General features: G+C 66.6%; 74 protein-coding genes, 1 tRNA gene and 5 pseudogenes. 40 read left to right on the forward strand and 40 right to left on the reverse strand.

What is annotated here, in order from left to right; all coding sequences use genetic code 11:
• Positions 1 to 2: 2 nt before the first annotated feature.
• The 4 genes and pseudogenes from ACFE71_RS01755 to ACFE71_RS01770 form a co-directional block, all read left to right on the forward strand.
• Positions 3 to 359, forward strand: coding sequence for a MarR family winged helix-turn-helix transcriptional regulator (locus tag ACFE71_RS01755; RefSeq protein ID WP_375427098.1), 357 nt, complete (start codon positions 3 to 5; stop codon positions 357 to 359).
• Between the two features lie 96 nt (positions 360 to 455).
• Positions 456 to 2,522 (forward strand): malate synthase G, encoded by a 2,067-nt coding sequence (locus ACFE71_RS01760; protein WP_375427168.1) that lies wholly within the window; start codon positions 456 to 458, stop codon positions 2,520 to 2,522.
• A gap of 415 nt (positions 2,523 to 2,937) precedes the next feature.
• Positions 2,938 to 3,306: pseudogene (locus ACFE71_RS01765) on the forward strand (trypsin-like serine protease); the annotation flags it as partial.
• 450 nt (positions 3,307 to 3,756) lie between these two features.
• A pseudogene (locus ACFE71_RS01770) lies at positions 3,757 to 3,885 on the forward strand (PEPxxWA-CTERM sorting domain-containing protein); the annotation flags it as partial.
• 31 nt (positions 3,886 to 3,916) lie between these two features.
• Here the strand turns inward: ACFE71_RS01770 and ACFE71_RS01775 are convergent.
• From ACFE71_RS01775 to ACFE71_RS01785, 3 genes are read right to left on the reverse strand one after another with little or no spacing between them, the layout of a single operon-like run.
• Positions 3,917 to 4,285, reverse strand: coding sequence for a hypothetical protein (locus ACFE71_RS01775; RefSeq protein WP_375427099.1), 369 nt, complete (start codon positions 4,283 to 4,285; stop codon positions 3,917 to 3,919).
• Positions 4,285 to 5,154: a metallophosphoesterase family protein gene (locus tag ACFE71_RS01780; protein WP_375427100.1), complete on the reverse strand. Its 870-nt coding sequence runs from the start codon at positions 5,152 to 5,154 to the stop codon at positions 4,285 to 4,287. Before ACFE71_RS01780 ends, ACFE71_RS01775 begins: the two co-directional genes overlap by 1 nt.
• Positions 5,151 to 6,017, reverse strand: a complete 867-nt coding sequence (locus tag ACFE71_RS01785) for a hypothetical protein (protein WP_375427101.1) — start codon at positions 6,015 to 6,017, stop codon at positions 5,151 to 5,153. The genes ACFE71_RS01780 and ACFE71_RS01785 overlap by 4 nt, the downstream gene beginning before the upstream one ends.
• Positions 6,018 to 6,557: 540 nt before the next feature.
• Here ACFE71_RS01785 and ACFE71_RS01790 point away from each other — a divergent pair.
• Positions 6,558 to 10,307, forward strand: a complete 3,750-nt coding sequence (locus tag ACFE71_RS01790; RefSeq protein ID WP_375427102.1) for a Calx-beta domain-containing protein — start codon at positions 6,558 to 6,560, stop codon at positions 10,305 to 10,307.
• A gap of 73 nt (positions 10,308 to 10,380) precedes the next feature.
• Here ACFE71_RS01790 and ACFE71_RS01795 read toward each other — a convergent pair whose 3' ends face one another.
• The 5 genes from ACFE71_RS01795 to ACFE71_RS01815 form a co-directional block, all read right to left on the reverse strand.
• A complete protein-coding gene (locus tag ACFE71_RS01795) occupies positions 10,381 to 10,905 on the reverse strand; it encodes a CAP domain-containing protein (RefSeq protein ID WP_375427103.1) in 525 nt (174 codons plus the stop codon).
• Between the two features lie 30 nt (positions 10,906 to 10,935).
• The gene (locus ACFE71_RS01800) at positions 10,936 to 11,673 is read right to left on the reverse strand and encodes a L,D-transpeptidase family protein (protein ID WP_375427104.1); all 738 of its coding nucleotides are present in this window, start codon (positions 11,671 to 11,673) and stop codon (positions 10,936 to 10,938) included.
• Positions 11,674 to 11,680: 7 nt separating this feature from the next.
• On the reverse strand, positions 11,681 to 12,541 hold the full coding sequence (locus tag ACFE71_RS01805) for a PEP-CTERM sorting domain-containing protein (RefSeq protein WP_375427105.1): 861 nt from the start codon (positions 12,539 to 12,541) through the stop codon (positions 11,681 to 11,683).
• Positions 12,542 to 12,719: 178 nt separating this feature from the next.
• Positions 12,720 to 13,133, reverse strand: coding sequence for a glycosyltransferase (locus ACFE71_RS01810; RefSeq protein WP_375427106.1), 414 nt, complete (start codon positions 13,131 to 13,133; stop codon positions 12,720 to 12,722).
• Between the two features lie 126 nt (positions 13,134 to 13,259).
• Positions 13,260 to 14,606: a glycosyltransferase gene (locus tag ACFE71_RS01815; protein WP_375427107.1), complete on the reverse strand. Its 1,347-nt coding sequence runs from the start codon at positions 14,604 to 14,606 to the stop codon at positions 13,260 to 13,262.
• Between the two features lie 283 nt (positions 14,607 to 14,889).
• Here ACFE71_RS01815 and ACFE71_RS01820 point away from each other — a divergent pair, with 283 nt between their 5' ends.
• Entirely contained in the window at positions 14,890 to 15,468 is a 579-nt protein-coding gene (locus ACFE71_RS01820) for a PEPxxWA-CTERM sorting domain-containing protein (protein WP_375427108.1), read from the forward strand.
• A gap of 211 nt (positions 15,469 to 15,679) precedes the next feature.
• Here the strand turns inward: ACFE71_RS01820 and ACFE71_RS01825 are convergent.
• A pseudogene (locus tag ACFE71_RS01825) lies at positions 15,680 to 15,781 on the reverse strand (PEPxxWA-CTERM sorting domain-containing protein); the annotation flags it as partial.
• 216 nt (positions 15,782 to 15,997) lie between these two features.
• Positions 15,998 to 17,185: pseudogene (locus ACFE71_RS01830) on the reverse strand (PQQ-dependent sugar dehydrogenase); the annotation flags it as partial.
• Positions 17,186 to 17,335: 150 nt separating this feature from the next.
• Here ACFE71_RS01830 and ACFE71_RS01835 point away from each other — a divergent pair.
• On the forward strand, positions 17,336 to 18,340 hold the full coding sequence (locus tag ACFE71_RS01835) for a hypothetical protein (protein WP_375427109.1): 1,005 nt from the start codon (positions 17,336 to 17,338) through the stop codon (positions 18,338 to 18,340).
• A 78-nt stretch (positions 18,341 to 18,418) separates the two neighbouring features.
• On the opposite strand, the gene ACFE71_RS01840 is transcribed toward ACFE71_RS01835, so the two are convergent.
• The 3 genes from ACFE71_RS01840 to ACFE71_RS01850 form a co-directional block, all read right to left on the reverse strand.
• Positions 18,419 to 19,648 carry an NF038122 family metalloprotease gene (locus tag ACFE71_RS01840; protein ID WP_375427110.1) on the reverse strand — a complete coding sequence of 410 codons (1,230 nt, stop codon included), beginning with the start codon at positions 19,646 to 19,648 and terminating at the stop codon, positions 18,419 to 18,421.
• Between the two features lie 250 nt (positions 19,649 to 19,898).
• Entirely contained in the window at positions 19,899 to 20,582 is a 684-nt protein-coding gene (locus tag ACFE71_RS01845; RefSeq protein WP_375427111.1) for a hypothetical protein, read from the reverse strand.
• A 511-nt stretch (positions 20,583 to 21,093) separates the two neighbouring features.
• Entirely contained in the window at positions 21,094 to 22,077 is a 984-nt protein-coding gene (locus ACFE71_RS01850) for a hypothetical protein (protein ID WP_375427112.1), read from the reverse strand.
• Between the two features lie 553 nt (positions 22,078 to 22,630).
• On the opposite strand from ACFE71_RS01850, the gene ACFE71_RS01855 reads away from it, so the two are divergent.
• The 3 genes from ACFE71_RS01855 (at position 22,631) to ACFE71_RS01865 (ending at position 29,500) form a co-directional block, all read left to right on the forward strand.
• A complete protein-coding gene (locus ACFE71_RS01855; RefSeq protein WP_375427113.1) occupies positions 22,631 to 26,380 on the forward strand; it encodes a calcium-binding protein in 3,750 nt (1,249 codons plus the stop codon).
• A gap of 490 nt (positions 26,381 to 26,870) precedes the next feature.
• Positions 26,871 to 27,710 (forward strand): DUF4394 domain-containing protein, encoded by an 840-nt coding sequence (locus ACFE71_RS01860; protein WP_375427114.1) that lies wholly within the window; start codon positions 26,871 to 26,873, stop codon positions 27,708 to 27,710.
• A 266-nt stretch (positions 27,711 to 27,976) separates the two neighbouring features.
• Positions 27,977 to 29,500: an O-antigen ligase family protein gene (locus ACFE71_RS01865; RefSeq protein ID WP_375427115.1), complete on the forward strand. Its 1,524-nt coding sequence runs from the start codon at positions 27,977 to 27,979 to the stop codon at positions 29,498 to 29,500.
• 88 nt (positions 29,501 to 29,588) lie between these two features.
• On the opposite strand, the gene ACFE71_RS01870 is transcribed toward ACFE71_RS01865, so the two are convergent.
• Positions 29,589 to 30,989, reverse strand: coding sequence for an SGNH/GDSL hydrolase family protein (locus ACFE71_RS01870; protein ID WP_375427116.1), 1,401 nt, complete (start codon positions 30,987 to 30,989; stop codon positions 29,589 to 29,591).
• Between the two features lie 444 nt (positions 30,990 to 31,433).
• Here ACFE71_RS01870 and ACFE71_RS01875 point away from each other — a divergent pair, with 444 nt between their 5' ends.
• Both ACFE71_RS01875 and ACFE71_RS01880 read left to right on the forward strand, forming a co-directional pair.
• Positions 31,434 to 31,703, forward strand: coding sequence for a hypothetical protein (locus tag ACFE71_RS01875; RefSeq protein ID WP_375427117.1), 270 nt, complete (start codon positions 31,434 to 31,436; stop codon positions 31,701 to 31,703).
• On the forward strand, positions 31,703 to 33,040 hold the full coding sequence (locus ACFE71_RS01880) for a hypothetical protein (protein ID WP_375427118.1): 1,338 nt from the start codon (positions 31,703 to 31,705) through the stop codon (positions 33,038 to 33,040). Before ACFE71_RS01875 ends, ACFE71_RS01880 begins: the two co-directional genes overlap by 1 nt.
• Before the next feature lie 18 nt (positions 33,041 to 33,058).
• On the opposite strand, the gene ACFE71_RS01885 is transcribed toward ACFE71_RS01880, so the two are convergent.
• A complete protein-coding gene (locus ACFE71_RS01885; RefSeq protein ID WP_375427119.1) occupies positions 33,059 to 34,570 on the reverse strand; it encodes an oligosaccharide flippase family protein in 1,512 nt (503 codons plus the stop codon).
• Positions 34,571 to 34,837: 267 nt separating this feature from the next.
• On the opposite strand from ACFE71_RS01885, the gene ACFE71_RS01890 reads away from it, so the two are divergent.
• The 4 genes from ACFE71_RS01890 to ACFE71_RS01905 all read left to right on the forward strand — a co-directional run bounded on the left by ACFE71_RS01890 (position 34,838) and on the right by ACFE71_RS01905 (position 38,367).
• Complete coding sequence (locus ACFE71_RS01890; RefSeq protein ID WP_375427120.1) at positions 34,838 to 35,629, forward strand: hypothetical protein; 792 nt, start codon at positions 34,838 to 34,840, stop codon at positions 35,627 to 35,629.
• Positions 35,630 to 35,878: 249 nt separating this feature from the next.
• Positions 35,879 to 36,775: an exosortase V gene (gene xrtV, locus ACFE71_RS01895; RefSeq protein ID WP_375427121.1), complete on the forward strand. Its 897-nt coding sequence runs from the start codon at positions 35,879 to 35,881 to the stop codon at positions 36,773 to 36,775.
• Positions 36,772 to 37,500: an exosortase-associated protein EpsI, V-type gene (gene epsI, locus ACFE71_RS01900; RefSeq protein WP_375427122.1), complete on the forward strand. Its 729-nt coding sequence runs from the start codon at positions 36,772 to 36,774 to the stop codon at positions 37,498 to 37,500. The genes xrtV and epsI overlap by 4 nt, the downstream gene beginning before the upstream one ends.
• 21 nt (positions 37,501 to 37,521) lie before the next feature.
• Positions 37,522 to 38,367: an EpsD family peptidyl-prolyl cis-trans isomerase gene (locus tag ACFE71_RS01905; RefSeq protein ID WP_375427169.1), complete on the forward strand. Its 846-nt coding sequence runs from the start codon at positions 37,522 to 37,524 to the stop codon at positions 38,365 to 38,367.
• Between the two features lie 40 nt (positions 38,368 to 38,407).
• Here the strand turns inward: ACFE71_RS01905 and ACFE71_RS01910 are convergent, their stop codons facing one another.
• Positions 38,408 to 39,838: a tetratricopeptide repeat protein gene (locus ACFE71_RS01910; protein ID WP_375427123.1), complete on the reverse strand. Its 1,431-nt coding sequence runs from the start codon at positions 39,836 to 39,838 to the stop codon at positions 38,408 to 38,410.
• A gap of 185 nt (positions 39,839 to 40,023) precedes the next feature.
• On the opposite strand from ACFE71_RS01910, the gene ACFE71_RS01915 reads away from it, so the two are divergent.
• From ACFE71_RS01915 to ACFE71_RS01940, 6 genes are all read left to right on the forward strand, one after another.
• Complete coding sequence (locus ACFE71_RS01915) at positions 40,024 to 40,629, forward strand: polysaccharide biosynthesis/export family protein (protein WP_375427124.1); 606 nt, start codon at positions 40,024 to 40,026, stop codon at positions 40,627 to 40,629.
• Between the two features lie 5 nt (positions 40,630 to 40,634).
• Entirely contained in the window at positions 40,635 to 41,903 is a 1,269-nt protein-coding gene (locus ACFE71_RS01920) for a hypothetical protein (RefSeq protein WP_375427125.1), read from the forward strand.
• Positions 41,900 to 43,363, forward strand: coding sequence for a Wzz/FepE/Etk N-terminal domain-containing protein (locus ACFE71_RS01925; protein ID WP_375427126.1), 1,464 nt, complete (start codon positions 41,900 to 41,902; stop codon positions 43,361 to 43,363). The genes ACFE71_RS01920 and ACFE71_RS01925 overlap by 4 nt, the downstream gene beginning before the upstream one ends.
• An 89-nt stretch (positions 43,364 to 43,452) precedes the next feature.
• A complete protein-coding gene (locus ACFE71_RS01930; protein WP_375427127.1) occupies positions 43,453 to 44,178 on the forward strand; it encodes a CpsD/CapB family tyrosine-protein kinase in 726 nt (241 codons plus the stop codon).
• A 56-nt stretch (positions 44,179 to 44,234) separates the two neighbouring features.
• Positions 44,235 to 45,437: a glycosyltransferase gene (locus ACFE71_RS01935; protein ID WP_375427128.1), complete on the forward strand. Its 1,203-nt coding sequence runs from the start codon at positions 44,235 to 44,237 to the stop codon at positions 45,435 to 45,437.
• Complete coding sequence (locus ACFE71_RS01940; protein ID WP_375427129.1) at positions 45,431 to 46,597, forward strand: glycosyltransferase family 2 protein; 1,167 nt, start codon at positions 45,431 to 45,433, stop codon at positions 46,595 to 46,597. The genes ACFE71_RS01935 and ACFE71_RS01940 overlap by 7 nt, the downstream gene beginning before the upstream one ends.
• A gap of 34 nt (positions 46,598 to 46,631) precedes the next feature.
• Here the strand turns inward: ACFE71_RS01940 and ACFE71_RS01945 are convergent, their stop codons facing one another.
• Positions 46,632 to 47,390 (reverse strand): WecB/TagA/CpsF family glycosyltransferase, encoded by a 759-nt coding sequence (locus ACFE71_RS01945; RefSeq protein WP_375427130.1) that lies wholly within the window; start codon positions 47,388 to 47,390, stop codon positions 46,632 to 46,634.
• A gap of 219 nt (positions 47,391 to 47,609) precedes the next feature.
• On the opposite strand from ACFE71_RS01945, the gene ACFE71_RS01950 reads away from it, so the two are divergent.
• From ACFE71_RS01950 to ACFE71_RS01970, 5 genes are all read left to right on the forward strand, one after another.
• Positions 47,610 to 48,656 (forward strand): glycosyltransferase family 2 protein, encoded by a 1,047-nt coding sequence (locus ACFE71_RS01950; RefSeq protein WP_375427131.1) that lies wholly within the window; start codon positions 47,610 to 47,612, stop codon positions 48,654 to 48,656.
• Positions 48,653 to 49,657 carry a glycosyltransferase gene (locus tag ACFE71_RS01955; RefSeq protein WP_375427132.1) on the forward strand — a complete coding sequence of 335 codons (1,005 nt, stop codon included), beginning with the start codon at positions 48,653 to 48,655 and terminating at the stop codon, positions 49,655 to 49,657. Before ACFE71_RS01950 ends, ACFE71_RS01955 begins: the two co-directional genes overlap by 4 nt.
• Positions 49,654 to 50,181 carry a serine O-acetyltransferase gene (locus ACFE71_RS01960; RefSeq protein WP_375427133.1) on the forward strand — a complete coding sequence of 176 codons (528 nt, stop codon included), beginning with the start codon at positions 49,654 to 49,656 and terminating at the stop codon, positions 50,179 to 50,181. The genes ACFE71_RS01955 and ACFE71_RS01960 overlap by 4 nt, the downstream gene beginning before the upstream one ends.
• Before the next feature lie 85 nt (positions 50,182 to 50,266).
• Positions 50,267 to 51,469, forward strand: coding sequence for a glycosyltransferase family 4 protein (locus ACFE71_RS01965; protein WP_375427134.1), 1,203 nt, complete (start codon positions 50,267 to 50,269; stop codon positions 51,467 to 51,469).
• Between the two features lie 9 nt (positions 51,470 to 51,478).
• Complete coding sequence (locus ACFE71_RS01970; protein WP_375427135.1) at positions 51,479 to 52,240, forward strand: hypothetical protein; 762 nt, start codon at positions 51,479 to 51,481, stop codon at positions 52,238 to 52,240.
• An 80-nt stretch (positions 52,241 to 52,320) separates the two neighbouring features.
• On the opposite strand, the gene ACFE71_RS01975 is transcribed toward ACFE71_RS01970, so the two are convergent.
• Positions 52,321 to 53,484 carry an acyltransferase family protein gene (locus ACFE71_RS01975; protein WP_375427136.1) on the reverse strand — a complete coding sequence of 388 codons (1,164 nt, stop codon included), beginning with the start codon at positions 53,482 to 53,484 and terminating at the stop codon, positions 52,321 to 52,323.
• A 212-nt stretch (positions 53,485 to 53,696) separates the two neighbouring features.
• Between ACFE71_RS01975 and ACFE71_RS01980 the strand changes: the two genes are divergently transcribed.
• The 5 genes from ACFE71_RS01980 (at position 53,697) to ACFE71_RS02000 (ending at position 57,711) form a co-directional block, all read left to right on the forward strand.
• Positions 53,697 to 54,530, forward strand: a complete 834-nt coding sequence (locus ACFE71_RS01980) for an FkbM family methyltransferase (RefSeq protein ID WP_375427137.1) — start codon at positions 53,697 to 53,699, stop codon at positions 54,528 to 54,530.
• A gap of 128 nt (positions 54,531 to 54,658) precedes the next feature.
• Positions 54,659 to 56,143 (forward strand): hypothetical protein, encoded by a 1,485-nt coding sequence (locus ACFE71_RS01985; RefSeq protein WP_375427138.1) that lies wholly within the window; start codon positions 54,659 to 54,661, stop codon positions 56,141 to 56,143.
• Between the two features lie 98 nt (positions 56,144 to 56,241).
• Positions 56,242 to 56,478, forward strand: a complete 237-nt coding sequence (locus tag ACFE71_RS01990) for an XrtV sorting system accessory protein (protein ID WP_375427139.1) — start codon at positions 56,242 to 56,244, stop codon at positions 56,476 to 56,478.
• Between the two features lie 299 nt (positions 56,479 to 56,777).
• A complete protein-coding gene (locus ACFE71_RS01995; RefSeq protein ID WP_375427140.1) occupies positions 56,778 to 57,410 on the forward strand; it encodes a PEPxxWA-CTERM sorting domain-containing protein in 633 nt (210 codons plus the stop codon).
• A gap of 157 nt (positions 57,411 to 57,567) precedes the next feature.
• Complete coding sequence (locus tag ACFE71_RS02000; protein WP_375427141.1) at positions 57,568 to 57,711, forward strand: hypothetical protein; 144 nt, start codon at positions 57,568 to 57,570, stop codon at positions 57,709 to 57,711.
• Between the two features lie 32 nt (positions 57,712 to 57,743).
• Here ACFE71_RS02000 and ACFE71_RS02005 read toward each other — a convergent pair whose 3' ends face one another.
• Positions 57,744 to 58,532, reverse strand: a complete 789-nt coding sequence (locus ACFE71_RS02005; protein WP_375427142.1) for a hypothetical protein — start codon at positions 58,530 to 58,532, stop codon at positions 57,744 to 57,746.
• A 200-nt stretch (positions 58,533 to 58,732) separates the two neighbouring features.
• Between ACFE71_RS02005 and rfbC the strand changes: the two genes are divergently transcribed.
• The 6 genes from rfbC (at position 58,733) to ACFE71_RS02035 (ending at position 64,129) form a co-directional block, all read left to right on the forward strand.
• Positions 58,733 to 59,302: a dTDP-4-dehydrorhamnose 3,5-epimerase gene (rfbC, locus tag ACFE71_RS02010; RefSeq protein ID WP_375427143.1), complete on the forward strand. Its 570-nt coding sequence runs from the start codon at positions 58,733 to 58,735 to the stop codon at positions 59,300 to 59,302.
• A gap of 11 nt (positions 59,303 to 59,313) precedes the next feature.
• Positions 59,314 to 60,363, forward strand: coding sequence for a dTDP-glucose 4,6-dehydratase (gene rfbB / locus ACFE71_RS02015; RefSeq protein ID WP_375427144.1), 1,050 nt, complete (start codon positions 59,314 to 59,316; stop codon positions 60,361 to 60,363).
• Positions 60,360 to 61,262, forward strand: a complete 903-nt coding sequence (rfbD, locus tag ACFE71_RS02020; protein WP_375427145.1) for a dTDP-4-dehydrorhamnose reductase — start codon at positions 60,360 to 60,362, stop codon at positions 61,260 to 61,262. Before rfbB ends, rfbD begins: the two co-directional genes overlap by 4 nt.
• Positions 61,259 to 62,122, forward strand: a complete 864-nt coding sequence (gene rfbA / locus ACFE71_RS02025) for a glucose-1-phosphate thymidylyltransferase RfbA (RefSeq protein ID WP_375427146.1) — start codon at positions 61,259 to 61,261, stop codon at positions 62,120 to 62,122. The genes rfbD and rfbA overlap by 4 nt, the downstream gene beginning before the upstream one ends.
• A gap of 172 nt (positions 62,123 to 62,294) precedes the next feature.
• Positions 62,295 to 62,570, forward strand: a complete 276-nt coding sequence (locus ACFE71_RS02030; protein WP_375427147.1) for a hypothetical protein — start codon at positions 62,295 to 62,297, stop codon at positions 62,568 to 62,570.
• 176 nt (positions 62,571 to 62,746) lie between these two features.
• Positions 62,747 to 64,129: a sugar transferase gene (locus tag ACFE71_RS02035; RefSeq protein ID WP_375427148.1), complete on the forward strand. Its 1,383-nt coding sequence runs from the start codon at positions 62,747 to 62,749 to the stop codon at positions 64,127 to 64,129.
• A 132-nt stretch (positions 64,130 to 64,261) separates the two neighbouring features.
• Here the strand turns inward: ACFE71_RS02035 and ACFE71_RS02040 are convergent, their stop codons facing one another.
• A complete protein-coding gene (locus tag ACFE71_RS02040) occupies positions 64,262 to 64,600 on the reverse strand; it encodes a hypothetical protein (protein WP_375427149.1) in 339 nt (112 codons plus the stop codon).
• A 486-nt stretch (positions 64,601 to 65,086) separates the two neighbouring features.
• On the opposite strand from ACFE71_RS02040, the gene ACFE71_RS02045 reads away from it, so the two are divergent.
• Both ACFE71_RS02045 and ACFE71_RS02050 read left to right on the forward strand, forming a co-directional pair.
• On the forward strand, positions 65,087 to 66,388 hold the full coding sequence (locus ACFE71_RS02045; RefSeq protein WP_375427150.1) for a UDP-glucose dehydrogenase family protein: 1,302 nt from the start codon (positions 65,087 to 65,089) through the stop codon (positions 66,386 to 66,388).
• Between the two features lie 2 nt (positions 66,389 to 66,390).
• Positions 66,391 to 67,383, forward strand: coding sequence for an SDR family NAD(P)-dependent oxidoreductase (locus tag ACFE71_RS02050; RefSeq protein ID WP_375427151.1), 993 nt, complete (start codon positions 66,391 to 66,393; stop codon positions 67,381 to 67,383).
• 22 nt (positions 67,384 to 67,405) lie between these two features.
• On the opposite strand, the gene ACFE71_RS02055 is transcribed toward ACFE71_RS02050, so the two are convergent.
• The 20 genes and pseudogenes from ACFE71_RS02055 to nusB all read right to left on the reverse strand — a co-directional run bounded on the left by ACFE71_RS02055 (position 67,406) and on the right by nusB (position 83,834).
• Complete coding sequence (locus ACFE71_RS02055) at positions 67,406 to 69,073, reverse strand: TolC family outer membrane protein (protein ID WP_375427152.1); 1,668 nt, start codon at positions 69,071 to 69,073, stop codon at positions 67,406 to 67,408.
• Between the two features lie 29 nt (positions 69,074 to 69,102).
• On the reverse strand, positions 69,103 to 70,449 hold the full coding sequence (locus ACFE71_RS02060) for an HlyD family type I secretion periplasmic adaptor subunit (protein WP_375427153.1): 1,347 nt from the start codon (positions 70,447 to 70,449) through the stop codon (positions 69,103 to 69,105).
• Between the two features lie 15 nt (positions 70,450 to 70,464).
• Positions 70,465 to 72,240: a type I secretion system permease/ATPase gene (locus ACFE71_RS02065; protein ID WP_375427154.1), complete on the reverse strand. Its 1,776-nt coding sequence runs from the start codon at positions 72,238 to 72,240 to the stop codon at positions 70,465 to 70,467.
• Positions 72,241 to 72,407: 167 nt separating this feature from the next.
• A tRNA-Phe gene (locus ACFE71_RS02070) sits at positions 72,408 to 72,479 on the reverse strand.
• 31 nt (positions 72,480 to 72,510) lie between these two features.
• The gene (locus ACFE71_RS02075) at positions 72,511 to 72,696 is read right to left on the reverse strand and encodes a DNA gyrase inhibitor YacG (protein ID WP_375427155.1); all 186 of its coding nucleotides are present in this window, start codon (positions 72,694 to 72,696) and stop codon (positions 72,511 to 72,513) included.
• Positions 72,693 to 73,625, reverse strand: a complete 933-nt coding sequence (locus ACFE71_RS02080) for a ribonuclease (RefSeq protein WP_375427156.1) — start codon at positions 73,623 to 73,625, stop codon at positions 72,693 to 72,695. Before ACFE71_RS02080 ends, ACFE71_RS02075 begins: the two co-directional genes overlap by 4 nt.
• Positions 73,618 to 74,187 (reverse strand): Maf family protein, encoded by a 570-nt coding sequence (locus tag ACFE71_RS02085; RefSeq protein WP_375427157.1) that lies wholly within the window; start codon positions 74,185 to 74,187, stop codon positions 73,618 to 73,620. Before ACFE71_RS02085 ends, ACFE71_RS02080 begins: the two co-directional genes overlap by 8 nt.
• A 111-nt stretch (positions 74,188 to 74,298) precedes the next feature.
• Complete coding sequence (gene infA, locus ACFE71_RS02090; RefSeq protein ID WP_375401886.1) at positions 74,299 to 74,517, reverse strand: translation initiation factor IF-1; 219 nt, start codon at positions 74,515 to 74,517, stop codon at positions 74,299 to 74,301.
• Between the two features lie 223 nt (positions 74,518 to 74,740).
• Positions 74,741 to 75,202, reverse strand: a complete 462-nt coding sequence (locus ACFE71_RS02095) for a hypothetical protein (RefSeq protein ID WP_375427158.1) — start codon at positions 75,200 to 75,202, stop codon at positions 74,741 to 74,743.
• Positions 75,203 to 75,241: 39 nt separating this feature from the next.
• Entirely contained in the window at positions 75,242 to 75,793 is a 552-nt protein-coding gene (locus ACFE71_RS02100) for a type IIL restriction-modification enzyme MmeI (protein ID WP_375427170.1), read from the reverse strand.
• A complete protein-coding gene (locus ACFE71_RS02105; RefSeq protein ID WP_375427159.1) occupies positions 75,687 to 76,898 on the reverse strand; it encodes a DNA methyltransferase in 1,212 nt (403 codons plus the stop codon). The genes ACFE71_RS02100 and ACFE71_RS02105 overlap by 107 nt, the downstream gene beginning before the upstream one ends.
• 152 nt (positions 76,899 to 77,050) lie before the next feature.
• Entirely contained in the window at positions 77,051 to 77,995 is a 945-nt protein-coding gene (locus ACFE71_RS02110) for a type I restriction enzyme HsdR N-terminal domain-containing protein (RefSeq protein ID WP_375427160.1), read from the reverse strand.
• A gap of 211 nt (positions 77,996 to 78,206) precedes the next feature.
• Positions 78,207 to 78,395 (reverse strand): annotated as a pseudogene (locus ACFE71_RS02115) (type II toxin-antitoxin system RelE/ParE family toxin); the annotation flags it as partial.
• A gap of 99 nt (positions 78,396 to 78,494) precedes the next feature.
• Positions 78,495 to 78,743, reverse strand: a complete 249-nt coding sequence (locus ACFE71_RS02120) for a type II toxin-antitoxin system ParD family antitoxin (protein WP_375427161.1) — start codon at positions 78,741 to 78,743, stop codon at positions 78,495 to 78,497.
• Between the two features lie 163 nt (positions 78,744 to 78,906).
• The gene (locus ACFE71_RS02125; protein WP_375427162.1) at positions 78,907 to 81,078 is read right to left on the reverse strand and encodes a sodium-translocating pyrophosphatase; all 2,172 of its coding nucleotides are present in this window, start codon (positions 81,076 to 81,078) and stop codon (positions 78,907 to 78,909) included.
• 64 nt (positions 81,079 to 81,142) lie between these two features.
• Positions 81,143 to 82,066, reverse strand: coding sequence for a thiamine-phosphate kinase (gene thiL / locus ACFE71_RS02130; RefSeq protein ID WP_375427163.1), 924 nt, complete (start codon positions 82,064 to 82,066; stop codon positions 81,143 to 81,145).
• A gap of 66 nt (positions 82,067 to 82,132) precedes the next feature.
• Complete coding sequence (locus ACFE71_RS02135; protein ID WP_375427164.1) at positions 82,133 to 82,492, reverse strand: hypothetical protein; 360 nt, start codon at positions 82,490 to 82,492, stop codon at positions 82,133 to 82,135.
• Between the two features lie 316 nt (positions 82,493 to 82,808).
• Entirely contained in the window at positions 82,809 to 83,060 is a 252-nt protein-coding gene (locus ACFE71_RS02140; RefSeq protein WP_375427165.1) for a hypothetical protein, read from the reverse strand.
• Positions 83,061 to 83,202: 142 nt separating this feature from the next.
• Positions 83,203 to 83,379 carry a DUF4169 family protein gene (locus tag ACFE71_RS02145; protein ID WP_375427166.1) on the reverse strand — a complete coding sequence of 59 codons (177 nt, stop codon included), beginning with the start codon at positions 83,377 to 83,379 and terminating at the stop codon, positions 83,203 to 83,205.
• Positions 83,380 to 83,381: 2 nt separating this feature from the next.
• Positions 83,382 to 83,834, reverse strand: coding sequence for a transcription antitermination factor NusB (gene nusB, locus ACFE71_RS02150; RefSeq protein WP_375427167.1), 453 nt, complete (start codon positions 83,832 to 83,834; stop codon positions 83,382 to 83,384).
• Positions 83,835 to 84,144 lie beyond the last annotated feature (310 nt).

The following is an 84,144-nucleotide window of genomic DNA, read 5'->3' on the forward strand; positions in this document are numbered from 1 at the left end:
CGCTGTTCGGGCTTTCGATCCCCGAATGGCGGCTGGTCGCGGTGGTCGCGGAGACGGGCGGGACGAGCCAGAACGCGATCGGCGCGCGCACCCGCATGGACAAGGTGACCGTCAGCCGCGCCGCCATCGCCCTGGTCGATCGCTGCCTGCTCCAGCGCGGCGACAATCCGGGTGACCGGCGGTCGCACCTGCTGACGCTTACCCCCGCCGGACGGGAGCTCCACGCCGCGGTCGCGCCCAAGGCGCTCGAGCTGGAGCGGCGTATCTTCGCCGGCTTCGGCCGCGCGGAGGTGGAGGCGTTCATGGCCATGCTCCGCCGCATCGACGCGGTGACGCTGGCGCTGGACGATCCCGGCTAAAGGCTTGCGCGCGCGGGCGGGCTGGGGCAGGCGACCCATGCCCTCCCCAGGTGATGATGGCTCGACTTGCGCCGGGTGGAGGATGACGTGACCGACATGCTGGATCGTAACGGGCTGCGGGTGGCGGGCGTGCTCGCGCGCTTCGTCGAGGAGCAGGCGCTGCCGGGGACGGGCGTCGACCCGGCCGTCTTCTGGGCGGGCACGGCGGCGATCTTCGCGCGTTTCACGCCGGACAACCGTGCGCTGCTTGCCCGGCGCGAGGACTTGCAGGCGGCGATCGATGCGCGGTACGTCGCGGGCGAGCCGGTCGACGAGGCGTTCCTGCGCGGGATCGGCTATCTCGTGCCCGAGCCCGGGCCGTTCACGATCGGGACCGAGCGGGTGGACGCGGAGATCGCGCTCATGGCCGGGCCGCAGCTTGTCGTCCCTTCGCTCAACGCCCGCTTCGTCCTGAATGCCGCCAACGCGCGGTGGGGCAGCCTGTATGACGCGCTATACGGCACCGACGCGCTGCCGGGCGAAGCCAAGCCCGGCGGGTACGATCCGGAGCGCGGCGCGCAGGTGATCGCTCGCGCCAAGGCGTTCCTCGACGAGGCCGTCCCGCTCGCCGAGGGAAGCTGGACCGACTTCGTGGGCGGCGATCCGGTCTTGCGCGATCCGGCCCGGCTTGTCGGTCGCGCGGGCGAGAACATGCTGTTCCGGCACCACGGCCTGCATATCGAGGTGGTGATCGACCGGGCCCACCCGATTGGGCGCACCGACCCCGCCGGCATCGCGGACGTCGTGCTCGAGTCGGCGCTGACCACCATCGTCGATCTGGAGGACTCGGTCGCCGCGGTCGATGCCGAGGACAAGGTCGCGGCCTACGCCAACTGGCTCGGGCTGATGCGCGGCGACCTGGAGGAGAGTTTCCAGAAGGGCGGGCGCATGGTGACGCGGCGGCTCGCGCCCGACCGCGACTACGCCGCGCCCGACGGGTCGGCGCTGACGCTGCCCGGCCGCAGCCTGCTGTTCGTGCGCAACGTCGGCCACCTGATGACCACGCCCGCCGTGACCCTCCCGGACGGGTCGGAAGCGCCCGAAGGCATCCTGGACGCGGTGATGACCTCGCTGATCGGGATGCACGATCTCAAGGTCCCGGGAACGCCGCGCAATAGTCGCGCTGGGTCGATCTACATCGTCAAGCCCAAGATGCACGGGCCGGACGAATGCGCCTTCACGAACCGGCTGTTCGACGCGGTGGAGGATCTGCTCGGGCTCGACCGTCATACGGTCAAGGTCGGCGTTATGGACGAGGAACGCCGCACCTCGGCCAACCTGGCGGCATGCATCGGGGAGGTCCGCGACCGGATCGTGTTCATCAACACGGGGTTCCTCGACCGCACGGGCAACGAGATCCACACCGCGATGCGCGCCGGGCCGATGATCCCCAAGGGCGAGATGAAGACGTCGGGCTGGATCGCGGCGTATGAGGACCGCAACGTGCGGATCGGCCTCGCCTGCGGCCTGTCGGGTCGCGCGCAGATCGGCAAGGGCATGTGGGCGGCACCCGATCGGATGGCCGACATGCTGGACCAGAAGGTCGCGCACCCCCGTTCGGGCGCGAACACCGCCTGGGTGCCGAGCCCGACCGCCGCCACGCTCCACGCGCTCCATTACCACCAGGTCGACGTGTTCGCGCGGCGCGGCGAGATCGCGGGGGAGGCGGTGCCCGGGCTGGACCGGCTGCTCGCCGTGCCGCTGGCGGGCGGGCGGAACTGGCGGCCGGACGAGGTGCGCGCGGAGCTGGAGAACAATGCGCAAGGGATTCTGGGCTATGTGGTACGCTGGATCGACCAGGGGGTGGGATGCTCCAAGGTGCCCGACATCCACGACGTGGGATTAATGGAGGACCGAGCGACACTGCGGATTTCGTCGCAGGCGATCGCCAACTGGCTGCTGCACGGGGTCTGCACCGAGGCGGAGGTGGACGCGGCGTTCCGGGCGATGGCGGCGAAGGTCGATACGCAGAACGCGGGCGATCCCCTGTACCTGCCGCTGAGCGGGGACGGGCTGGCCTACCGCGCGGCGCGGGCGCTGGTGTTCGAGGGGGTCGGGCAGCCGAGCGGATATACCGAGCCGTTGCTGCATCGGTTCCGGCGGGAGGCGAAAGGGCGGGGATAGTCGGCGCCGGGACGCGGGCGAGATCGCCCGCCATTCCGACCGCCTAACGACCTCTCATCGCAAACCGAAGTGACGACGATCCGGATCGTGATCAAGCTTCTTGACGCGAACGACGCTGGATGATTAACTCTTCGTTAACGGCCTGCAAGGGGTGGGCGTCGCAGTAGGGGGCAAGTAGATGAAGTCGCCTGTTCAACAAATCATCCGGCTCGGCGTACTGGCCGTAGGCTTGTCTACCGTCGCGGTCTCGGCGGACGCCGCGCCCGGCAAGACCATATCGGGCACATCGGGGCAGTTTTCCTACAAGGCGGCCAGCCGCATCGTCGGCCAGACCTCGACCGCCACGCTCGCGGCGGGCGGAAGCCCCCTCAACTTCGCGACGGGCCCGCGTTATAGCGGAACGGTGGCGTTGCTCATGGATTATGGCCCCAACGTCGGCCGCTTCGTCTGCTCGGGCAGCCTCGCGTCCGACCGCCGCTCCATCGTCACCGCCGCGCATTGCGTCAGCGGCGGCGCGGGAACAGCCAACCCGTTATCGACGACCGCGTTCTTCTATGGCGGCCCGGACCCCGATGTGGTCCTGTTCCAAAGTCCGCTCGCCACCGCCGTGAGCGTCGACCGCTATATCGTTAACCCGAACTACACCGGCGAGGTCATCGACCAGAACGACATCGCGGTGCTCACGCTGTCGCAGTTCGCCCCGGACTTCGCGACGAGCTACGACCTGTTCGACGAAGGCGACCTGACGGGCGACCGCTTCAACGTGGCGGGCATCGGCCAACGCTCCGATGTCGGCGGCCTCGTTGGTGCCAATCTCGGCACGGGACGCAAGCGCCAGGGCGACAACCGATTCGATTTCCGGTTGGGCGACGGCGACTTTGACGGGTTCTTTACCGATGCCGACGCGAACGGCGAGCGATTCTTCGGCACCGCCGATGTCGACTTCTCGTTCCTGTCGGATTTCGATCCCGGCAGGTCGTCCAACGACGCGTCGTGCCTGCTGGCCGGTGCGTTCGGGCTGGGCGGGGCGAAATACTGCAACCTCGGCGTCGGGGCGCTGGAGGTCAACGTCGCCGGGGGCGACTCGGGCGGTCCGCAATTCATCGACGGGCGGCTCGCGGCGGTGACCTCGTACGGCCTGTCGTTCGGCGCCGATTTCGGGGACATCGACGAGGACCTGAACAGCAGCTGGGGTGAATTCAGCGGCTATGTGCCGACCTACATCCATCGCGACTTCCTCTTGGCGTCCTTCGTGCCGGAGCCGGCGACCTGGGCCATGATGATCGTGGGGCTGGGCATGATCGGCGGCTCGCTCCGCCGCCGCCGTCCGGACGCGCGGACGGCGGCCATCGCCTTCGGCTGATCTTCCTTGCGGTCGATCTTTTAAAGGCCGCTCAATTGTCGAAGTATCGCCGGGAGCCGGACATACGGCGGCGATTGCGGGTGGCGATCGCCCAACCGGTGAGCCCGAGACCAAGCTCGGTGAGCAGGAGCAGCGCGGTCATCAACGCGCCGGGGGCGGCGCTGAAATACGCCAGCGCCATCGCCGCCGCGAGCGCCGCGACATGGGCGAAGCATGCGATCAGCACGCGCGTCCGTCGCGCCGGGTTCGGCGCGTCGAAAGGCGTGACGATCGCCAGGCATGCCGCCGCGACGAACAGCGCGACGGGGATCCCCGCGGCGACCTCCCCCACCCACGCCCAAACCGCGACGGCGAGCGACAGGATCGCCAAGATCGAGGCGAAGATGCGAAGCCGTACCATTATAATCCCCCTGGACCGTCGCCGGGCGGGAACATTCCCGACCGGGGCGGCCCCGCTGCGCCGATCCGCGCCTGAATGAAATCGATGCCCGCACCCTCCAGGCGAACGGCCGTCAACACGCCCGTCGAGTAAGCGCCCGTATCGATCCCGACCCGGTTCGGCGTGATCTCCGGCGCGTCCGAACTCCAGCTGTGACCGTGAACGACGACCTTCTCGAAGCGGTGGTCGGGTTCGAGGAACTCCTCGCGGATCCAAAGGCAATCCTCGTCGTCCTGTCGCGCGAGCGGTACGCCCGGCCGGAAACCGGCATGGACGAAGGCGTAATCGCCGCACGTCGTCCGGATCGGCAGCGCGCGCAGGAAGTCGAGGTGCGACGCGGGCATGCGGTCCATCAACTCGTCGCGCAGTCGCCGACAATCGACGTCCGCGAGGTCCATGTCGCTGTCGGGCGCGTGGACGCCGTAAGCGCGCAGCGTCGGGCCGCCGTCCCGTCGCAGCCAGGGCAAGCTTCGATCCGGCCGATCCAGGAAGTCGAGCAGCATCGCTTCGTGGTTGCCGCGCAGGAACGCCACCTCGATCGCGGCGTGGCGGGACAGCCAGACGAGCGTGGTCAGCACGTCGGACGATCGCGGGCCGCGATCTACATAGTCGCCGCAGAATATCAGCAATGGAGGCCTGTCGCCGGCGAGCCCTTCCATGTCCGCGACGATCGCCTCCAGCAGCGCGGTCAGCAGGGCATAGCAGCCATGGATGTCGCCGACCGCATAGACGGTCCGACCGTCGGTGGAACGCGCGCGGGGCGAGGACGGAACGGGCGCGCGCCGGACCACCTGGATGTCATGCGGACGACCCGCGACGGCGGTCGTCACCTGGCGACTTCGCGGCGCTCTTCGTCGAGCGCGTCCGCGAGCTGTCGGTAGCGGCTGATCGTTCCATCGGGATCGTCCTCCGACTTCTTCCATGCCTGGTTCCAACGCCTGCTGACGGCGGAAAGCCATAATTTCGACACGCCGTCCCGCTTGGCCGCATCGTAGGCCACGCGCAGCCTGGCATCGGCGTTCAGGACGTCCTGGTAGATGCAGCGATCTTCCAGGCTGCCGGGCGCGCAGCGCGCCATCGCGATCGAAGATCCCGCGCGTTCGCGGCGGCGGAACGCGACCGAGGCGACGGTGTCCGCCCTGGCCGATCGCGGGCCGGATGCGGGCCGCGATGGCCGCGCCGCCTCGATCGGGCGTGGTTTCGGGGCGAGCCCGGACGGCCGCGCCCGCGCGCCGCCCGATGGCACGCCGAGCGATGCCGGGCTGGGCGAAGGGATGGGATCGGCCACGGGACGAGGATCGGCCATGGGACGAGGATCGGTCGTCGGGCGGGAGGCGACCGCGCTGAAGTCGACGAGCGATGTCGGCGCGGTAATCGACGGAATAGGCGCCGGAGGGTACGACGATACGATGGGCGACCGGACGGAAGCGGGCGGGAGCAGCGTGGTGACCGTTGCTTCCGACATGCGTGCGGTGGGGCCGTTGGCACGTCCATAGCCGATGGCCAGGGTGGCGACGACGACGAGTACGGCCGCGGGCGCGATGAGCGCGACCTGTCGCCAGCCGCGGCCGACCCGCCCGCGCCGATGTCGGACGTCATGGTGGAACGCGGGAACGAGCGCACGTCCGGCCAGCGGCTTGAAGATCCGCTCCATGTCGGCGGTGACGTCGCCCGCCGTCGGATCAGTCGGCATCGCAATTCCACCTTCCCCGCGCCGGTCGCGGCGAACGAGCGTACCAATAAAGCATCCAAGATCGTACCATCCGCTTGGTGTGGCGGGAAGGGGCTGCTTGGCCTCCATCGGTTATCGCCGGCTGGCGGGCGCGTTCGGTGCGCCGCCGGCCTCGATCCGATGAGGCGAGTACATGGCCAACCGCTTCATCTTATGCCCGATCCGAACGCGGGCAGGTCGACATGGGCCGGCCCCGGCATGCCGGATTTGTGTTAGAATGGCACACGGGCCTCCTTCTCCTCGCCGCTGATCCTGGTGGACCCCTTCCCGCATTCGTCCGGCAGGGCGTCGACCACGACCTGCCGCGTCATCCGGGGTCGCCGCCATGGCGCGGGTGACCTCGTATCCCCGGCTGCGGGCCTGGGGCACCGCACCCGACGCGCCATGCCGTCGGCCGGCGACGAGCGACGCGAGCCAACGCGGCACTGTCACAAATCGACGCTACCGGAGCCGGATCGACGGCGGACGCTCCGCAACAACGTCGCTTCCGGAGATTCAACCATGGCCGCCAACGTCTTCTTCAACGAGCTCCATTACGACAACGCTGGCACGGACACCGGTGAGGGTTTCGAGCTCGCGGGGGCCGCGGGCACCGACCTGACCGGGTGGCGCGTATTCCTTTACAACGGCAGCGGCGGGGCGTTCTACGACCAGGTCGCGCTGGCGGGCGTCATCCCCAACGCGCAGAACGGCTTCGGCACGCTCTCCTTCCTGCGCCCGAACATCCAGAACGGCGCGCCCGACGGGATCGCTCTGGTCGACGCCGCGGGCATCGTGGTCCAGTTCCTATCCTACGAAGGCGTGATGACCGCGACCAACGGTCCCGCATCGGGACTCACCAGCGTCGATATCGGGGTGGCCGAGGCCGGGACGGAGGCGGCCGGGCTCAGCCTGCAGCTGAAGGGGTCGGGGTCGCAGGCTGCCGATTTCCGCTGGTCGGCGCCTACGGCCGGCAGCTTCGGCGCGGTCAATGCCGGCCAGGCGTTCGCCGGACCCGCTGCGGCCAACGGTACGCTGTCGATCGGCGACGCATCGATCGTCGAGGGGAATGGCGGCGCGACCGACATCGTCTTCACCGTGACGCGGGCCGACGGCAGCGACGGCGCGGTCTCGGCGAGCTATTCGGTCGCGTTCGGCATGGGCGCGGGGCAGGCGTCCGCCGCCGACTTCGCACCGGGCTTCGCGGCGACCGGCACCGTCTCGTTCGTCGCCGGCCAGACCATCGCGACCGTCCGCCTGCCCGTCGCGGGCGACACGGCGTTCGAGGCCGACGAGGCGTTCACCGTCGAGCTGTCGGCTCCGCAGGGCGGCGCGGCGCTGGGCGATGCAGTCGCGACCGGCACGATCGTCAACGACGACGCGGCACCCCCCGCCGGTCCGGCCAACGTCTTCATCAACGAGATCCATTACGACAATGTCGGCGGCGATGTCGGCGAGGCGATCGAGGTCGCCGGGACGGCCGGCACCAATCTTACGGGTTGGACGCTGGTGCTCTATAACGGCAACGGCGGCGCGGCGTACGGCACCTTGTCGCTCGGCGGTGTGCTCGCGGATCAGCGGAACGGTTTCGGCACGACGTCCGTCGCCGCGCCCGGCCTGCAGAACGGTGCGCCCGACGGCGTCGCGCTCGTCGATGCCGCCGGCCGCGTGATCCAATTCCTGTCCTACGAAGGGGCGTTCACCGCCACGAGCGGCCCGGCCGCCGGGATGACCAGCACCGACATCGGCGTCGCCGAGGAACCAGCGCCGGGCGTCGGCTTCTCGCTGCAGCTGAAGGGACGTGGGTCGAGCGCGGCCGATTTCACCTGGACCGCCGCGTCCGACGACAGCTTCGGCCAGGTGAACGAGGGCCAGACCTTCCTGTCGCCGACCGGCACGGGCGAACTCGCCGTCCGCGACGCGCAGGTGACCGAGGGCGATGCGGGCACGCGCGCGCTCACCTTCACCGTCAACCGCGCGGGCGGCACCGCGACCGCGGCGACCGTCGGCTACCAAGTTACTTTCGGCACCGCGGACGCCGCCGACCTCGCGCCCGGCGCGGCGCTGAGCGGTACCGTCTCCTTCGTGGCCGGTGAGGCGAGCCGCACGATCACGGTGGACGTCGCCGGCGACACGGTTGGCGAGCGCAACGAGACGCTGTTCGTCACGCTGGGCGCGACCACCGGGAACGTGGTGGTGACCGACGGCGCCGCGACGGGCGTGATCGTCAATGACGACCCACTCCGGCTCGCGATCGCCGAGGTCCAGGGGCGCTCGCACAGCTCCGCCTTCGTCGGACAGACGGTGGAGACCGACGGCATCGTGACCGCGGTCGACACCAACGGCTTCTATCTCCAGTCGGCGGTCGGCGACGGCGAAGACGCCACGTCGGACGGCGTGTTCGTGTTCACCCGAACCGCGCCGGGCGTGCGGGTCGGCGACGGCGTGACGGTGCGCGGGGTGGTGGGCGAATTCCAGGGCGGGCCCGCCGGGCTGTCCGTCACGCAGATCGCCTCGTCCGTCGTGACGGTCGGCAGCGTCGACAACTTCTTGCCCCTCGCCGTCCTGATCGGCGAGGGCGGGCGTCGGCCCCCCACCGAGACGCTCGACGACGACGGGCTGACGAGCTTTGACCCCGCGACTGACGGGCTCGACTTTTTCGAGTCGCTGGAAGGGATGCGCGTCACGATCGACCGGCCGATGGCGGTGTCGAACACCAACGGGTTCGGCGAGACCGACGTCGTGGCGTCGTTCGGCGCGGGCGCGAGCGGGATCAACGCGCGCGGCGGCATCACCGTGTCGCCGACCAACGCCAACCGGTTCGGCGATTTCAACCCGGAAAAGATCCAGATCGACGACGATGCGGGCGTGTTCGCGGGGTTCCTCCCCGACTTCACGATCGGCGACCAGCTGGGCAGCGTGACCGGCATCGTCAATTACGCGTTCGACAATTACGAACTGGTCGTCACCGAGGCGGTCGCCGTCACGACCGACCAGATGCTGTTCCGCGAGTCGACCGACCTGCGGGGCGGCGCCGACGAGCTCTCAATCGCCACCTACAACCTCGAGAATCTCGATCCCACCGACGGCAAGTTCGACCTGCTGGCGGGCGACATCGTCTATAGCCTGAACGCGCCGGATATCATCGCGGTGCAGGAGATCCAGGACGCGGACGGCGTGGGCACCGGCTCCGACCTATCGGGGCTGGCGACCGCGCAGCTGCTCATCACCGCCATCCAGAACGCCGGTGGTCCGCGGTACGCCTATGTCGAGGTCGCGCCCGACGCTCCCAATTCGACCGGCGGCGAGCCGAACGGCAACATCCGCAACGGCTATCTCTACAATCTCGACCGGGTCGCCTATATCGACGGTAGCGCCCAGCTCATCACGGGTCAGGCTTATAACGGCACCCGCAAGCCGCTCGTCGCGCAGTTCGCCTTCGCGGGCGAGGTGGTGACCGCGATCAACGTCCACCTCACCTCGCGCCTTGGCAGCGATCCGCTCCAGGGCGACACGCAGCCCGCGGCCAACGCCGGCGAGGCCGCGCGCGTCGCCCAGGCCGCCGGCGTGAAGGCGTTCATCAACGATCGTATCGCCACCGACCCGGCGTTCAACGTTGTCGTGCTGGGCGATTTCAACGGCTTCTATTTCGAGCCGGAGCAGACCCAGCTGACCGATCCCGCCCGGGGCGGCGTGCTCACCAACCTGAACTCGCTCCTGCCGGAGGAGGAGCGCTACTCGTTCGTGTTTGACGGCAATTCGCAAGCGCTCGACAACATCCTGGTCTCCGGCGGACTGGTCGGCGGTGCGCGGTTCGATGCGGTCCATATCAACGCCGAGTTCGCGGGCGAGCGCGGGACCGACCACGATCCGCAACTGGCGATCCTCCGCGTGACGTCCAGGCCGGGCATGCGCACCGATGCGGCGACCGTGCAAACGGACGCGGCCGACGACATCGTGTTCTTCGGCGGCGCGGTCGACACCTTCACGTTCGGCGCGAGCGATGGGACCGCCATGTTCGCCGACCCGGGCATCGCGGAGACCCGCATGGCGTCCCACGACGATCCGTCGATGTCGGGCGGTCGAGTGGATGGGGTTCATCGGCGTGGAGCCGCGGAGTTTCCGGACGCATCGGATGTCGAGTTCGCTCACCAATCGGTGGCCCGGTCCGCATCGCCGGACGAGCTTTTCGGCGACCGGACATCACTCGATCCGCTCGCCGAGACTGCCTATCTGGGCCTCATGCGGTTTGAACTCGCTTTCATCCTTTGAACGCGCGCTCGATCGAGGCCCCGGCTTCGATCGAGCCGTATCCGTCGAGGGATCGGTCGGTCGGGACCAAAGCCTAGAATGGCGACTCGCCGATGTAGTTTCCGGCTTCGCTGTATCGGCAGACGAGGATGTCCTCGCCACCGCCGGTGGCCTTTGCGCATCCGACCTGGAGCGTTCTGCGCCACACCAGTTGGGTATAATGTCCGACATCGGCGACCCGGCCCGTGACGCTATTGTCGGGAAATCGCCCCGATCGAAAGTTGCGCTTTTCCCGAACCCAGCCGTCGACCATCGCCTCGGCCGAGAAGCGGTCCCGGGTTCCGGCCCACAGGTTCTCGCCCTCGTGATCGGCGCGCCCCTCGGGAGCATGTTCGAACTTGCCCGTGGCCGCCAAGTGATTGGCCCAAACCCGCGCGGACGTGGCGAGGTCGGTGTTCCAGCGCATCGCGGGAACCCCCACGGCATGACGCTCGCGGTTGTGCGACGCCAGCACCCTGGCTTCGAGGTTGCCCGTCAGGTCGGTCGCGCCGGTCAACACGGGCGTCGCCGCCAGCAGGGCCAAGCTACTCGCCAGAACCTTCGCATCACGTAACGCCATCGCCGATCGCCCCCGTTGATCGGGGAAGGATTAGGTGCCGGTGGTCACCTGGCCCTTGACGGTGTCGGTTACTTGTTCGGTCACCATTTTCAGGCCCGAGCCGCGACCGCGCGCGTCCCGGGTATCGTGCTCGGCGTGGATGGAGTCCGATCCGGCCGCCACGATGTGGACGAGATCACCCCGTTTGACCTGATCGAACACGCGGCTCGCGAAAGCGATCGGGATGCCGATGCAGCCGTGGGTCGCGGCATAGGCGCGGACATCGCTCGCATGCACCGCCACGCCGTCGCCGGTCAGTCGAAGCATGTAGGGCATGTCGGCGTCGTAGATCGAAGAACGGTGCGTCCGGGCCCGTTCCAGCACCGGGTAGACCCCGGCCGGCGTCGGCTTGTCATCCGCCCCATACAGGATGACCGAGGAGCCGATCTCGTGCCCGCCGCGGAATACGGAGATGAGTTGCCGGGACAGGTCCACGCGCATCCAAACCGGCCCGGGCGGCACGTCCCGGTCGTTCCACACGTAATCGCCGAACTTCAGCGGCCGGACGATGTTCAACAGGCTGATGACCGCCCGGGTTTCGCCGTCGGGCAGCGCCAGCGACGGACGCCGTCCCGCCGGATAGACGATCCTCGCCCCGGGTGCGAAACCTACGTCGTCGACGGCGGCGACCGCCGGTGATCGGCGGACGGCGGATCGCACGTCGAACAACGCGAGCGCGCCGGCCCCGACGATCCCGGCCAGGACGATCCACCTGATGGCGGTCGGCATGTTCCGCTCAAGCCGCGTCGCGCGAGCCTGCGCCGGAGGTGGACGGGACGGCTTGGTCGCGGGACGCGCGGACGATACGACGGCGCAGCCCGACTCCGATCATCGCCATTCCGACGATCATCGACAGCCAGGTCGTCGGCTCGGGAACCGGGGTCGTGACCTCGGAAACCGGGGTCGACATGCCGGAGCCCGGCGTTCCGACCGTCGAACCGCCCCCGCCTACGCCACCGCCCCCGCCTACGCCACCGCCCCCGCCTACGCCACCGCCGCCGCCCACGCCTCCGGGCGAACCGATCCCGATCGACCCGGGTGAGCCGAAAGCCGGCAACGCGGGCCCGAACGCGCCCGCGCCGACGACCGGACCCGCATCGCCGTCGAGGGGCGCTCCGTCACCGAGCGCGACCACCGGACCATTTCCCGCGAGCAGCCGATCGCCCGCGGCGACGGGGACCGGCCGCGTCCGGCCGGCGGAGAGCACCCTTTCCGTCGGCGACGCGGCGCCCGGGGGCGGGACGGCGCTTTTCGAGGCGAGACGTTTCTTGGTTCGCGCCAGGGCCCCCTCGGGTCGCTGCCCCGGTGACCGGGCGGCGAATATCGACATGGGATCGCGCAGGGCGGCGGCCAGCGCGCTTCCCGCTTGCGGACCCGGAAAGAAGGCGGCCGCCATCAGGCCGGCGAAGATCGCCAACGTCGTCGCAGCCAAGGTCGCCGTGCTCGATCGGTCCGCCGTCCGGCGAGTCGCGCCGTGCGACCGCATCTTACCGCGCCGCGACCCGCGATCGACCAGGATCGACGACGCCGCGCCCACCCAGGTGCGGAACGACGCGATAGTTCCTTTGAGCCCGCCAAGTTTCGAGAGGTTACGCATCACTGAACGCCCTGTTGAAACGGTCGGCCGCGGATTACGGATCCGCGTCGCCCCCGACCGTGAATTACTTGATCTATGAAACTATCATGCACTCGGCACGGCGTAAATGCGTCGACCCCACCTCCGGCGCTCGAGAATTCTCACCGCCCGAAACGGGGACACATGACAGTTAATTTAACTATCGTGAGTTGGCCGAATATCGTTCACCGGCGAGCGGTCGACGGGACCGCCGTCCGGCGGCGATCATGGCCGACCCATACCGGCCTACCGATCGCCGAGACCGCAGGAGCCGCGCCCGTTTCGGTCGAGCCTTTCGAGGATCATCCGGGCCCAGGTCGCATGCATGGCCGTATGCGTTCGGGTCGACCTGCCTGCCCGCGCCGTCCCCCCATTCCGTGCAGCCGAGCCGGATCGCGGCCGCTTCGACCAGGACGGCGGCCAGTGCCTCGGCGTTGTTCGGTTCGTACAGCGGGCCATTCCGGCCGTGGGTGATGATCTGGCGATTGTCGGTCGTCGCGCTGACGAGCACCAGCAACCCCCTGGCGAACGCGTCATATACGACACGCGGCTGTTCGTATTGGTCGGATATCAAGGAGCAACCGGCTCCGCGGGCACCTCAGCCAGCCTTCCGCGGCCGTGGTTGATCGACGGGGTGGAATGGCCTCGCGGCAGCGATGGTTGATAGGCGAAGGTGATATCGCATCAGAACGGCGAGGCCCTAGGTCGCGGCCTTGATCAAATCGGAGCGGTGTCGGAACACCTCGGTGTCGTTGAAAGGATGACCGTCGGCGCCGGCGGTACGGATCAGGCTCGCCAGCATCGATCGGTCGATCGCCAGTCGTTCGATCACATCGGCGAGCCGCTGCGGTTCCCCCTCGGTCAGCATCCCGCCTTGATGTCGCTTGATGAGGTCGCGCGGGTAGGCCGAGTCGTAGCCGACGATCGGCGTCCCCGAGATCAGCGCCTCGACGAGACAGCGAGGCGACTCCGGGGTCTTGTGGCAGAACAGGAAAATATCCGCCTCCCTGATCTTGCGCAGCAACAGCTCGCGATCGTAGATCGCGCCGGGCAAGAAGATCGACTGATCAAGCCCCGCCGATGAGACCGCCACGCGCGCGGCCTCCAGCGCGGGCCCGTCCCCATACCAATGAGCGGTGAACTCGACGCCGCGCCGTGCGATCGTCGAGAGCGTTTCTATCCAGTCGAATATGCCTTTTTCGGCATGGGCGCGGCCGGCGTAAATTATTCGGAGCGGTCCATTTGGGCGAGCTATCTTGGCATCCAGTTCCGCCGGAGCGATGCGGTCGGACTCCCCCAAGTGGATATCGTGGACCAAGTGCGGCGCGCGGCTGAACCTTGCATAGGCCGCGTAGCAATCCGCGCCATGAAACAAACCAATGGTCGCGCGCCGTACGATCAACCGTTCATACCGCTTCATCGCAAAAGCGATGGCGGACCAGTAGATCCTGCGTACTCCTCGCGATGTGGATGCGTGAAATCGGGTGACCTCCGACTCCACCCGATCGGTCCAGATACTGAATGTACGTCCTTTGCGATGCGCGCGTAGCGCCGCGATCGCCGCCCAATCACCGAACAGCCCGCCGATCGCGAAAGACAGGTGGGTGCTTTGATCCACGAGTTCGTCCAGGATGGCCGACACGCCGCGCAACGATCGCGCAAAGCTCAGCGGCGCTCGGCTGTTCGGCAGGCGAATAACTCGAACGCGTCCATCGAAATCACTTTCGCGAAGCGCCACGACATCGGCTGGCGCAACCTCGACGCCCAATGCCGGCATGCAAATGATCAGACTATTGAAGTTGTCCAGCCATCGATGAATACCGTTGTGAGCTTGCCGATCAATCAGTCCATTTTCGCCTGACCCATAGACCGGAAGCGGTAGCACGAGCAGGAGCGTCGACCGCTGGAGCGATCGAATGCCCACGTCGCGCAGATCCTCATCATCGCTCCGCTGCATGATGGCAACCATAAGTCCGTTGCAAGCGAGGTCAATCGCCCCGTCGATGTCGCCCGGCAACCTCGGCGTCGCGAGTGGAAGCGCGGTCATCGCCCGGAGCGAACGCGTGCCACGCACTTTGGGCACATTGTCGGACTAGGCCGACGTTCGGCTCGCGACGCCTTGCGCGGCCGCTCGGGCGCTATGCTGACCAAGCCAGAATCGGCGATGACGGTGACTCGGCCCGCTCGCTCCGGCTTGGTGACGCAGGCCGTAAGTCCCGTCATGACACAGGACTTAACAAATCCGTAAAGGCCTCGTCACACGACTGTCCTAAACAACCAGCAGACGGCGCAGACAGACGACGCCGATACCAAAGTAAGGATGCTCACCGATGAAGTTCAAGCTGCTCGCGGCGGTCGCCGCCGCGACCGTGTTCGCCGCCTCGGCCGACGCCGCCATCCTCCGCTACGACCTCCAGGGTACCGTCCCGAACAAGTTCACGCTCCGGTTCGAGCTCGACACGACGCGCGCGCCCAGCACCAGCACTTCGCAAGGCTTGCGCTATAACGGCGTCGCGCTCACCTACACGTTGCCCGGAAGCACCACGCCGATCACCGAGAACGGCCAGTTCGACGGCGTGACCTTTCAGGTCCTGAACAACCAGGGCGGCCTGTTCGCGGGCTTCCTCGAGGGCGCGCCCAACAACAACAACCGCGTCCAGGTGTTCGGGCCGGAGCTTTTCTCCGGTTCGACCTCGAGCCCGACGATGTTGACGGGCGTGTTCCTGCTATCGGACATCCAGCGCCAGCGCATCACCGATCCGCTTCAGGTCAATTATCGCCTGACCGTCACCGACGTCACGCCGGGCGCGGTGCCCGAGCCCGCGAGCTGGGCCATGCTGATCGCTGGCGTCGGCATGGTCGGCGGCGCGATGCGCCGCCGTCAGGTCCGGGTGCTTCGCCCGGCCTGAAGCGGTCGCACCCAACTCTTCGGCGTCTCGGGGTCGGGCCGCTCCGCCATCGCAGGAGGGGCGGTGGGTCGTATAATCGCGGTGAACGCGTAACGGACCCGGAAAGCTTGCCGAACGACCGATATCGCGGCCCGGGTCGCCGGGAGCGATCAGTCCGACGGCGCGGCGTTCGAGGTGTTCACCGACTTGGGCGGCCCATTCCGGTCCGTGATCATCCGGCGCAGGCGATCGGGATCCGCCGCCGCCGCAGGGTGCCGCCGACCAAGCCGAAGCCGACGATCAGCATCATCCAGCTCGCCGGTTCCGGTACCGCGATCAGCGAGTCCAGCCGGTAGATGTTCCCGAACGTCTTGCTCAGGAGGTAGAGTTCGCCGTCGCCGTCGCTGCCAAGGCGGAGATCGACGCGTCCGCCGGAATAGGGATTGCCGTCCAGCTGGGCCAGCGTGGTGTCCACGCCGCCGAAGCTCAGCCCAAGCTCGCGCAATAGGCCGGGCTCGGCGCTCCCCGCCGAGAGCGGATCGAAATAGAACAGGCGACCCGATACGAGATCGGACAGGACGGTCATCCCGCTCAGTTCCGGCATGGCGCTGCCCGTATAGGCGAACACGCCGCTGACGGCGGCGAACCCGAACGCGCCGGAGCGCTGGATCTCCTCATGGTCGTACTGCGCGACCGGATCGGTGAACGCACCGTCGTTGGACGGCGTGTCATAGACGTTCGGGTCGCCGTCGCCGCCGCAGGCGAAGGTGCCTTCGCGCGCGGGCCAGCCGTAATTGCGTCCGGCCAGGCCGACGTTGATCTCCTCCAGCCGCGATTGCCCGATATCGGCGATCAGCATGCGGCCGGTATCCGCGTCCCAACTGAAATGCTGGGGATTGCGCAGGCCCGACGCCCAGACCTCGCCGAGCGCGTCCGGCGACGCGGCCCGGGGGTTGTCCGTCGGGATCGTGTACGCCTGCCCCTGCGGACCGGCGGCGGGATCGATGCGGAGGATCTTGCCGAACGGGCTGCCGGGGTCCTGCGCGTTGCCGTACGGGTCGCCGACCCCCCCGCCGTCGCCGAAACCGATATAAAGCTTGCCGTAATCCGCGCTGCCGGGCGTCGCGGTGGTGTTGAAGGCGATGGTGCCGGCGCCGTGGTCGCTCAGCGGCTGCGCGACACGCAGCACCTCGCGCTGCGTGAGGATGGACGCGGTCGCGGCCCTCGGGTCGGCGACGCGGAACTCGTGAAGCACGTTGTCGTGATCGACGCCCGGGCCGCGGCCGGACAGCGTGGCGCGACCCGACGGCCTGCTCGTATCGATCGTGTAGAAGACGCCGTAGCCCGGCAGGTTCGCATCGCCTGCGAAGTTCGGATGGAACGCGAAACTCATCAAACCGGTCTGTCCGGGACTGCTGGCGTTGCTGAAGCCCGCCACGGCGGTCCGGATGTCGAACCAGGTTTGGGGCGCTCCGCCGTTCCGGCCGATCACGGTGATCGTGCCGCGGGTATCGTGCGCGAACAAACGCCCCGAATCGTCCTGAACCGTTCGCAGCGATTGAAGCCGGGATCGGTAACCGTCGATCACGGGATCCCCGCTCGCCGGGACTTGCCCGATGAAGTTCAGGCCCACGCGCGCGCCGAGCGCGATCGGCGCCGGCACCGGATTGATGACCACGGCGGCCTGCGCCGCCGAGGCCATGAACAGCGACAAGGTCGCCAAGCCGCGCTTAACCATGATCGCCTCCCAAAATCCGTTCTATCACGACGTGGCGACAATAACGTGGTCGAGTCAACTTGGTTAATTGTGCCATTTTGACCAGTTTCACTTAAGTTAATCTTTACCGTTCTCCGGTATTTGCTTCGGAAAGGTCGCAAAGGATTGAAAATGCGCAAATGGTTGGCGATTGCCGGTAGCGGCGTGATGATGTCGGCATGCGGCGGCGGATCGGGCGGCTCCGACACCGTGACGGTGGTATCCGGTGCGCCGATCGCGCCTGCGGCACCCGCGCCCGCGCCCGCGCCCGCGCCCGCGCCCGCGCCAACACCAACACCCGCGCCGACACCCACGCCTTCGCCCTCCTATTCGCGATTCGTCGATCTTGTCGGAAGCAGGACATTCCAGACCGCGTGCGCATCGCTGGTCCTCGACGCCAACCCGCCGACGCCTCAGCCGGCGACGCCGTTCGGGGACGGGCTGACGCTCGACCATACCGGATCGGCCGGCGGCTGGGCGATCGGCGGGGAGGGCCTGGCCTTGTCGTTCGGCGCGAGCGACGCGGTCGCGGCGTCCACGGGCCAGCGCAGCTTCGAGCGGATGGTCGCAGGATCGGTTCAGCGTCTCACGATCACCGATCCCGTCGCGGCTGGCGGCACGCTCGATTTCGCGCGCAGCCTTGCCCTGCGGGCCGACCGATCGGCGGGCGCGACCCTTTATTCCTGCGTGTTTGGTGTGCCGACGAGGCCGGCCGATCGTCCGACGGCGTCGATCGGCTATGGCAGGGTGGGCGTGAACGGCACCGCCTATGTCGCCGATGGAAACGGCGTCATGCGGACCTATTCGTTGGAGGCCAGCACCGGGACGGTCGGCTACGACGCCGCGTCCAACGCGGTGGTCGTGCGTATGCGATTGATCGGCAACCTGCAGACGTCGAGCGGCATCGCATCGGCGACCACCGACCTGGGCACCTTCACCGGTAGCGGGACGGTTAACGCCGTTCGCAGCCAGTTCTCAGGCCAGCTCGACGGCAGCGACCGCGTCAGCCTGTTCTCGTCGTTCAGCGGCTGGTTTTTTGGCGACACGGAAGCGGCGGCGGCGTTCGAGATCCTGGCGGCCGACCCGGATAGCGGCAACCGCATGTCGGTCGTCGGCACGGTCGCCGCCGCCCGGTGATGCGTGCCGGGGCCGCCCGGGCCCCGGAAATCCGACGGGTCGGCGTCGCCCGGTGGGCGACGCCGACCCGTCGCGGTTTCAGGCCGCGAAGGCGACGCGCACCGTCCACTTACGGCGCACAGCCGCGCCGGCGAAGCCGAATCCCAGGATCATCGTCATCCAGGTTCCCGGCTCGGGCAGCGCGTTGAGATACTGCTGATACACGGTCGCGGTATCGATCCGGTAGCTGGCGTTCCGTAGCGGGTCGAACGCCGTCCGCCAGCCGATCACGTCGAACGCCGTCAGGTCGAGCGCGGTGATCTCCTGCATCTGGCCGCGGCCCGAGGTCGGGTCGAGGATGCCCAGCTGCGGAGCGCCCGCCGGGGAGTCCTTGAAGTGCGACGCCTGGCGGCCGTCGCCGTTGCGCACGCCGGTCGACACCAGCGAGCTGCCGAATACCTGGGTCTGCCCGCCGTCGATCGAGAAATACGGCGTCCCCTGCGTCGACCAGTCGAGCACCCCGGGCGCGGAATAGCGGAACATGTCGAGACCCGTGGCGACCGTCACGTTCTCCAGCGCGCCCGCCCGCGAGTTGGTCGGCGTGCCGTTGCCGGGCGCGGTGAAGGCGTCGTAGGTGTCGACGCCGCTACGGAAGCCGAGCGCGTGGCCGATCTCGTGGATGGCGACGCCAATAAAGTCGAAATCGGTCGACGTGATGCCGTTGCGCGGCTCGAAATCGAAGCCGAAGCTCGAGCTGAACAGCACCGTGCCGTCCGGGGTCGAGCCGTTGATCACGGCTCCGTTCGCGTCGGTGACCATGCCGAGCGCCTTGCTGGTCGACTTGTTAATCGAAACGACCGAGTTGTTCTGCGAGCCGTCATTGTCGGTGCGCAGCGCGGTATCGACATAGCCGGTGCCCGCGTCGTTCAGCGCGTTGGCCTGCGCCGTGACGGCGTTGAGGCCGAACTGCGCCGATACGCTGAGCGGGCGGAGGTTGGTCACCGCCGTCAGGTCGGCGCTCGACGTCATGTTGTTGAATAGCGACATATAATAGGCCGAGTTGAACTGCAGCGTCGTCGCGCTGCCCGTCGAGCCGAGGACGTTGGGGGCCAACGCGCTGAAGCCGATGTTCAGATTGACGGTGACGTTGTTCGTCAGCACCGACGACCAATAGAAGGCGGCGGCCTCGAACCCGTGACGCGCGATCGTGCCCTGCGCCGTGCCGCCGGTATCGATGAGGTTGAACGTCAGCGCCTGCGCGGGAGCCGCCGTGATCGCCGTGCCCGCGCCGAGCGCGAGCAGCAAACTGGTTTTCCAGGAACGTCGCATATAAATCTCCCCGTTTGGACCAGGCGGACTGGCGCGCCGTTGTTGGTCGCCGCGGTCCCGCCAAACGCCTGACGAACAGTCAGTCTCGTCTAGGTCGACCAGTCAAGCGCGACATGTCCGGTTTCGGGACGGAACTCTGTCCTAAAAAGGGAAGATGGTTAATATGTTCAAAAGGTGTTGCGCTGCGGCCACAATCTTGGGGGAGCTACTCGCGTCGAAAATCGCACCGTGTCAACGACGGGGCAGGCCGTCAGCGCCATTTCTGCGCGACTCGGAGCATCCAGCCAATCCGCGAGGTCGCGGCGGCGCGCACCAGGCTAGCTCCGGACAGGAACACCTCTGTGGCCGTGGTCTGTATCCAGCGCGATCGAAACGCCCGGGCGTATTTGCGCGCGAACGCGTCGGCACCTGTCCGGAAATCGGCATCGATTGTACCGCCGCTGAGATGGCGCAGGTGGAAGTCGATCACATAGCAACGATGGCCCATCACATCGGCCATGACGCATATGTCTGATCCATACATGTGGTAGCCCGTCAGATCGCGCGAGAGGCAAAGGTTGGCGCTGCGCCGGACGACGATGAAGTTCTCGTCCAGCGCGTACACGCGCTGCGGCAGGTTGCCGATCGTGCGGTCGTCCCCGTGGGGATCCGACATCCGCATGACGGTGTCGCCGATCATCACCCCGCCGGCGTTGCCGCACGCCGCCCAGGCGGGGTCGAGCGCATCCAACCCTTTCAGCCGGTCCTCCAGAGCGCGGCGATCATCGAAGCACAGCTCGACGTCCTGATGCGTCAGGACGATGTGCTCGCCCCGCGCCTCCACCAGAAACGCGTTGTAACCACTGAACGCATCATAGATGTTGCCGCGTGAATTATCGATGCACAGGAATTCGCAATCGTCGCCGAAGCCCGCGTCCCGATAGGACCGTACCATGCGCGCATATTGGTCAGGCCGCGTCATCAACGTACAGACCGAGAATGAGTATCGCGGAGGCGTATATGGGTGCAGAACCCTCACGTTCGCGGGAATATGCTCGACGTCATGCATGATTTTGACGGCTTCACGATTCTGAGATCAGGTTGGTTGCCGAACCTTAGATGAGCGGACGTCCAAGGATCAATCCCCGCATCGCGCGCACCGGTCGCGGGCTGGAGTGACGGCGTATCTCGTCATGGTAGAACGCCGATCCCTACGCCACAGGCGGCCGGCCGACGAAGAAACGCACTATCCGCTGGCCTGGGTCGGGGCGGCCGAGTTCATCATAGCAGGGTCGCCCTGCAATTCGGGAAGGCAGGTCGCCCCTCGATCATCCGATGATCATACACAACTTACCCGGCCGTCATAGTAAAAGGCTATTAAAACGACCTTTGCAAAGTAACACATCTCAACATTTCTGAAGAGATAGATTATCTTAATTCGCTGAATAGGTCTCAATCTCATCGCCTTATAGATTGATTGTCAATCCAGGAAAGTCTCTTTTCAATCGCCTGCTATCATGAGTTCCGCGCGCAAGTTGTAATCTCGCTATCTCCCGCCAGATATTCGCATGTGTAGGGTTTTCAGTCGCCAACGCCGTTCTGTATGCGATGAACGCGAAGCGGTAATCTCCGTCCCAGCCAAACAATCGACTTCGGACGGCGGCGTTGATTTTATCAATGACGCGTTTCGGCGGTAGTCCGATCTTGATCGGTGTTTCAACTAACCGACTCAGATTTTCTTCCGTAAATTGTGGACACATTTCGTCGATCATGGCGTGCATGAATAGCCTTTCATGTACCGGCCAATAATGATGGACCAAATCGGGAACTACGGTAAGTATTGTGTTCTTGGCCAATGCACAAGTCACAGCGAATTGCTCGATGTTGAATACGGGTTCGATGTCATGCATGGCGAACATCAAATCGCTCGCCTCTTTAATGGCATAAGCGTCAGCTTGATCGACTCCAATCACGCCGGAGTTTTTCATAGGCGAGTTCGGATTGATTTCAAAGTCCAACAAATCCGGTGGACACGTATTCAGCAACGAGCTCCAAAAATCCAGTTCTCCAATGGGTCGATCATCGGCCTGCATCACGGAACAGCCAGGCTTTACGCGCTCAAACAATTCGTCAGGATGCTTCATGAAGATGGTATCGGTATCGATGAGCGCGACCGGCCCGTCGGAGTTCTCGAGCATCATCGTCAACGCGCCTACTTTAGCAGCATGATTGTAGCTGCCGCGCCTCGTCCAATTGGCGAATTGCGACGGCTCGATAATTCTACATTCAATGGGAAGGTCTGATCGTACGCTTTCGCGATCACAAATTAGAACGATCTGAACTTTACTGGGTTGTTTTTGAAGGTGTCGCAGTAGAGACGCGATACTCAGTGTTAATTCGAGCTGATATTCGCGGCGATTGCCATAGAGAAGATATGCGAGCGTTTTCATTGATCGTATCCCGTCCGGCGGTGACAGCTTGGTGTGTTGGGGCGTTATTCACAATAACACCTCACCCCGGCTGACTCTTGCGCGGATTCGATTGAACGACCACCCACGCCTCGTCCGATGACCTGAGCAGCGCCATTGCCTGGCTCGACCAAACCCGCCGCGCGTTTCTGAACCAGAAAACAAAGCCCGTCACAAGACGCTGATCGGGTTCGAGCTCCAAGCGAACGAACAAGGCGCTATCGGGCATGATGGGGGCCGCGATCGCCAGCTGGAACCTTCGCTATCGAGGAAATCTCCGGTGCCATTCGCCCCCGACGACAGCTCCGACGATGCACTCGCCGCCAGCGTTCATCGTCACGGCGCAAAACACTGGACACCACATTAACCATGCTTGTGACGACCGCTGAAAGCGTCGGCTGCGTATTGATGCCTCAGGGAATAAGGGGGAATCTCAATGACTGGTACTAGCCTTGTGGGTATGAATCTGGCCGGCAACACGTATTACAGTACGCAGTTTCCGTTCATCGACCGAATGAAAAGCGCCGGATCGTGGATGGCGCTTGGCGTCGACGGATCGTTAATCAAGGTGGACAAGAACGGGTACCCGACGGGCATCCCGGCGGGAGCCGACCACATATACACGATGGTCGGCATGGATACCGCGTCGGCGGGCACCAGCAAGGTTTATGTCCTGACCTATACCGGCAAGGCGAATTTCGAGATGCTCGGCGGCAGGGTGCTGTCCCGCGAGCCGGGCAAGATCACCTTCGAATATGTCAGCGACAGCAACATGATGCCGTTGAAGGTGAGCGGCCTCGACGCCGGCTCTCCCCTGAGCGCCCTCCACATCGTCCGGGGCGACCAGCAGGAACTGTTCGCCGCGGGGGAAATCTTCAATCCCGCGCTCATCGAGAAGCTCGGTTTGTTCGATACCCTTCGTTACATGGACTGGATCAACACCAATGCCACCACGGTCAAGGACTGGTCCGACCGGACGGAGACGACCGACTTGTCGTGGTCGGCCAACCAGGGGAGCATGCCCATCGAGGTAATGGTCGCGCTCGCCAACCAGACCATGACCAACATGTGGCTGAACGTGCCCACCATGGCGACCGACGACTATGTCCGCCAGATGATGGGGTATGTGCGCGACAATCTGGACCCGTCGCTGTCCGTCAGCCTGGAATACTCCAACGAAGTCTGGAATTGGGGTTTCCAGCAATCACAGTATGCTCACCAGGAAGCGGCCAAGCTGTGGGGCAAGGACGCGAACGGCGACGGCGTCGTCAACCCGACCGACCCCGCCGAGCAGCTCGGCAGCGGGTGGGTCGAGTTCTACGGGTACCGCGCCGCTCAGATCGCCAACATCGCCAACCAGATCTTTGGTGACGACGCCGGCCGCGTCAACAATGTCCTTGGCACGCAGACCGGCTATCTGGGCATCGAAAACTACATATTCGCCGGTGTCGCCCGCGCCAACCTCGGCACCGCCTCGGCGCTCTTCGACGATTACGCGGTCACGACCTATTTCGGCGGCAACTTCAGCAATGGCGACGATGTCGATCGCAAGACCGTTCTCGCCTGGGCGCGTTCGGGCGACGCGGGCATGGCCGCGGCGTTCGCGGCGTTGAAGGACGGGACCGGCCTTTCCGGCGGCGGATCGCTTGCCGGTTCCAGATCGCTGTACGCCTATCAGGCGGCGGTCGCGGCCAAGCACGGGCTCGACCTCGTCGCCTATGAGGGCGGGGTGGACCTGTTGGCGAGCGGCTACGGATCCCACGCCGATCAGCAGGAAGCGCTGGCGTTCTTCAAGCGCTTGCAGGCCGACCCGCGAATGGGTGAGCTGTACAAGCAGATGGTCGACGATTTCGGTGCCGCGGGCGGCGAGCTCGCCAACGCGTTCATCGATGCGCACCCCGACTCGGGTCAGAACATGTATGGCTCACTGAAGTCCATCTACGACACGGGCAGCCCGGCGTGGGACGCGCTGGTCGCGGCGCAAAAGGTGGCCGAGGCGAGCGCGCCCCCGGCACCGGTGCCGCCCGTCCCCGCGCCCGACATACCCGTGGCCGGACCGGATATCCCGCCGGTGTTGCCCGGCGATCCCGCGCCGGACGCGCCGGAAGTCCCGCCGATGTCGCTGCCCACCGGCCTGACCGATGAGGAAAGCTATGCCATGGCCGACGGCGAGCGCGCCGTGGCCTATGTCGGGAGCGACGCGTTCACCGCCGTCGGCAACGCGCTGGACAATACGATCTTCGCAGGCGACGCGGGCAGCAGCCTGCGCGGCGAGGCGGGGTCGGATGTCCTGATCGGCGGTGCCGGAGCGGACCGGCTCGATGGCGGCGTCGGCATCGACACATTGATCGGCGGCGACGGGGACGACGTCTACGTCGTCGAGAACGCGGGCGACGTGGTGGTGGAGAAGGCGAACGGCGGCGCCGACGAGGTGCGCACGACGCTGACGGCCTACACGCTGGACGCCGATATCGAGAACCTCACCTATACCGGCGCGGCGGCGTTCACCGGCACCGGCAACGCGGCGGCCAACGTGCTGACCGGCGGTGACGGCGGCGCTCGCCTCTCCGGCGGCGCGGGCGACGACCGGCTGAACGGCGGCGGCGGGGCCGACCTGCTCGACGGCGGCATCGGCGACGATGTCGCGGCGGGCGGCGCGGGAGACGACGTCTACGTCGTCGACTCGGCGGGCGATCGGGTGATCGAGGCCGTGGGCGGCGGCATGGACGAGGTCCGCACCGCGCTTGCGAGCCATACGCTCTCCGATCACGTCGAGAAGCTCGCCTATACCGGTGCCGGCGCCTTTTCGGGGACGGGCAACGACCAGGCGAACGCGATCATCGGCGGTGCCGGATCGGACCGAATCTTCGGCCGCGGCGGCGACGACCGGATCGAAGGCGGGGCCGGCGACGACCTGCTCGACGGCGGCGTGGGCGACGACGTGATGACCGGCGGCCTGGGCGACGACGTGTATGTGGTCGACTCGACCGCCGACCGCATCGTCGAATCGGCGGGCCAGGGCACGGACGAGGTTCGGACGACGGCCGCCGCCTATACCCTGAGCGACGACCTGGAGAAGCTGACCCATACCGGCACCGGTGCGTTCACCGGAACGGGCAACAAGTCCGACAACGTCCTCACGGGCGGTTCGGGCGCGAACCGGTTGCTCGGCGGCGAGGGTGCCGACCTGCTGAACGGCGGCGGCGGCGGCGACCATCTCGATGGCGGCGCGGGCGTCGATCGCATGGTCGGCGGCGGCGGGGACGACGTCTATGTCGTCGACGGCCACCGCGATGCGGTCATCGAGGAGCGGGGCGGCGGCACGGACGAGATCCGGACCACGCTGAGCACGTTCGTCCTGTCCGGCGAGGTCGAGAATCTCACCTTCGTCGGGACGGGCGGTTTTCAAGGCATGGGCAATGCGCTGGACAACATCCTGGTCGGCGGGTCCGGACAGAACCGGTTGCTGGGCGGCGCGGGCAAGGACCAGCTGATCGGCGGCGACCTGGCGGACACTCTGGACGGCGGCATGGGCGCGGACCGCATGGCGGGCGGCGGCGGCAACGACGTCTACTTCGTCGATGGGGCCGACGACGTCGTGGTCGAAGTCGGGAATGCCGGGCTCGACACGGTATACAGCACGGCGAGCTACACCCTATCGGCCAACGTCGAGAACCTGCTCCTGTCCGGCGGTCGCGCGATCGACGGGACGGGCAACGACCTCGCCAACAAACTGGTCGGCAACGGCGGGGCCAACCGGCTGATCGGCGGCGGCGGCAACGACAATCTTGTCGGAGGCGGCGGCAACGACCTGCTCGAGGGCGGTGACGGCGACGACACGATGGTCGGCGACGACGGTGAGGACACGTTGCGCGGCGGGGCGTCGAACGACGTGCTGGTCGGTGGCGCGGGCGACGACGTGCTGGTCGGGGGCGCGGGCGCGGATATGCTGACCGGAAACGCGGGCGCCGACCGCTTCGTCTTCGGGCCGGGCGATCTGGAGGCCGATCCGTCCAAGACCGATCGGATCCTCGACTTCTCCCGCCTGGAGAACGACAAGATCGATGTCTCGGCCTTCGACGCCAACAGCAGGACCGGCGAGCTGGACGCCTTCTCCTTCATCGGCTCGGCGGCTTTCAGCAACCGCGCGGGGGAACTGCGTATCGACACCAGCGGCACCTACCAGGTGGTGTCGGGCGACCTGAACGGCGACGGCATCGCCGACTTCACGATCAACGTGTCGAAGGGCGCCGGCGCGCTGATCGCCGCCGACTTCCTGCTTTAATGCAGGGCGGCCGGGGGAGCCTCGCTCCTCCGGCCTGATCCGCGCTGCCGCCGCCGCCGATAGGTCGGCGGCGTCAGGCGTTGGAGTGCTTCGCGCCGCTTGTCGTTCCGCCACCCGAACGGACTACCATCCACCACCGGCGTCGCGCTCCGGACGGAAGTCGCCGCTTCACCGCGTCGTGTGGATGCCCCGACGTCGAACCGGCGACCTAGCGGAAACAATGGGCTCGAGAGCGCATCGCCGGACGCGTGCTGATTGTTTGCCGGGTGATATCTTGGCATTTTTGTCTCGCAGCGGGACGGCTACTTAGATCAGGTAAATGCTATAACGGTATGTAAAGTGGCGACTTTGAAAGCCGTGCCCGATCAGTGACCGTTCAACTATACGAAACCTTAATAATAATTCCGTGTCTCGCGAAGCCAAAGGGCCCGGCACACCGTATCATCGATGCGGGACATACTCGCCACGGTTCAGGATCGGGAGACACGAAATGAAGAAAAAGGTAATGCTGTTCGCCGCGATGGTTGGGGTCACGGCGGCCTCGTCCGGACAGGCCGCGACCATCTTCGGCGTCGATGGCCTGAACAACCTCGTCACCTTCGACAGCGCGGCGCCGTCGACGTTCACGTCGTCGGTGAGGATCACTGGGATCGCCGACAGCGTCCAGGGGATCGATTTCCGGCCGCTCAACGGCGTCCTGTACGCGCTTGGCGGCGACCGGGTGATCTACACGATCAACACGGCGAACGGCGCGGCGACCGCGCTGGGCGGTCCGCTCGCGATCGAGGGGACGCTGTTCGGGTTCGATTTTAACCCGGTCGCCGATGCGATCCGCATCGTCAGCAACACCAACCAGAATTACCGCGCGAGCCCGAACACGGGTGCGCTGCTCGGGACGGACACCAACGTCTTCTATTCCGGGTCGATGCAGGACCCCGATATTACGGCCAACGCGTATGTCAGCGGATCGACGACGCAATTCGCGATCGACACGGCTGCGGACACTTTGGTCAACCAGGCGAACAATCTCGGTACACTAACGACGGTCGGCTCGCTGGGGGTCGATGTCGGCCCGCGGACCAGCTTCGATATCGTCGGACCCGACGCGTTCGTTTTCAACAATCGGACGCTGTACCGCGCCGACCTGGAGACAGGCGGCCTGACGTCGCTGGGCCGCACGACGGACGACCTGTTCGGCATCGCCATCGGCCTGCAGGGTGCGGTTCCGGAGCCCGCTTCCTGGGCCATGATGATCATCGGTTTCGGCGCGGTCGGAACCGCCTTGCGCCGCGGCAAGGGAAAGGCGGCGGGCAAGGTGAGCTTCGCCTGATCCTGAATGGCGATCGGATAATGAACCGCCGATCCGGTTGATCGGCGGTTCATGTTCCATATGGCACAATAAGTTCAAATAATCGGGCGTATTCCACGACCCATGATCTTGACGTGGCTCACGACCAAATTGCGGGGCAGCGCCGCCTGTCGCTCCTGTCGACTCCGAACGAATGAGTAACGGAGTCGCACTTTGTCCGGTGGACCTGATCGGTCGAGTGCGCCTATGACGCGTGAGGGCGGGTCTCGCGCCTGTAGAGGTCGCCGATGCTGTTCCTGCTGAAGACGCTATTTACTATCGTGGCGTTGATGGCGACCGGCCTCGTGTTGTTCCGCTATGCACTCGCGCCCGGATATCGCGGCATTGTGACGGGGAAGCTGGCCGTGCTGGCCTTCCTAACGCCGCTAGTCGCGCTGTTTTGCGGCAACGTATTTATTTTCTGCGCCTACCTTGCAGCCACTGTCGCATTGAATTCGCGGTCGCGAGCGGAGTTGGCCGCCACCTATGCATTCCTGTTGCCTTTAACGCCCATCCTGTCGGTCGAGGTGGGTTTCGCGGGCTTCTACCTCATCGGGGTCTCGGCCGTCGCCGGCATGGGTTTGGGCGCGCTGATGGGGTTTGCCGTAACCCGCGGCCGCAAGTCGCTGGCGCAGCCGCGTTTCGACGTTGCTATGCTGCTGCTTATCGGTTTGTTCGTCTTCATTTATAACCGCGATACGAGCGTCACAGCCGTGCTTCGCGGATTGGCGGTGAACGTGATCGGCTTCGCTGGGCCGTACCTGCTCGTTTCGCGCGGTTTGGAAGCGCGGGAGGACGTCGTGCGTTTGCTGTTACGACTTGCGCTCGGCGCAGTCGTGACAGCTGTCACCGCCTGTTTCCAGGCCGTCAAGCATTGGACCGTGTTCGAGGCCTACTATCAGACGTTGAATGTACCCTTCCCGTTCCTCAGCTGGAACGTCGCGATGCGCGCGGGTTTCCTGCGTACCGGCGGGTCCATGCTGGATTACAGCTCGGCCGGGCTGTTTTTCGCCAGCATCCTGGCATTGATGCCGATGTTGCGGATCCATTTCCGAACCGTCGGTTTCTGGGCCGTGACGGCGGTCCTGGCCGGGGGCCTGTTCGCCACTCAATCGCGCGGTGCGTGGGTCGCGGCCGTCGTCGGCCTGCTGTTCGTCGCGGCATATCGTGGTCTCTGGGGACGGGCCGCGCTTCTTGCTGGTACCGTGGCGGTTGCGGGAGCGGCGGTCACGCTGGTCGCCCCGTCCGGGAGGCTCGCCTCAATGGTGGGAACGACGGGGGAAGCGAGCGGAACCGCGACGTACCGGCAGCAGCTGCTGTCGCAGGGTATGGATCAAGTCCGGGCCAATCCGTTGCTGGGCCAATCACCCGATCACCTGATCGGCAACCTTCCCGACCTGGTTCAGGGTCAGCACATCGTCGATTTCGTGAACGCGCACCTGTATGTCGCGATGACGGCCGGCGTGCCGCTCTTTCTCGTCTGGTGTTATATCTGGCTGGGTCCCGTCGTGGAGGCGTGGCGTCGACGATCGCGACGATTCAATGGCGGTGATCTGATGGAGGCACCGGCGGCGATCATCGTGCCGGTCATGGTAGCGCTCGTCGCCACGTCCATTATAGACCGAAACCTGATTTGGCCGACAATCGCGCTGGGCCTTGCCGGGCCGTGCGTGGCCTTGACCCGCAAGCGAGCCGTTCCGAAAGGCGCGCCGCAAACGTCGATCGCGTCCGGATCGGTCATTCGTCCGCAAGAAGCTGTGATGACCGCCTGAGCGCCCAGAGCACGGGGGTCGATGATGGACGTGGTCCACCAGCCATCCCCGACATCGACCGGCAGAATGTCGCACGGCCACCCGACAGTTAGCGTCCGTCGGCGTTTAAGGGAGGCCGATAAACGCGGAGTTCGCGCGTTGCGGCGGCCGCCGCCGGACTCAAGCGCAGGTCGAGCGTGTGTCGCCCGTTCACCAAGCCGGTCGCAACCACGAAGCGCACCTCTTCCCTGCCCCGAGCGAGCGGCACCGGCCGTTGCTCGAAGCAAACGAAGCGTCGCTCCCATCCCACCTTGAAGTTCTCGGGCGTGCGTACGCCCTTAAATTCGAATGCAGCGGGCACGACCCAGTCCGAAGCGTCGATGCGGACGCGCCCGGAAGGCGAGACGAAGTCCCGATCCGAGTCGCCGTCGCCGTCAGGCCCGGTCGCCGCACCCGCTAAGTTGAAATGAAAACGATCCTGTCTTGGGCTGATCCCGGTGAGCGTCGCGGTCCAGCGTTCCGCGCGGTGCAGGCCGGGATCAATGCGGACCTGGCGAATAGCGGGCCAGGTCGGCACGCCCGGCAGAACCGTTGTCCGGCTGGTCTGCCAACAGCCGTCGATATCGGCGGGGTTCTTGCCGTCGATGGTCGCCGCCACCCCGGTTCCCAACGCCGCCGCGGCGATCAACTCGACGCGGTTGCCCGTGAAGGTGTATCGTCGTGTCCGACCCGCAGGTGGGGCGGCGAGCGTTCGCACCATGTTCGTGCCTTCGCCGCGCCAGGAAGCTGCTTGCGCGTCGAACCATCTCGTGAAAATGGCGGCGGCCAGACGCCAGCCCGCGTCGTTGGGGTGGATGTCGTCTTCCAATAGCGCCTTGGGCGGCAAACGCGTGCGTCGGAGATACGCGCCCCACCAGCGACGCCGCGGTTCGATCGCCAAGCCGTACTTGCGGGCCAGCGCCGGGATGACGACGCCGGACATATGATCCTCCCAGTTCCGTTGACGATACCAGAGCCGGCCCTTGCAGCCGGGGGGCGGCGTCAGTGTCAGATGCAGCCCTTCGCGACAGATCGGTTCGGCCGGAAGGACGATATGATCCGTCTCGACGATGATCTCGGCCGCCGTGATCGACCGCATCAGGCGGACGATCCGTTCATATGCTTTGTCGTTGCCGTAAGCATGAAAGACGATCAGATCGGGATAGAATTCCGCTACGTCGCGCCCTGCGGTCCGCTCGAGCAGTTTGGCGGAGAACCCGCCTATGGCCATGTTGCGGGCGACGAAGCGTGTGTCGGGATATCTCCTTGCGAGGTGCGCGACCGCGCGATCCGTCCATTTGGTCGAGGTAATCGACTGCCCGTAAAAAAGAAGTTTCAGCACTTTAGGGTCGGACGGGGTGGCGGTGCGGACGATGTCGAGCGTGCGCGCGAGCCGACCGGCGGGCGGACCAGTTGGATTACGGCTTGCCTTATCCTGCGAACAAGCAGCGAGCGGCAAGCTCAATGCCACGATAACCATGCTTCGCATGATGGATAGACCGCTGAACAAGGACATCTATGCGATCATGATCGGCGTCGGGCTTTCAGTTCGGCCGGCGGGCTGCGACCCAGAAGGGAGCCGAAGCACGTATTTGGGCTCGGTGCTTGCTTAAGACGCCGAGCTTCGTTCCGAAAGTGCAGCGGGGGAAGGTTACTCGGAATATGACGACATGCTCAGGCGGGCGCGCGCGGTGATCGTCCGATCATGATGTTCAACATGTAAGTCAACGACTCGATGAGTTGGGGTAAGCGGTCGGCCCGAAAGCCCCGCACCGCACACGGACATCGTATACGGTGGCAGGCCGATAACCGAAATGAGCCGCGAAAATACCGCTGTCCTACAAGAATATCGGAACATAGGTGAAACATCCACCGAGTCGGCCGTGGTGGCCGACCGGCCGGAGGACAAGCAGCCATGCCCATCGACAGCTTCGAATTCAGCGCGGATCATCCCGCCGGTCCGTCGCGCGCGCCGTTCGCCGTCGCACCGCACGACGTCGACCCCCTGCCGATCCTGCCCAAGGCCCTGTATGTCGGGACGGCGGGCGACGTGACGTTGCGCGGCGTCGCGGCGAGCGCCGATGTCGTGTTCCGCAACTGCGCCGCGGGCCAGATACTGGACGTGCGCGCCAGCCACGTACGCGCGACCGGGACGACCGCCGCCGACATCGTGGCGCTCGGTTGATGGCGTTCGGGTTCCAGCTGCGGTCGGCCGCGCGACGCATGCGTCGCGGCGGTCCGCCGGGCGCGACGGTCGTCGGCCTGCCCGCGACCGCTTTCATCGTGGCCCGCTGGTCGGCCGATACGATCCCGGCGCAGGCCGACGATACGCCGCTGACGACCTGGACCGACTCGGTGCGGGGCATCGCGGCGGTGCAGGCGACCGCGGCGGCGCGGCCTGGATACCGGACGGGCGGCGCGGGCGGAAAGCCGTTCGTCCTGTTCGACGGCGACCAGTTGCTCGACGCGGGCGCGGACAACGCGGTCGCCGCCGCCTGCCGGAGCGGATCGAGCACGGTGCTGGTGGTCTGCCGGAACGTGCGCCCGACCGGTTTCGGCTTCCTGTTCACCGCGACGCCGAGCACCGGCTACAACCTGTTTCATAATGGCTCGGAGGCCGGGTTCTTCGGGCAGGGGCTCCAGCGCGCGCCCTATTCGGGCATGGGGCTGACCACCCTGTGCTATAGCGCCGGGGCACCCGACGCGTCGCTTGGTCGGGCGTACATCAACGGCACCTGCCTCCGGGCGGAGGGCAAGGTGAACGGCGCGCCGGGCGACCGCGTCGCGATTGGCGGCAGCCCGGCGCTGGGCTTCGTCGGCGCCAAGGCCGAGATCTACGAGGTGATCGTCTGGGATCGCGCGCTGACCGCGGCCGAGGTGATGCAGGCGGAACGGAGCCTGCGCGACAAATACGGAGCGGCTTATTCGTGGGCGGGCGGGGCGTTCCGCGTGTTCCACGGCGACAGCTTGACCAACGGCACCGACAGCACCGGCGCGCTGAGATCCTATCCGGCGCGGGTGGCGGCGCTGAACGGTTGGCCGATCGGCAGCTGGACCAACCTCGGCCATGGCGGGCAGAGCATGGCCGGGCTGCAGGTGGAGGCGCTCGTCGATATCGACCCGATGGTGCCGCTCCTGGGATCGACGCCGCTTCACCTCGCCGCCTGGGAATGGTTCAATCAGCGTGGGGCATCCGATCCGCAGGACGCGACGATCGGCTACTTCCGGGCGCGACGGGCGGCGGGCGTCTCCAGATTGGTCCTGGCCACCAGCACCGACGCCACGGACGGCGTCGAGAACGCGGACATGCTGGCCAAGCGGGCGGCATATGACGCTTTCTTCGACGCCGAATGGCGGACCTACGCCGACGCGTACGTGCCGCTTCATGCCGATGGCCGGATCGGCCTGGAGGGCGCGTGCCCGGCGACCGCGCCGTATGGCCCCTATTTCAGCGACGGCATACACCTGACCGACGCGGGGTACGACGCGATCGCCGGACTGGTCGCGCCCGAGATGGCGTAACAGGGGCGGGGGAGGGCGCTAGTGCGTCGCCGTGGGCTCGGGCCCATGCCGGGACGTGCCGAGCTCCTCCTCCGCGACTTCGCGCAGCGTGCTCGGCGCGGGCTCGGCCGGCAGCGAGGGCAGGCCGCGACGACGGAACACGAGCATCATCGCCGTGCCGGCCAAGATCACGACCGTCGCTCCTTCGGCCAACAACGCCAGGGTGCTCGTTCGGGGCAAGGGGGCGAAATACAGCAGCGCGGCCGCTAGGATGAGGCCGGACATGAGAAGAAGGTCCAGCCCCGCCCGAAGATACCCGCGTCGCACGCAGACCGAAAGCATGAAGAGATGCCCGACGACCGCGCCGAACGCGACCGCCAGGGTATAGCTGAACGCATCCCCGCCAAGCGCGACCACGACCGCCGCCGCGATTACGAACGCGACCAGTTTGACGACCACGGCCCATACCTCGAATTGCGGAACGCCTTCGACCAGCGGCATATGCCGCAAGCTCGATTCGGCGGTATCGAAGAAGATGCCGATCGCCAGGATCTGGGTGAATTGCGCCGCCGCGTGGTATCGTGGTTCGTACAAAAGCATGAAGAAGGTCGGCGAGATCGCCACCACCGTCAACGTCATCACGGCGGTGTAGAGGAGCATGGTCGTGCGGACGCGGAGCAATTGGGCGCGCGCGGCATCGTTCCCGCGAAGCAGCTGCACCGTGAGCGGATAGAAGACGCTGGCGCTCCAGCGCTGGGTGATTTGCGCCGGCATGGCGGCCAGCGCGGCCCCGATCCCGTATATTCCCAGCGTCGTCATGCCGAACAGGAATGGGAACAGCGGTTTGTCGACCTGTCCGCCCAGGAAGTACAACGTCGACGAGACCTGGATCCAACGCGCATACCGCCATTGATTCGCGATGTAGCGGCGATCGATCACGAAACGCGGCCGGTAGCCCGCGAGAAAGTGGCTGCCGATCGTGGAGAAGGCGGTGCCGGCCAGGGTGCCGATCACCAGCGACCAGACGGTCGGGCTGATGAAGGCGGCGATCAGGATCGACGCCACGATGCCGGCCATCCGCGAGCCGATCTCCAGCAGCGTGGATGGAAGCAGTCGCCGATGACCGAGCGCCAGCACCGGATAAAGGCTTTGCGCGCCCTGTAGGACCGGCATCAGCGCCAACGCGATCAGCGCGTCCCGCAGATTCGCGTCCTCATAGAGCCAGCCGATCGGCACCGCCGCCGCCAGCATGAGCAGGCCGACGAAAAAGCCGCGGAGGAGCTGCATCGTCCAGAGCTTGTGCTCGTTCTCCCTGCTCATCTCGCCCTCGCGCAACGCGATGACGGCGATGCCGACATCCGAGACCATCTGAAGGCCCGTGAGTATCAGCGAGGTGATCGCGATCAGCGCGAACGCGTCGGGCGCGAGCAGCCGGGCAAGCACGATGTTGCTTCCCATCCGCAATACGCTCTGCATCCCCGTGTTGGCGATGATCATCGCCGACGGATTGCGCAGCGCGCCGGCCCAGGTCGTCGCGGCCCGCGTTTTCAACGATGGGCGACCCGCGCCGGATCGGGCGTTCGCGCCCGAGCGGTGATTGCTTGTTCCGTCCGGCATCCGCGCCGCAATGTCGGCAACGGTCGTAAAGTCAAGTCGCGCCGGAGCGCGCGGTCGCCATCGTGCGATTCACCCCTCGAAGGTGCCCGCGCGATAGGTGACCGATCGGGTTCGACCCTTTGTCCCAACGACTCCCGATGCCGGTGGACATGGCCCATCACAGATGGCAGGTCCCATCGTGGTAACAATGGTGTCGTTCACATGCCGCCTCTCATCATCATATCCCACTACAATGCTTGGCCGACCGACCAGCTGGTGGCGTTGCTCGATCAAGTCGCGACCATCCCGGCCGGCGTCGCGTTCGACGTGTGCATCGTCGTCAATCAAGAGACGCCGCACTCTCTGGTGCTGCCGGAACGGCATGGGCATATCCCGATCCTCTATCGGGAGAACACCGGTTACAACATCGGTGCCTGGGATCATGGCTGGCGGCATAATCCGGGATACGAATGTTACCTATTCCTGCAGGAGGAGTGCAGGATCGCCAGATCGAACTGGCTCTCGGCGCATTATCGACTCGCGATGCAGCCGGCGATCGGCGTGGTCGGCGAGAGCATGCACTGGGCCGGCCGCAGCTGGGAGCGCCTGCATATCGAATATCGCGACGCGCCCTTCACGCAGAAGGTCGATGGTTCGAGCGTCCCGTATCCGGACGGCATCAGGGCGGGGCTGAAGGCCGCCGGACTCGCCGAGGGTCGGACCGGTGCGCATCTGCAATCGCTCGTGCTGTGCATGCGGCGATCCGTTCTGGAGGCGATCGGCGGGTTCCGGGTCGGCCGGACCTACGGGGAGGCGGTGGTCGCCGAGGTGCTGCTGACCAAACAGGTGGAAGCGCTCGATCTGAAAGCGCGCGAGGTCGGTCCGGGGTCGTTCCGGTACATCGTCCACCCGCAATGGGCCGACCGCGGAGGCGTGAAAAGGGCGATCGGGCGTGTCGTGCTGCGCAACCTGCCGCCCCGTCTTGCCGAGCGATTGCGGTCCGGCATCGGTTGACGGTCGCCTGTCGGGCGTGCGGCATGACCTATGGAAGCACTTTCATCGTAGCGCATCCATAGCCGACCCGCTTATCTATGGGCGTATACGAGCCTGAACAGACAAGGTGAACGTGCCGAAGCGGGAACGGCGCGATGTATGCGGGCCCGCGCGCTTGCGGGCCGAACGCCTTACCGGTAGACTTGGTGACGGAGGCGGCGGCCAATCGGCTGATGGCCCGGGCGGAGGTGTGGTATTTCGGTCGAACTATTGTCTTGGCAAGGCGCGGCGCGGCCGTGGTCGTGGCGGTGGCCGATCTCGCCGTTGCTGGTGATCGGCGCCTGCGCGATCGTGGGTCCGACGATGGTGGACGTCGCGCGGCATAGCTGGACCACCGAGCAGGGGGCGCACGGCCCGCTGGTCCTGGCGATCGGCGTGTGGCTGTTCAGCCGCGAGTGGCCCGCCGCGCGGCAGCTCGCGCGGCCGGGATCCGGCGTACTCGCCGCGGCGGCGTTCGCGATCCTCCTGCCGCTTTATGTCTTCGCGCGCGTGACCAGCATCATCGAGATCGAGGGTGCGGCCATGTACGCGCTGCTCCTCGCCACGGGCTACGCTCTGTGGGGCGGCGCGACCCTGCGGCGGGCATGGTTCCCGTTGTTCTTCCTGCTGTTCGCGTTCCCGCCGCCCGACACGCTGTTCGCGATGCTGACGCAACCCTTGAAAATCGCCATATCCGAATGGGCGGTGTCGCTGCTGTATGTCTTCGGTTACCCCGTCGCCGGGTCGGGCGTGACCATCCAGATCGGCCAATACCAGATGCTGGTGGCGGCCGCCTGCGCTGGATTGAATTCGTTGATAAGCCTGACCGCGCTCGGGCTGTTCTACACCTACATCCGGCACAGCTCCAACTGGCGCTACATGGCGTTCCTGCTCATGTGCATCATCCCGGTCGCGATCGTCGCCAACCTGGTGCGCGTTCTGCTGCTGCTGCTCATCACCTATCATTTCGGCGAGGCCGCGGGTCAGGGTTTCTTCCATGAGCTCGCCGGGCTGTCGATGTTCGTGACGGCGCTGCTGGGCATCTTCCTGGTCGACAGCCTGACGACCCCGCTCCGCCGGCGTTTCGCGAACGCGCGGCCGGTCGGGCCGGCGGCGGCGACGTCATGAACGACGAGAGCTGGGGCTCGCGGGTCGCCGGGGATCGGTCACGCCTGTCGCGGCGCCAGATGCTGATCGGCGGCTCGTTCCTGGTCGCCGCGACGGCCGGCCTGGTCCTGAAGCCCCGGCGCGCGCAGAACATGCTCGGTTCCGCCAAGCTGGAGGATCTGGTTCCCAAGCAATTCGGCGGCTGGCGGTTCAACACGGCGAGCGGGCTGGTGCTGCCGCCTGCGGACCAGCTGCGCGATCAGATCTACAGTCAGTTGCTGACGCGCGTCTATGTGCGCGACGATCGGCCGCCCCTCATGATGCTGATCGCCTATAGCGGGTCGCAGGACGGCACGCTCCAGGTGCATCGGCCCGAGGTCTGCTATCCCGCGTCCGGGTACCGGCTGACGCAAAACGAGCCTCATACGGTGACGCTGGCACCGGGCATCGCGCTTCCGTCGCGCGACATCCTCGCCGAGACCGACGTTCGGCGCGAGCGCCTGATATACTGGACGCGGCAGGGGAGTCATTTCCCGACGCGCTGGTCCGAACAGCGGACGGCGGTGATCGCCGAGAATTTCGCGGGCATCATCCCCGACGGCGTGCTGGTGAGGCTCTCGACCTCCGGCGACGGGGCCACGACGCCCGTCTTGGACGAGTTCGCGCGCGATCTGTACGGCGCGGTTGGTCCGCGCATGCGCCGCGTATTGCTCGGTCCGACGCTCGGTGGTCCGGCGGCGGGTTGATCATCGATGTCTGAAGGGGGAATGTGCGTGAACAAGGCGGTTTTGGCGGTGGGTGCGGCATCGATGTTGTTGCTCGGCGGCTGCGAGAAGAAGGTCGGCGGCCAAGTGGTGGCCGTGGTCAATGGCGAGGAGGTAACGCAGCAGGAGCTGAACGCCGAGCTCGGCGGGGCCGCCCTTCCGCAGGGCGCCGATCGCAAGGCTGTGATGACGCAGCTGCTGCAGCGGATCGTGGACCGCAAGCTGCTGGTCGCGCAGGCCAAGGAACAGGGCCTGGACAAGTCGCCGATCTATTTGGCGCAGATCCAGCGCGCCCAGGACGCGGTCCTCGTCGACCTGCTGGTGGGCAAGGTCGCCAAGGGAATGCCGGTCCCGGACGCCGCGGCCGCCGGTCGCTTCATCGAAGGAAACCCGACCTTGTTCGCGGGCCGCAAGCGATACGAGCTCGACCAGCTCGCCTTTCGCGCGGCCAACGATCCGGCGCTGGGTGCCAAGTTGAAACCCGCCAGGACGCTACCGGAAGTCGAGGCGGTGCTGAAGGCCGAGGGCATTCCTTTCCAGCGCGGAGCCGCGCAGTTGGACACGGGGTCGCTGGCGCCCGACGTCGCGACCCGCATCGCGGCCCTGCCGCCGGGAGAGCCCTTCCTGGTGCCGCAGAACGGTCAGATGATCGTCAGCGTCATCCGCAGGATCGAGGCGGCCCCCGTGGCGGCGCAGCAGGCGCAGCCCGCCGCGGTCGAATTGCTTCGTCGCCAGGCGGTCGAGCAGGCCATGCGCAAGCAGGCCGATCAGGCGCGGGCCAGCGCCAAGATCGAGTACGACCCCGCTTTCGCACCGCCCAAGGCCGGCAAGGCCGCCGCGACTTCCTGAGCCGGCTCCGCGATCGAGGGCGACGGGCGACCGGCGACGGTCAGACCGACGGGCGCCGGCCGAAGGGGTTGAGGCGAGCGTAGGCCTCCAGCACGTCCGAGGCTGCGGAGGCCTGCCCCTGGGCTCGCAGCGACCTTGCGAGCCTGGTCGCGAGCCGTGGATCCGCGCCCCGGTCCCTCAACCCCTCGCGCAACGTCGCCGCGGCCAGGATGTCGTCCCCCTCCTCCGACTGGAGTTCCGAAAGCGTCAGTCGCGCGGAGGCATTGGCCGGGTCGCCGGTCAGGGCGTGCCGCAGGTCCTCGATCGCGCCGCGCCGGTTGGCGGCCTTCGCGCGAAGCAGCGCCCGTACGACGAGCGCCCGGGGGTGGTCGGCGTCGGCGACGAGCACCTCCGCGACTTCCGCGGCGGCGGCCTGTTCCGCCCCCAGCAGCATGCGCGCATGGGCGCGCGCGGCCTTCGCGTTCGCGGTGGCCGTATCGGCCGGAGCCCGCGCCGCGATCTCGCCCAGGATCCCGATGGCCGAAGCCGGGCGACCGGTCGCGTTGGCATATTGCGCGTAGGTGGCCTTGGTCTCCAGAGGGCCGTCGGCCGCGCTCGCGACCACCGCGTTCGCGGGCATGGCGGCCGTGCCCTGGGCGATCCACAGGTTCAGGACGGCGCTCGCGACACCGACATCGCCGGGTCGAAGGAGCAGCACGCGCCTGGAGACGGCGAAGCCGCTCGCGGCGTCGCCCGCGTCATAAAGGCCGGCGGCGTATTCGAGTTGGGCGGAGGTCGATTCGGGGTACGCACGGGCCAAGCGGGTGATCGTGCGGGCATAGGCGGGGCCGTTCCTCGCTTCGAGATATATGCCCTTTAGGACGTTCAGGCGGCCGGCCGGGTCCCCAGGCGCCGCCAGGGACGCCTCGGCCGCGCGGGCGGCACCGACATAGTCGTCATTCAACACGAGGAGCCTGCTCTTGACGATCAGCGCCAACGCATCGGACGGATCGGCCGCCAGCACCTGGTCCAGCAGCCGAGCCGCCGTCTTCTCGTCGGACCGGCTCAAGGCCAAGGCCGCCTTGACCGTGAGTGCCGCCTTATCGCCCGGCCGCAGGGTCGCGAGCTGATCCGCATAGCGCTCCGCCCGCTGCGGCTGATCGGCGCTCAGCGCGATCTGGCACAAGCGCGTCAGGGCTTCCAGGTTGCCCCGATCGAACAGGAGCACACTTTCGTAAGCGTCGAAGGCCCCACCGTAATTCTGCTCCGCCATGGCGATGTGGGCGGAAAGGAGCCAATACTCGCCGACATCGTCGCGAGCCGCCAGCGCGACGCCGATCCGCTCGCGGGCGGTCGCGATCCGTCCTTGCTGCAGGGCGTCGGCGGCCATGGCCGCGGCCGTACCGGCCTTCTCGTCGGGCGACGTGCAGGCCGACGCCAGCAATAGCGCGGGCGGAAGGATGACCCCCGAAATGAACAGCCGACCGATCATGGAACCCAATTCCAAAAGCCGAGACGACGCGATCACCGGCCAGCCGATGGCTCCGCTATCGGCTTGGACGGTCGATGGAAACCCTCCGTCGGAAGCGAGGGGCGGCGTTTACTCTCTTTGTGCCTAGCGAGCGGATGCGCTTGGCGGTATGGCGTGCCAACGACGCGTTCAGGGGGCCGGGATCGATGTTGCGTAAAATCTTGCTGACGGCGGCGGCTTGCGCCGTCACGGTGCCGGTCGCGTCTTCACAGGTCGCGTTTGCGCAGGCTGCGGGTCAGGCCTCGCAACCTCGCGCCTACCGGATCAATCCCGGCGACGAGCTGGAAATCTATGTATGGGGCGAGGATCGTCTGCGGCGCGACATCAAGGTGCTGCCGGACGGCACCATATCTTTTCCGCTCGTCGGGCAGGTGAACGCGCTCAACAAGCTTCCCCGCGAAGTGGAGCAGACGATCTTCAACGGCCTGAAGTCGCAATATCGCGAGACGGTGCCCCAGGTCACCGTGTCAGTGAAGAACGCGGTCGGCATGCAGTTCTCGATTGTCGGCAAGGTGCGCACGCCCGGGGCGTTCACGACCGGTCGTTACGTCAACGTCCTGGAGGCGCTGGCCCTGGCCGGAGGGCCCGCCGAGTTCGCCGACATGAGCAACGTCCGCATCCTGCGCAAGTCGGGCGGAGGGCTGTCCGTCCTTCGGGTCCGCCTGTCTGACGTGTTGAAGGGCAACCCCAGCGATCGCGATCTGGAGGGACTGCCGCAGATCGAGAGCGGCGACACGGTCATCGTCCCTTGAATCGGGTGCGTTTCCTTTCGGGGGTGTTCACCGCCGTGTTGGCGGCGGTGCCGGGGGCGGTTCGGGCGCAAGAGAACGATCGGTTCAGCGCCGACGTGGTCGCGTCGGCCGGTTACTCCAACAATCCTTTCACGCTCGTTGGCGACGACACCGAAAGCGCCCTGGTCAGCGTCGACTTATTGCCGCGCTACCAACGCCTCACCGAACGGTCCGCGCTGACCCTCTCCGGTGCGGCGAGCTTCCAGCGGTATCTTCGCCGTTATTCCAACAACGAGAGCTATTCCGTCGCGGCGGATTATTCCCTTCGCGCGAGCGAGCAGGTGACGGCGCACACGCGACTGGACCTGGTGAGCGCCGTGATCGGCGCGAACAACAATTTCCTGCCGAGCATCGTCGGTGCGGGACAGGCTGGTCCGGGGATCGGCGCGGGCACGGGCGCGAGCGCCGGGGACATCGCGCCCGGCGCGAACGCGACGGTCGTTCCCTTGACGCCGTTCACCGACATCGGGCTGTTCGGGTTGCGCAATCGGCGACGGTCGGCGCGGCTGGGCGGCGATACGTCGATCGGCATGTCGGCGCAGGACTCGTTGTCCGTCAGCGGGTATGGCGAGATCGCGCGATATAGCCGCTTGCCGGAACTCGGCGATTACGAGGCGTATGGTGCCACGTTGGGCTATTCGCGTCGACTTTCCGAGCGACTCACCGCGGGCCTGCGGGGATCGGTCTCGAACTTCAATTACAAGCTGGACGACTCCGACTCGCGCGTGTTCTCGGTGGAGGCGACGGGCTCGGCGCGGCTGAGCGAGATCTGGACGGCCGATGGCGCCGTCGGCGTGACTTTCGTGGACAGCGGCGGCGTCCGCTCCACGCGGCAAACCTCCTTGTCGGGCAGCGCCAATCTCTGCCGCCGGGGCGAGTTGTCGACGCTGTGCATCCAAGGCGCGCGGCAGGTTACCCCCACGGGTCTGGTGGGGTCGCAATATGTCACCACCGTCGGCGCGAACTGGTCGAGGCGGTTGGACGAGCGTGAGAACGTCTCGCTGAACGGCAACTACAGCAATGTGGGCAGCGGCGACTCGAGGCGGCTTCCAGGCGATTTGGCGCTGCAGACCGAGTACGCTCAGGCGGTCGCGGGCTATGATCGCCAGATCAACCGGCGGTTGCGGTTCGTGGCCTCTGTCAATTATCGTCGGCTCTTCGGCGACAATGAGGGTCGACCGGAGGATTTCGGGGGACAATTGGGTATCTCGTACCGTATCGGAGACCCTCAGTGACCGATCAATTTCGCGATGGCCAAGCCGACGGTGACGTCCAGCCGCCTGGTATCATCGCCAGTCTTCCCACCATCCTATGGCAGCGCAAATGGCTATTGATCGTGCCGGCGTTGTTGATCGCGGTCGCGGCGCTCGCGGCGGCGTTCCTGCTTCCCCGAAGCTACCAGGCGCGCGCCTTGCTGCTGGTCGAGTCGCAAGACCTGCCGAATGAAACGGGCACCAGGGGCAACCCGATCGATCGCCGCATCGCGCGGATCCGTCAGCAGATCCTGAGCCGTCCAGACCTCGTGGAGCTGATCCAGGCGAATGACCTTTATGATGCGTCCAAGCGTGCCGAACCGTTGTCGGTGTTGGTCGATCGAATGCGGAACGCCACGGCCATCAGCGCCGTCGATGCCAACATCGAGCGCGCGCCGGCGGGCGGCGACAAAGGGTCGATCGCTTTCTCCCTGACGTTCGATTACCCGACTCCCGAGCCGGCACAGATCGTCGCCCAGACCTTCGTCGACCGGTTGTTGAAACTCGATGCCACGCAGACGCAGGCCGATGCGCGTGGCACCGTGAACTATCTGGAGGATCAGGAATCGGGCTTGCAGCAGCAGGTCGCCCAGATCGAGAGCCGGATAAGGCAAATCGCGGGCGCCAACGGCGCGGCGCTGTCCTCCGCAGGCGCCACGATGATGACTGGCGGCATGGGGATAGACTATGCCGGGCAGATCGCGGCCCTGCAGCGGGAGAACACGCAGCTAAGCAACCAGGCCACCACCACGGTCGATCGCGATCCGAACGTGGTCGCGGCCGAAGCCGCGTTCACCGCCGCCCAGTCGACCTATTCCGATAACCACCCCGATGTGCAACTGGCCCGCAAACGGCTGGAGATCGCGCGGGTCAGCGCCCAGAACATCTCGGGCCGCAATGTGTCGATCGCCGTTCGCCAGCAGATCGCCACCAACAACGCCGCGATCGCGCAACTAGGCCGTCAGCGCGGCTCCGAGGAGTCCAGAGTTCAGACAATGGCGGGAGCGCAGGCGCGCGGGCCGGCGGTGATGCAGGAGGTGCAGCAGCTTTCGGCGCGCGCCGACCTGATCAGGACCAATCTCGCGCGCGTGTCGACCAGCCTTCTCAATGCGCGGTCGCTGTCCAAGCTGACCGACGAGCAGCGCGGCGAACGCCTGACGCTCATTGAGCCGCCGGTGACGCCCGACCAGCCCACTTCTCCCAACCGACCGCTGCTTATCGTCGGCGGAATCCTGGGCGGCCTTGCGGCGGGACTGGCCCTGGTGTTCTTGATCGAACTCATCCAGCGCCCGATCCGCAGCGCCGCGCAGCTCGCTCACCTGATGGGCGAGCCGCCGCTGGGCGTCGTACCGGTCCTGAACGCGAAACCCGGTCTGTTCGCCCGCCTGTCGCAACGGCGGACCGTACCAGCGCGCCGCGATCATGCCGCACCGGCCGCCTGAGGCCGGATAGAAGGGTCCTTATCTTGCACAACTCCTTCCATCCTATCGGTTCTTCGGCCGCTATCGCCTCCGGACCGCTCGCCGGTCCGGTGACGGAGGTTCAACTTATCGACGTCGTCAAGCGCGGCGTGTTCGGGTTCAACAGCCGCGACCGGCGCTCGCGTCCGTTCAACCTGCTTCGCTCGCAGGTGACCAAGATCATGAACGCGCGCGGTTGGAAGATGATCGGTATCACTTCGGCGACGCCCGCCGTCGGCAAGACATTTATCGCCAACAATCTCGCCGCCTCGATGTCGCGCGTCCCGGATCGACAGACGCTCCTGTTCGACCTAGATCTCCGGCGAGGTTCGGTCGCGACCCAGTACGACCTGAGCGACCAGCCGGGCATCGACGCCTACCTGAACGGGACCATCGACTCGCTGACGTCGGTCGCCAGGCGCGTGATGGGGAGCAATCTGACCATATATCCCAGTTTCCGCGTGGAAGAGTCCTCGGCGGAGCTTCTGGCGGGCGGCCGGATGAGGACCTTGGTCGAAGCCATGCGCGGGTTGTCGGACGACTATCTGTGCATCTGCGATTTGCCGCCGGCCTTCGCCAATGACGACGCCGCGATCATTCTCGAGCAACTCGATGCCTACCTGCTTGTGGTTGAGGAGGGCAGGACCACCGCGCGGCAGGTGCGCGATGCCATCGAATTGCTCAAGCCGTCGCCCTGCATCGGAACCGTGCTCAACCGCTATAACGGCGTGATCGGCGGCGACGATTACGGCTTTGGATATTGGGGCAAGGGCAATTATGACGCCTATTACAACTGATCGGCGTCCATCGTAGCGATCGGGCCTCGACGAAGGATGCGTGCGGGAGAGCGGGTGTGAGAATCGCCTACCTGTGCAACCGCTATCCGGCCGTCAGCCACAGTTTCGTCCGGCGCGAGATCGCGGGCGTCGAGGCCGCCGGGCATCCGGTCGACCGCTACACCGTACGCGCGCCGGGCACGCTCCTGGACGAGGATGACCGGGCGGAGGCGGGGCGGACTACCGCTATACTCGCCGCCGGCACGATCAGATTGATGGGCGCGCTGCTGGCGGCGGCGGTCCGCAGCCCGCGCCGAACGGCGAGCGCGGCCTGGCTTGCGCTGCGGGGCGCCGGCTGGTCGCCCGCGGCTCTGGTTCGGAGCATGGCCTACCTTGGCGAGGCGGCGTGGCTGGTCCGACGGTTCCGCGCGCACCCGGTCGATCACCTCCACGCGCATTTCGGCACGAACCCGGCCACCGTCGCGCGGCTGGCGCGCCGGCTGGGCGGTCCGCCCTACAGCTTCACCGCGCACGGACCCGACGAGTTCGACCGACCCGAGGCGCTCGACCTCAAGGGTAAGGTGGCCGACTCGCGCCTGACGATCGCGATATCGTCCTTTGGGCGCAGTCAGCTGATGCGCTGGAGCGACCCGACCGATTGGACTAAGCTGGCCGTGGTTCGGTGCGGCGTGGACGCCCGCTTCCTCGGTGAAACCCCGATCCCCGCGCCCTCGGCCCCGCGCTTCGTGGCGGTGGCGAGGCTGAACGCGCAAAAGGGGCTTCCGCTGCTGATCGAGGCGGCGGCGCTGCTGAAGGCGCGCGGGCGCGAGTTCCGCCTAGACATCGCCGGCGACGGCGAGCTTCGAGGGGCTCTCGATCGGCGCATAGCGGAGGCGGAGCTGACGGGAAGCGTGCGGATGCTTGGACCGGTCGATGGCGCGGGCGTGCGCCGGTTGATTGAGGAGGCGCGCGTCTTCGTACTCCCGAGCTTCGCCGAAGGCCTGCCCGTCGTCCTCATGGAGTCGCTAGCGCTGGGCCGGCCGGTCATCGCCAGCGCCATCGCCGGCACGCCCGAGCTGATCGATGCCGGCTGTGGTTGGCTGATCCCGCCCGGTTCGGCCGAGGCGGTCGCCGACGCGATGGAGGCGGCAATCGATGCGTCCGACGAGACGATCGCTGTGATGGGGCGTGAGGGTCGAAGGCGCGTCGCCGAGCGGCACAACTCGTCCCGCAACGCCCGCACGCTCGTCGACCTGATCACGCGGCAACTTGCATGCTGACGCTCGCCGCCTGGTTTTCGCTGCTTGCAATCATGGTGCCAAATGTGGTGATCGCGGTCGAGCTGCTGGCCGGCATTCGCCCGCGCGCGCTGCCGCGATCCGAGGGCGCGTCGCCTGACACGGTGGTGCTGATGCCCGCGCATGACGAGGCGGCGGGGATCGCGGCGGTGCTGGACCGGGTACTCATGCTGCTGCCTTCGGGGATGCGCCTTCTGGTGGTGGCCGACAATTGTTCCGACGATACGGCGGCGCTGGTGCGGGCCGCGGGGGTCGACGTGACCGAACGGCACGATCCGACGCGACGCGGCAAGGGCCATGCGCTGGCCCATGGCCGAGCCCACCTCGCCGATCGACCGCCGGCGGTAGTGATCGTGCTCGATGCGGACTGCGTACCGGAGCCGGGAGCGCTGGAGCGGCTGGCGTGGAGCGCCGCCGCGACCGGCCGGACGGTGCAGGCGACCTACCTGCTCGAACCGCGTCCTTCGGCCTCGCCGATGATCCAGATTTCCGGCTTCGCCTTTCTCGTGAAGAACCTGGTCCGGCAAGCGGGATTGGCCCGGATCGGCGCGCCCGCGGTGCTGACCGGGTCGGGCATGGCGTTTCCATGGAGCTATTTCGCCGTCGCCCCGCTCGCCACGGACGATATCGTCGAGGACCTGGCGATCGGCATCGCGCTTGCGCGTGCCGGATCGCCTCCGCGTTTCGATCCCGCCGCGCGGATCTGGACGGCGCCGGCCGGGAGCGGCGGCACGTTGGGTCAACGCACCCGTTGGGAGCATGGCTTCGCCCGGACCGCGCGGCGCGTCGCGCTGCCGCTGGTCGCCGAGGGACTGCGCCGCGGGCGTCCCGGGCTCGCGTGGCTCGGATTGCATGTCGCGGTGCCGCCGCTCGCGTTGCTGCTCGGGATCGACGGCGCCGCGCTACTGGCGTCCACGATCGCGTGGGCGTTCGGCGCGTCGATCGTGCCGCTGCTCATCGGCCTGACGCTCGTCGGGCTGGTTCTATTGGGCGTATTCGTCGCATGGGGGCGTCACGGCCGCGACCAGGTGAGCGGCGGCGCGCTCGCCCGCGCGCCGATCTACCTGCTCTGGAAGCTACCGATCTATCTCAAGCTGGTCCGGCGGGCCGAGACCCGGTGGGTCCGTACCGACCGCAGCTGACGGTGTCGGCGATATCGTCGGCGTGTTCCCGATGTCACCCGGCGATGGAAGACCGCCTCCGCGCCCGCCGCCAGCGCCAGACCATCGGGAAGATCGCGGGTCCCTCCATCAGGTAACGGCGCGCCAGCCGACGCGGGTCGGTGAGCAATCGCCAGGCCCATTCCATGCTCAGCCGTCGCACGATCTCGGGAGCGCGCGTCTGCGTTCCCAAAAGGAAGTCAATGGATGCGCCAATGCACATCGCGGTTCCCCGAGCGTCCGGCCGATCGGCCATTTCGCGCGCGAGCAGCTCCTGCTGTGGCGAGCCGACCGCGAACAGGACGACTCGCGCTCCCGCCGCCACTGCGACGTCGACCGCGCGGCCGCGCGCGACGGGATCGCGGCGAAGGCCCATCGGGGGACGATGCTGCATGATGGTCAAGGCAGGGTACAGCGCCATGAGCCGGTCGCCGTCGCCGTCGTCGCCGCCGATCAGGCAAACCGTATCTTCGGGACGCAGCAGCGTTTGGAACAGGTCCGCCGTCAGGTCGCTGCCCGGCACGACGCTAAGCCGTACGCCGGCGAAGGCGGCGAGTCTCGCGAGCACCCGGCTGTCGCACAGCCGCAGGTCGGCCTCGGCGTAGGCGCGTCGAACCTCGGCGGGGGCGTTCGCCAGCCGGACCATGTGATCGACATTCGGCGTGACGACATAGGCGTATGGGCTGTCGGCATCGCGTTCCGCCAGCCAGCTTCTCACCCGGTCGATCGCCCAAGTGTCGAAGTAGAGATCGAGGAATTCAGCGCGCTCCGTCATGCGGTCGCGCGCCTGTGGCTCGCAAGTCGCGCATCGACCGAAAAAGCGGGGATCAGGATCCTGGGCGTCCGCATGTCGAGCTCCGATTGTCGGTTGACCAGCGGACAGGCTCTGGCGACCATTACGGAGACAGACAAGGTCGCGATGATCACGCGCGTCGATCGGTTCACCATATAAGCGGCTGGACATCGCCCCCGTCCTCGCGCGAAAGGCTGGCGCGTGCAGGACATCGCCGTCGCCGTCGTCAATTACCGAACACCCGACCTGACGCTGGACTGCGTCGAGTCGCTGGTTCCGGCGCGGGCCGTCTTCCCGGCCATGCGGGTGCTGGTCGTCGATGGCGGCTCGGCGGACGGCTCCGACAAACGTATCGCCGACGGGGTGGCGGCGCGGGGCTGGGGAAGTTGGGTCACCGTGCTGCCGTTGACCGTTAACGGCGGGTTCGCCTTCGCCAACAATCGCGCGGTGGCCGCCCTGATGGCGACCGGGCCGTTGCCGCCCGTGATCGCGCTGGTCAACCCCGATGCGCGGGTGCGGCCCGGCGCGCTTGAACGAATGGCGGCGTTGCTGGACCGCGAGCCTCGCGCGGGCGCGGTGGGAGCATTGCTGATCCATGAGGATGGACGACCGCAATCCTCGGCGTTCCGCTTCCCCTCGATCCGCAGTGAGCTCAGCCGCGGCGCGGCGACGGGCGTGATTGACCGATTGCTGCGCGTGCGGCCGACCAGCATCGACAGCGACGTGGCGATCGAAGTGCCCTGGGTGACGGGCGCGGCCGTGATGCTGCGCACCGAAGCGCTCGCCGATGTCGGCCTGTTCGATGAAGGCTTCTTCCTGTATTTCGAGGAAACGGAGCTGATGCGCCGTTTGCGTGATCATGGCTGGACGGTCTGGCACGAGCCTGCGGCTTTGGTAATCCATGAGGGCGGGGCGGCGACCCAGATTCGCGATCCGGAGACGGGAATGCCGCGCGCGAGTCCGATGCCGGCCTATTGGTACCAGGCTCGGCGACGCTATTTCACCCTTGTCCACGGCCGGGCGTACGGACTGGCGGCGGGGTTGGCATGGCTGGCCGGGCTGTGCTGGTGGCAGTTGCGCCAGTCGGTGGTGCCGGGCCCGCGCGTCGGGCCGAAGCGGGAGATCCGCGACCTGATTGGACATGGGCTATGGCCTACCCGCTTCGACACGACGGCGGCGGTCAAGCCGTTGGAGGCGCCGGGGGGTGAGCAACCGGCTTGGCTGTCCATGCGGACGACCGGGCGATGAGCGAGCTTGGCGACGGTCTCGGCATCGTGGTGATCGGTCGCAACGAAGGCGATCGGCTGGTGCGCTGCCTCGCTTCGATCGGCCCGGGAGCGCCGGTGGTGTATGTCGATTCGGGATCGACCGATGGCAGCGTCGCCGCCGCGGCCGCCGCGGGGGCGCGGGTGGTGAACCTTGACCTGTCGACACCCTTCACCGCCGCTCGCGCGCGGAACGCCGGTCGTGCGGCGCTCGATTCGACGGTGCGGCTGGTCCAGTTCATCGACGGCGACTGCACGGTGCGGCCGGGCTGGCTCGATCGCGGGCGCGCCGCGCTGGCCGCCGATCCGGGGCTCGCGGCCGTGTTCGGGCGGCGGCGCGAGGTCGCGCCGGACGCCAGCACGTACAATTGGCTGTGCGACATCGAATGGGCGGTGCCGCCTGGCCCCGCTCGCCAGTTCGGCGGCGACGCGATGCTGCGCACCAGCGCGCTCGATCAGGCGGGCGGCTATCCTGACGAGATGATCGCGGGCGAGGAACCTGACTTGTCGATGCGGCTCGGCGCGTGCGGCTGGAGAATCGCTTGCCTGGCCGAGGAGATGACGCTTCACGACGCCGCGATGACGCGTTTCGGGCAGTGGTGGCGTCGCGCGGAGCGGTCGGGTCATGCCTATGCCGAACTGGAGACCCGGCACCCCGGCGAGTATCGGCGACGTGTGCGGGCCGCGCTGTTCTGGGGAGCGGCGGTGCCGGGGGCCGCGCTGCTTGCGCTGGCCGCGGCGGCATGGACCGGGTCCGGTGTCGTGCTGCTGGCGACCTTGGCGATAGCGTTCTTGCCGGTCGCGCAGTTCGTCCGCGTCGCGGTGCGCGAGCGCCGGGCGCGGCCGACCCGCGACGCACTCACCTGGTCCTTGTTCCTGCTGCTCGACAAGCCGCCGCACGCGATCGGGATCCTGCGCTACTGGCTGTCGCGTCTGCGCGGCCGGCGGACGCCGCTGATCGAATATAAGGCGCGCGCCGCGTGACCGAGTCGTTGTGGCGGCAGATCGCGGACGACTGGCGCGCGCACGACCGGGACTGGACCAAGCCCGGTTTCCGGGCGGTGGCGGTCCACCGGTTCGGCGTCTGGCGCATGACGGTCCGCCCCAAGCTGCTGCGCGCGCCGGTCAGCATCCTGTACCGCGCGCTGTTCCGGCACTGCCGTAACCGGTACGGCATCGAATTGCCGTTCACGGTCAAGCTGGGCCGAGGCGTCGTCATCGAGCATCAGGGCGCCATCGTCGTCCATGGCGGATGCGTGATCGGGGATCGGTGCATCATCCGCCAGGGCTGCACGCTCGGCCTTCGCCGGCTCGACGACCTTACGGCCGCGCCGGTGCTCGAGGACGGGGTCGAGCTCGGGGCCGGAGCGGTGATCCTGGGACGCGTGCGTCTCGGCGCGGGCGCGCGCGTCGGCGCCAACGCGGTCGTGTTGGACGACGTATCTCCAGGGGCGACGGTGTGGGGTATACCGGCCAAAAGCACTCGATCTACCGACAAGGAGGCCTGAGCGGCCATGTTGCACTGCGGAAATCGGTCGACAGGGCGGGCGGTTCGGGGCATCGGCTCGCCGGTGAGCCACCGGAGGGCGACGTATGACTTCTAGCCGCCGGTTGGTGCTGGTCACCCCAAACATTTCCGAGCAGATGGGCGGCGAGGCGATCAAGGCCTATCAGTTCCTGCGTCATCTAGTCGCGGGCGGTCACGATGTGGCCGTGGTGACGCATCGTCGCTCCGCCCCGGTATTACAGCGCGACTTTCCGCGGGTGCCCGTGTTCATCGTCGAGGACTCAATTGGTCAACTTTTGGCCTGGCGCGCGGCACCGTTGCGCCAATTCGTCGATATCTTCTTCTTCCGTCGTGCCCGGTCCATCCTTCGGCGGATCCTGGCCGAGCGGCCGGACGCGGTGTTCCACTATCTATGCCCGGTGTCGCCGATCATGCCGCGTTTTCCCTTGCCGGAGGCGACGAACATGCTCGGACCGCTGACCGGCAACATCTATTACCCGCCGACCTTCCGCGGCGAGGAACCGCTCAAGCTCAAGCTCGGCCGGCTATTCCACTATGTCGCGCAGCGCGCCGCTGGAGCCGTTTTTCGGGACAAGCGGCATTTCAGCCGCATCCTCGTTTCGGGCGGCGACCGGACCCGCCGGTCCCTCGCTTGGGCGGGAGCGGCCGGGGCCCAGATGCGCGACGTCGTCGATTCGGGCATATCGGACGAATTCGACCGGCATCCGCCAATCCGTCACGAGGGAACGAACCATAGGTTCATGACCAGCGGCAGGCTGGTTCCTCATAAGGGCGTGCAGCTCAGCATCGAGGCGCTCCGGTACGTGACGGAGCCGATCCGATTCGACATCTATGGGGACGGCGCCTACCGCGCGGCGCTGGAAGATCTGGTCCGGCGCCTGGGGGTGGGCGACAAGGTTCGTTTCATGGGATGGATGGAAAGCCACGACGCACTGATCGCGCGTATGGCCGAGTATCGCGGCTACCTTGTCCCAAGCCTCGCCGAGGCGAACGGGATCGTGGTGCAAGAGGCGATGATGGTGGGCCTGCCGGTGATTTGCCTGAAATGGGGCGGCCCGACGATGCTCGCCGACGGCGACTCGGCGGTCCTGATCGAGCCGGGGTCGCCGGAGCAGACGGTTCGCGCGATCGCGGCGGCGATGGACGCGCTAGCGGTCGATCCCGACCGCGCCAATCGCCTGGTCGCGCGCGCGCGGGGTATCGCCGAGCGACGGTTCGGCTGGGACAACGTAGCCGATGAGTGGCAGGCGGCCTATGGCCTGGGTTGAGGTCTGAGCATGGCCGGGGCTGCCGACGAGGGCAATCGCGCCGATATACTGTTGATGACGGCGACGATCACGCCCGACAACTCGCCCGAGCTGGCGCGCACCGATCCGGCGTTGCGGCTGGACGATTACCGGCAGGCGCTACTCTTTTATATCGGCCGGCTCGGCTCGTCGATCGACGGGATCGTGTTCGTCGAGAACTCGGACAGCGATGTCTCGTCGCTGGTCGCGTTGGCCAAGGCCGAGGGGGTCGACGACCGGGTCGAGTTCATCGCCAACTACGGCAAGCACAGCTACCCCGGTCGGGATCGGTCCTATGGCGAGACGCGCCTGCTCGACCATGCGATGGCGACATCGCGCCTGATCGCGGCGGCGGACGACCGGGCGGTCATCTGGAAGATCACGGGCCGCTACCGGGTGCGCAATCTGGCTCGGATGGTGAGGACGGCGCCGCGCCGCTTCGACCTGTATTGCGACGTGCGCAACCGGCCGATCGCCTGGCTGGACCTGCGCTTCATGGCGTGGACGAAAGGCGGGTACGACCGGCTGCTGAGCGGCATCGCCGACCGCCTCGGCACCGACCCGCGCGAGCCCGTCATGCACCGCTACGTCACCGGATTGAAGGACGCCGCCGTGGTGCGGCGTTACCGGACCGAGCCGCTGGTCGACGGCGTGCGCGGCTGGGACAACCGTCATTATGCGCTAGGACGGGCGCGGCTGAAATTCTGGGTGCGCGCGGCGTCGCGGCGTCTGCTCCCCTTCCTCTGGATCTGAGCGGGCGTCAGGTCGCCCCCGGCGTGGGGGGCGGGCCCGTGTGGGGCTGCCTGAAATAAGTGACCTCAAATTAGGATCGGCTAGGCCCCGGCTGGCACCCCACGTTGCCCGACCCGCCGAGTCGCCGCGATGATCGGTAATTCGATCCACCGGAACGTGCCCGCCGCGATGCAGCTCGCGATCGCCAGGGTCAGCGACGCTACCGTCAGCATGGCGAGGTCGCCGCCCACCGCCGCTTCCATCGCCGGCACGAGCGGGCGGATGCAGCCCAGCACGGCGAAATGGACGATGTAGAAGCTGAAGCTGATCCGGCCCAGGAAGACCAACGGGCGGGCCTGAAGCCAGCGCGGCCTGACCACGCTCGCGCTCCAGGCGAAAACCGTCAACAGCGCGACGGCCACCAAAAGGTTGGAACTCTCCCGCAGCTGGCTGTCGACCAGCATCCCGAGCGCGGCCAGACCGAACGACCACGGTGCGATCCGCCGAGCGAGCGGAACGGGGTGGGGCAGGGTGGCCAACCAGCACCCGCCGATGAAGGCAGGAAGTTGGACCAGCCAAAACGGAAACGCCAAGGCTTCCCCCGCCGCGCCGCCCAACAGCTTGCGAAGCGCGATGTTGGTCAGGCCTGCGACCACATAGCTCAGGAACACGGCCGCGATCAGGATCCGAGGCCGAGGCACGAGCGCCAGGATCGCCGGGAAAACCAGGTAGAACATCGCCTCCGCCGCGATGCTCCAGCCTCCGGGCACGACCGTGTTGATCGCGCTCGGCATCCAGCCATGGACGAACAGCAGCGTGGCGGCGATGTCGAGGCCTGTCGCGTCGCGCGTCGATAGGGGCATGGTCGTGACGCGGCTGAGCACCAAATACAGCACCATGCCCGCATAGAACATCGGCGCGATGCGAAAAAAACGCCGCGCCGCGAAGCTGAATGGGTCCAGCGGACGCCCGGCATGAGCGAAAACGAGGGTGAAGCCGCTGACGATGAAGAAGAGCTGGACGCCCCGCACGCCGTAAAAGGCGAGGTCGCGGACCGGTTGCGACAGGCTCGCGACGAGCTGGCTGGCGTGGACGGCGAGCACGGCGAGGATTGCGACGCCGCGCAACCCGTCCAGATACGCTAAGTGCTCGCGGGGTCGGAAGGCGATGTCCGGACCCTCTTCGCGCGACCGACCGGACGACGGTCGACTACGTAGGTTCGCCGGATAGCCGAATGAAAGTTTAGCGAGGGACGGTGCGATCATGCCGGAGTCGCACCCTGAGACTTCGTATTCATAAAACGTCTTGACCTCCGGCTCTGCGCAGACTTGGAAACCGGATGGGCTTGTAATATCCACCGGTTACCAAAAACTGTTTGAGCGTCGCGGACGCTTCTTAATTGGATCGAAGGGCGTGAGGGCGATATGGAGCGCTGTGCGCCGCGTTACGCAATTCTGTTTGGCGTATTGGGGGTGTAATGGACCTGTCGTTTTTTGTGGGCACGCGACTCGGCGTGATCGCCCAGCGCGCGCGCGAACTGCGCATGTTGACGAGCCTCGCGCTGCGCTCGCCCGAAGAGCTTGGCAACTTCGCGAACAATATGATGACGGACATGCTGTTGGAGCGCCTGTGCCGGTCCGGGGCGACTTTTATCGATGTCGGGGCCCATGTCGGTTCGGTCATCGACGGCGTACGGCGGCATAGTCGACCGGGTAAAATCATAGCGTTCGAAGCGGTGCCGGCCAAGGCGGAGGCGCTTCGATCGAAGTTTCCCGACGTGGAGGTTCACGGTTGCGCCGTCGGCGATGCTGACGGCCTGCTGCCATTCTTCGTCGATGTGAAAAACCCTGGATACTCATCCTTGTTTCAGGACGGAACAAGGGGGGGGCAATTTCAGGAGATTTCGGTTCCGGTTCGACGTTTGGACGATCTCATCGACGACAAGGATGTCGATCTGATAAAGATCGACGTGGAAGGTGCCGAGCTCGGCGTTCTGCGTGGGGCAGGCTCGTTGATGAAGCGCTCTCGGCCGACGATCAGTTTCGAGAGCGGTCCAGAGGAGTTGGGCGGTCACAGCAAGTCGGCGATGTGGGCTTGGTTGGACGCGGCGGAATATGCGATACTGATCCCCAACCGGCTTGCGCATTATGACGTTGGATTGTCGCACGACACCTTTTTGGACTCTCATATGTACCCACGTCGCACCACTCACTATTTCGCGGTCGCGCGTGAACGGCGAGCGGAGATTCGAGCCCGCGCCAGAGCCATCCTGAAGCTTGATAGGGACCTGGAAACAGGATCGAGCGTCTGAGTAGGATCGGGCGCTGGCCTTTCCACGTGATCGTGCCGGTCATACTAACGATCGTATTTGCGGCGGGCCTCGCCGGATTTTCCGTGTCGCGCACCACCGTGCCGGACCTTGCAACGAAGGTGAATGCCATGCCCGCCGGGATCCTGAAACGAGTCGCTGTCGCCGCACTGGGCTGGTTCGCGCCTGCGGGCGCGGCGGTGTCCCAGGCCTCGCCGCCGCCGCCTACCCAGATCGGCATGAACCTGGCCGAGGTGCGGTATTACAGCTCTACCGCGCCGTTCGCCAACCTGGCGATCGGTTCCGACTGGAACGACTCGCGCTGGCAGCGGATCGCCGAGGAGCACCAGACCCTGGACGGCGACATCCGCTCGCTCCCCGCCGACGGCGTCGCGACTCGGTTCCTGCTCTTTCCGCCGACCGGGCCCGAGGGGTTCGAGGTGCGCTGCACCTTCGCCGGTTCGGGTACACTGACGGCTTCGGGCATGCCGGGGCCGGTCGAGTCGGGACCGAACACGCTGCGCTTTCGCATGGTGAACGAACGCGGGAAGCAAACTAATCCCTGGCTGATCCTGAAGGATGTCGATCCCAAGCGGCCGTTCCGCGACCTCGATTGCCGGGACGCTCGCCTGGATCGTTCCGTCCGGTTCCGGCCCGAGTTCATTGCCACGTTGCGCGGGTACCGCGTCATTCGTTTCATGGATTGGCAGAACGCCAACGCCAACGAGGCCGTGCCGTGGCGCGATCGGCACACGACGGCGAGCACCCGTCTCGACCGGGACGGCGTGGCGATCGAGGACATGCTGGCATTGACGCGCGAGCTGGGCGCCGACCCGTGGTTCGTGATGCCGTGGAACGCGGACGACGAGTACATGACCCAGTTCGCGCGGATGGTCCGCGAGGGCCTTCCCGCCGGGCGGTCGGCCTATGTCGAGGTCGGCAACGAAGTCTGGAACGGCGGCTTCGCTGTGGCGAAGCAGGCGGTCAAGGAGGGGTTGGAGCGCAAGCTCGGCGCAAACGACATGGAGGCGGGGATGCGTCGCTACGCCGAACGCACGACCGAGGTGATGCGCCTGTGGGAGGCGGCCTTCGCGGGCCGGCGCGGGCTCGTCCGCGTCCTTGCGGCTCAGCATGTCTGGCCGGCGACGGCGGAGACCGCCCTGTCCTTCCGAGATACCGCGAGCCATGTCGATGCGCTGGCGACCGCGCCCTATTTCGGCACCGTTCTGGGCGGGACCGGCAACACGCGCGAGAGCAGCCTTAAGCAACTGCGCGTCGAGTTGGCGAACACGCTGAAGATGGCGGCCGACAACCGGCGCATCGCCCTGGGCTACGGCAAGCGGTATATCGGATATGAAGCCGGCCAAGGGCTGGTCTTGCCCGCGCAGGTCCCCCTGTCCAACCAGCTCCAGCACGCCCCCGAGATGTATGACCTGTATCGGGAGTATCTCGCGGCCTGGCGGCGGGACTCGGGCGACGTCCTATGCCTGTTCAACAGCGTTTACCGGCCCACCTCATGGGGCTCATGGGGGCTGGCCGAATGGGAGGATGAGACCCCGGCGGAGGCGCCCAAGCTGCGTGCGGTCCGTGAAGCGATGCGGGCGGGAAAGCCATAGAACGCCTTTTGCACGATCGTCGGTGGCCGACGCGTCCGATTGCCTCCGGAGTAGGATGGCTGTAGGCCCGCGCCCGCGCTGCATTGGGGGATGATCGGGTGGAAACGGTTTACGATTGGATCACTGTCGCGATCTTTGCCGGTCTGATCGTGCTGTTCCTGCAGCGCTCGACGGCCGAGGTGCAGGTGGACAGCATGATCCAATATCTTCCGCCCGCGCTCGGATGCGCGCTAGGTAACTACCTGGGCAACAACGGTCATCCCATCTTGGCCTTGCTCGTGATTGCGACCATTCCGGTCTATGTGTGGCTTGTGTTGAAGCCCTTCGCCCGCTGATCGGTGCCGCGTCTAGCTGATCGAGCCGAGGGAGCTATCTTTGGTACCCCGCGCGACTTGTTCAGTCGAGCTTCACATCGCGATCAACGAAATTGATCTGGATGTATAAACGACGGTGACCGCGTGATCGGGAGTATATGTCCCAAACTGCGACAACAAAGCTTGCCGTCGTTATAATAAAAAAACTTTCCGTCATGCAGCAAAAGTGCTAAAGAAGTGTTGAAGGTTCGCTCGAGGCAAGCGTTTTGAGTGCTTGTAGCGATGCTTCACATGGCGAAGTTCAGGATAGGGGTTACGATATGAAGAAGCTGTTGACGGCGAGCGTTCTCGCCTTTGGTTGCTGGGCCGGTGCGGCTCAGGCTGTGACGGTGGTTGAGTATAACGGTGGCAGCGGCACGCCGGCTCCGGGCACGGTCGTGTTCCAGACTTTCGATGCGCTGGCTCCTGGGGCGTCGATCGGAGCGAACGCGTTCGTGACCAACATGGACACCGTAGGCGTTGCCGAGCGGCCCAATTTCGGCAGCACCGGCAATTTCGGCGTGGTAACGACCGGCGGTAGCTACAGCGTTAATTTCGGCCCGTCGAGCCTCTTCTCGTTCGTGCTGGGTTCGCTTGACACCTACAATACGCTGACCTTGCGATTCGCCGACGGCACCTCCGAGATTCGCTCGGGTGGCCAGATCACCGCGGACAACTTCATCGACAGCGGCAATCAGACCAGCCCGGAGACCAACGGCGTCGTCACTTATCGGGTGACCTCGGGCGCTCTGATCACCGGCGCGACCTTCTCGGCGTCGGGCAACTCGTTCGAGTTCGACAATCTGGCGACGGCGGTTCCTGAGCCGGCAGCTTGGGGTATGATGATCCTCGGCTTCGGCCTGGTCGGCGGCGTCCTGCGTCGCAAGCCTTCGGTTCAGTTCAAGCTGGCCTAAACGGCTGGATCAGCCCTGAGTTGATTCAAGATAAAAGGGAGCGGTTTAAAACCGCTCCCTTTTTTTGTTTTTCTACCCGGCATCTGTTACATCCGTCCTAATCGCGATGTCGGCTATCAACGTAGCAGGGGTCGTCAGGATAGGAGAGGTAGTAACGGTGAGGCAGTCTTTGCCCTATGCGCGGGCGTCGCGTGCACGACGCGCCGGTTTGGGAGTGGCGTGGGGCTTGATCAATGGGATCATCTTCACGCTCGGTCTCTGGCTCGCCTTGACCGGACTGGTCGTGCTGTTGCTACGCTGAGTCCGTATCGGGTGTGAGATGCGCATCGGTGATTAGGGATGGCGCCTGATCCATCGTTGCACCCTAACGGGTATCCACCTTGCGGCCGTGCGACCGAGCATTCGCAGCACGCCTTGTCGTTCCCGCCATTGTGGGTGAAGGATGTATCGAAACGATCCGGGGCCGACCTCGCGCACCTTCAGACCGAGGGACGCGACCTTCTTGGAGGTGGCCACTTCCATGACGGTGGCGTCTCCATACGTCAGGCCGAGCCCGAAACCGTCGATCGCCTCCAGAACCTCGCGTCGGGCGCATAGGACGAGCGACTGAAGGTGAGCGCCGGTCGGACCTTCAACGATACCGAGGCGGCGTAGTCCGGCCTGTATCCCGACCGGAATCGGCACGGACCGCCCTTCGATCAGCGCTGCGAAGGGATGGTGGCGATATTTTTCGGCCAACTTGTCCCACCCGAGCCCCGCCCAATGCAGGCTTTCGCCGACAAGCCCCACATTCGGCCTTAATGCCAAGCGGCGAAAGGCCTGCAGCCAACCCGCCCGGAGGATCACGCACTCCTCTTGCAGGAACAGGTAGCAGTCGTGATCGGGATTTCGTCGCCGGCCATGCTCCCAGGCACCGATGTTGTAACCGGTATTCTCCCGGTAGAGCACCGATATTCCCGCGTGGCGTTCCGGCAAGCGTACGGCTTCGGGCACGGCCTGATTGACCACGACGCAAACGTCGAACGATGCTCCCGCCGAAATCGCCGCGATCTGGTCGAGCAAGGCCACAAGCCGATCGGTCGGCCACGCGTTGTAGTGCGATATGACGACCAGCGAGGACATCGTTCCGAACTGGATGCTTTGTCGGCGCGAGTCCAGTCAATCCAGATCGATCGGGCTTTGCGCGGCGCACGCGTGTAGCGGTGGTCCGGATGGATGTATGGTCCGCAGCGGGACCGACAATCGTTCATAAGGCTGGCATTCGGCGGAACGGCCTCGTAACGCCTGTTCGCACCGGACTATAGTCGTCGAACGAGGCATCCTTGACCAATCCAGTCCAGTTGATCCGCCCCAAGCGCCATGGCGACGCGCGCGGATGGTTCACCGAGGTGTATTCGGTCCCGGCCTTTGCCGATCGCGGGATCGACTGCGTCTTCGTTCAGGACAACCACTCGTTGTCCGGACCCGCCCATACGGTCCGCGGGCTCCACTTCCAGACGCCGCCACGTGGTCAGGACAAGCTGGTGCGTTGCGTCCGGGGTCGCATCTTCGACGTCGCGGTCGACCTTCGAAAAGGTTCGCCGACCTATGGTCGTTGGGTGGGCGCCGAGCTCTCCTCGGAAAACGGATATCAGTTGTTCGTACCGGTTGGCTTCGCACATGGCTTCGTGACATTGGAACCGGATTGCGAGGTGACCTATAAATGCTCGGACACCTATGCACCCGAGCAGGACGGCGGCGTCCGTTGGAACGATCCCGCCATCGGCATCGACTGGCCGATTTCGTCCGGGCTGACGCCCGAACTCAGCGGCAAGGACGCGGCGCAGCCGCTGCTCGCCGATTTCTATAGTCCCTTCGCTTATGACGGGCGCCCGCTGGCGCCGCTCGCCTGAAGGATCAATCCATGCGTATCTTCGTCACCGGCGGCGCCGGCTTCATCGGCTCGGCGCTCGTCAGGCACTTGATCGAGAACACCGGCCACGAGGTCCTGAACTTCGACAAGCTGACCTATGCCGGCACGCTTACCACCGTCGAGGCGGTCGCGGGCAGCGACCGGTACCGATTCGTTCAGGGCGACATCTGCGACGCCGATGCGGTGCACGCGGCGATCGCCGGGTTCCGTCCCGACATCGTCACCCATCTCGCGGCCGAGAGCCATGTCGACCGATCGATCGACGGTCCCGGCGCGTTTGTACAGACCAACGTCGTTGGCACCTACACCATGCTCGCCGAGGCGCGCGCCTACTGGCAGGGCATCGCCGACTCGGAACGCCAGGCGTTCCGCTTCCATCACATCTCGACCGACGAAGTATACGGTTCGCTGGGTGACACGGGGCTGTTCACGGAGGATACCCCCTACGATCCGCGGTCGCCCTATTCGGCGAGCAAGGCGGGGTCCGACCATCTCGTCAGCGCGTGGGGGCATACCTATGGCCTCCCGGTGCTCGTCACCAACTGTTCGAACAATTACGGGCCCTACCACTTTCCCGAGAAGCTGATCCCGTTAATGATCGCCAAGGCGCTCGCCGGTGATCCCCTGCCTGTTTACGGAAAGGGCGATCAGGTCCGCGATTGGCTGTATGTCGAGGATCACGTCCGCGCGCTGCAAGCGGTATTCGAGCGTGGCCGACCCGGGCGGACCTACAATGTCGGCGGGAACAACGAGAAGCAGAACATCACGGTCGTCCACACGATTTGCGCCATCCTCGACCGGGTTCGGCCGCGCACGGACGGCGGTAGCTACGCGGATCAGATCATCTCGGTCGCCGACCGTCCAGGCCACGACAAGCGTTATGCGATCGATGCGACGCGCATACGCGACGAGCTCGGCTGGGAGCCGCGGGAGACTTTCGAGACCGGGGTCGAGAAGACGGTGCGCTGGTATCTAGACCATGAGGATTGGTGGCGCCCGTTGGTAGCCGCCAAAGCGACCGAGCGGCGGGGCGTCGCGTGAGACAGGTCCTCGTGACGGGTGCGGGCGGGCAACTCGGAACCGAGCTCCGGCGCTGCGCCTGGCCGGATGGCTGGGAGGTCGTCGCGGTCGATCGGGGCGACCTCGACCTCGCCGACACCGCCGCGATCGCGGCCAAGGTGGCGGAGCGCCCCTGGGCCGCAGTCATCAACTCGGCGGCGTACACAGCGGTCGATCGGGCCGAGAGCGACGTGGTGACGGCGTGGATGGTCAACGCGTTAGCGCCAGCCGCATTCGCGCAAGGCTGCGCCCGCGCGGGTGTCCCGCTGATCCAGCTATCGACCGACTACGTCTTTCCAGGCGACCGGGAGGGCGCGTGGGAAATCGACGATCCGGTTTCGCCGCTCGGCGTTTACGGCGCGTCCAAGCTGGGCGGCGAACTCGCCGTGAGGACCTCGGGCGCGCGCTACGTCATCGTGCGCACGGCCTGGGTGGTCTCTGCGCATGGCGGCAATTTCATCAAGACGATGCTTCGCGTCGGTGCCGAGCGCGATACGCTGCGCGTCGTCGACGACCAGAGCGGCAGTCCGACCGGTGCGGCCGATCTGGCCGCCGCGCTGGCGACGATCGCTGTTCGGCTGGCCGATCATGCGGACATGGTGAACGGCACGGTTCACTTCAGCAACGCTGGCGCGGTGAGCTGGGCGGGTTTCGCCGCCGAGATCTTCCGACAATCGGCCCTGCGTGGCGGTCCGTTGGCCCAGGTCGAGCCGATCGTCACCGCCGATTATCCGACGCCGGCGCGAAGACCCGCGAATTCGCTTCTGAGCCATACCGCGATCGGACAAGCGTACGGCATAACGCCGCGTCCATGGCAGGACGCGCTGTCCGACATCCTCGACGAGCTCGTCGGCACCCCTATCGTGGAGACTAGGACGTGAAAGGCATTATATTGGCCGGCGGGTCAGGCACCCGCCTGCATCCCGCGACGCTCGCCGTGAACAAGCAGCTGCTGCCGGTCTACGACAAGCCGATGATCTATTATCCAATGTCGGTACTGATGCTCGCCGGCATCCGCGAGGTGCTCATCATCACCTCACCCGAGTATCTCGACAATTATCGTCGCCTGTTCGGCGACGGCTCGGCCTTCGGCCTCCGGGTGGCTTACGCCGAGCAGCCGCGGCCGGAGGGGCTCGCGCAGGCGTTCACCATCGGCGCGGACTTTATCGGCGGCGACAACGTCGCTCTGGTGCTCGGCGACAACATCTTCTTCGGCGCCCATTTGACCGAGCTGCTCGGCAACGCCGTCCGGCGCACGCACGGCGCGACGGTATTCAGTTACCGGGTGGACGATCCCGAGCGCTACGGTGTCGTCGAGCTCGCACCTGATGGGCGCGCGCTGTCTCTGGAGGAGAAGCCCGGCAGACCCAAATCGAACAACGCCGTCACCGGTCTGTATTTCTACGACAATAACGTCGTCGCGTACGCGCGCGATCTGAAACCGTCACCGCGCGGCGAGCTGGAGATCACCGACCTCAACCGCGTCTATATGGAGGCAGGCAATCTTCACGTCGAGCAGATGGGGCGCGGCTACGCCTGGCTGGACACGGGTACGCACGACAGCCTGCTTGAAGCGTCCGAGTTCGTCCGTACGCTACAGCATCGCCAAGGCATCCAGATCGCTTGTCTGGAGGAGATCGCCTATTTGCAGGGCTTCATTTCGGCGGACGATGCTCGCCGAAGAGGCGAGATGTTCAGCAAGACCGCCTATGGCCGCGCGATCCTCGAGGCGATCGTGTGAAGGGGGCGCAGCCGCGCTAAGGCGCTGTATGGATCGCCTGCGTCGGCCGACGCGATCGAACCCGACGCAACCACGGGCACCGAGGTCGGCTCAGGTGCGAGATCGCCCGTCGGCGTTAAGGTTTTTGCAAGAAGTCGAGGGCATGAGCCTCTTTCAAAGGGGTTCCTGCATCATGTCCCAAGCCAAGCGCGTCAGAGCCGACATCGGCACCGATACGTCCTCGCCGCGCGCGTTCGGTGATCACGGCTACGCTGCGGGAGGGGAGATCGCCCAGCTGCAGGCGGACCTCGCCCGACGGTTGTCGAGCGACGGTCTTCCGCGAAATCTCATCGACCCTTCGATCCTGCCGATGGAGCGAACCGTGCGGTTCCTCTCCGTCGCCGGAGGTTATACATTGCTGACGACGGGATACATCGCCGTGGCTACCCTCGTTCTTCGCTACGTGTGAAGGCCGTCCCTACAGCGGTCGATCGGGGCGGGGCATCCGCGCCACCGCCCATAAGGTAACTCCATCGCGAATGCGGGTGTTCGGGCGGTGATTTCGCGCCTGACAGGGCGGCACGAATGTGGCAATGCAAAACGATTGGTCCGTTTGCGGCGATCGGGGGACCGGGGATGAGTCGCGTGTCCGTATCGTCCGATGCCAATCACTTGGGTGCGACACCGGCGATCGCGTCGCCTTCCTCTCGTCAAGCGGTCCGCTACCGATATCATGCCGGGCTGGTAGTGGCCGATGCCGCGGCGCTCTTCTTCTCGTTCGCCGTAGCCGGCCTTTTCAGAACGACGGGCACCGTCGGAAGCGGGTTCACGCTGGGCCTTCTGCTGATGCCCGTGACTCTCCTTCTTGCGTTGAATAACGGATCATACAGCTACAAGGCGCTGGCCGACTGGCGTTACGGCCTCGGCCGGATCGTGGTGGCGTCCGTTCAGTCGTTGGTCCTGGTGCTCGTGGTCGCCTTCACGGTGCAATCGTCGGAACAGTTCTCGCGATTGGTGATCGGTGTCGGACTGGCACTGACGCCGATTACTTTGACGTTCAATCGTTGGATGCTGCATCGCCGCACGCGCAGGTGGCGGCATGGTCTGCTTACCAACTTGGTCATCATCGACCGCTGCTCGGTGCAGATGCCCGACGGCGTGCAAGTGGTGGATGCGGACCTCGCCGGCTTGCGGCCCGATCCTCGGGACCCGATGATGCTCAATCGATTAGGGCTGGTGGTTCGCGGTGCCGATTTCGTCCTCGTCTGTTGCCGGGTGGAGGATCGCACCGGCTGGGCGCACCTGCTGAAAGGCACGGACGTCGCGTCGCATGTGCTGATCCCGGAATTCGATTCGCTCGGCGGAACGACGGTCGGGCGTTTCCACGGACACGCGACCATGCAGGTGTCGACCGGCGTGCTGGACCTGCGGGAACGCTTTCAAAAGCGCATATTGGACTTGGCGGTGACCGTGCCGGCGATCATCGTGCTGACGCCGCTGCTGCTGGTGGTCGCGCTGGCGATCAAACTGGATACGCGCGGTCCCATACTGTTTCGCCAAGAGCGGCTAGGTCGCGGCAACCGGTTGTTCGAGCTCTACAAGTTTCGATCCATGCACGATCGCGACCGCGATGCGCATGGCGGCACGTCTACCCGGCGCGGTGACGTCCGCGTGACGCGCGTGGGCCGGTTCATTCGCGCGACGAGCATCGACGAGCTGCCCCAACTGTTCAACGTCCTGTCGGGCGATATGAGTCTCGTCGGACCCCGCCCGCACGCCCTGGGCTCACTCGCCGGTCTCGAGCTGTTCTGGGACGTCGACCAGCGCTATTGGCACCGTCACGCTTTAAAGCCGGGTATCACCGGATTGGCCCAGGTTCGCGGCTTCCGAGGTGCGACGCTTGAGCGGGACGATCTGATTCACCGTCTTCAATCGGATCTGGATTATTTCGAGCAATGGTCGATCTGGCGCGACGTTAACATCCTTCTATCCACGTTTAAGGTCATCGTGCACCGCAACGCCTTTTAGGCGAAGCGACCCGCGGCGGACCGCCACGGCTTCGTCGGGCAACCTCGATATTCCGGTTGCCGTGGCAATGAAGGGATGAGCCTGACGCCGCTCGAACGAAGATATTGCGAAAGCGTTCGAGTCGGCTCGAGGTTATTTGGCCTGCTTGGCGGCCGCCTCCATTTGCCCTTCCGCCACTCCTGCCCGCGCCGCGCAGGCACGCATGATCGGAGCGGCTTGCGAGGTAGGCATACCGCTGCCGTAGCGTCGTATGGCGGCGATCAAAGCGGGCCGCGCGATCCGGCCATCGAGACGCCCAAGGTAGAAGGCACCCGTGAGCGCGGACGCACGACGGGAGTTCTCCGCCTTGGCGGCTCGGGCAAAGCCGGTACTCAGCAGGAAACAGCGAACATCGTCATCGGTGGATTGCGCCTGCACGGGCACCGACATGAAGGCGAGGATACCACCAATCACAATGTGTGCGGACTTCATCAACATCCCTCTCCCTGACAATCGGTCGATCCATAACACGAAACCATGGCCGACTTGGCGCGGAAATCACCGGTGCCGGCGCGGAACAGCGGATGCGGATAGCGGAAGGTATGGACGGCTAAGCCGGTCGTTCTTTGCAAGGATGACGGACTCGGGTCCGGCCATGTCTAAAAAGGGTAGCGTATCGGGTAATACGAGATGGTGGCGGGATCATTTGCTCGGGGCGAGCCATGCCCATTCATTGTGATGAGTCGTTGGATCGCGATCGCCATCGCACGATGTCGGGTTAGGACAGGTCACAAAGCGGCGGCGTACCGCGACCCGTGACGGCTGCTCCACCCAAGCTTTCACCTCCGCCGTTCTTATTCCGTTCCGGACATGACGCCGAGCATCATGCCGAAAGCGTGTTCGCTGATCGCTTGCCAACTTCGGCTCCGCCCGCTTAGTCGCGGGTCCAGAACGTCGGCCGATCAAGGAAACTTCAAAGTGCGCATCACCATGATCGGATCGGGCTATGTAGGGCTGGTTTCGGGGGCGTGTTTCGCCGATTTCGGCCATCAGGTCTGCTGCGTCGACAAGGACGCATCGAAGATCGACCGGCTGCTCTCCGGCAAGATGCCGATCTACGAGCCGGGGTTGGAGGAGCTGGTCGGGCGCAACGTCGCCGCCGAACGGCTGCGCTTCACGACCGACCTTCGCGACGGCGTGGATGGCGCGGACGCGATCTTCATCGCGGTGGGGACGCCGTCCAGGCGTGGGGACGGGCACGCCGACCTGTCCTACGTTCACACCGCCGCCAAGGAGATCGGCGAGGCGATCTCCGGTTACACGGTGGTGGTGACGAAATCGACGGTGCCGGTCGGCACGGGCGATGAGGTGGAGCGCATCATTCGCGAGGCCAATCCGACGGCCGAGTTCGGTGTCGTGTCTAACCCGGAGTTCCTGCGCGAGGGCGCAGCGATCGAGGATTTCAAGCGACCCGACCGCATCGTCATTGGGTCGGGGGACACGCGCGCGACGGAGGTCATGCGCCGGGTCTATCGCCCGTTGTCGCTGAACGCCGCGCCGATCCTAGTCACGGGCCGCCGGACCGCCGAGCTGATCAAGTACGCGGGCAACGCGTTCCTGGCGACCAAGATCACCTTCATCAACGAGATGGCCGACCTGTGCGAAAAGGTTGGCGCGGATGTCCAGGACGTGTCGCGCGGGATCGGGCTCGACAACCGCATCGGTAGGAAGTTCCTCCATGCTGGTCCCGGCTATGGCGGATCATGCTTCCCCAAGGACACGCTGGCGCTGTTGAAGACCAGCCAGGATTACAACGCGCCGCAACGGATCGTCGAGGCGGTGGTCGCGGTCAACGACAACCGCAAGCGCGCGATGGGCCGCAAGATCATCGCCGCCATGGGCGGCGACGTGCGCGGCAAGACGGTCGCCGTACTGGGGCTGACATTCAAGCCGAACACCGACGACATGCGCGACTCGCCCGCGATCGCGGTGATCCAGACGCTCCAGGATGCGGGCGCGACCGTGAAGGCGTACGATCCCCAGGGGCAGGAGCAGGCCAGGTCGATGCTTCCGGCCGTCATATATTGTGACGGGCCCTACCAAACGATCGAGGGCGCGGACGCGCTCGCCATCGTGACCGAGTGGGACGCGTTCCGCGCGCTCGACTTCACGCGCGTGAAGTCGCTCCTGAAATCACCGGTGCTGGTCGACCTTCGCAATATCTACAACCGGGCGGAGGTCGAGGCGGCGGGCTTCAGCTACACGGGCGTCGGGCGCTGACGATGGCGGTAGGCGGGCGCGCCGACCCCGTGCTGGTCACTGGCGCGGCCGGGTTCATCGGCCATGCCGTCGCGCACCGGTTGCTGGAGCGCGGCGAACGGGTGATCGGCGTCGATATCGTCAACGATTATTATGATCCGGCGCTCAAAGAGGCGCGGCTGTCGATGTTGAGCAATCGCGCCGGGTTCACGTTCGAGCGCGCCGACATCGCCGATGCCGCCCGGATAGCGCAGATCGTCAAGCAGGCCGGGGTGAAGCGCATCGTCCACCTCGCGGCCCAGGCGGGGGTGCGGTACAGCCTGGAGAACCCGTTCGCCTACCAGCGGTCGAACCTGCAGGGGCACCTGTCGATGCTGGAGGCGAGCCGTCACGCGGTGGGTTTCGAGCACCTGGTCTACGCCTCCTCGAGCTCGGTCTATGGCGACAAGCCGATGGGGGGCGAGGGCCTCGGCGAGGACGAGGCGGCGTCCTCTCCGGCGTCGCTCTATGCCGCGACCAAGCGGTCGGGCGAGCTGATGAGCCACAGCTATTCCCACCTGTACCGGTTTCCGCAAACAGGACTGCGCTTCTTCACCGTCTATGGCCCGTGGGGGCGGCCCGATATGGCGATTTTCGACTTCACGCGGAAGATCCTCTCCGGCCAGCCGATCGAAGTATATGGCGGGGGCCGGATGGCGCGCGACTTCACCTATATCGACGACGTCGTCGACGGGGTTATAGGGGCGCTGTACCGTCCGCCCGGGGATGGCGGGCACCGGGTGCTCAACATCGGCAACAGCCACCCGGTCGGGTTAATGGACATGATCCGGTCCCTCGAGCGCGCGCTGGGTCGCGAGGCAGACAAGATCATGCGGCCGATGCAGCCGGGCGACGTAACCGCGACCTTCGCCGACGTGTCCCGCCTCAAAGCGCTGACCGGTTACCGGCCTCGAGTGATGCTCGAGGAAGGGATCACGCGCTTCGTGGAATGGTACCAAGACTTTTATCGCCCGTGATTGGCGGACGTACGCCGATCCTTCAACGCGAGGGCGAGCGCGCCGGAAAGGCCGGCGGCGTGAATATGGGGCGGGGCGGGGGTTGCCGGGTCAGCGGGACCGCCCCGTCATTCGACAGCGGACCGGACGGATCCCTGATCGGCCGGTCGGTCGTCACGTCGCGCGAGGTCAGGCCGTCGAGCCCCGCCAGCGCGGGCGTCAGCAGCGGAATGTCGCCACTCCGCGCCACCCGCTCGAAATTGCCGATCGGATCGTAGGACCGGATATCGGGGACGAGCAGCGGGGCCTCCAGCCGGCCGATCGTGGCGAGTAGCTGCGCGCGCGCCACATATTCGTTGGCCTCCGCGGCGATGAAGTTGGAGCGGACGTTCAAAAGGTCGCGCGCGAGGTCGAGCACGTCGAGCGTGGTGCGCGCGCCGGCGCGCTCCTGCTCCAGTGCGCCCTCAAAGGCCCGTCTGGCCGCCTCGCTCGCGCGGGCGTAGTGCTCGAGCGACGCCCGCGACGCGGTGAGCTGGTTCCAGCTGGACGATACCGCCTCGCGCGTGTCGCGGTGCGCCTGGTCGATCAGACGCCAGTCGGCGTCGTTTGCCTCCTTGGCCGCGCGCAGCTGCGAGTCGCGCAGGTTGGAGTCGATCAGCGGCTGGGTCAGCGTGACGCCGGCGCCCAGGTTGGTGGTGCGCAGATTATCCGAATAAGGCGACACGCTGCCGTATGCGGCCGTTCCGCGCAGATCGACCCGAGGCCCCATCTCGGCGCGCGCGGCCTCGATGCCCGCGCGCGAGATCTTCTCGCGCGCCTGGGCCGCGCGGACCAGCGGGCTGTTCACCTCGGCATAGGCATAAGCCCCAGCGATATCGGGCGAGGCGATCGGGAGCGGCGCGGGTTCGGCAAGCGTGGTTCCGGCGGGCGCGCCGACCGAGCTCAGGAACTGGCCGCGCGTGATGCCGAGCTGCCCTCGCGCCTGAAGCAGCTGCGCGCGGCCGAGCTCGACGCGCGTCTCGATCTGCTGGAGGTCGGAGGAGGTGATCTCGCGGACGCGGAAACGCTCGGCGCTGTCGGTATACTGACGGACGAGGAGGTCCAGGTTCTCCTGGGAGATCTGGACGGAAAGCATATCGCGCTGGACCGAGACGAACGCGCTGACGACATCGAGCAGCACCTGCGCCTCCGTAAGCCGGAGCGAATCGCGGCCGAGCAGGATCTGCGCGCGCGCGCCGTTCTCGCGCGCTCGATTGCGTCCGAAGGTGTAGAGCGGCTGGTTGAGGATCAGCGCGGCGGTGTTGGAAAAGCCCTGGTTGCCGCGAAAGCGGTTCGGCACCAGTTCCGCGCGGTCGCGCTGATAACCCTGGTTCACCTGGAGGTCGAGCGTCGGGCCGTAGGCGGAGCGGGCGATCGGCAGCTGGTTGTCGGTGGAGCGCAGATTGGCGCGTTCCGCCAGCAGCTGCGGGTTCGACCAATAGGCGACCGCGATCGCGTCGCGTAGCGTGGTCACAGCCTGGGCGGGCGGGCGCGCCGTGACGGCGGCATCGGCGCCGTAGGGAAAGCTCGGCTTATAGGCGGGCAGGCGCGCGTCGCGGCCCGGCGGCGCAGGGGGAACGGGAGTCGGCGCTTCCTGCGCCGCCAGCCCGGTCATCATCAACATGGCGCATGACGCCGCCAGCGCCGCCCGGCGCGAAATCGACCCGATCACTCCATCCCCCCTTAACCCTGTCTCGATCTTCAGCCGTCGTTGAACGATCGCGCGAACTGGTCGCGCAACGGCTTGGTGATGTAGCTCAGCATCGATCGGTCGCCCGTCTCGATATATACCTCGGCCGGCATTCCGGCGACAAGCTTCATCTGTTTCTCGCGCGACAGCGCCCGCTCGTCGATCCGGACGCGCACCGCATAGAAGCTCGCTTGCGTCTCCTGCTGCGTCGTGCGCTCGGGCGCCACGACCGCGACGCTGCCCTCGATCTCGGGCGTCGCGGTCGAGCTGAAGGCCGTGAAGCGGATGCGCGCGCGCTGGCCCGACTGAATCTGGTCGATGTCGGCCGGGCTGACCGACGTCTCGACCACCATGCGGTCGCCGTCCGGCACGATCTCCATGATCGTCTCCGCCGGGCGGATCACGTCGCCGATCGTCGCGAAGGCGACCTTGTCGACCGCCCCCGAATAGGGCGCGCGGATGACCGAGCGATCGAACGTATCGCCCGCCGAGACCGAGCGAACCTGCTGCTGGTTCAGGGTCGCGTTGACCTGGGCGAGCTGCGTACCAGCCTCCGACCGGCGCGTGTCGCTCAGCTGGAGCATCTGCTCGCGCGCCTCGGTGATCCGCGCTTCCGTCTGCGCGATCTGGGCCCGGAGCGCGCCGATGTTGCCCTGGAAATCGACCTGGGTGCGCTCGAGCTGATTGAGGCGGCTGATCGTGACCAGGTCCTTGTCCCACAACTCCTTGACCCCCTTTCGCTCGGGTTCGATCAAGGCGGTCTGCTTCTGCAGCGCGTCGATCTGCGAGCGGTAGCCCGCGATCTGCTGGCCGTATTGGCGGACGCGCGCGTCGAGCTGCGCGCGCATCCCCGCCTGCTCGACACGGCGGAGCGCGAACAGCTTCTGCTCGTCGGCGATCGCTTTTCGCGCGCCCTCGTCGGTGTTCGCCCGCAATTCCGGCGGCAAGGCCATGCCGGCCACGCCCAGCCGTTCCGCCTCCAGCCGCGCGCGTTGCGCGAGCAGCTGGTCGACCGACAGGCCCGACAGCTGCGCGTCCGCGCCCGTTACGGTGTCGTCCAGGCGCATCAGTATGTCGCCTTTCCTGACCCGATCGCCGTTCTTGACGTAGATGGCCGAGATGATGCCGCCCGTAGGGTGCGCGATGCGCTTCACGCGCGACTCGACGCCGACCTGGCCGCTGCCAACCACCGCGCCGCCCATCGGCACGAACGCCGCCGCGGCACCCAGGCCGAACACCAGGATCGCGATGGCGATGAGGGACAGGCGCAGCTTGGACTTGATGTTGTGGTCGGGGTCGTAGGGCGCGATGCCGTAGCGGGATCGGTCGCCGAGCAACGCGGGAAGGTTGGTGGCCATGGGGGGTACCTTAATCTACGCCGCAGCCGCGTCGCCGGCCGCCTGGGGCCGGTTGGGGTTGCGTAACGGGACGGGCTTGGACGTGATCTTCTCGAGCACCTCGTCGCGGGGGCCGAACGCCTCGATCCGGCCGTCGCGCATGAAGCACACATGGCTGACCTGGGCGAGGGCCGAGGGGCGATGCGCGATCAGCACCGCGATCCCGCCGCGGTCGCGGATGGCGCGCACCGCGCCCTCGAGCGCGACCTCGCCCGCCGCGTCGAGGTTGGAGTTGGGCTCGTCGAGGAGCACCAGGAACGGGTCCTTGTAGAGCGCGCGGGCGAGGCCGATCCGCTGGCGCTGGCCGGCGGACAGCTGGGACCCGTCGGAGCCGACGGAGGTATCGTACCCTTGCGGCAGTTGCACGATCATCTCGTGGACGCCCGCGACCTCCGACGCGGCGATGACCGCCGCCGAGTCGGGCTCGGGATCGAAGCGCGCGATATTCTCGGCGACGGTCCCGTCGAGCAGCTCGACCGTCTGCGGCAGATAGCCGATGAACTCCCCCAACGCGTCCGGGTGCCATTGGTCGAGCGTCGCGCCGTCGAGCCTGACCGCGCCGCGCGCCGGCCGCCACACGCCGATCAGCGCGCGGCCGAGCGAGGTCTTGCCCGCCGCGCTCGCGCCGACGACGCCGAGCGCGTCGCCCGCGGACAGCTTGAAATCGGCGTTCTGGACGGTGACCCGCTGCGTGCCGGGCGGCACGACGACGAGGCCCTGGACGGCGAGCTCGGCCTTGGGGCGGGGCAGGATCGTCATGACCGCCTGCTCGCCGGGGATGCGGTCCAGTAGGTCGCTGATCCGCTTCCAGCCGATCCGCGCCGCGGTGAAGCCGCGCCAGTTGGCGATGGCGGAATCGACGGGGGCGAGCGCGCGGCCGGCCAGGATCGACGAGGCGAAGATCACGCCGCCGCTCGCCCTGCCGTCGATCACCAGGATCGCGCCGACCGTCAGGATCAGCGACTGGAGCAGCAGCCGAAAGATCTTGCTGGTGCCGCCGAGCACGCCGACGGTGCGCGCCATGCGGTCGTTCGCGCCGAGATATAGGTTGTTCACCTCGCTCCAGCGTTCCTGCATCCGGCTGCGCATGCCCAGCGCGGTCAGGAGTTCGACATGGCGCAGGTTGCTGTCGGCCATGCCGTTACGCATCGCCGCGACCTGCGAGACTTGGCCCATCGGCTCGCGCGTGCGGCGGTCGGTGATCCAGGTCAGCGTGATGAGGATCAGCGCGCCGACCAGCGCGGTGACGCCGAGCCAGACATGCAGAAGGAACAGGATCGCGAGGAAGAACAGGATCCAGGGCAGGTCGATCAACGCCGATGGACCCGGTCCGCCCAGGAAGCCGCGTACCTGATCGAGGTCGCGCATCGCGGTCAGCCCGTCGCCGGGCATCCGTCCGCCGCGCAACGAAGCCTCCGAGATGGCGAGCTGGACACGCCGCGACAGCTGACGATCGAGCCCGGAGGCGACGTCGGACAGGATGCGCTGGCGCATGGTGTCGAACAGTCCCTGGAACGCGTAGACCACGACGATCATCGCCAGCAGGCCGTACAGGGTCGGCAGGCTGTGGCTCGGCAGCACCGAGTCGTAGACGAGCATCATATAGATGGATCCGCCCAGCAGCAGCACGTTCAGCACGGCGCTCAGCACCGCGACCGTGATGAACGCGGTGCGATAGCGCGCCACCGCCGCGTGCAGCTCCGTTCGCGATGAAACTCCCGGGATCGACGCCACCAGTTCCCCTTTCGACATGCTCGTCTTTGCGGCGCTAATGGTTAATAATCTTGTCTGCTAGCGCCTGCCGGACCACCACGCCAGAATTAGAAGGCCGGGAGCAACGTCCGTTCGACGCGACGATGAAGCGCGTCGCATATGCAGGCCGCCGAAGCGGCCTAGTGACGCCATGGCCGGCTGGAAGGTGCCCAGGGGCGGATTTGAACCACCGACACGACGATTTTCAGTCGTCTGCTCTACCCCTGAGCTACCCGGGCCCGAACCGTTCCAACGATCGGAGCGGCGGCTTTAGTCACGCTCCGTCGGGCTGTCCAGTCCCGCCCCGCCGTTCGCCTCGTCCTCGTCCACCAGGGGGCGGCCGGGGATGCGATAGCCTTCGCCGAGCCATCGCAGCAGGTCGCGGTCACGGTGCGCGCGGCCGCAGAAGGGGCGGTAGTCGGGGTGGGCGGGCTTCTTGCACAAAGGGCAGGTCATGGCCGGTCCCATATAGGCGCGCGGCCCGTGCGGCGCACCAGTTCGGCGGTCCAGCCCTCCGCCTCGATGCGAGCCAGGGCCGCGGCGGGCAGGCGGTGGCGGGTGGGAGCGGTCGGCGGCTCGCGCTCGATCCGGCGAAGCGCGGCGCGGGCGGCGGCCCCGACGGGGTCGGCGCGGAGCAGTTCGGGGAGCGAGGCGCGGGGGCGGGGGCGGATGATCTGGAGGAAGCCGAAGCCGTTCACGGTCGTGCGTTCAAAGGGCGGGGGCAGCGCGGCGTCGATCGCGGCGGCGACGGCCTGACGCTCGGCCTTCCCGGACAGGGTCGGGAAGTCGATGCCGATCGAGCCGCCTATCGCCATTCGCCGGATCGCGGCGGCGGCGGCGCTCGCCCCGGCCAACGCCAGGGTGCCGAGCGGCGGGTCGCCGTCGATGTCGAACAACGTCATGGCGGGGGTGGGCGACATGCGGAGCGCACCGCCGGGAAAGGCGATCTCGCCGGTGGTCGCCTCGTCGAGCAGTTCGGACCAGCCCGCCTCCTCCAGCGCGTCGGGATGGTGGGGCAGGAGGTCGCGGACGGGGTGGGCGCCGGCGGCGATGCGGTCGCGGAGAGTTGGGCCGGGGGCGGCAACCTCGTCGGTCGGCGCGGCGCGGGGGAGCTTGGGGCGGCCGGGTTCGGGGATGACCTCGCGGACGATGCGGACGGTAAGCGCCGCGCCTTGCGTCAGGGCGAGGGGAACGGGGTGGAGCGTCGCCTCTCCGCCGCCGTCGAGCAGCACGCGGCCGGGGCGCGCCTCCAGCAGACGGGCGCGGGCCACCGTGCCGAGGCGGAGAGTGCCGGGCAGCTCGATCGCGGCCTCCGTGATGACGCCGTCCTCGACCAGCGCGGCGCGGTGCTCGCCGATGCCGGCCTCGAAAAGCCATTCAGGCAAGCGGCAGCCCGCTCGCGCGGAGGAGGGCGCGGGTCTCGAAGAGGGGGAGGCCCATCACGCCGGAATGCGAGCCGTGGATGAAGCGGACGAACGCCTCCGCGCGGCCCTGGATCGCATAGCCGCCAGCCTTGCCCAGGCCCTCGCCGCAATCGATGTAGGCGTCGACCTCCTGCATGGATAGCGGCTTGAAGGCGACGATCGTGTCGGCGAGGCGGGTGCGGACGGTGCCGTCGGGCGCGATGACGCAGACGGCCGACAGGCAGCGGTGGCGGCGGCCGGACAAGCGCCCGAGCAGGTCGCGCTGGATGTCGGCGGTGTCGGCTGGAGGCAGGATGCGGCGGCCGAGCGCGACCGTCGTGTCGCCCGCGAGGACGACCTCGTCCGGGGCGCGATCGACGGCGTGCGCCTTTTCGACCGCGACGCGGAGCGCATAGTCGCGAGGGAGCTCGCGCGGGCGCGGGGCCTCGTCGATCGCGGGCGCGACGACGCGGTGCGGGTCGATCCCGAGGCGGCGGACGAGGTCCAGGCGGCGGGGCGAGGTGGAGGCGAGGACGAAGTTCATGCTGTTCCGTCACTCATCTACGTCACCCCGGGCTCGACCCGGGGTCCCGCTTCGTCCCGCTGCCTGAAAGAAGAAGCGGGACCCCGGATCAAGTCCGGGGTGACGGGGAAATCATTTAAACCGGTAGGTGATCCGGCCCTTGGTCAGGTCGTACGGGGTGAGTTCGCACAGCACCTCGTCGCCGACGAGCACGCGGATGCGGTTCTTGCGCATCTTGCCCGCGGTGTGGCCGAGGACCTCGTGGTCGTTCTCGAGCTGGACGCGGAACATCGCGTTGGGGAGGAGCTCGACCACGCGGCCGCGCATTTCGAGGAGTTCTTCTTTCGCCAAGCAAGCTATCTTTCGGATCGGAGTTCGGCCGCGCCCTAGCGGACGGGGGCGGAAAATGGAAGTTCACTAAAGTTCACGCCAACGCGGGCGGGTTGGGCGGGGGTCACGTCACCCGAAGGTAACGAAGGTCACGCCAGTTCGGTAAGAGTGTTGCGCACCCCTGATATATTGTTTCGCGACCGTGTCCGGCTGAACATGGGAGGGCGAAGGCTGTCCGGCAATATCAAAGAGCGTGGCCTGGAAGCCAAGTCGGGTGGGACGGTGACTTGCGATTTCCAACATTGCAAGGGGGAGGGTGGCTGTTTCCGACGGAGGGGCGTCGCGGCTGAGCCGCGCCGTCGGTCGGGGCTTGGGCCCCGCCGGCCGGGCTTGCGCGAGTCATGCGCGCGGGGCCGCGCAAGCCGCGCTGCGCCTGATACTCCGGCCGTAACCATCTGACCTGCCCTTGCGCCTCCTCGGACGCGCGCTGGGCGTTGAGGGCGACGAGGCGCGCGACGATCTCGGCGGGCGGGAGCGGGGCGGCGCGCCATTCGTCGCCCCAGCCATAGGCGTCGGCGACCGCCCGGTCGAGATCGTCATGGAGCTTGGCCACGATCCGCGCGCGGGCGCGGACCGCGGCGGCGTCCCGGGCGGGCGGGAGCGTGTCGTCGCGAACGGCGGCGACGAGGTTGTAGAGGCCGGTCATGGTCAAGCTGGCGTCTTCGGCGAGCGCATCGCGACGGACCTAGTCCAGCTCCCCAGCGACGTCGGCAATGGCCGCGCGTTGAATAGGTGTAGGATCAGGAAAGGGGAACGGGTCAAAGACCAGCGACTTTGAATGACGGGAGCGGTCTTCAAGCGTGCCGCCCTGAAGCATGCTCCAGTCGGCGTGGATGTCCGACGAGAGCACTCCAAGGTGGAAAGCGTCATCGGAGGCGAGCGCTACGATCATGTTGTCGGACAAGATCGACGAGTCCAGAAAATGAAAGATGCGATGCTTCGACGTTTCGGTCGTAGCGATGTAGCGCGGCACCGTCGCGAGCACCGCGCGTAGTTCGGGACGCGACTTCCCGAATTGCCACCATGCGGCGAGGTACGCCTTCGCGTCGGCAGTGGCCGATCGCTCCACCTGTGCCGAGCGACCTTCGCGCACCGTCGGTAGCAGATGCTGATAGACCTCGGGAAAGCGGTCACGGACTTCCTTTTCCGCCAGCCCGAACAGGTCGATGACCATGACGCCGCGCGGGCGTTGGAGGAGGTCGCGGCCGTTGAGGTAGGGACGGATATGCGCCTCCAGCCCCGGGCGCCTGCCGAGCCCGAGCGCCTCGGCCTCGGCGGGGGGTAACGATGAAGCCGTCGCCGTGCAGTTTCACGCCCGGCGAACAGACGCCCTCGTTCGCCCGTAGCGGCACTACGGCGGTAACGTCAGTCCCGATGGTCAGGTCGGCGTTTATCCGGCCGCGCACTTCCTGCGTCGCAAGCCGGGGCAGGTCGGTGTCGAGCGCGTCCTCGTGGGTGATCTCCACCAATCGCCCCTCATGTTCGCCCACCTGCGCCACGGTCATGGCGATGCGGACGGCGGCGGGGCCCTTCTCGGCGCGCGGGCGGCGGCGACCGTCCGTGCGGGGCTGGGTGATCCAGGGGTGGTCGGGGACGGCGAAGACGAGGGAAAGGGGGTTCTTCTCCCTCTCCCCGTTGGGGAGAGGGTCGGGGAGAGGGGCTGTTCCGGGCGCGATGTTTGCCGGGGTTGCCGGGTTCACCGTCGGTGGGGCCGGTGCATTGGACAGCCCCTCTCCCCGGCCCTCTCCCCGAGGGGGAGAGGGAGAAGAAGGAGTGCTTCCTGCTTTCCCCAGGTGCCTCTCTATTACGCGGCGGCTGAAGACCTGGGTTATGCTGTTGGTGGTGACGAAGCCAAATCGCCGGAGCCGGGTGCCGGGCCGGGTCAGGATGTCAGCGGCGCGGTTCCACCAGTGCATCACGAGATCGGCGGACGGGGGCACGTCGGGGTTGGCCGCCCACAGCGCCTCGGCATAGCCGGGATACTCGGCCCCGAGCCGGGCGCGCAGGTCCTTGCCGCCGATGAAGGGCGGGTTGCCGACGATGAAGTCCGCCTCGGGCCAGTCGGGGCGGCGGGGGTTCTCGGTGTCGGGCGAGCCGTCCGCGCGACGGACCAGCACCGCGTCATAGCCGCCATGCGCGCCGCCGTTGATGTTGCTGAGCGTCGGCAGCACCGGATCGCCGATCGCGTCCGGGTGGTTGGCGAGGCGATGGCGGAGCCAGCCGATCCACAGCACCAGCTCTGCGATCACCGCCGCGCGCGGGTTGAGCTCGAGCCCGAGGAACTGGTTGGGGTGGATGCCGGGGGGAGAGCGCCCGCCCGGAGCCTTCGGCGAACTCGGCACTCCCGGCAAAGCTAATGCGGGACGGGAACGGAGGCGAGGGACAGATCGGGCGTTGACCGAGCCCGCGGCTCGCAGTGGATTAGAAGGTCGGCTTGGCGGTATCACGGCAACGCAGCTCCATCGCCGGACATATGCGACTGTATACGCCAGACTCAGCCCCCGCTTAGTTCCGCCAACCGCGCCGTGATCCGCGGCTCCAGCTTATAAAGCTCGGTCATCTCCTGAATCGCATGCCGCGTCTCCGTCTTGCCCTCGAACACGCCGACATAGCGCGTGGTCGGGCTGTTGAAGTGCAGCCGGGCCAGCGCCTTGCGATTATTATCGTCGAGAAGAATCGCGCAGTATGATTTTGAGTCGCGGATCACGATGCGCTTGGGGTCGACGTGACGCGCAGCGATCGCTTGGATGATGCGGAAGCCCGCAATCTCGTCTTCGGTGGTAATTACGCCGTCGCCTGCGTCCGACATATCGTCCGATTGTCCCTCATCAAGCACGGCGGGCTCGGGATTGGCGACGTGGAGAGCGGAGGTGAGGCGGTCGTTGACGCGGTCGCGCACCAGTTGGGCGATGGAAACGGTGATGAGTCCCGAGAACTGCTCGCGCACGGCGGCAGTGAGTTGGTTAGAGGTGACGCGCCGGGCGATAAGTTTGACGAACTCCTCCGAGGGCTGCGCGAACTCGCGGTCGAGCTCAATCCGGACCTGACTTTCGAGTTTAAGGCGGCCAGCCTCCGCAATGATGGCGCCTATGTCGAACTGCGCGCGGGTGAAACGCTCCAGCGTCGCGGGGTCCGAACGCTTAATGGTGTCGAGTGAGAAGATGAAGAACGGCTTCTCGTCCATTTTGTTAGGCTGTTCGGTGTCCGAATAGAACTGGTACACGACGCCGTTGGTCAGGATCGCCACGCGCGCGTTCGTGACTTGGAAATAGCGAAAGAGCTGACCGGCGTGCTTCAGGTCAAGATCGACGGAGGACGGCTTGCATTCAACGAGGATGTTGACGCGGCCGTCAGCGCAGAGCGCGTAGTCGACCTTCTCCGCCTTGCGGCCGTGAGTGTCCGCCGTGAATTCGGGGATTACCTCCGACGGGTTGAACACGTCGTAACCGAGCGCCTGAAAGAAGGGGAGGACGAGCGCGGTCTTAGCAGCCTCTTCCGTTAACAGCAGCTCGCGGTGCTAGGCGGTGCGCTTTTCGAGTTCGACGAGACGGGTGGCTAGGTCCATGTACGTGCTCCCCCTTTTGTTCTGCGCTGATGCTGGCTGGGGTCTAAAATGAAATCAAGCGCGGAATGCCGACTATAACTTTAGCTTAAATCGCGGTGGGGGTGGCGCGGGCGTGGTGGAGGATGCGGACGATCAGGACGTGATCGGACTCGACACGGTAGAAGATGTGTTGGCCGCGGTGATGGAGACGGCGCGTGGGCGGCGTGTAGCGAGTATCGACCGGCGCCATCTCGGGGAACTCGCGCAAGCGCTCGACCGCGGCATCCAAGCCCGCAAGGTACGTATCAGCGACTTCCCGGCCAAAGTGCTCCGCGCTGAATTGATGATGTCGCGATAGTCCGCGACGGCCAGGCGATTGAACGCCAGCGCCAGTTTAGGCATTCGCGCCGAAATACTTCGCTCTCACCTCGGCCATGATCTGCTCGCCCGGCCGCGGATCGACACCGGACGCGTCTCCCTCATCGAGCAGCGCCTGGATCCGGGTAATCTCCTCGGCCTCCTCCTGATCGCGGCGGGCGAGGTCGGCGAAGTAGGCGTCTACGCTTGGGGCCTTGCCGGCCTCGACCTGCGAACGGGCCCAGCCGAGTTCGGCTTCCGGGATGGAGAGGGCGACATGGATCATGAGCGGAAGCTATGGCGGCGGGGGTGGGTTGTCAAAGGAGGGGAGGAGGGGCGTCGCGGCAAAGCGGTGCCGTCGGTCGACATGTGCGGGAACGATCCCGCGCGGTCGCCGGGGCACCCCGCAAAGTAATACTTTGCGGGGTGCCCCTCGGCCGGGCGCTGCTTCAAGAGCCGCTCGCAGCAAGGGCTGCGACCAGCAGCAGCGCCACGATGTTGGTGATCTTGATCATCGGGTTCACCGCTGGACCCGCCGTATCCTTGTACGGATCGCCCACCGTGTCCCCCGTCACCGCCGCCTTGTGCGCTTCGGAACCCTTGCCGCCGTGATGGCCGTCCTCGATGTACTTCTTGGCGTTGTCCCACGCGCCGCCGCCCGACGTCATCGAGATAGCGACGAACAGCCCCGACACGATCACGCCGAGCAGCATCGCGCCGAGCGCCGCGAACCCCTGTTCGCGGCCGGCGACCGCGGCGATGATGAAATAGACCGCGATCGGGGAGAGGACGGGAAGGAGGGAGGGGACGATCATCTCCTTGATCGCGGCCTTCGTCACGATGTCGACGGTGTGGGCGTAGTTGGGGCGGCTGGTGCCCGCCATGATGCCCGGATCCTCGCGGAACTGGCGGCGGACATCCTCGACGACATGCCCCGCCGCGCGGCCGACCGCGGTCATGCCGAACGCGCCGAACAGGTACGGAAGCAACGCGCCCAAGAGCAGCCCGACGATGATGTACGGATTGTTGAGCGAGAAATTGACGGGCGCGGTCAGTCCCAGCTCGACCTTGAAGCGGTCGAGATCGGTCGTGTAGGCCCCGAACAGCACGAGCGCGGCGAGCGCGGCCGAGCCGATCGCGTACCCCTTGGTCACCGCCTTGGTCGTGTTGCCGACCGCGTCGAGCGCGTCGGTGCGGTGGCGGACGTCGTCGGGCAGCCCGGCCATCTCGGCGATGCCGCCGGCGTTGTCGGTGACGGGGCCGTACGCGTCGAGCGCGACGACCATGCCCGCGAGCGCGAGGAGCGAGGTGGCGGCGAAAGCGACGCCGATGATCCCCGCCAGCTGGAACGCCGCGATCACCGCGACGACGATGACGAGGGTCGGGAGCGCGGTCGATTCCAGGCTGATCGCCAGCCCCTGGATGACGTTGGTGCCGTGGCCGGTTTCCGACGCCTTGGCGACGGAGCGGACGGGGCGGTGGTCGGTGCCGGTGTAATATTCGGTGATCCAGACGAGCAGCCCGGTGACGGCGAGCCCGATCATCATCGACCAGAACAGGTCCCAGCCGGTGAAGGTCAGCCCGGCGTCGCGGGCCGCGCCCGTTTCGGAGCCGACTCCGCCCGAGGCGTCGAGGGTCGAGGTCGCGGCCGACGACACGATTTGGGCGAGGTCACCCAGCACGTAGGTGGTGGCGAGGTAGATGGCGGGGACGGCGAGGAGCGTGGTGGTCCAGAACCCCTTATAGAGCGCGCCCATGATCGAACCCTTGCCGAGCCGGACGGTGTAGGTACCGATGATCGAGGTGATGATGCAGACGCCGCCGACGAGGAGCGGGAGCGCCATCAGCTCGAACAACCGCTCGGCGTTGGGGACGAGGAGCGCGATCGAGACCATCGTCAGGCCGATGGTGACCACATACGTTTCGAACAGGTCGGCGGCCATGCCCGCGCAGTCGCCGACATTGTCGCCCACATTGTCCGCGATGACGGCGGGGTTGCGGGGGTCGTCCTCGGGGATGCCCGCCTCGACCTTGCCGACCAGGTCAGCGCCGACGTCGGCCGCCTTGGTGAAGATGCCGCCGCCCAGGCGCGCGAAGATGGAGATGAGTGACGCGCCGAAGGCGAGCGCGGTCAACGCCTCGATCACCTCGCGGTCGGCGGGGGCGTGACCCTGCACCTCGACCAGGTACCAGAAGATGCCGGCGATGGAGAGGAGGCCGAGGCCCGCCACCAGCATCCCCGTCACCGCGCCCGACCGGAACGCCGCCGTCAGCCCGCCCTGGAGCGAGGTGCGCGCGGCCTCGGCGGTGCGGACGTTGGCGCGCACCGAGATGTTCATGCCCACATAACCCGCCGCCGCCGACAGCACCGCGCCGATCAGGAAGCCCACCGTCGACAGCGTGCCGAGCGTCAGGAACAGGACCACCGCCACCGCCGCGCCGACCACCGCGATCGCGGTGTATTGGCGCGCGAGGTAGGCCTGCGCGCCCTCCTGTATGGCGCTCGCGATGTCCTGCATCCGCTCGTTGCCGGGCGAGAGCGCCAGGATCTGACGGCTGGTGACGACGCCGTAGAGCACGGCGAGGACGCCGCACGCCATGGCGATGTAGACGATGGTCATGCCTTCGGTCTTCCTTCCCTACCCACGCCCCGCTTTTGCATGGGGTCGCGCCAATGCGGGGAGGCTATGGTGCCGGGCGGACGGGCGCAAGAGGCGAGTGCTCGTAGCCGAGCATCCCGGGGAGGGGCAGCGGCTCGCCCGCGTCGTGGAGCGCCAGGCCGCGCCCCGGAGCGAAATCGCCGATCCGAGCGGCGGGCACGGGGGGAACATAGCCGGGCGGCGCGGCGAAAAGGAGCTGGTAGTCGTCGCCCGCGGTCGAGGCGAACAGGCGGGCGGCGCGCGCGTCGCTGCGGTGGGCGATGTAGGCGGGGGAGAGGGGGACGGCGGCGAGGTCGAGCGTGACGGCCAGGCCGCTCGCGTCCGCCATGCGGGCCGCGTCGAGCAGGAGGCCGTCGGACACGTCGCTCATCGCATGGACATGTCCGCCGAGGGCGCGACCCTCGACGAGACGGGGCGTCGAGCGGCGATAGGCCCGAAGGAGTTCGGGTGGGCCCGTTTCCCCGCGTGCGATGGCGAGCCCCGCCCCCGCGTCGCCGATCGGGCCGGTGACCCACAGCAGGTCTCCCGCTTGCGCCCCGGTCCGCGAGGGCGCGGCGGCATCGCGGCCGAGCGCGGTGAGGGTCAGGATGCGGAGAGCTCCGCGCGGCAGGGTGACGGTATCGCCGCCGATCACGGGGCAGGCATGCTCGCGCAGGGCGATGTCGAGGCCGTCGAAAAAGGCGCGGTCCCAGTCGGGATCGCTCAAGGGATAGTTGAGGAGCACGCCCTCGGGCGTCGCGCCCTTGGCGGCGAGGTCGGACAGGTTCACCGCCAACAGCTTCCACGCGACGTCGCCGGGCGGATCGGTCGGGAGGAAATGGACGCCCTCGACCAATGTGTCGGTCGTTAGGACGAGGCCGTTCACGATGGCGGCATCGTCCCGCAAGCCGCGCCCGCCGGGGTGAAGCGGCAGCGTGCGAAGGAGCGAGAGGAGGTCGGACTCGTTCACCGCGCCATCCATAGCGCGGGCGCAGCGGAAGGTCGCCGGTTTTGGATTGGGACGTTGTCCGAGCGGTTAGGTGGCGATCTCGCGCGAGGGACGCTTGCGCTCGCCCTCCAACGCGCTTTCGGCGAGGGACTGGAGTTCGGCCGTTACTTCCTTCCAACGGCTCGCCTCGATCAGCTCGGACGCGCTGCGGACCTCCAGATTGGCGATCCGCCGCAGCGCCGCCTCGCGCGCCGTCGTCGCGCCGCGCAGGCTCGTGACCTGCGCGCTCAGGTCGGCGATGAGCCGAGTGATCGACAGAAGGGTGCCGATCGTCGCTGCCGTCGTCTCCTCCGCTTCGTGGCCCTCGGTCGCCTGCTTCAACGCGGAAACAGCCTTCGACGCGGTTTCCAACAGTTTTGTAGGATCGATCTTCGTCGCGACGGTCATGGAGCCTCCGGGTAGCATCTGGACCCGGTATAACGTCCGCTGGTTAACACCGGGTTCGGACCGGATCCAGTTCGGAGAGCGACGACCGGCCAGCCGCGGAGCGGCAACAAGGTCTTGGCGACAGTGTTCATGTCGGTATTGTCGGTGCGGTCCAGGCATGCGTCACGCCTGCGATCGACATCTCAACTTGCTGGCGACCGCGTCCGACAGGTCGTCGGGAAGGTCAGCCCTGAATCTCGTACACACGAAATATCTCGTACACACGAAATCGGCATGAGACGCGGTCGCATCCTATGCCGATTGCGTCGTCGAATTCTTAGTTGCTGTCGGAGTCGTCGTCGTTCTGGATGGCGGCGATGACCACGATGGCCGCGACGCCGGCCGCGATGAGCAGGGCGAAGATGCCGCCCGTGCCGCCGGCGGCCTTGCTGTCCTTGGCGGTCGAGGAACCGGCGCGCACCGACTTCGAGACCGACAGGCTCGCCGCCGGGTTGGCGGAAGCCGCCATCGCGGGCGCGACGGTCATGCAGGACGCGGCGGCCGCGAGCAGATATTTGGCGATCTTCATTTCAGAAATTCCCTTTTTGAAACAGTCGTGGGATTAGCGGGCCTTCCAAAGCACGGCAAGCGTGAAAAAAGCGTGTATGCTGGCAAAGGTTTCGTGCCCCCCCCGCCAGGAGTACCCGGTGCCCTCGTCAGGTCAGCCCCGATCAGCGGTCGCGTTTGGCCCCGTCGAGCCCGTGGTCGCGGCGGGCGATCACGGCGCTGTCCGCCTGCTTCTGGGCACGGGTGCGGCCGTGGGCGGCGCGGTTCGCGGCGGCCTGGGCCTCGGCGGCGGTGCGGCCGATCGCCTTCCTGGCGCGGCGGAGGTTGACGACCTCGGCCATTGCTATTTCCGTACTTCCTTGGCGATCGCGTCGAGCAGGCCGTTGACGAAGCCCGCCTCGCGCCGGTCATAGAATGCGTGGGCGACGTCGACATACTCGCTGATCGCGACGCCCACGGGCACATCGGCGCGGGCGAGGAGTTCGTAGGTCCCGGCGCGCAGGATGGCCTTCATCGGCTTGTCGAGGCGGGGCAGCGTCCAGCCCTTCGATAGGTGGCGGGCGACTAGTTCGTCGATCTCGTCGGCGCGCGCGCGGGCGCCGCGGACGAGGTCGTCGAAGAAGTCGATGTCGGCCTCGGCATATTCGACCTCCTCGATCGTCGCGCCGATGCGGTGTTGGTGGAACTCGTGGAGCAGCGCGGTGGTGGCGGTGCCCTCCATCTCGTGCTGGTAGAGCGCCTGCACCGCCGCGAGCCGCGCGGCGGCGCGCGCCTTGGTACGGGCGGCTGTACGCATATTTAGACGGGTGTCGGGGACTGGCATGGAGGCGGGCATGTAGGGGTAAGCTGCGGAGTCGTCACCCCTTAGGGGTAAGGGTCAATAGGAACCGTTGCTAGCGTCAGGAGCGACTTCCTGCCCATCGCTAACCCGACGATCCTTCGACCTCCGTAAGGCGTCTCACTTGAAGGAGAGCGGAATGGGACTACTATCCAAGCTATTGGGGAAGCCACGTCAGCCCGATCTGACGTTCGCCGCCGACGGCTTCTACCCACTAGGCCTCGTGGACAAAGGTTGACGGCGTGATCGCTTGTTGATTCAAGGCTGC

This window comes from uncultured Sphingomonas sp., assembly GCF_964237155.1.
In the GTDB taxonomy this organism is placed as follows: Bacteria; Pseudomonadota; Alphaproteobacteria; order Sphingomonadales; family Sphingomonadaceae; genus Sphingomonas.

Coding starts and splice junctions, on each gene's coding strand:
- ACFE71_RS01760 (WP_375427168.1), top strand. CDS start 456: ATGCTGGATCGTAACGGGCTGCGGGTGGCGGGCGTGCTCGCGCGCTTC.
- ACFE71_RS01775 (WP_375427099.1), bottom strand. CDS start 4,285: ATGGTACGGCTTCGCATCTTCGCCTCGATCTTGGCGATCCTGTCGCTC.
- ACFE71_RS01785 (WP_375427101.1), bottom strand. CDS start 6,017: ATGCCGACTGATCCGACGGCGGGCGACGTCACCGCCGACATGGAGCGG.
- ACFE71_RS01790 (WP_375427102.1), top strand. CDS start 6,558: ATGGCCGCCAACGTCTTCTTCAACGAGCTCCATTACGACAACGCTGGC.
- ACFE71_RS01795 (WP_375427103.1), bottom strand. CDS start 10,905: ATGGCGTTACGTGATGCGAAGGTTCTGGCGAGTAGCTTGGCCCTGCTG.
- ACFE71_RS01800 (WP_375427104.1), bottom strand. CDS start 11,673: ATGCCGACCGCCATCAGGTGGATCGTCCTGGCCGGGATCGTCGGGGCC.
- ACFE71_RS01805 (WP_375427105.1), bottom strand. CDS start 12,541: ATGCGTAACCTCTCGAAACTTGGCGGGCTCAAAGGAACTATCGCGTCG.
- ACFE71_RS01815 (WP_375427107.1), bottom strand. CDS start 14,606: ATGACCGCGCTTCCACTCGCGACGCCGAGGTTGCCGGGCGACATCGAC.
- ACFE71_RS01820 (WP_375427108.1), top strand. CDS start 14,890: ATGAAGTTCAAGCTGCTCGCGGCGGTCGCCGCCGCGACCGTGTTCGCC.
- ACFE71_RS01835 (WP_375427109.1), top strand. CDS start 17,336: ATGCGCAAATGGTTGGCGATTGCCGGTAGCGGCGTGATGATGTCGGCA.
- ACFE71_RS01840 (WP_375427110.1), bottom strand. CDS start 19,648: ATGCGACGTTCCTGGAAAACCAGTTTGCTGCTCGCGCTCGGCGCGGGC.
- ACFE71_RS01845 (WP_375427111.1), bottom strand. CDS start 20,582: ATGGTACGGTCCTATCGGGACGCGGGCTTCGGCGACGATTGCGAATTC.
- ACFE71_RS01850 (WP_375427112.1), bottom strand. CDS start 22,077: ATGAAAACGCTCGCATATCTTCTCTATGGCAATCGCCGCGAATATCAG.
- ACFE71_RS01855 (WP_375427113.1), top strand. CDS start 22,631: ATGGCGCTTGGCGTCGACGGATCGTTAATCAAGGTGGACAAGAACGGG.
- ACFE71_RS01860 (WP_375427114.1), top strand. CDS start 26,871: ATGAAGAAAAAGGTAATGCTGTTCGCCGCGATGGTTGGGGTCACGGCG.
- ACFE71_RS01865 (WP_375427115.1), top strand. CDS start 27,977: ATGCTGTTCCTGCTGAAGACGCTATTTACTATCGTGGCGTTGATGGCG.
- ACFE71_RS01875 (WP_375427117.1), top strand. CDS start 31,434: ATGCCCATCGACAGCTTCGAATTCAGCGCGGATCATCCCGCCGGTCCG.
- ACFE71_RS01880 (WP_375427118.1), top strand. CDS start 31,703: ATGGCGTTCGGGTTCCAGCTGCGGTCGGCCGCGCGACGCATGCGTCGC.
- ACFE71_RS01890 (WP_375427120.1), top strand. CDS start 34,838: ATGCCGCCTCTCATCATCATATCCCACTACAATGCTTGGCCGACCGAC.
- epsI (WP_375427122.1), top strand. CDS start 36,772: ATGAACGACGAGAGCTGGGGCTCGCGGGTCGCCGGGGATCGGTCACGC.
- ACFE71_RS01905 (WP_375427169.1), top strand. CDS start 37,522: ATGTGCGTGAACAAGGCGGTTTTGGCGGTGGGTGCGGCATCGATGTTG.
- ACFE71_RS01910 (WP_375427123.1), bottom strand. CDS start 39,838: ATGATCGGTCGGCTGTTCATTTCGGGGGTCATCCTTCCGCCCGCGCTA.
- ACFE71_RS01915 (WP_375427124.1), top strand. CDS start 40,024: ATGTTGCGTAAAATCTTGCTGACGGCGGCGGCTTGCGCCGTCACGGTG.
- ACFE71_RS01940 (WP_375427129.1), top strand. CDS start 45,431: ATGCTGACGCTCGCCGCCTGGTTTTCGCTGCTTGCAATCATGGTGCCA.
- ACFE71_RS01945 (WP_375427130.1), bottom strand. CDS start 47,390: ATGACGGAGCGCGCTGAATTCCTCGATCTCTACTTCGACACTTGGGCG.
- ACFE71_RS01955 (WP_375427132.1), top strand. CDS start 48,653: ATGAGCGAGCTTGGCGACGGTCTCGGCATCGTGGTGATCGGTCGCAAC.
- ACFE71_RS01965 (WP_375427134.1), top strand. CDS start 50,267: ATGACTTCTAGCCGCCGGTTGGTGCTGGTCACCCCAAACATTTCCGAG.
- ACFE71_RS01970 (WP_375427135.1), top strand. CDS start 51,479: ATGGCCGGGGCTGCCGACGAGGGCAATCGCGCCGATATACTGTTGATG.
- ACFE71_RS01975 (WP_375427136.1), bottom strand. CDS start 53,484: ATGATCGCACCGTCCCTCGCTAAACTTTCATTCGGCTATCCGGCGAAC.
- ACFE71_RS01980 (WP_375427137.1), top strand. CDS start 53,697: ATGGACCTGTCGTTTTTTGTGGGCACGCGACTCGGCGTGATCGCCCAG.
- ACFE71_RS01985 (WP_375427138.1), top strand. CDS start 54,659: ATGCCCGCCGGGATCCTGAAACGAGTCGCTGTCGCCGCACTGGGCTGG.
- ACFE71_RS01995 (WP_375427140.1), top strand. CDS start 56,778: ATGAAGAAGCTGTTGACGGCGAGCGTTCTCGCCTTTGGTTGCTGGGCC.
- ACFE71_RS02005 (WP_375427142.1), bottom strand. CDS start 58,532: ATGTCCTCGCTGGTCGTCATATCGCACTACAACGCGTGGCCGACCGAT.
- rfbB (WP_375427144.1), top strand. CDS start 59,314: ATGCGTATCTTCGTCACCGGCGGCGCCGGCTTCATCGGCTCGGCGCTC.
- ACFE71_RS02030 (WP_375427147.1), top strand. CDS start 62,295: ATGTCCCAAGCCAAGCGCGTCAGAGCCGACATCGGCACCGATACGTCC.
- ACFE71_RS02040 (WP_375427149.1), bottom strand. CDS start 64,600: ATGAAGTCCGCACACATTGTGATTGGTGGTATCCTCGCCTTCATGTCG.
- ACFE71_RS02050 (WP_375427151.1), top strand. CDS start 66,391: ATGGCGGTAGGCGGGCGCGCCGACCCCGTGCTGGTCACTGGCGCGGCC.
- ACFE71_RS02060 (WP_375427153.1), bottom strand. CDS start 70,449: ATGGCCACCAACCTTCCCGCGTTGCTCGGCGACCGATCCCGCTACGGC.
- ACFE71_RS02065 (WP_375427154.1), bottom strand. CDS start 72,240: ATGTCGAAAGGGGAACTGGTGGCGTCGATCCCGGGAGTTTCATCGCGA.
- ACFE71_RS02075 (WP_375427155.1), bottom strand. CDS start 72,696: ATGACCTGCCCTTTGTGCAAGAAGCCCGCCCACCCCGACTACCGCCCC.
- ACFE71_RS02085 (WP_375427157.1), bottom strand. CDS start 74,187: ATGAACTTCGTCCTCGCCTCCACCTCGCCCCGCCGCCTGGACCTCGTC.
- ACFE71_RS02095 (WP_375427158.1), bottom strand. CDS start 75,202: ATGACCGGCCTCTACAACCTCGTCGCCGCCGTTCGCGACGACACGCTC.
- ACFE71_RS02120 (WP_375427161.1), bottom strand. CDS start 78,743: ATGATCCATGTCGCCCTCTCCATCCCGGAAGCCGAACTCGGCTGGGCC.
- ACFE71_RS02125 (WP_375427162.1), bottom strand. CDS start 81,078: ATGACCATCGTCTACATCGCCATGGCGTGCGGCGTCCTCGCCGTGCTC.
- ACFE71_RS02135 (WP_375427164.1), bottom strand. CDS start 82,492: ATGACCGTCGCGACGAAGATCGATCCTACAAAACTGTTGGAAACCGCG.
- ACFE71_RS02140 (WP_375427165.1), bottom strand. CDS start 83,060: ATGAAGATCGCCAAATATCTGCTCGCGGCCGCCGCGTCCTGCATGACC.
- ACFE71_RS02145 (WP_375427166.1), bottom strand. CDS start 83,379: ATGGCCGAGGTCGTCAACCTCCGCCGCGCCAGGAAGGCGATCGGCCGC.
- nusB (WP_375427167.1), bottom strand. CDS start 83,834: ATGCGTACAGCCGCCCGTACCAAGGCGCGCGCCGCCGCGCGGCTCGCG.